Origin of the sequence: Streptomyces sp. NPDC086549 (genome assembly GCF_044746205.1) — a bacterium.
Lineage (GTDB): Bacteria > Actinomycetota > Actinomycetes > Streptomycetales > Streptomycetaceae > Streptomyces.
Window position 1 is genome coordinate 55,547 of record NZ_JBIVBS010000005.1, and the last position, 115,343, is coordinate 170,889.

General features: G+C 71.9%; 89 protein-coding genes and 4 pseudogenes (2 of these 93 running past the window's edge). 51 read left to right on the forward strand and 42 right to left on the reverse strand.

Going from position 1 to position 115,343, the window contains the following annotated elements:
- From ACIPSA_RS18215 to ACIPSA_RS18250, 8 genes and pseudogenes are all read left to right on the forward strand, one after another.
- Positions 1-191, forward strand: partial view of a transporter substrate-binding domain-containing protein gene (locus tag ACIPSA_RS18215; protein WP_402635621.1) — the 3' end only. 829 nt of this gene lie to the left of the window's left edge; the window shows 191 of its 1,020 coding nt (coding positions 830-1,020); its start codon lies beyond the left edge, outside the window; its stop codon occupies positions 189-191.
- Positions 192-240: 49 nt separating this feature from the next.
- Positions 241-363, forward strand: a complete 123-nt coding sequence (locus tag ACIPSA_RS18220; protein WP_402635624.1) for a hypothetical protein — start codon at positions 241-243, stop codon at positions 361-363.
- 68 nt (positions 364-431) lie between these two features.
- Positions 432-518 (forward strand): putative leader peptide, encoded by an 87-nt coding sequence (locus ACIPSA_RS18225; RefSeq protein WP_402636660.1) that lies wholly within the window; start codon positions 432-434, stop codon positions 516-518.
- A gap of 76 nt (positions 519-594) precedes the next feature.
- On the forward strand, positions 595-1,797 hold the full coding sequence (locus tag ACIPSA_RS18230) for an LLM class flavin-dependent oxidoreductase (protein WP_402635626.1): 1,203 nt from the start codon (positions 595-597) through the stop codon (positions 1,795-1,797).
- A gap of 19 nt (positions 1,798-1,816) precedes the next feature.
- Positions 1,817-3,190 (forward strand): NtaA/DmoA family FMN-dependent monooxygenase, encoded by a 1,374-nt coding sequence (locus tag ACIPSA_RS18235; protein ID WP_402635628.1) that lies wholly within the window; start codon positions 1,817-1,819, stop codon positions 3,188-3,190.
- Positions 3,187-3,333, forward strand: coding sequence for a hypothetical protein (locus ACIPSA_RS18240; protein ID WP_402636721.1), 147 nt, complete (start codon positions 3,187-3,189; stop codon positions 3,331-3,333). The genes ACIPSA_RS18235 and ACIPSA_RS18240 overlap by 4 nt, the downstream gene beginning before the upstream one ends.
- Before the next feature lie 66 nt (positions 3,334-3,399).
- Complete coding sequence (locus ACIPSA_RS18245) at positions 3,400-3,843, forward strand: GNAT family N-acetyltransferase (protein ID WP_402635630.1); 444 nt, start codon at positions 3,400-3,402, stop codon at positions 3,841-3,843.
- A 188-nt stretch (positions 3,844-4,031) separates the two neighbouring features.
- Positions 4,032-4,430: pseudogene (locus tag ACIPSA_RS18250) on the forward strand (helix-turn-helix transcriptional regulator); the annotation flags it as partial.
- Between the two features lie 382 nt (positions 4,431-4,812).
- Here ACIPSA_RS18250 and ACIPSA_RS18255 read toward each other — a convergent pair.
- Positions 4,813-5,898 (reverse strand): M12 family metallopeptidase, encoded by a 1,086-nt coding sequence (locus tag ACIPSA_RS18255; protein WP_402635633.1) that lies wholly within the window; start codon positions 5,896-5,898, stop codon positions 4,813-4,815.
- Between the two features lie 76 nt (positions 5,899-5,974).
- Between ACIPSA_RS18255 and ACIPSA_RS18260 the strand changes: the two genes are divergently transcribed.
- Positions 5,975-7,810, forward strand: a complete 1,836-nt coding sequence (locus ACIPSA_RS18260; RefSeq protein WP_402635635.1) for a LuxR C-terminal-related transcriptional regulator — start codon at positions 5,975-5,977, stop codon at positions 7,808-7,810.
- 234 nt (positions 7,811-8,044) lie between these two features.
- On the opposite strand, the gene ACIPSA_RS18265 is transcribed toward ACIPSA_RS18260, so the two are convergent.
- Positions 8,045-10,648 carry a CHAT domain-containing protein gene (locus ACIPSA_RS18265; RefSeq protein ID WP_402635637.1) on the reverse strand — a complete coding sequence of 868 codons (2,604 nt, stop codon included), beginning with the start codon at positions 10,646-10,648 and terminating at the stop codon, positions 8,045-8,047.
- Positions 10,649-10,780: 132 nt separating this feature from the next.
- On the opposite strand from ACIPSA_RS18265, the gene ACIPSA_RS18270 reads away from it, so the two are divergent.
- Genes ACIPSA_RS18270 through ACIPSA_RS18280 form a run of 3 tightly spaced genes read left to right on the forward strand, consistent with a single transcriptional unit; the run spans position 10,781 to position 13,376 of the window.
- On the forward strand, positions 10,781-12,217 hold the full coding sequence (locus tag ACIPSA_RS18270) for a S8/S53 family peptidase (protein ID WP_402635640.1): 1,437 nt from the start codon (positions 10,781-10,783) through the stop codon (positions 12,215-12,217).
- Positions 12,214-12,852 carry an RNA polymerase sigma factor gene (locus ACIPSA_RS18275; RefSeq protein WP_402635642.1) on the forward strand — a complete coding sequence of 213 codons (639 nt, stop codon included), beginning with the start codon at positions 12,214-12,216 and terminating at the stop codon, positions 12,850-12,852. Before ACIPSA_RS18270 ends, ACIPSA_RS18275 begins: the two co-directional genes overlap by 4 nt.
- A gap of 14 nt (positions 12,853-12,866) precedes the next feature.
- The gene (locus ACIPSA_RS18280) at positions 12,867-13,376 is read left to right on the forward strand and encodes a hypothetical protein (RefSeq protein ID WP_402636663.1); all 510 of its coding nucleotides are present in this window, start codon (positions 12,867-12,869) and stop codon (positions 13,374-13,376) included.
- Between the two features lie 428 nt (positions 13,377-13,804).
- On the opposite strand, the gene ACIPSA_RS18285 is transcribed toward ACIPSA_RS18280, so the two are convergent.
- The 3 genes from ACIPSA_RS18285 to ACIPSA_RS18295 form a co-directional block, all read right to left on the reverse strand.
- Entirely contained in the window at positions 13,805-15,028 is a 1,224-nt protein-coding gene (locus ACIPSA_RS18285; RefSeq protein ID WP_402635644.1) for a cytochrome P450, read from the reverse strand.
- 58 nt (positions 15,029-15,086) lie between these two features.
- Positions 15,087-15,884, reverse strand: a complete 798-nt coding sequence (locus tag ACIPSA_RS18290; RefSeq protein ID WP_402635646.1) for an N-formylglutamate amidohydrolase — start codon at positions 15,882-15,884, stop codon at positions 15,087-15,089.
- Positions 15,885-16,078: 194 nt separating this feature from the next.
- Positions 16,079-18,298, reverse strand: a complete 2,220-nt coding sequence (locus tag ACIPSA_RS18295; RefSeq protein ID WP_402635648.1) for an NADP-dependent isocitrate dehydrogenase — start codon at positions 18,296-18,298, stop codon at positions 16,079-16,081.
- Between the two features lie 216 nt (positions 18,299-18,514).
- On the opposite strand from ACIPSA_RS18295, the gene ACIPSA_RS18300 reads away from it, so the two are divergent.
- On the forward strand, positions 18,515-20,050 hold the full coding sequence (locus ACIPSA_RS18300) for a M1 family metallopeptidase (protein WP_402635650.1): 1,536 nt from the start codon (positions 18,515-18,517) through the stop codon (positions 20,048-20,050).
- 12 nt (positions 20,051-20,062) lie between these two features.
- On the opposite strand, the gene ACIPSA_RS18305 is transcribed toward ACIPSA_RS18300, so the two are convergent.
- From ACIPSA_RS18305 to ACIPSA_RS18320, 4 genes are all read right to left on the reverse strand, one after another.
- Complete coding sequence (locus tag ACIPSA_RS18305; RefSeq protein WP_402635651.1) at positions 20,063-20,455, reverse strand: DUF4186 domain-containing protein; 393 nt, start codon at positions 20,453-20,455, stop codon at positions 20,063-20,065.
- Between the two features lie 427 nt (positions 20,456-20,882).
- Positions 20,883-21,974 (reverse strand): mechanosensitive ion channel family protein, encoded by a 1,092-nt coding sequence (locus ACIPSA_RS18310; protein WP_402635653.1) that lies wholly within the window; start codon positions 21,972-21,974, stop codon positions 20,883-20,885.
- 198 nt (positions 21,975-22,172) lie between these two features.
- Complete coding sequence (locus ACIPSA_RS18315) at positions 22,173-23,711, reverse strand: amino acid permease (protein WP_402635655.1); 1,539 nt, start codon at positions 23,709-23,711, stop codon at positions 22,173-22,175.
- A 21-nt stretch (positions 23,712-23,732) separates the two neighbouring features.
- Positions 23,733-24,725, reverse strand: coding sequence for a hypothetical protein (locus tag ACIPSA_RS18320; protein ID WP_402635657.1), 993 nt, complete (start codon positions 24,723-24,725; stop codon positions 23,733-23,735).
- 256 nt (positions 24,726-24,981) lie between these two features.
- Between ACIPSA_RS18320 and ACIPSA_RS18325 the strand changes: the two genes are divergently transcribed.
- The 3 genes and pseudogenes from ACIPSA_RS18325 to ACIPSA_RS18335 all read left to right on the forward strand — a co-directional run.
- Entirely contained in the window at positions 24,982-26,421 is a 1,440-nt protein-coding gene (locus ACIPSA_RS18325; RefSeq protein WP_402635659.1) for an FGGY family carbohydrate kinase, read from the forward strand.
- Positions 26,418-27,821 carry an FAD-dependent oxidoreductase gene (locus ACIPSA_RS18330; protein ID WP_402635661.1) on the forward strand — a complete coding sequence of 468 codons (1,404 nt, stop codon included), beginning with the start codon at positions 26,418-26,420 and terminating at the stop codon, positions 27,819-27,821. The genes ACIPSA_RS18325 and ACIPSA_RS18330 overlap by 4 nt, the downstream gene beginning before the upstream one ends.
- Positions 27,818-28,735: pseudogene (locus tag ACIPSA_RS18335) on the forward strand (FAD-dependent oxidoreductase); the annotation flags it as partial. The gene ACIPSA_RS18330 and the pseudogene ACIPSA_RS18335, both read left to right, overlap by 4 nt.
- A gap of 88 nt (positions 28,736-28,823) precedes the next feature.
- Here ACIPSA_RS18335 and ACIPSA_RS18340 read toward each other — a convergent pair.
- The gene (locus ACIPSA_RS18340; RefSeq protein ID WP_402635663.1) at positions 28,824-29,588 is read right to left on the reverse strand and encodes a crotonase/enoyl-CoA hydratase family protein; all 765 of its coding nucleotides are present in this window, start codon (positions 29,586-29,588) and stop codon (positions 28,824-28,826) included.
- An 82-nt stretch (positions 29,589-29,670) separates the two neighbouring features.
- Positions 29,671-30,594 carry a YbhN family protein gene (locus tag ACIPSA_RS18345; protein ID WP_402636666.1) on the reverse strand — a complete coding sequence of 308 codons (924 nt, stop codon included), beginning with the start codon at positions 30,592-30,594 and terminating at the stop codon, positions 29,671-29,673.
- Positions 30,595-30,771: 177 nt separating this feature from the next.
- Here ACIPSA_RS18345 and ACIPSA_RS18350 point away from each other — a divergent pair, with 177 nt between their 5' ends.
- Positions 30,772-32,649 (forward strand): ABC transporter ATP-binding protein, encoded by a 1,878-nt coding sequence (locus tag ACIPSA_RS18350; RefSeq protein ID WP_402636669.1) that lies wholly within the window; start codon positions 30,772-30,774, stop codon positions 32,647-32,649.
- 169 nt (positions 32,650-32,818) lie between these two features.
- Here ACIPSA_RS18350 and ACIPSA_RS18355 read toward each other — a convergent pair whose 3' ends face one another.
- From ACIPSA_RS18355 to ACIPSA_RS18390, 8 genes are all read right to left on the reverse strand, one after another.
- Positions 32,819-33,688, reverse strand: a complete 870-nt coding sequence (locus ACIPSA_RS18355; RefSeq protein WP_402635665.1) for a hypothetical protein — start codon at positions 33,686-33,688, stop codon at positions 32,819-32,821.
- Between the two features lie 113 nt (positions 33,689-33,801).
- On the reverse strand, positions 33,802-34,932 hold the full coding sequence (locus ACIPSA_RS18360) for a serine/threonine protein kinase (RefSeq protein ID WP_402635667.1): 1,131 nt from the start codon (positions 34,930-34,932) through the stop codon (positions 33,802-33,804).
- Positions 34,926-36,509, reverse strand: a complete 1,584-nt coding sequence (locus ACIPSA_RS18365) for a hypothetical protein (RefSeq protein ID WP_402635670.1) — start codon at positions 36,507-36,509, stop codon at positions 34,926-34,928. Before ACIPSA_RS18365 ends, ACIPSA_RS18360 begins: the two co-directional genes overlap by 7 nt.
- On the reverse strand, positions 36,509-37,186 hold the full coding sequence (locus ACIPSA_RS18370) for a vWA domain-containing protein (RefSeq protein WP_402635672.1): 678 nt from the start codon (positions 37,184-37,186) through the stop codon (positions 36,509-36,511). Before ACIPSA_RS18370 ends, ACIPSA_RS18365 begins: the two co-directional genes overlap by 1 nt.
- A gap of 101 nt (positions 37,187-37,287) precedes the next feature.
- Complete coding sequence (locus tag ACIPSA_RS18375) at positions 37,288-39,018, reverse strand: Hsp70 family protein (protein WP_402635675.1); 1,731 nt, start codon at positions 39,016-39,018, stop codon at positions 37,288-37,290.
- A 6-nt stretch (positions 39,019-39,024) separates the two neighbouring features.
- Positions 39,025-39,669, reverse strand: a complete 645-nt coding sequence (locus ACIPSA_RS18380) for a hypothetical protein (protein WP_402635677.1) — start codon at positions 39,667-39,669, stop codon at positions 39,025-39,027.
- Positions 39,670-39,734: 65 nt separating this feature from the next.
- The gene (locus ACIPSA_RS18385; protein WP_402635679.1) at positions 39,735-40,118 is read right to left on the reverse strand and encodes a hypothetical protein; all 384 of its coding nucleotides are present in this window, start codon (positions 40,116-40,118) and stop codon (positions 39,735-39,737) included.
- Positions 40,115-42,616 carry a hypothetical protein gene (locus ACIPSA_RS18390; protein WP_402635681.1) on the reverse strand — a complete coding sequence of 834 codons (2,502 nt, stop codon included), beginning with the start codon at positions 42,614-42,616 and terminating at the stop codon, positions 40,115-40,117. Before ACIPSA_RS18390 ends, ACIPSA_RS18385 begins: the two co-directional genes overlap by 4 nt.
- Positions 42,617-43,220: 604 nt before the next feature.
- On the opposite strand from ACIPSA_RS18390, the gene ACIPSA_RS18395 reads away from it, so the two are divergent.
- The 3 genes from ACIPSA_RS18395 to ACIPSA_RS18405 all read left to right on the forward strand — a co-directional run bounded on the left by ACIPSA_RS18395 (position 43,221) and on the right by ACIPSA_RS18405 (position 48,211).
- On the forward strand, positions 43,221-46,997 hold the full coding sequence (locus tag ACIPSA_RS18395) for a CHAT domain-containing protein (protein ID WP_402635683.1): 3,777 nt from the start codon (positions 43,221-43,223) through the stop codon (positions 46,995-46,997).
- 73 nt (positions 46,998-47,070) lie between these two features.
- Positions 47,071-47,442 carry a CATRA system-associated protein gene (locus ACIPSA_RS18400; protein ID WP_402635686.1) on the forward strand — a complete coding sequence of 124 codons (372 nt, stop codon included), beginning with the start codon at positions 47,071-47,073 and terminating at the stop codon, positions 47,440-47,442.
- Positions 47,443-47,497: 55 nt separating this feature from the next.
- Complete coding sequence (locus tag ACIPSA_RS18405; protein WP_402635689.1) at positions 47,498-48,211, forward strand: hypothetical protein; 714 nt, start codon at positions 47,498-47,500, stop codon at positions 48,209-48,211.
- A gap of 147 nt (positions 48,212-48,358) precedes the next feature.
- Here ACIPSA_RS18405 and ACIPSA_RS18410 read toward each other — a convergent pair whose 3' ends face one another.
- Positions 48,359-49,075: a hypothetical protein gene (locus ACIPSA_RS18410; protein WP_402635691.1), complete on the reverse strand. Its 717-nt coding sequence runs from the start codon at positions 49,073-49,075 to the stop codon at positions 48,359-48,361.
- A gap of 224 nt (positions 49,076-49,299) precedes the next feature.
- Between ACIPSA_RS18410 and ACIPSA_RS18415 the strand changes: the two genes are divergently transcribed.
- Complete coding sequence (locus ACIPSA_RS18415; protein WP_402635692.1) at positions 49,300-50,232, forward strand: helix-turn-helix domain-containing protein; 933 nt, start codon at positions 49,300-49,302, stop codon at positions 50,230-50,232.
- Here the strand turns inward: ACIPSA_RS18415 and ACIPSA_RS18420 are convergent.
- Both ACIPSA_RS18420 and ACIPSA_RS18425 read right to left on the reverse strand, forming a co-directional pair.
- On the reverse strand, positions 50,205-52,652 hold the full coding sequence (locus ACIPSA_RS18420) for an ATP-binding protein (RefSeq protein WP_402635695.1): 2,448 nt from the start codon (positions 52,650-52,652) through the stop codon (positions 50,205-50,207). The two genes, ACIPSA_RS18415 and ACIPSA_RS18420, sit on opposite strands and share 28 nt — an antisense overlap.
- Before the next feature lie 288 nt (positions 52,653-52,940).
- On the reverse strand, positions 52,941-55,229 hold the full coding sequence (locus tag ACIPSA_RS18425; RefSeq protein ID WP_402635697.1) for a CATRA conflict system CASPASE/TPR repeat-associated protein: 2,289 nt from the start codon (positions 55,227-55,229) through the stop codon (positions 52,941-52,943).
- 48 nt (positions 55,230-55,277) lie between these two features.
- Here ACIPSA_RS18425 and ACIPSA_RS18430 point away from each other — a divergent pair, with 48 nt between their 5' ends.
- On the forward strand, positions 55,278-55,649 hold the full coding sequence (locus ACIPSA_RS18430) for a CATRA system-associated protein (protein ID WP_402635699.1): 372 nt from the start codon (positions 55,278-55,280) through the stop codon (positions 55,647-55,649).
- A gap of 77 nt (positions 55,650-55,726) precedes the next feature.
- On the opposite strand, the gene ACIPSA_RS18435 is transcribed toward ACIPSA_RS18430, so the two are convergent.
- Positions 55,727-56,275 (reverse strand): DUF6328 family protein, encoded by a 549-nt coding sequence (locus tag ACIPSA_RS18435; protein WP_402635701.1) that lies wholly within the window; start codon positions 56,273-56,275, stop codon positions 55,727-55,729.
- Positions 56,276-56,603: 328 nt separating this feature from the next.
- Between ACIPSA_RS18435 and ACIPSA_RS18440 the strand changes: the two genes are divergently transcribed.
- Entirely contained in the window at positions 56,604-56,759 is a 156-nt protein-coding gene (locus ACIPSA_RS18440) for a hypothetical protein (RefSeq protein WP_402636724.1), read from the forward strand.
- A gap of 1 nt (position 56,760) precedes the next feature.
- Here the strand turns inward: ACIPSA_RS18440 and ACIPSA_RS18445 are convergent, their stop codons facing one another.
- The gene (locus ACIPSA_RS18445) at positions 56,761-61,035 is read right to left on the reverse strand and encodes a discoidin domain-containing protein (protein ID WP_402635703.1); all 4,275 of its coding nucleotides are present in this window, start codon (positions 61,033-61,035) and stop codon (positions 56,761-56,763) included.
- A gap of 482 nt (positions 61,036-61,517) precedes the next feature.
- On the opposite strand from ACIPSA_RS18445, the gene ACIPSA_RS18450 reads away from it, so the two are divergent.
- Complete coding sequence (locus tag ACIPSA_RS18450; protein WP_402635705.1) at positions 61,518-61,775, forward strand: hypothetical protein; 258 nt, start codon at positions 61,518-61,520, stop codon at positions 61,773-61,775.
- A 168-nt stretch (positions 61,776-61,943) separates the two neighbouring features.
- On the opposite strand, the gene ACIPSA_RS18455 is transcribed toward ACIPSA_RS18450, so the two are convergent.
- The 7 genes from ACIPSA_RS18455 to ACIPSA_RS18485 form a co-directional block, all read right to left on the reverse strand.
- A complete protein-coding gene (locus ACIPSA_RS18455; RefSeq protein ID WP_402635707.1) occupies positions 61,944-62,066 on the reverse strand; it encodes a hypothetical protein in 123 nt (40 codons plus the stop codon).
- Between the two features lie 2 nt (positions 62,067-62,068).
- Positions 62,069-62,932 carry an enolase C-terminal domain-like protein gene (locus tag ACIPSA_RS18460; protein WP_402635710.1) on the reverse strand — a complete coding sequence of 288 codons (864 nt, stop codon included), beginning with the start codon at positions 62,930-62,932 and terminating at the stop codon, positions 62,069-62,071.
- Between the two features lie 83 nt (positions 62,933-63,015).
- The gene (locus ACIPSA_RS18465; RefSeq protein WP_402635713.1) at positions 63,016-64,647 is read right to left on the reverse strand and encodes a protease pro-enzyme activation domain-containing protein; all 1,632 of its coding nucleotides are present in this window, start codon (positions 64,645-64,647) and stop codon (positions 63,016-63,018) included.
- A gap of 121 nt (positions 64,648-64,768) precedes the next feature.
- The gene (locus ACIPSA_RS18470) at positions 64,769-67,669 is read right to left on the reverse strand and encodes an AAA family ATPase (protein WP_402635715.1); all 2,901 of its coding nucleotides are present in this window, start codon (positions 67,667-67,669) and stop codon (positions 64,769-64,771) included.
- Positions 67,670-68,069: 400 nt separating this feature from the next.
- Complete coding sequence (locus ACIPSA_RS18475; RefSeq protein WP_402635717.1) at positions 68,070-68,255, reverse strand: hypothetical protein; 186 nt, start codon at positions 68,253-68,255, stop codon at positions 68,070-68,072.
- A 179-nt stretch (positions 68,256-68,434) separates the two neighbouring features.
- Positions 68,435-69,574: an ABC transporter substrate-binding protein gene (locus ACIPSA_RS18480; RefSeq protein WP_402635720.1), complete on the reverse strand. Its 1,140-nt coding sequence runs from the start codon at positions 69,572-69,574 to the stop codon at positions 68,435-68,437.
- Positions 69,575-69,871: 297 nt separating this feature from the next.
- Positions 69,872-72,703, reverse strand: coding sequence for a SpoIIE family protein phosphatase (locus ACIPSA_RS18485; protein WP_402635723.1), 2,832 nt, complete (start codon positions 72,701-72,703; stop codon positions 69,872-69,874).
- Positions 72,704-73,268: 565 nt separating this feature from the next.
- On the opposite strand from ACIPSA_RS18485, the pseudogene ACIPSA_RS18490 reads away from it, so the two are divergent.
- Both ACIPSA_RS18490 and ACIPSA_RS18495 read left to right on the forward strand, forming a co-directional pair.
- A pseudogene (locus ACIPSA_RS18490) lies at positions 73,269-73,394 on the forward strand (VOC family protein); the annotation flags it as partial.
- 60 nt (positions 73,395-73,454) lie between these two features.
- Positions 73,455-73,574, forward strand: a pseudogene (locus ACIPSA_RS18495) (peptidase S8); the annotation flags it as partial.
- Between the two features lie 200 nt (positions 73,575-73,774).
- Here ACIPSA_RS18495 and ACIPSA_RS18500 read toward each other — a convergent pair.
- From ACIPSA_RS18500 to ACIPSA_RS18510, 3 genes are all read right to left on the reverse strand, one after another.
- Positions 73,775-74,167 (reverse strand): SCO5389 family protein, encoded by a 393-nt coding sequence (locus ACIPSA_RS18500; protein ID WP_402635726.1) that lies wholly within the window; start codon positions 74,165-74,167, stop codon positions 73,775-73,777.
- Between the two features lie 44 nt (positions 74,168-74,211).
- Positions 74,212-75,171, reverse strand: coding sequence for an ATP-binding protein (locus ACIPSA_RS18505; RefSeq protein ID WP_402635728.1), 960 nt, complete (start codon positions 75,169-75,171; stop codon positions 74,212-74,214).
- Positions 75,172-76,076: 905 nt separating this feature from the next.
- Positions 76,077-77,204: a YeiH family protein gene (locus ACIPSA_RS18510; RefSeq protein WP_402635729.1), complete on the reverse strand. Its 1,128-nt coding sequence runs from the start codon at positions 77,202-77,204 to the stop codon at positions 76,077-76,079.
- A 71-nt stretch (positions 77,205-77,275) separates the two neighbouring features.
- On the opposite strand from ACIPSA_RS18510, the gene ACIPSA_RS18515 reads away from it, so the two are divergent.
- Positions 77,276-78,265 carry a LysR substrate-binding domain-containing protein gene (locus ACIPSA_RS18515; RefSeq protein ID WP_402635731.1) on the forward strand — a complete coding sequence of 330 codons (990 nt, stop codon included), beginning with the start codon at positions 77,276-77,278 and terminating at the stop codon, positions 78,263-78,265.
- 358 nt (positions 78,266-78,623) lie between these two features.
- Positions 78,624-79,133, forward strand: coding sequence for a hypothetical protein (locus tag ACIPSA_RS18520; RefSeq protein WP_402635736.1), 510 nt, complete (start codon positions 78,624-78,626; stop codon positions 79,131-79,133).
- Positions 79,134-79,153: 20 nt separating this feature from the next.
- On the opposite strand, the gene ACIPSA_RS18525 is transcribed toward ACIPSA_RS18520, so the two are convergent.
- Both ACIPSA_RS18525 and ACIPSA_RS18530 read right to left on the reverse strand, forming a co-directional pair.
- Positions 79,154-80,659: a long-chain fatty acid--CoA ligase gene (locus ACIPSA_RS18525; protein WP_402635738.1), complete on the reverse strand. Its 1,506-nt coding sequence runs from the start codon at positions 80,657-80,659 to the stop codon at positions 79,154-79,156.
- Positions 80,656-81,792 (reverse strand): TauD/TfdA family dioxygenase, encoded by a 1,137-nt coding sequence (locus ACIPSA_RS18530; RefSeq protein ID WP_402635740.1) that lies wholly within the window; start codon positions 81,790-81,792, stop codon positions 80,656-80,658. The genes ACIPSA_RS18525 and ACIPSA_RS18530 overlap by 4 nt, the downstream gene beginning before the upstream one ends.
- A 188-nt stretch (positions 81,793-81,980) precedes the next feature.
- Here ACIPSA_RS18530 and ACIPSA_RS18535 point away from each other — a divergent pair, with 188 nt between their 5' ends.
- The 9 genes from ACIPSA_RS18535 to ACIPSA_RS18575 all read left to right on the forward strand — a co-directional run bounded on the left by ACIPSA_RS18535 (position 81,981) and on the right by ACIPSA_RS18575 (position 91,347).
- A complete protein-coding gene (locus tag ACIPSA_RS18535; RefSeq protein ID WP_402635742.1) occupies positions 81,981-83,003 on the forward strand; it encodes an AraC family transcriptional regulator in 1,023 nt (340 codons plus the stop codon).
- Between the two features lie 302 nt (positions 83,004-83,305).
- Positions 83,306-84,364, forward strand: a complete 1,059-nt coding sequence (locus ACIPSA_RS18540; protein WP_402635744.1) for a 3-keto-5-aminohexanoate cleavage protein — start codon at positions 83,306-83,308, stop codon at positions 84,362-84,364.
- Positions 84,365-84,437: 73 nt separating this feature from the next.
- Positions 84,438-85,412, forward strand: a complete 975-nt coding sequence (locus ACIPSA_RS18545) for a quinone oxidoreductase family protein (protein WP_402635746.1) — start codon at positions 84,438-84,440, stop codon at positions 85,410-85,412.
- A gap of 38 nt (positions 85,413-85,450) precedes the next feature.
- A complete protein-coding gene (locus tag ACIPSA_RS18550; protein WP_402635748.1) occupies positions 85,451-86,368 on the forward strand; it encodes a TauD/TfdA dioxygenase family protein in 918 nt (305 codons plus the stop codon).
- Between the two features lie 91 nt (positions 86,369-86,459).
- On the forward strand, positions 86,460-87,746 hold the full coding sequence (locus ACIPSA_RS18555) for an MFS transporter (protein ID WP_402635751.1): 1,287 nt from the start codon (positions 86,460-86,462) through the stop codon (positions 87,744-87,746).
- Positions 87,743-88,366: an RBBP9/YdeN family alpha/beta hydrolase gene (locus ACIPSA_RS18560; protein WP_402635753.1), complete on the forward strand. Its 624-nt coding sequence runs from the start codon at positions 87,743-87,745 to the stop codon at positions 88,364-88,366. Before ACIPSA_RS18555 ends, ACIPSA_RS18560 begins: the two co-directional genes overlap by 4 nt.
- Complete coding sequence (locus ACIPSA_RS18565) at positions 88,363-90,354, forward strand: acetoacetate--CoA ligase (RefSeq protein WP_402635756.1); 1,992 nt, start codon at positions 88,363-88,365, stop codon at positions 90,352-90,354. The genes ACIPSA_RS18560 and ACIPSA_RS18565 overlap by 4 nt, the downstream gene beginning before the upstream one ends.
- 195 nt (positions 90,355-90,549) lie before the next feature.
- Complete coding sequence (panD, locus tag ACIPSA_RS18570) at positions 90,550-90,969, forward strand: aspartate 1-decarboxylase (RefSeq protein ID WP_402635759.1); 420 nt, start codon at positions 90,550-90,552, stop codon at positions 90,967-90,969.
- Between the two features lie 33 nt (positions 90,970-91,002).
- Complete coding sequence (locus ACIPSA_RS18575; protein ID WP_402635762.1) at positions 91,003-91,347, forward strand: GNAT family N-acetyltransferase; 345 nt, start codon at positions 91,003-91,005, stop codon at positions 91,345-91,347.
- Positions 91,348-91,887: 540 nt separating this feature from the next.
- On the opposite strand, the gene gndA is transcribed toward ACIPSA_RS18575, so the two are convergent.
- Positions 91,888-93,327 (reverse strand): NADP-dependent phosphogluconate dehydrogenase, encoded by a 1,440-nt coding sequence (gndA, locus tag ACIPSA_RS18580; protein ID WP_402635765.1) that lies wholly within the window; start codon positions 93,325-93,327, stop codon positions 91,888-91,890.
- Positions 93,328-93,692: 365 nt separating this feature from the next.
- Here gndA and ACIPSA_RS18585 point away from each other — a divergent pair, with 365 nt between their 5' ends.
- Positions 93,693-94,907, forward strand: coding sequence for a transglycosylase family protein (locus ACIPSA_RS18585; protein WP_402635768.1), 1,215 nt, complete (start codon positions 93,693-93,695; stop codon positions 94,905-94,907).
- Here the strand turns inward: ACIPSA_RS18585 and ACIPSA_RS18590 are convergent.
- Positions 94,897-96,108, reverse strand: a complete 1,212-nt coding sequence (locus tag ACIPSA_RS18590; RefSeq protein ID WP_402635771.1) for a DMT family transporter — start codon at positions 96,106-96,108, stop codon at positions 94,897-94,899. The two genes, ACIPSA_RS18585 and ACIPSA_RS18590, sit on opposite strands and share 11 nt — an antisense overlap.
- Positions 96,109-96,318: 210 nt before the next feature.
- Here ACIPSA_RS18590 and ACIPSA_RS18595 point away from each other — a divergent pair, with 210 nt between their 5' ends.
- From ACIPSA_RS18595 to ACIPSA_RS18620, 6 genes are all read left to right on the forward strand, one after another.
- Positions 96,319-97,095, forward strand: a complete 777-nt coding sequence (locus tag ACIPSA_RS18595) for a (2Fe-2S)-binding protein (protein ID WP_402636672.1) — start codon at positions 96,319-96,321, stop codon at positions 97,093-97,095.
- A gap of 38 nt (positions 97,096-97,133) precedes the next feature.
- Positions 97,134-98,285, forward strand: coding sequence for a glycogen synthase (gene glgA / locus ACIPSA_RS18600; RefSeq protein ID WP_402635774.1), 1,152 nt, complete (start codon positions 97,134-97,136; stop codon positions 98,283-98,285).
- A gap of 51 nt (positions 98,286-98,336) precedes the next feature.
- A complete protein-coding gene (glgC, locus tag ACIPSA_RS18605; protein ID WP_402635777.1) occupies positions 98,337-99,557 on the forward strand; it encodes a glucose-1-phosphate adenylyltransferase in 1,221 nt (406 codons plus the stop codon).
- 133 nt (positions 99,558-99,690) lie between these two features.
- Positions 99,691-102,012: a GH92 family glycosyl hydrolase gene (locus ACIPSA_RS18610; RefSeq protein ID WP_402635780.1), complete on the forward strand. Its 2,322-nt coding sequence runs from the start codon at positions 99,691-99,693 to the stop codon at positions 102,010-102,012.
- Positions 102,013-102,156: 144 nt separating this feature from the next.
- Positions 102,157-103,494 (forward strand): wax ester/triacylglycerol synthase family O-acyltransferase, encoded by a 1,338-nt coding sequence (locus tag ACIPSA_RS18615; protein ID WP_402635783.1) that lies wholly within the window; start codon positions 102,157-102,159, stop codon positions 103,492-103,494.
- 103 nt (positions 103,495-103,597) lie between these two features.
- Entirely contained in the window at positions 103,598-105,100 is a 1,503-nt protein-coding gene (locus ACIPSA_RS18620) for an SDR family NAD(P)-dependent oxidoreductase (protein ID WP_402635787.1), read from the forward strand.
- A gap of 162 nt (positions 105,101-105,262) precedes the next feature.
- On the opposite strand, the gene ACIPSA_RS18625 is transcribed toward ACIPSA_RS18620, so the two are convergent.
- A complete protein-coding gene (locus ACIPSA_RS18625) occupies positions 105,263-106,063 on the reverse strand; it encodes an SDR family oxidoreductase (protein WP_402635790.1) in 801 nt (266 codons plus the stop codon).
- A 25-nt stretch (positions 106,064-106,088) separates the two neighbouring features.
- Positions 106,089-106,499: a hypothetical protein gene (locus ACIPSA_RS18630; RefSeq protein ID WP_402635793.1), complete on the reverse strand. Its 411-nt coding sequence runs from the start codon at positions 106,497-106,499 to the stop codon at positions 106,089-106,091.
- A gap of 449 nt (positions 106,500-106,948) precedes the next feature.
- Here ACIPSA_RS18630 and ACIPSA_RS18635 point away from each other — a divergent pair, with 449 nt between their 5' ends.
- Both ACIPSA_RS18635 and ACIPSA_RS18640 read left to right on the forward strand, forming a co-directional pair.
- Complete coding sequence (locus tag ACIPSA_RS18635; RefSeq protein ID WP_356037185.1) at positions 106,949-107,122, forward strand: hypothetical protein; 174 nt, start codon at positions 106,949-106,951, stop codon at positions 107,120-107,122.
- Between the two features lie 57 nt (positions 107,123-107,179).
- Positions 107,180-107,665, forward strand: a complete 486-nt coding sequence (locus ACIPSA_RS18640) for a GNAT family N-acetyltransferase (protein ID WP_402635796.1) — start codon at positions 107,180-107,182, stop codon at positions 107,663-107,665.
- Positions 107,666-107,704: 39 nt separating this feature from the next.
- Here the strand turns inward: ACIPSA_RS18640 and ACIPSA_RS18645 are convergent, their stop codons facing one another.
- Together ACIPSA_RS18645 and ACIPSA_RS18650 are read right to left on the reverse strand one after the other, a co-directional pair.
- Entirely contained in the window at positions 107,705-109,048 is a 1,344-nt protein-coding gene (locus tag ACIPSA_RS18645; protein WP_402635799.1) for an amidase, read from the reverse strand.
- Positions 109,049-109,196: 148 nt separating this feature from the next.
- A complete protein-coding gene (locus ACIPSA_RS18650; protein ID WP_402635802.1) occupies positions 109,197-110,243 on the reverse strand; it encodes a LacI family DNA-binding transcriptional regulator in 1,047 nt (348 codons plus the stop codon).
- 220 nt (positions 110,244-110,463) lie between these two features.
- Here ACIPSA_RS18650 and ACIPSA_RS18655 point away from each other — a divergent pair, with 220 nt between their 5' ends.
- The 5 genes in view from ACIPSA_RS18655 to ACIPSA_RS18675 are tightly spaced (at most 29 nt apart) and all read left to right on the forward strand, a layout consistent with a single transcriptional unit that may run on beyond the window.
- A complete protein-coding gene (locus tag ACIPSA_RS18655; protein WP_402635805.1) occupies positions 110,464-111,756 on the forward strand; it encodes an ABC transporter substrate-binding protein in 1,293 nt (430 codons plus the stop codon).
- Positions 111,757-111,763: 7 nt separating this feature from the next.
- On the forward strand, positions 111,764-112,660 hold the full coding sequence (locus ACIPSA_RS18660; RefSeq protein WP_402635808.1) for a carbohydrate ABC transporter permease: 897 nt from the start codon (positions 111,764-111,766) through the stop codon (positions 112,658-112,660).
- Positions 112,657-113,574: a carbohydrate ABC transporter permease gene (locus ACIPSA_RS18665; RefSeq protein WP_402635811.1), complete on the forward strand. Its 918-nt coding sequence runs from the start codon at positions 112,657-112,659 to the stop codon at positions 113,572-113,574. Before ACIPSA_RS18660 ends, ACIPSA_RS18665 begins: the two co-directional genes overlap by 4 nt.
- 29 nt (positions 113,575-113,603) lie before the next feature.
- Positions 113,604-114,860, forward strand: coding sequence for a glycosyl hydrolase (locus tag ACIPSA_RS18670; protein ID WP_402635814.1), 1,257 nt, complete (start codon positions 113,604-113,606; stop codon positions 114,858-114,860).
- On the forward strand, positions 114,857-115,343 hold the 5' portion of the coding sequence (locus tag ACIPSA_RS18675; protein ID WP_402635817.1) for an endo-beta-N-acetylglucosaminidase. It continues 1,562 nt past the right edge of the window; the window shows 487 of its 2,049 coding nt (coding positions 1-487); it begins with the start codon at positions 114,857-114,859; its stop codon lies off the right edge, out of view. Before ACIPSA_RS18670 ends, ACIPSA_RS18675 begins: the two co-directional genes overlap by 4 nt.

Below are 115,343 nucleotides of genomic sequence, written 5' to 3' on the forward strand. Positions count from 1 at the left end.
CCACGCTGCAGGGCCTGATCGCGGCGACCACGAAGAAGGACAGCGGTGTGGCCAAGCCGTTCGCCGACGCCATCGACTACCTGATCAAGAACGGCCAGTACGCCAAGTGGCTGGCGGCCTACAACCTCTCCAACGAGGCCGTCGACAAGGCCGAGGTCAACCCGCCCGGCCTGCCGCTCGACAACTCCTGATCCCTTGCGGGCTCATTGTCGGGACAGCGTACGAAAGGACGCCGCCACCGTGGTGCAGCAGAACGGAGTCCGCGGCGGCGGAGCCCTGGACAACGCCGTGTGGGCCGCTCTCGACGGCCCGCACGCCCCCCTCGCCGAGCCTGGAACATCCGCGGCGGGCAGCGCGTTGTGACTCATGACGAGGTGTTTTCGGCGCCGCCCGCCGCGGCCTGCCGATCCCGACGCACGGAGGTGACGGACGTGACACGTGTCCTCCGCTCCGTCCTCCTGCACTCCCGGCCCCACATAGACCTCCAGCGCGTGGCCGGCGCGCTCTGTCGCGCCTGACCGTTGCCCTGCCGCCGTGCCCCCGTGTCTGTGCGGGCCGGCGCCGTCGTACGGACTTCAAGGAAGGCACCCACTCGTGTCCTCGACACCCTCTTCCCCCCTGCACCTCGCCGTCGCCCTCGACGGCACCGGCTGGCACCCGGCCGCCTGGCGCGAGCCCGTGGCCCGCCCCCGGGACCTGTTCACCGCCCGCTACTGGGCCGACCTGGTCGCCGAGGCCGAGCGCGGCCTGCTCGACTTCGTGACCATCGAGGACGGCCTCGGCCCGCAGTCCTCGCTCTTCCTCGAACCGGACGAGCGCACCGACCAGGTACGCGGACGCCTCGACGCCGTCCTCACCGCCGCCCGCATCGCCCCGCTGACCCGGCACATAGGCCTGGTGCCGACGGTGGTGGCCACGCACACGGAGCCGTTCCACATCTCGAAGGCGATCGCCACTCTCGACTACGTCAGCACCGGCCGTGCGGGCCTGCGCGTGCAGGTCACCGCCCGGCCGAACGAGGCCGCGCACTTCGGCCGCCGCACCGTCCCCCGGATCGAGGCCTACGACAGTCCGGCCGCCCAGGACCTGGTCACCGACCTCTTCGACGAGGCCGCGGACCATGTGGAAGTCGTCCGCCGCCTCTGGGACAGCTGGGAGGACGACGCGGAGATCCGGGACGCGGCCACCGGCCGCTTCATCGACCGCGACAAGCTCCACTACATCGACTTCGAGGGGCGGCACTTCAGTGTCAAGGGCCCCTCCATCACCCCTCGGCCGCCGCAGGGCCAGCCGGTCGTCACCGCCCTGGCGCACGACACCGTCCCGTACCGGCTGGTGGCCCGCCAGGCCGACGTCGGTTATGTCACCCCGCACGACACCGACCAGGCCCGCGCGATCGTCGCCGAGATCCGCGCGGAGCGGCAGACGGCGGGCCGCGCCGCCGAGCCCCTGCACGTCTTCGGGGACCTCGTGGTCTTCCTCGACGACGACCGGGGCGAGGCCACGGCCCGGCGCGAGCGCCTCGACGAGCTCTCGGGCGAGCCGTACACCAGCGACGCCCGCATCTTCACCGGCACCCCTGCCCAACTCGCCGATCTCCTGCAGGAGTTGAGCGAGGCCGGGCTCACCGGTTTCCGGCTGCGACCCGGCGTGCTGGGCCACGACCTGCCACGGATCACCCAGGGCCTGGTGCCCGAGCTCCAGCGCCGGAACCTCTTCCGGCACGCCTACGAGGCCGACACCCTGCGCGGCCTGCTCGGGCTCGCCCGCCCCGCCAACCGCTACGCAGCCGCCTGAGCCGGAGGACCGCACCGACATGAGCAAGCCGCTGAAGCAGATCCACCTGGCCGCGCACTTCCCCGGCGTCAACAACACCACCGTGTGGAGCGACCCGGCCGCCGGCAGCCACATCGAGTTCAGCTCCTTCGCGCACTTCGCGCGGACCGCCGAACGCGCCAAGTTCGACTTCCTGTTCCTCGCCGAGGGACTGCGCCTGCGCGAACAGGGCGGGAAGATATACGACCTCGACGTCGTCGGCCGCCCCGACACGTTCACCGTGCTGGCCGCGCTCGCCGCCGTCACCGACCGCCTCGGCCTGACCGGCACCATCAACTCCACCTTCAACGAGCCCTACGAGGTGGCCCGCCAGTTCGCCAGCCTCGACCACCTCTCCGGCGGCCGCTCCGCCTGGAACGTGGTCACCTCCTGGGACGCCTTCACCGGCGAGAACTTCCGGCGGGGCGGCTTCCTGCCCCAGGAGGAGCGGTACTCCCGCGCCAAGGAGTTCCTGGCCACCGCGAACGAGCTCTTCGACTCCTGGCACGGCGACGAGATCCTCGCCGACCAGGCCACCGGCACCTTCCTGCGCGACGCCAAGGCCGGCGCCTTCGTCCACCAGGGGCAGCACTTCGACATCCACGGCCGCTTCAACGTGCCGCGCTCCCCGCAGGGCCGCCCGGTGATCTTCCAGGCCGGAGACTCCGACGAGGGCCGTGAGTTCGCCGCGTCGAGCGCCGACGCGATCTTCAGCCGGTACGCCACCCTCGACGGCGGCCAGGCCTTCTACACGGACGTCAAGTCACGCCTCGCCAAGTACGGCCGCCGCCCCGACCAGCTCCTGATCCTGCCCGCCGCGAGCTTCGTCCTCGGCGACACCGACGCCGAGGCGGCGGAGCTCGCCCACGAGGTCCGCCGCCAGCAGGTGAGCGGGGCCACCGCGATCAAGCACCTGGAGTTCGTCTGGAACCGGGACCTGTCGTCGTACGACCCGGACGGCCCGCTGCCCGACATCGATCCGAACGTGGGCGAGGAACACATCTCCCGGGGCCGCGCCCAGGTCCGCATGTACCGTGACCCGCTTGCCATCGCCCACGAGTGGCGCGAGCTGGCCGCCGCCAACAAGTGGTCCATCCGCGACCTGGTCATCGAGACCGGCAACCGCCAGAACTTCATCGGCTCTCCGGCCACCGTCGCGCGGACCATCAACGACTACGTGCAGGCCGACGCGAGCGACGGCTTCATCCTCGTCCCGCACATCACGCCCGGCGGCCTTGACGTCTTCGCCGACAAGGTCGTCCCGCTGCTCCAGGAGCAGGGCGTGTTCCGCACCGAGTACGAGGGCACCACCCTGCGCGACCACCTCGGTCTCGCCCTTCCCGATGAGGTACGGGGCCGGCGGGCGGCGTCGTGAAGTTCCTCGCCGTCACCCTGATCGTGCACCGCCCGGATCCGGTCACGGGGGCCGACGAGTCGCTCATCGCGATGGCCACCCACGACCACGCGGATCGGGTGCGGTCGTACGAGCTGCTCGCGCAGGAGCGGCGACGGAGGTGACATGCCGCCGGGGTCGCTCCTTCCGGACGGGGCGCCCCCGGCCCCGGTCCTGACATGATCGGCACCATGACCCTCCGTATAGCCCCCGCCGGCGTCACCGACATCCAGCAGGTCCTCGCGGACCACTCCCGCTACTGGGGCGCGCGCGACCTGCGCGGGCTGCATCTTCTGGCGCTGGTACAGGAGTTCGGGTCCACCTGCCTGGTCGCGCGCGACGAGAAGGAGGAGATCCGCGGATACCTCATCGGCTTCGTCACCCCGGACCGCACCGGATACGTCCACCTCATCGCCACCCGGGACGACACCCGCGGCACCGGCCTCGGCCGCGCGCTGTACTCCGCCTTCACCGACGCGGCCCGCCGGCAGGGCGCCGTCCGGCTGAAGGCGATCACATCCGTCACCAACGAGGGCTCGGTCGCGTTCCACCGCAGTCTCGGCTTCGAGGCACGGATCGAGAAGGAGTACGACGGGCCCGGTGAGCCTCGGGTCGTCTTCAGCCGGGCCCTGTAACCGGCCTTCGACCCGGTCCGCCGGCGCAGCCGGCAACGGATGCGCTCTTGTGGACACTGGCCACAACGAAGCGGTCGGGGTTTTGTGACCGTGGTCTTGTCGCACCCGACCGGAGCGGGCACAGGATGTCGGGTGCGGCAGGCTTGGTCCTTCCTGACGTTGGTGATCGAAAGGGAAGGAGGCCGGGGTTGCTGGATCGGCTGAACCAGGCCATGGAGCACATCGAGGGAAACCTCGACCAGCACATCGAGGTGTCCGCGCCGGCCCGGATCACGGTCACGTCGGAGTACCACTTCCGGCGGCTGTTCTCGTCACTGGCGGGGATGCCGCTGTCGGAGTACATCCGACGTCGGCGGCTCACCGTCGCGGGAGCCGAAGTACTGGCCGGGGAACCGACCTTGCTGGAGATCGCGATCCGCTACGGCTACACCTCGGGGGAAGCCTTCGCCAGGGCGTTCCGCGCCGTGCACGGCGTCGGACCCGGCGAGGCCAGGCGTACCGGCGCGGCTCTGAACTCGCAGCCCCGGCTGTCCTTCCGCCTCACCGTCGAAGGGAACAGCACCATGCGGTACCGCATCGTGCGACGCGCAGCTGTGGATCCCGGTGACCCGCACCGCCGTCTGAGCCGGCGCCGAGTGACGTTCCGGGGACGAGGCGCCCGGCCCCGGAACACGCGGATCCCCGGCTCGGAGACCCAGCGGCACCGCCTCGGCGCACACTCCGTGTTCGAGCAGCGCGGTCAGGGGGTGGCAAGAGCACGGGGTGAGAACAGGTCCGGCAGCAACGACTCTGTCCGCGCCCACTGCGCGTCAGCCAACGACATGACCAGGCCAACGATCAGATGATCGGACCGTCAGGCGCGACGCGCCGTGCGGCCGAGGAACGTCACCCTCCCCCGAAGGCCACGTTCCCCGACCGCTCCCCCGGCGCCGGACTGTGGCCCGGACATCCGCGTGGCGGCCCGTGCTGTCACCAGCACATGACGGCCGTCTCTCCCGAACCCCACGTGGAGTACAGGCGGACGCGGACGAAATAGCGGCGGCCCTTGACGAGCCGGACCCTGACCGTGGCGTTGTGCGGTGCGCCCCCGTCGTCCTGGCCGCACAGGTAGCGCGGCTCGCCGTCGCGCTCCTCGAACACCACGACCACGCTGTCGCCGTCCCCGAACGTGCCCACGGTGTACTCGCGGGTCTCCGGCGGCTCGATCGCGAAGTCGGCCTGCTCGCCGGGACCGAGGCGCAGCGGCGCCGAGCGGAACGGGACCAGCGCGGCAGGCCGGGGCCGGTCGGCCGGCGGGTACCAGCGGAGCACGAACTCCTTGTCGGCCGGGGACATGGTGCCGGGCGGGTGCAGCCCCCCGCGGAACTGCTCCGGCTCCAGGATCAGCCCCGACGAGAAGGGGTACTCCATGATGGACTGCGGGTCCCACACCGAGCCGTTGACCTCGGAGGGGTCGAGCTTGCGCAGGATGTTGAAGAACGTCTTGTCCCGGCTCCAGAAGTTCGGCGGGCCCGCCAGGTCGGCGTACACGGCCTCGTCGTCCCAGTGGATGCCGGCGAACGGGCTCTGGTGCTCGTGCAGCATGCCGAGCGCGTGCCCGATCTCGTGCAGGGCCGTACCGCGCTGTCCGGGTGCGGTCAGGTCCCAGCCCAGGTTCATGGTGCGCTCGTTCAGGCCGACGGAGAGCGCGTCCCGGCCCACCGTCGACCAGGAGCCGTCGCCGGGCTGGAAGCCGATCCTGAGCTCCGCCTCGCGGCGGTCGGCGACCTCCGTGAACGACACCCCGACGCCGAGGTCCTGCCACTCCCGGAAGCACTCGCGCACGACGTCCCGCTGCTCCTCGGCGCCGGCCCACGCCACCCGGCGGGTCTCCCCGGTGCCCGGGACGGGGATCACCGAGGCGTCGGTGTCGGCGTCGAAGAAGTAGTAGTGCAGGGCCGTGCCGTTGACCCACATCTGCCGCCCGCTCAGCAGCGCGCTCAGCCGTTCGGCGGCCAGCCCCGGTGCGTAGGACGGGGCCGGCTGCTGCGGGAGCGAGCAGTAGCGCTGGGTCATGGGCCAAGCCTGCCGCCGGCCCCTCCCGGGCGCCTGAGTCGGGGGATACTCAAGTCCCCCTGTATCAGGGGTGAGTATGCGGGCTCTTCATGTCGTGACGACCTACGCACAGGACGCGAAGACCCTCGAACTGCCCTGGCCGTTCACCGGCCGGGAGGACGAACTGGAGCTGATCCGCCGGTCCCTGACCGCGGGACGCCACGGCATCGTGGTGACCGGGCCGGCCGGCTTCGGCAAGACCCGGCTCGTCACGGAGGCCGTGCGCGGCACCGACGCCGCCCGGGTGACCGGGACGCCCGAATCCCGTGGGCTGCCCTTCGCCGCGTTCGCGCACCTGTTGCCCGAGTCGGTCTCGCTGCACCGCGCGGTGCGGATCCTGTCCGGTGTACGACTGCTCGTGGTGGACGACGCCCACCTGTTGGACGAGGCCTCGGCCGCCCTGGTCCACCAGCTCGCCGTGCACGGCCACACCCGTCTGGTCGTGGTCGCCGCGGACGGCGTCCCGGTGCCCGGCGCCGTGTCCCGGCTGTGGACCGGCGAGCTCCTCCCGCGGCTGGCCCTGGAGCCGCTGCCCCGCGAGGAGACCGCACAACTGCTCGCCCGGGGCGCGGCCCTGGAGCCCCTCACCGTGAACCGGCTGCACCGGGTGTGCGGCGGGGACCTGCGGCTGATGCGTGAGCTGCTGGGCGTGCTGCGCGAGTCCGGGCCGCTGACCCGTGTCCCTGACACGGACGACTGGGCGTGGCGTGGCCCGGTGCCGGTGACCGCCACCGTGCGCGAGCACGCCGCCGCCCTCCTGGACCGCCCCGGCCCCGGCGAGCGCGAGACCCTGGTACGCCTCGCCTTCGCCGAACCCCTGCCGCCGCACGTGGACGAGGTCGACCTGGACGTCCTGGAACGCCTGGAGGCGGACGGTCTGATCCGCGTCGACGACCGGGGCGCCGTCCACCTGGCCCGTCCCCCGCACGGCCCGGCGCTGCGGGCCACCGCCGGACGGTTGCGGGCGCGGCGGCTGGCCCGTACGCCGGAGCAGTGCCGAGCGGCCCTGGAGGCCGAACGGGACGCGCTGGTACGCGGGATCGAGGACATGGACGTACGGGGGGTGTCGACGCCGGTGGGGGAGTGGCTCGCGGAGGAGGGAGCGCCCGTGCCGGCCGGCTACGCGGCCGTACGCGCCCGGTACGCGCGGCTCCGGGGGGAGCTGCGGGAGGCGGCGGCCTGGGCGAGGGAGGGGCTGCGGTGGACGCCGGGCGACGCGTCCTGCCGTGCGGAACTCGCCCGGGCCGCCGCGCAGTCGGGAGAGGCGACGGCCCCGGACGAGGCGGCGGCACACGGTGAGGCCGACGGCACCTCGCGGGGAACCGCCGGGGACGACGTGTACGCCCGTTACGAGGCCGTACGGCTCGGCACGCCTGAGCGGTTCGAGCGGATCGAGCAGATCGAGCAGATCGAGCAGATCGTCGAACGGCCGCCCGCCGACGGAGTGTTCGGCCGTCACGCCGACGCGCTGGCGCGGGGCGACGGGCCCGCCCTGGACCGCGCCGCCGAGGCACTGGAGGAGCGCGGTTTTCTGTTGTTCGCGGCCGAGGCACACGCCCAGGCCGTCCGCGCGCACCGCGACCCGCGTGCCGCCCGCGCGTCCCGCACCCGCGCGGTCGCCCTGGCCCGCCGCTGCCAGGGCGCCCGCACCCCGGCACTGTCCGGCCTGGTCCTGGGCGAACTCACCGCCCGGCAGCGGCAGATCGTCACCCTCGCGGCCACCGGGCTGAGCAACCGGCAGATCGCCGAGCGGCTGACCCTGTCCGTCCGGACCGTCGGGAACCACCTCTACGGCGCCTACACGCGCCTGGGCGCCGGCGACCGGGACGCCCTGCCCTGGCTGGTCGAGCTGCCGGTCACGGAGTCGGCCTGACACGGCCCTCGAAGCGGTGCGGCGGGCGGGTGATCGCACGGCGCCCGCGGCACGGCGCCCGGGCACGGCGCCCGGGCACGGCGCGCCGCGCCTGAACGCGCCACGGTGGGCGAACACACGTACAGGTCCCGGACGGTGGCGGCGGCGCGCCGGAGCTCGGCGTACGCGCGTTCGACGGGGGCGAGCGGCGTCACGTCTCACCCCGGCGTCACAGCCCGTCGTATCCGGCCCGCGTCACGCCGCGCCGAACGCCGCGAACGCCCAGCCCGTCGCCTGGTGCACCGCGTCCCCGGGCAGCGCGGCCCTGGCGTCGCGCAGGGCCTCGGCCAGGGAGAGACCGGCGCCCAGCCCCTTGTGCAGGGCCAGCATCAGCGGCACCACCGCCGCGTCGTTGACCGGCGCACTGCTCGCCACCACCCCGGCCGTGCCCAGCGGCAGCAGCGCCGTGACCAGACCGAGCAGCTCGTCGGCGCCGACCGAGGCGAGCCGCGCGGTGTCGCAGCTGGACAGGATGATCCGGTACGGACTGCGCGCGAGGCGCTCGAAATCGTGCACGATGAGCGGGCCGTCGGCCATCCGCAGCGAGGAGAACAGCGGGCTGTCCGCACGGAACGTGCCGTGCGCCGCGATGTGGGCCAGTGCCGCGCCGTCGAGTTCGTCCAGCACGCGGGGCACCTGTGCGTCGTCGTGCTCCAGGACCTTCGCCGCGCTGTACCGGCCGGCCAGTTCGGGTACCTCCGCGCCGCCGGTCGCCAGGCCCGGGCCGCGGACCAGGACGTGCGCCCCGCCCGGCGGCGGCTCGGTCTCCCGGGCACGCAGCCAACTGCCCGCCGACGGCGACACGCTGAGCACCCGGTCCCGCAGCGCGGGCAGCAGGGCCCAGGTCACGCGGTGCAGCGCGCCGGGCGGGACCACCACGACCGGCCCGGAGCCGAGGTGCGCTGCGGCCCCGCCCAGCAGCAGCTCCTGCAGCCGGCACCCCGCCGCCTCCACCAGCGGAAGGCGTGCCTCCGCCCCGGGGTGGGCGAGTCGCCGCAGCCCCGCCTGCACATGCTCGGCCTCGGCCACCGCCTCCGCGAGCATCCCGCCCTCGAACCGCCGTACCCGCCCCTGCCCGCACAGCAGCACGTGCACGCGCCCGTCGAGCACGGCCAGTTCCACCAGCCGCCCGTCGCCCAGCCGGTCCAGCAGCCGGGCGGGGTCGAAGCGGTCGCCGTAGCCGGGCGCGTCGCCGTGCATGTGGTGGGTGCGGGAGCGGATCTCCCGTTCCAGGCGCCGCTGTTCGCGCTCCAGGGCGGGCACCGGGCGCCCGTCCATCCGTGCCTTCTCCGCACGGTCCGCGATCTCCCGGAACGCGGTCAGGCCGCTGAGCAGCGCCGGGTCGGCAGGCGGCCGGGTGGGCGGCGTGGACAGCACCGTGGCCCGCCAGCGCTCGCTCCACACCAGCAGCCGGCGCGGTCCGCCCCGCGCGAGGCTGGCCTGCTGGGCCAGCGCGGCGAGTTCCGCACCCTGCGCGGTGGCGCGGGCCCGCAGCTCCGAGGCGCCCAGCGTCATCCGGTGGTCGTCGAGGACGTCGAGCCCGCGCCGGCAGGCCTCCAGGACGCCCCGTCCGGAGCCGGCCGCCCGCGCCCGCAGCGCCTGCGCGGCCCAGCCCGTCATCCGGGCCAGCGGCGGCCCGCCGCGTCTGCTGCGCGCGGCCACGGCCAGATGCCGCTCCGCGTCCGCCGTCCAGCCCAGCGCGAGCGCGATCCGGCCCGCGAGCAGGGAGGCCTCCGGCGCGGACGGTGAACCGAAGGCCGCCAGCCGCTCGGCGACCGCGGCCGCGTCCGCGACCAGCCGCCCCGAGCGGCGCCCCGCGGCCACCCGGGCCTCGATCATCACCAGCCGCGCGTGCGTCTCCCACCAGGTGCGCCGCTGCCCGGCGAACAGCCGTACGGCGACGGCGGCCCGCGCGATGGCGGTGTGCGGGTCCCCCGCCGACCGGGCGGCCCGCGCGGCCGCGAGCAGCAGCTCGGCCTTGCGGGTGGACTGACCGCCGATCTCGTCCAGCACCGCGATCGCCGCGTCCGCCTCGGCCAGCGCCTCCGGGGCAAGACCGGCGGCCATCAGCACCTCGCAGCGCCGGATGTACAGCATGAAGGTCGGCGTGCCGAGCTTGGCGTACCGCTCCTCGGCCTCGTCCAGCAGCCGCAGCGCCGCCGGGATGTCACCCGACCGGAACGCGGTCAGACCCCGGCTCTCCACCGCGTCGGCCTTGTCGTGCTCCTGGCCGGTGGTGTCCCACAGCCGCTCGGCCGACGTGAAGTCGGCGTCGGCCCGGTCCACCGCGCCGAGGGCCAGATGGACGGTGGCCCGCAGGGTCAGCGCCCGCGCCGTCCAGATCACGTCGTCCGCCTGACGCAGGACGGGTATGGCCCGGCGTACGTCCTCCAGAGCCTGGCCGTGGTGGCCCAGCACCCACCAGACGTAGGCGCGCCGGTACAGGACCCGGGCCCGGGTGTGGCCGCTGCCGCGCGCGACACCGCGCTCGAACGCCGCCAGCCCCTGCCGCGTGCGCCCCGCGTGCACCAGTGCGACCCCCAGCGTGGCGAGGACGTCCGCCTCCCGGTCGGGGGACTCGGCGCGTGCCGCCAGGTCGCGGGCGCGCCGCAGATGGCGCAGCGCGATGCGCATGTCGCCGAAGTCCCGCTGCCAGATGCCGATCACCTGGTGCCCGACCGAGGCGTGCAACGGCGACGGATCGGCGTCGAGCACCAGCTCCGCCCGCGTCAGCGCCTCGTTGGGGGCGGCGAACACCATCGGCAGCAGTTCGAGAACCGAGTCGCTTCCCGCTGTCACCCCTCGGATGGTAGTGGCGTGCGGATGTACGTCCTACACGTCATACGGGTTTGGTGCCGTCTCCGTCGGCTGTATCAATCGGGGGTTCCGCCGCTCTGACTGACGACCACCGCCTCAGTGGGAGGACACGCCATGGCACCTCAGCGATTCCACGAGCAGTTCGACCAGATCCAGCGCTCGATGCCCGACGTCCCCCTGGCGATGGGGCCGGACGACTCCGCCGAGTTCTTCTACGAGAAGGGCGTCGTCCTCGCCCGCGACGGCGAGGAGGCACAGGCGGTCGAGGACACCGTGCGTGCGCACTTCACGCAGACCACCGGCCTGGTCGCGGACCATGTGCGCCGGGCGGGCCCCGCGGAGAACCGGACGGGCATCACCCGTATCCAGGTCGGCGACCCGGGCCACGGGGACCGTAGCGGCGACCGCGCCGTCACGCACGCGCTGCGGGCCCTGCGGGAGGCGGAGGGACGCCGGGGACACCGGCTGGTCAGCCGCAACCACGTGGTCTCCATCGCGGTCAACGCCTGTCCAGGAGACGAACCCGTCCCCGTCCCACTCACCCAGCCACCGAACCCGGCGGCCGCCGAGACGCCGTACGACCCGGAGACCGCCGTCGGAGTCCTCGTCATCGACACCGGTCTGATGCGCGACTACCGCTCCTACCCGCTGCTCGCCCACACCGAGGGCGACGGCCAGGTCGGCGAGACCGACGACGCGGGCGTCCTCCAGCAGTACGTCGGTCACGGCACCTTCATCGCCGGGCTCGTCGCCGCCGTCGCGCCCAACACCGACGTGTCCGTCCGCAACACCCTCAACGACGCGGGCGCCGTCCTGGAGTCCGACTTCGGCGCCAAGCTGTTCGAGGCCGTCGACCGGAACGGCTGGCCCGACATCATCAGCCTCTCCGCGGGCACCTCCAACGGCCGCACCGACGGTCTGCTCGGCGTCGACGCCTTCATGCGGGAACTGCGGGCGCAGGGCACCCTGTTGGTCGCCGCGGCCGGCAACAACGCCAGCGCCACCCCGTTCTGGCCGGCCGCGTACGCCTCCCTGCCCGACTACGAGGACGCCGTCCTGTCGGTCGGCGCGCTGCGCGGCGACGGCGAGTTCGGCGCCTGCTTCAGCAACCACGGCTCCTGGGTGAAGGTCTACGCCCCCGGCGAGCGCCTCACCAGCGCCCTCACCGGCTTCGACGCGCCCGTGCCGTACGTGTACCAGCACTCCACGTACGACGCCTGCCGGTTCGGCTTCACCTACGCCTGCACCTGCCAGTACCCGCGCCACACCGGCGTGTTGAGCGAGGGGCGGGAGAGCACCTCGGGCAAGCCGGACCAGGTGATGTTCGAGGGGTTCGCGCAGTGGAGCGGGACGTCGTTCGCCACGCCGGTCGCCGTCGGGCTCGTGGCCGCCCATATGACGGCGCACAAGGAGCGCGACCCCCGCGCGGCGCGCAGGCAACTCCTCGAAACGAACACCGAGTACGCGGAAGTGCGCGGGGCGCACGTAGCGGCGCTCCGTCCGTCCACCTGGCGTCCGGTGCCCGTCGTTCGAGTGGCACCTCCCGCATGAGGGCCGGAACCATCCCCTCCACGGCGTACGATGACATGCCGTACACGAGGGGTGAGGCCGTGGACCGAGCAGAGGTCGGCGCGTTGGTCCAGTCCGCCGTCGACGGCGACGCGGCGGCCTGGAAGGCGCTCGTTGAGAGGTTGAGCCCACTGGTGTGGTCCGTCGTGCGTGCGCACCGGCTCTCCGACGCCGACGGCCACGAGGTGTACCAGACCGTGTGGTTCCGCTTCGCCCAGAACCTCGGCCGGATCCGGGAACCGGACAAGGCGGGGTCCTGGCTGGCCAGCACGGCACGGCACGAGTGCCTGAAGGTGATCAGGGGTCTGACGCGGCTGATGCCGACCGACGATCCGCAGGTCCTGGACCGGGTCAGCGAGGACCGCACGCCCGAGCAGTCCCTGATCGACTCCGAGGAGGCGGCCGCCGAGGCCGAGCGCATCCGGTGGCTGTGGCAGGAGTTCGAGGAACTCGGCGATCGCTGCCGGCAGCTGCTGCGGGTCCTGATGGCCTCGCCGCCGCCGAGCTACGTCGAGGTGTCCGCCGCACTGGGTATCGCGGTGGGCAGCATCGGACCGCTGCGCCAGCGCTGTCTGCGCAGGCTGAAGGCACGACTGGACGCACGGGGGGCGCTGTGAGCGGCAACAACGGCATGCACGGCAGGGGCGGGAGGGCCGACGACGGATTCGCCCCGGACGAGTCCCTCGACGATGCCGGGTTCGACGCCGACTTCGATGCCGGACTCCTGGAGGAGGAGCTGCGCCAGGCGGCCGCCATCCTGGACCCGGTCCCCGCCGAACTGCGCCAACTGGCCATCGAGGCCTACGCGTTGCACGACCTGGACGCCCGGATCGCAGAGCTGACCTTCGACTCCCTGGTCGACGCCATCCCGGTGAGGGGGGCGACGGACCCGCCGCGGATGCTCACCTTCCGCGCGGGCGAACTGACCGTCGACGTCGAGGTCACCGGTGAGGGCCTGATGGGCCAGGTGCTACCGCCGCAGTCGGCCCGGATCGAGGTGCTCGGCGGCCCGCAGGCAGCCGCCCAGGTCCCGGTCGACGCGATGGGCCGCTTCACCAGCGACATGTCTCCCGCGGGTCCGTTCGCGTTGCGGCTGCGGGCCGGTGGGGATGTGATCGTGACGGAGTGGCTCAGGGCCTGAGCTCCGGCCACGGGTCCTGCTGTCGGACGGTTGGACGGTTGGACGGTTGGGCGGGGCCTGTGGGCTGGTGGCGGTTGTCCGGGTTCTGGCCGGGGCGTGGGGCGGCTTCGCCGCTGACATGCCCCCTCGTGGGCCGGGGAGCATCGCGGCTGCGGGCCGGTGGGGATGTGCCGGCGGCGAAGTGACTCCGGGCCTCAGTTCCGGCCTCAGTTCCGGCCTCAGTTCCGGCCTCAGTTCCGGCCTCAGTTCCGGCCGCGGGCACGGCCCGCAGGCCGGGTGTCGTGCCGGGTGTCGTGCCGGGTGTCGTGCCGGGTGTCGTGCCGGGTGTCGTGCCGGGTGTCGTGCCGGGTGTCGTGCCGGGTGTCGTGCCGGGTGTCCGCGGCTGTTCAGGTCCCGGTCGGGGGGCGGGGCTGTGGGGTGTGCGGGTGTCACCAGGTGACGGGCAGGGTCTGCGGGCCGCGGATCATGGTCTTGCGGCGCCAGGGCACCTCGTCGGGCGGGACTGCCAAGCGCAGGCCCGGCAGCCGGGCCAGGACCGTGTCGACCAGCAGCTCGGTGAGCAGCCGGCCGAGGACGGCACCGGTGCAGTGGTGGGGGCCGTTGCCGAAGGCGAGGTGCGGATTCGGGTCACGGTCGGGGTCGATGCGGTCCGGGTCGGGGAAGACCGCCGGATCGCGGTTGGCGGCCAGATAGGAGACGTAGACCGGCTCTCCCGCCGCGATGCGCACGCCGTGCAGTTCGACGTCCTCCAAGGCGATGCGGGCCAGGCCGACGGTGCTGCGGTGCGGAATGTAGCGCAGCAGTTCGTCGAGGACGGTGCCGCGCGCCTCGGGACGCGCCCGCACCCGGTCCCGCAGCTCGGGCCGGGTGAGCATCAGGAAGAGCATCTGGCCGCAGTTGTGGGTGACGGCCTCGCCGCCGATCTGCAGCGGCCCGGCCAGGCCGACCGCCTCCTCCTCGCTGATCCCGCCCCGGGCCACCGCGGCCCCGAGCAGGGAGTACACGCAGTCGTCGGTGCTGTCGGCACGGCTCCGGATCGTCCCGGCGATCCACCCGTACAGGCCGTCCTTCGCCCGGTCGGCGGCCTCGGCCCCGCCGGAGGTGCATATGATCTGCCGCGTCCAGGCGTGCACCCGCTCGCGGTCCCCGGCGGGCACGCCCATGACCTCGCTGACCACGGCGATCGGGAACGGCTCCAGCACCCGCTCGATCAGATCGGCGGGCGGCCCGTCCCGTACGACCCGGTCCATCATCCCGTCGAGGATCTCCTGCGCACGGGGCCGCAGCCGCTTCATCGCCGCCATGGTGAACACCCCGGCGACCGGCTTGCGCAGCCGGTTGTGGTCGGGCTGGTCGGCGAACGCCAGCGAACCCGGACGCGGACCGAAGTGCGGCGCCAGCCGCGTCACCCGGCGCCGGGTGACCTCCGCGCGGCTGAACCGAGGATCGCTGGTGATCACCCTGACGTCCTCGTAGCGGGTGGCCAGCCATGCCCAGCCGTCGCCGAACGGAAGACGGATACGGGTCAGCGGACCCTCGCGCATGAGGTCCGCGAGGACCGGGTCGAACTCCGTCCCCTCCAGGTCGAGGGCGGGCCAGTCCCGCACGGGCAGCGACGCCCGGCCGGTGAGCGTGCCTGTCTCCTCGGTCATGGCCTCCACCCTGGTACGGAGGCCGTCCCCTGTCCTGCGGAGGTGCTCCAGCCGGACGTCAGCGGCCGACGCCGTCGACCAGGGACGCCAGCGCCGACGCGAGACGGGACAGCCCGGGCCCGGCCGGCCCGCCGGGCTCGGTCATGTACGTGTCCCGGCGGATCTCCACCATCAGCGCGCCGACCCGGGGGTCCTTCCCGTAGAACTCCAGGGGCACATACGCCCCGCTGAAGGGGCTGTCGAGTTCCGTCCGCCCGCAGCCGGCGAACGCCTCGCGGGCCAGCTCCGCCAGCCCGGCCGGTGTGTGGAAGGCGTCGGTGCCCAGGCAGACCGCCGGCCGCGGGCCGTCGCCGTGCAGCTCGTAGGGCAGCCGCGAGGCCGGGTAGGAGTGGACGTCGATCACCACGGCCCGCCCGGTGGCGGCGAGCCGGTCGCGCACCGCCTCGGTCATCGCCCGCGCGTACGGCCGGAAGTAACGCTCGATCAGCGGCACCGGGTCGGTGTCCGCGGGGCGCAGGGGAGCGCGGTGCGTGGTGCGGGTGTAGACGGCCCCCATCCCGACGGAGAGCATTTCCTCCCGCTCGTCCGGGAACCGCTCCGGGTCGACGACCAGCCGTGACAGCCGGTTCACGAACCGCCAGGGGGTCACGCCCGCCGCTTGCGCCGCGGCTTCCGCGATCCGGGCCGTGTGCGCGTCGACGATGTGGTCGAGCTCCCGTTCCAGCGCCGCGTCGTCCAGCACGATCCCCTCGCGCACCGCGGACGGTATCTCCCGTGCGGAGTGCGGCACATGAAGGATCACCGGTGAGTCGTCGGCGCCGGGCAGGAGCTCGAAGGACGGTGCGGCAGGGGTCATGGGCTGCTCCCGGGGCGTTGTCGGCGGCGTGTTGCATGATCGAAGGTGCCACATCGAGCGACGAGCACGTGGCCGGGAGCCACACGCCGAAAGGGCCCCGGTTCCCTTGGAACACGCCTCCGCCCCGGCCGGGGGTACCGACCGGGGCGGAGGTTCGCTCACCGCGACGGCTCACGCGCCGCGGGCATCTGGCGTCAGCTCAGGGACGCGAGCGTCTCGTTCCAGGTGGCCGACGGGCGCATGACCGCGTCCGCCTTGGCCTTCTCGGGCTGGTAGTAGCCGCCGATGTCGGCCGGCTTGCCCTGAACCGCGATCAGCTCGTCGACGATCTTCTGCTCGTTGGCCGCGAGGGTCTCGGCGAACGCCGCGAACGCCTTGGCGAGGTCCGCGTCGTCGGTCTGCTGCGCCAGCTCCTGCGCCCAGTACAGGGACAGGTAGAAGTGGCTGCCGCGGTTGTCGATGCCGCCGACGCGACGGGTCGGGGACTTGTCCTCGTTGAGGAAGGTCGCCGTGGCGCGGTCGAGGGTGTCGGCGAGGACCTGGGCGCGGGCGTTGCCGGTGGTCTTCGCGTACTGCTCGAAGGACGGCACCAGGGCGAAGAACTCACCCAGGGAGTCCCAGCGCAGGTAGTCCTCCTTGACCAGCTGCTGGACGTGCTTCGGCGCGGAACCGCCGGCACCCGTCTCGAACAGGCCGCCGCCCGCCATCAGCGGGACGACCGAGAGCATCTTGGCGCTGGTGCCCAGCTCCAGGATGGGGAAGAGGTCGGTCAGGTAGTCACGCAGGACGTTGCCGGTGACCGAGATGGTGTTCTCGCCGCGGCGGATGCGCTCCACGGACAGCTTGGTGGCCTCGACCGGGGACAGGACGCGGATGTCCAGGCCCTCGGTGTCGTGCTCCTGCAGGTACTCGTTGACCTTGGCGATCAGGTTGGCGTCGTGGGCGCGGGTCTCGTCCAGCCAGAACACGGCCGGGTCGCCGGTGGCGCGGGCGCGGGTGACCGCGAGCTTCACCCAGTCCTTGATCGGCGCGTCCTTGGTCTGGCAGGCGCGGAAGATGTCGCCGGCCGAGACCGTCTGCTCCAGAACCACGTCGCCGGCCTCGTCGACCAGACGGACCGTGCCGGTGACCGGGATCTCGAAGGTCTTGTCGTGGCTGCCGTACTCCTCGGCCTTCTGCGCCATGAGGCCGACGTTCGGGACGGAGCCCATGGTCGACGGGTCGTAGGCGCCGTGGGCGCGGCAGTCCTCGATCACGGCCTGGTAGACGCCGGAGTAGGACGAGTCGGGCAGCACCGCGAGGGTGTCGGCCTCCTGGCCGTCCGGGCCCCACATGTGGCCGGAGGTGCGGATCATGGCCGGCATCGAGGCGTCGACGATGACGTCCGACGGCACGTGCAGGTTGGTGATGCCCTTGTCGGAGTCGACCATCGCCAGGGCGGGGCCCTCGGCGAGCTCGGCCTCGAAGGAGGCCTTGATCTCGGCGCCCTCGGGCAGGGCCTCGATGCCCTTGAAGATGCCGCCCAGACCGTCGTTCGGGGTCAGACCGGCCGCGGCGAACGTCTCGCCGTACTGCGCGAACGTCTTCGGGAAGAAGGCGCGCACCACGTGACCGAAGACGATCGGGTCGGAGACCTTCATCATCGTGGCCTTCAGGTGCACGGAGAAGAGGACGCCCTCCTCCTTGGCACGGGCGACCTGCGCCGTGAGGAACTCACGCAGGGCGGCGACACGCATCACGGAGGCGTCGACGACCTCGCCCTCGAGGACGGGTACGGACTCGCGCAGGACGGTGGTGGAGCCGTCGTCGCCCTTGAGCTCGATGCGCAGCGAACCGGCCTGGGAGATGACCACGGACTTCTCGGTGGAGCGGAAGTCGTCGACGTCCATGGTCGCGACGTTGGTCTTCGACTCCGGCGTCCAGGCGCCCATGCGGTGCGGGTGGGTCTTGGCGTAGTTCTTGACCGAGGCGGGGGCGCGGCGGTCGGAGTTGCCCTCACGCAGGACCGGGTTCACGGCGGAACCCTTGATCTTGTCGTAGCGGGCGCGGATCTCGCGCTCCTCGTCCGTCTTGGGGTCGTCCGGGTAGTCCGGCAGGGCGTAGCCCTTGCCCTGGAGCTCGGCGACGGCGGCCCTGAGCTGCGGGATGGACGCCGAGACGTTCGGCAGCTTGACGATGTTGGCCTCGGGCGTCTTGGCCAGCTCGCCCAGCTCGGACAGGGCATCGGCGATGCGCTGGTCCTCGTTCAGGTACTCCGGGAAGACGGCGATGATGCGTCCCGCCAGCGAGATGTCGCGGGTCTCCACGGCGACACCGGCCTGCGAGGCGTACGCCTGGATCACCGGCAGGAACGAGTGCGTCGCGAGGGCCGGGGCCTCGTCTGTGTAGGTGTAGATGATGGTCGAGTCAGTCACCGGGTGCTCCGCTCCACGTCTGCAACATTGCTCGACATCAAGATATCTCGTGACCGTCCCCGGCTCGACAGGGGTCCGTGACTCGGAAAGTCGCCGGCCCGTGCAACCGGATCGGCGAGAAGTGTGGTCATGACAAGACGATCGCCCTCTTCACCGACGGCCGGACCGACCACCCGGCCGCCCGAGCGAAAGCGGACCATGAGATATCGCACCAGAGTGACGGCCCCGGCTGCCGTCCTGTTCGGTACGGCGACGGCACTGACCGTGGGCACCACGGCCCACGCCCGGCCCGGCACCGGCGACGACGACACGGGGACCCCGGGCCCGGAGACCCTGAACGACCCCGTCTTCCCGGCCCTCGGGAACGACGGCTACCGCGTCTCGTCCTACCACCTCGACCTCGCGTACGACGCCACGACCAGGCTGGTCTCCGGCACCGCGACCCTGCGGATCCGCGCCACGCAGTCCCTGACCCGCTTCTCCCTCGACGCGCTCGGCCTGGACATACGCTCCATACGCGTCGACGACCGTCCCGCCACCTTCGAGCAGGCGGACGAGAAGCTGCGCGTCACGCCCGACCGGGAGCTCCCGGAGGGGTGCCGGGCCACCGTCTGCGTCGAGTACTCCGCCGACCCGAGCCGCAGCCTCGCGCACACCGCCTGGGTGCCGACCCCGGACGGCTTCGCGGTCTGCCCGCAGCCGAACTCCGCGCACACCGTCTTCCCGTGCAACGACCACCCGTCGCACAAGGCCGACTTCGGCTTCCGCATCACCGTCCCGAACGGGCTGCGCGGTGTCGCAAACGGCCTCCTCACCTGCACCGAGGCCCTGGACGGCGACCGGACCGCCTACACGTACCGGTCCCGTTCCCCGATGGCCACCGAGCTCGTCCAGATCACCGTCGGCGACTACGTGGTCAAGGACCGGCAGGGCCCGCACGGACTGCCGCTGCGCGACGTCGTCCCCACGGCACGGGCCACCGCCCTGGAACCGGCGCTCTCCCTGACCCCCGGCCTGGTGGAGTGGCTGGAGGCGCGCCTGGGCGCCTTCCCGTTCGAGACGTACGGACTGCTGCCGTGCAACTCCGACGACCCGAAGGCCTTCGACTTCACGGGCCTGGAGACCCAGACCCTCACCCTGTACAAGCCGAACTTCCTGCTCCAGGAGGAGAAGAAGATCGGCTCGCACATGATGCACGAGCTGGTGCACTCCTACTTCGGCAACATGGTCAGCCCCGCCACCTGGGCCGACCTGTGGCTGAACGAGGGCCACGCCGACTTCTACGGTCTGCTGTACCGCTACGAGCGCGGCTGGGCCGACTCCCTGGGCCTGACCACGATGGAAGCCCGGATGCAGAACACCTACGCCCGCGGCGACCAGTGGCGCCACGACTCGGGTCCGGTCGCCGCCCCCAACGCGGTGAACCTCTTCGACAGCCAGCGCTACCTGGGCGGCGTGCTGGTCCTGTACGCGTTCCGCCAACTGGTCGGAGAGGAAGCCTTCCACGCCGTGGAGCGCGCCTTCCTGGACCGCTTCCGCAACGCCTCGGCGACGACGCAGGACTACATCGCCGTCGCCTCGGAGGTCACCGGCCAGGACCAGTCCGGCTTCCTGAGTGACTGGCTGTACGGCACGACGACCCCGCGCATGCCCGGCCACCCGGACTGGACGGTCAACCCGGTGGCCTCGTCCCTCGCGGCACCGCACAGCCTGCGCGGCGGCCACTACCACGACAACTCGGCCACGCTCTGACACCGAGGGCTGTCACAGGTGGCGGGCGGGGGCTTCTCCGGCCGCCACCTCGCGCTCGATCCAGCGGCAGATCACGTCCACCACGTACGCGCGCTCCGCGCGGGTGAGCTGCCGTCCCTTCGGGATCCGGTGCCAGCGCTGGAGACAGCTGCGGCAGCACGTGGCGGTGGCGTGCTGCGCGACGAAGACCGGGTGGCCCCGGTACGGCGTCTGCCGGCCGTCCTTGTACGGCTCGGCCGGCGCCAGCCGCTTGGCGATCAGGTCGTAGGTGTGCCGGCGCAGCGTGGCCGGCCCCGTCAGCTCGGCGGTGGCCAGGTCCCGTCCCCGCAGATGGAACTTCGCACGGAACGGGTGCCGCGCGATCGTGTCCAGCCGCTGGTCGAGGCGGGCCGTCGGCTCGGGCATCGCGGACTCCGGGGAAGACGTCGTGCTCCTTCGAGCATACGGTCGTCCGCGCCCGATCGGCCGGGCGTCGGGCTCTCCGGGCGTGAGGCCGTCCTCCCTCGGCCGGCCGAGCCTCCGATCGGCCGAGCGTCCGGTTGCGAGGCGTCGGCAGGCCGAGGGGCCGGGTGGCCGACGCCGGTTGTCGGGGGTCGGCGGGCCGGTCGTCCGACTCACCGAGACCGGTTGTCCGGCGCCGGCCGGTAGAGCGCCTGGTGGTCCGATGCCGGTTGTCCGGTGCCCGCCGAGTCGGGCGTCGGGCTGTCCGAGAGGCCGCGCGGGTGGCGTCGGCCGGCCGGGGGTCCACCCTGCCGAGGGGCCGGGTGGCCGACGCCGGTTGCTCGGGGGGCCGTCGGGGTGAGTGTCGGCCCGGCCGGACACCTCCGGTCGACTAGTCGACGACGACGGGACCCGACGGAAGATCGTCCGTGCTGCGCTGCTGCGGGATCACCACCGTCCCCTGCTGCAGTGCCACCGTCCGCGTGGGGGCCGGGATGCGGATGCCCTCCTCGCGGTAGCGGCGGTGCAGGCGCTTGATGAACTCGTGCTTGACCCGGTACTGGTCGCTGAACTCGCCGACGCCGAGGATCACCGTGAAGCCGATCCGGGAGTCGCCGAAGGTGTGGAAGCGGATCGCGGGCTCGTGGTCCGGGAGGGCGCCGGTGATCTCGGTCATGGTCTCGGCGATGACCTCGGTCGTCACGCGCTCGACGTGGTCCAGATCGCTGTCGTAGCTCACGCCCACCTGCACCAGGACGGTCAGCTGCTGCTCGGGACGCGTGTAGTTGGTCATGTTCGTCTTCGCGAGCTGGCCGTTGGGGATGACCACCAGGTTGTTGGACAGCTGACGGACCGTCGTCTGGCGCCAGTTGATGTCCACCACATACCCCTCCTCGCCGCTGGTGAGCCGGATGTAGTCGCCCGGCTGGACGGTCTTGGAGGCGAGGATGTGGATGCCCGCGAAGAGGTTGGCGAGGGTGTCCTGGAGGGCCAGGGCGACCGCCAGACCGCCCACGCCCAGGGCGGTGAGCAGGGGCGCTATGGAGATGCCCAGCGTCTGCAGCACCACGAGGAAACCGATGGCCAGGACCAGTATCCGGGTGATGTTCACGAAGATCGTGGCCGAGCCGGCGACGCCGGAGCGGGACTGGGTGACCGTCTGCACCAGACCGGCGATCACCCGCGCCGCCGACACGGTCACGGCGAAGATGAGCAGCACCTGGAGGCTCTGGTTGGTGTGGTGCTGGACCGTCCGGGTCAGCGGCAGCACCGCGGCGGCCGCGGACGCGCCGCCCGCGATCGCCGCCCAGGGCACCACGGTCCGCAGGGCGTCCACCATGACGTCGTCGCCGCTCCAGCGCGTGCGCTTGGCGTGCTTGGCCAGCCAGCGCAGCAGCGTGCGCGACATGAACGCCCCCAACAGGCCCGCCGCTAGGGCGATTCCCGCGAGGATCAGGTCATCCAGGGTCAGCGCGCGGTTCACTGGTCACCTCCGGGTCGGGAAGCTGCGGCGGACCGGGCCGCCGACGGCCGGATGTGAAGTCTCGTCACGTTGTCACCTGCTCGTTTCCGGGATGTGCGATCGCACCGGTCCGTACGGCGTCGACGGCCGGCACGACCGCTCATCCTGCCGTATCCGGTACAGGAGTTCGTACCCGGACCGGCCCCGCGAGCGGACTCCTCAGACGATCCCCTCGGCCAGTTCGGCCTGTTCACGGTCGGTTCCGTAAGCGGCGGTGGTGGGAGTTCCGTACGAACGGCGGGCGACGTACCACCACACACTGGCGAGGACGAGTACGACGGCCAGCGCGACGGACGCGTAGTTCATCGAGTCGACCGTCACCGGCGACGACTGAGGCAGGCAGAACAGCACCGTGACGACCGCCACCCAGACGACCGCGATCCAGCCGATCGGTCTGCTCCACCGGCCCAGGGTCCACGGGCCGGGCCGGAACCGGTCGCCCGCGCGCAGCCGCAGGTAGACGGGGATGGCGTACGCGGGGGTGATGCCGATGACGTTGATGGCGGTGACCGCGCCGTACGCCGTCGCCGAGTACAGGGACGGCAGGGCGAGAACGCAGGCGACCGTCACCGACAGCCAGACGGCCGCGACCGGTGTCTGCGTACGGCCGCTGACCCGGCGCCAGAGAGCCGAGCCGGGCAGCGCCTTGTCCCGGCTGAACGCGAACACCATGCGACTGGCCGCGGCCACCTCGGCGTTCCCGCAGAACAGCTGGGCGACGATCACGACCAGCAGCAGCGCGCACGCCCCGTCGGTGCCCAGCCCGTCGAGCAGGATCTGCGCGGGCGGCACCCCCGTCGCGCTGCCCCGGGTGGCGCCGTAGTCCTGGATCGCGAAGGTGAGGCCCGCGAGCAGCGCGAAGCCGGCGATCCACGAGACCCAGATGGACCGAACGATGCCGCGCGCCGCCGACACCGAGGCGTTGGAGGTCTCCTCCGACAGGTGCGCCGAGGCGTCGTAGCCGGAGAAGGTGTACTGCGCGAGCAGCAGACCGATCGCCGCCACGTACACCGGGTTCGACCAGCCGGTCTCGTTCACGAACCGGGTGAAGACGAAGGACGCCGACTGGTGGTGGTCGGGGACGATCGCCAGCGCGCCGACGATCAGCGCCACTCCGCCCAGGTGCCACCACACGCTGACCGAGTTGAGCAGGCTGACCAGACGGACACCGAACAGGTTGAGCACGGCGTGCAGCATCAGGATCGCGACGAAGATCAGCATCGTCTTCCCCGGTGTCGGCTCGAAGCCCCACCGGAGGTTGGCGAACGCCCCGGTGAACAGGGCGGCGCCGTAGTCGATGCCCGCGATCGCGCCGAGCAGACCGAGCAGGTTCAGCCACCCGGTGTACCAGCCCCAGCGGCGGCCGCCGAGCCGGTCGGCCATGTAGTAGAGGGCGCCGGACGTCGGGTAGGCGCTGGTGACCTCGGCCAGCGCGAGCCCGACGCACAGCACGAACAGACCGACGCCCGCCCAGCCCCACAGCATGACCGCGGGTCCGCCCGCGCCCATGCCGAAGCCGTACAGGGTCATGCAGCCCGACAGGACCGAGATCACCGAGAAGCTGATCGCGAAGTTGCCGAACCCGCCCATACGGCGGGCCAGCACGGGCCGGTAGCCCAGTTCGCGCAGGCGCTGTTCCTCGTCGTGCGGGGGACCGGACGGTGCGGATGGCGCGGATGGTTCAGAGGTGCGGGACATGCGGAGACCTCCGAGGGGGAGTCAGGTGCTGGTACCGGGACCGTCCACGCCCGCGTGACTGCGGGCGCGGGCCTGGAGGAACACCTCCGGGGCCCGGTTCGGATCGGGTGTGCGGTACGACCATGGAGCGGGCGTGCAGTACGGGCCGAGTGCGTCGAACACCCGGGCCGCGTCGGGGAACCGGAGGGCGCCCCACAGGGCGTGGGCGAGGTGGTTGAGGTCGAGCGGGGAGTGCTCGGCGGCGGGGGAGTGGTCGAACCAGGCGTGCAGCGCGTGCCGCGCCTCCCGGGTGGCGTCCTCCGACACCCAGTACAGGTCCAGGGCGACGTCGCGGCCGGCGCCGCGGCGGTAGCGCTCGGCCCGTACGTACAGCGGCAGGGCGTGCAGCGCGGAGCCCAGCGGGGCCGCCCCGGCCGCCCGGTGCGCGTAGACGGCGGCCTCCGTCAGCCGTCCCGACGCCGACCGGGTGTACAGGAACTGCAGCATCCGGTGGTGGGCCTCGCGATTGTGCGGGTCCCGTTTGCCGGCCTCGGCGAGCAGACCCCACGGGCCGGGCGGCAGCGCGGGCTCGGGCGCCGCCGCCCGGTGTTCGGCCCAGCTCTGCTCCCGGTCGATCTGGGCGAGGGCGATCAGGCACACCCAGGGCACCGGGTCGAACGGTGCGGTCCGGGTGGCGGTGTCGCTCGCGTCCCAGGCCTCCACCCACAGCTCGTGGGTACGGCGGTGGCCGTCCCGGTGCGCCCGCAGTGCCCGTTCCACGGCCACGCGCGCGTACATCACCGTGGCCGGGACGCTGGACGGTTCCTCCGCGAGCCAGGCCCGCACCACGTCCGTACCGGCCGCCGCGGCCGCCAGGACCTGGGTGCGCCGCGTCCACTGCCACCAGGCCGTCGTGTCCGCCAGCAGGGCACGCATCGCCATCCAACGGCCGGTGCGCAGATCCTGCAGGACCGTGCGCAGGGCGTCGTCGTGACCGGCGGGGTCGAAGACGGGATGTGCTCGCGCTCTGGCCATCAGCCGCCGGTTCCGCGGTACGGGCGGGACACGGCGGCGGGGTGGAGTAACAACAGCCCTCCTCAGGGCGGTGGTCGCGGACACGGTGTTCGGTCGGCCGTCACTATAGGGGCGTGGCCATGCCATCACGCACCGTTTCCAACAGAAGCGAACTTCCTTTAATTCGAAATAAGTTGACTGTCAGTCAGCTCTGCTTGACGGGGTGCGCCGGCGGGCGGCAGGCTGTCGCGCACTGATCGCCCAGGAGAGGTGCCCGATGACAAGCGCGGTGCTCGCCGTCGACCAGGGCACGTCCGGCACCAAGGCCCTGGTGATCTGTCCCGAACGGGGCGTCATCGGCACCGGGTTCGCCGCCGTACGGCCCCGGTACCTGCCCGGCGGCCTGGTCGAGACCGACCCGGCCGAGCTGTACGAGTCGGTGCTCGCCGCCGGGCGCCGGGCGCTGGCCGAGGCGGGCGAACCGGTGGTGGCGCTGGGGCTGGCCAACCAGGGTGAGACCGTCCTCGCCTGGGACCCGGACACGGGCCGCCCACTGACCGACGCGCTCGTCTGGCAGGACCGGCGCGCCGAGAGCGTCTGCGCCGAACTGGCCGAACACGCCGAGGAGTTGCGGCACCTCACCGGACTCCCGCTCGACCCCTACTTCGCCGCGCCCAAGATGGCCTGGATCCGCCGCCACCTCACCCGCGAGGGCGTCGTCACCACGACCGACGCCTGGCTGGTGCACCGGCTCACCGGCGCTTACGTCACCGACGCGGCCACCGCGGGCCGCACCCAGCTCCTCGACCTGGACCGGGCCGAGTGGTCGCCCCGCGCCCTCGGCCTCTACGGACTCGGCGACGAACGCCTCCCGAAGGTCGTGGACAACGCCGAACCGGTGGGCACGACAAGGGAGTTCGGCCCCGAGATTCCGCTCACCGGGCTCGTCGTCGACCAGCAGGCCGCCCTGCTCGCCCAGCGCGTCACCGCCCCCGGCGGCGCCAAGTGCACCTACGGCACCGGCGCGTTCCTGCTCGCGCACACCGGCGACACCCCCCGACGCGGCACCTCCGGCCTGGTCAGCTGTGTCGCCTGGCGGCTCGCCGGACGCACCAGCCACTGCCTGGACGGCCAGGTGTACACCGCCGCCTCCGCCGTGCGCTGGCTCAGCGACCTCGGCGTCATCACCGGCGCCGCCGACCTGGACCGCGTCGGCGCCGCCGTGCCCGACAGCGGCGGCGTCACCTTCGTACCGGCACTGGCCGGGCTCGCCGCCCCCTGGTGGCGGGGCGACCTGCGCGGCTCGCTCACCGGCCTCGGCCTCGACACCACCGCGGGGCACCTGGTGCGCGCCCTGTGCGAGGGGCTCGCCGCCCAGGTGGCCGAGCTGGCTGAGGCCGCCGCGACGGACCTCGGCACCCCCCTCGACGTCCTGCGCGTCGACGGCGGCCTGACCCGCTCGGCCCTGCTCATGCAGACCCAGGCCGACCTGCTGCAACGCCCCGTCGAGGTGTCCCCCCTGCCCGACGCCACCGCCCTCGGGGTGGGCGTCCTGGCCCGCCTCGGCGCCGATCCGGTCCTCACCGTCCACGACGCGCTGCCGGACCGGAAGCCCGCCGCCGTGTACGAACCGCGCCTGAGCGCCGCCGAGGCCGCCGAGCGCCTCGGCACCTTCCGCGCCGCCGTCGCCGCCCTGCTCGACGGGACGCCCGCATGACGGTCACCGCCGACGGACCGCTGCCTCGGGCGCCGTACGACGTGACGGTCGTCGGCGCCGGAGTCGTCGGCTGTGCGATCGCCCGCGAACTCGCCCGGCACCCGGGCCTGAGGGTCGCGCTCGTCGAGGCCCAGGACGACGTCGGCCAGGGCACCTCGAAGGCCAACACCGCCATCCTGCACACCGGGTTCGACGCCCGCCCCGGCACCCTCGAAGCACGCCTGGTCCGCGAGGGCTCCCGGCTCCTCGCCGCCTACGCCGCCGAGTCCGGCATCCCCGTCGAGCCGGTCGGCGCCCTGCTGGTCGCCTGGGACGAGGAACAACTGGCCGCGCTGCCCCGCCTCGCCGAGAAGGCCGTACGCAACGACCACCACGCCACCCGGCCGCTGGACCCCGAAGAGCTGTACGCGCTGGAGCCCCGGCTCGGACCGGGCGCGCTCGGCGCCCTGCACGTGCCCGGCGAGAGCATCATCTGCCCCTGGACGACGACCCTCGCGTACGCCACCCAGGCGGTCCGCCACGGAGTGGACCTGCACCTCGACTGCCGTGTGGACCAGGTGAACCGGCGCGACGAGGTGCACGAGCTGACGACCTCGCGGGGCACCCTGCGCACCCGCCACCTGGTCAACGCGGCCGGACTGCACGCCGACACGCTCGACCGCGAGCTCGGCCACCACACCTTCACCGTCACCCCGCGCCGGGGCCAGCTCATCGTCTTCGACACGTTCGCCCGTGACCTGGTCCGGCACATCCTGCTGCCGGTCCCCACGGCCCTGGGCAAGGGTGTCCTGGTCGCCCCCACCGTGTACGGCAACGTGCTGCTCGGCCCCACGGCCGAGGACCTGGACGACAGACGGGCGACGCAGTCGACCGCCGAAGGCCTGGCACTGCTCCGCGAGAAGGGCTGCCGCATCCTGCCCGCCCTCCTCGACGAGGAGGTCACCGCGGTCTACGCCGGACTGCGGGCCGCCACCGAACACGACGACTACCGCATCTCCGTCCACCCCGAGCACGCGTACGTCACCGTCGGCGGCATCCGCTCCACCGGCCTGACGGCGTCCCTCGCCATCGCCGCCCACGTCACCGGGCTGCTGGCCGGCTCCGGACTCGACCTCGGCCCCGCCCGGGAACTGGAGCCGGTGCGCATGCCGAACCTGGGCGAGGCGTTCCCACGCCCGTACCAGCGGCCCGAGCTGATCGCCGCCGACCCGGAGTACGGCACCCTCGTCTGCCACTGCGAACGCGTCACCCGCGGCGAGATCCGCGACGCGCTCGCCAGTACGATCCCGCCGCGCAGCCTCGACGGACTGCGCCGCCGCACCCGGGCCCGGACGGGCCGATGCCAGGGCTTCTCCTGCGGGGCGGCGGTCCGGGCGCTGTTCGAGGAGGCGCGCGCGTGACGGCCGTACGCCAGGTGGACGTCCTGATCGTCGGAGCCGGCCCCGCCGGTCTCGCGGCCGCCGCCCTCCTCGCCACCGCCGGGGCGGGCCGCGTGGAGGTGCTGGACCGGGAACAGTTGGCGGGCGGAGTACCGCGCCACTGTGCGCACGGCGGTTTCGGCACCTGGACGCGTCCGCTGACCGGACCGGCGTACGCCCGTGTGCTGACCGACGCCGCGGCACGCGCGGGAGCGGTGGTCCGCACCGGGGTCACCGCCCTGGACTGGGCGGGCCCGCTGTCATTGACGACGGTCGGCCCCGAGGGCCGGGAGACCGTCGCCGCGCGGGCGGTCGTCCTGGCGACCGGCGCCCGCGAACGTCCGCGTCCGGCACGCCTGGTGCCCGGCACCCGCCCGGCCGGGGTGTACACGACGGGGGAGCTGCAGCAGGCGGTGCACCTGTACGGGCAGCGGATCGGCACCCGCGCGGTGGTGGTCGGCGCGGAGGACGTCTCGTACGCGGCGGCCGCGACCGTACGCGCCGCCGGAGCCGGCGTCGTGGCCATGCTGACGGACCTGCCCCGCGCCCGGACCGCCCCGGCCCGCGCCATGGCCGCCCGGCTCCACTCCCGCATCCCGCTGCTCACCGCCACGACAGTCACCGAACTCCTCGGTCACGGCCGTCTGTCGGGGGTCCGCATCCGCCACCGCGACGGCCGCACGGCCACCCTCGCCTGCGACACCGTGGTCTTCACCGGCGACTTCGTGCCCGAGAACGAACTGGCCCGCCGCGCCGCCCTCACCCTCGGCACCGGCCCGCACACCTCACGCCCGGGGGTCTTCGCCGCCGGTGGGGTGCAGCGCTCGGGCGAGAGCGCGCGTGAGGCGACCCGCGACGGGGTGCGGGCGGGACGCGCCGTCCTGGACCGGCTCGCGGCCGAGGGGTGCCCGTGACCGACCCGGCGCGGCCCGGCTGGTTGTCCCGTTCCTCGCGGTGCCCGAGTCCGGCGGCGAGCCGGTCCGCTCACAGCTCCGTGAACGTCCCGTGCCGCCCCGCACCCCCGGCGAACCGGGCCGCGCCCTCCAGCCCCTCCGCCAACACGCCCTTCCCGTAGCGCAGTTCGCCGCGCATCGCCGCCGTCTCGTCCAGCCCGTCCTGGTCCAGGACCGACGCCCGGTCGCCGCGCAGGCAGGCCTGCGGGAACCGGGCGACGGACGCTGCCAGCTCCTCCGCCTCCTCGCGGGCCCGGCCCGGGGGGACCAGCCGGTTGGCCAGCCCGATCTCGTACGCCTCGCGGGCCGGTACCGGGCGGCCGGTGAGGATCATGTCCATCGCCCGGCTGGTGCCGATCAGCCGGGGGAGTCGTACCGTGCCGCCGTCGATGAGGGGGACACCCCAGCGGCGGCAGAACACGCCGAACACGGCGTCCTCCTCCGCGACCCTGAGGTCGCACCACAGGGCGAGCTCCAGGCCGCCGGCCACGGCATGGCCGGCGATTGCCGCGATCACCGGCTTGGACAGGCGCATCCGGGTCGGGCCCATGGGGCCGTCGCCGTCCTCGGCCACCCGGTTGCCCTGGTCCGTGCCCGCCGCCTTCAGGTCCGCTCCGGCGCAGAACGTGCCGCCCTCACCCCACAGCACCGCCACCCGGGCGTTGTCGTCGGCCTCGAACGCCCGGAAGGCGGAGGCCAGTTCGGCCGCTGTCGGGCCGTCCACCGCGTTGCGGACCTCGGGACGGGAGAGGACGACCGTGGTGACGTGCCCCTGGTGCTCCAGCCGGACCGGCATGGGCGAATCTCCTTCCTGCGCGTCGGCGTCCGGCGCGTGGGCGTCCCGCGCGCCGGCTCGGAAGGACACTGTGCCATCCGGGTCAGATGACCTTCATCCGCACCAGCGCACCCAGCGTCAGGGCGCCCGGCACCAGCGGCACCCAGACCGTGATGATCCGGTACGCGAGGACCACCGCCGTGGCCACCGCCACCGGGCCGCCCGCCGCCACCAGCGCCACGACCAGTGCCGCCTCGACGGAGCCGAGCCCGCCCGGCGTCGGCACCAGAGCCACGGCGACCGTCGCCGCGAGATAGGCGACGGCCATGTGCGCGGGCGGCACAGGCAGCCCCAGGGCGAGACCCACCAGGACCAGCCCGGCCGCCTGGAGCGCCGGGAAGGCCAGCGAGCCGCCCCACAGGGCGAGCGCCCGTGCCGGCCGGGTGTGCACCAGGCGTGCCTCGCCGAGCGCGGTGCGCAGGAACGAGAACACGGCCGTGCGCAGCCGCCGTACGAGCAGCAGCACACCCGCCGCCACGACCGCGACCGCGCCTGCGCCGAGCAGCAGCGGGCCGACCGCGCCGCCGGGCAGGAGGGGACCGAACTCCAGCGCGTCCGGGAAGATGACGAGCAGCACGGCCAGCATCCCCACCCGGCTGACGGCCTCCGCGAGCAGATACAGCGCGAGCGCGGCCGAGGACCGGGCAAGCGGTACCCCGCACACCGTCATGAACCGCAGGTTGACCGCACCGGCACCCAGCCCGGTGGGCAGCAGGTGATTCGCGGCGCCCGCCGCGAGCTGGGTGGCGAGCAGCCGGCGCCGGGGCAGTCGCTCCATGACCGCGCCCTGCCGGGTGAAAGCGGCGGCGACCCAGGTGAGGCAGGTGGCGGTGGCCGCGGCCACCAGCCACGGCCACTCGGCCCGCCGAAGATGGCCGAAGCCCTCGGTGAGCACGCTCCAGTGCTGCGCCGCGACCACGGCGACGAGCAGAACGGGCAGCAGACACAGGATCCGGCGCACCGGCATGCGCCGGGCGAACCGTCCCGGTCCGGGGTCGGGGAGGTGTACCGCTGTCACGTTCGGAGAGGTTTTCCGCGCCGCGCCAACGGCAGGTTGCGGAATCCGGGACGGAGGCTTACGGGTCGGAAGCGGTCGCGCATTGACCTCAACGAAGGTTGAGGTCGTACGTTCTCTTCCATGAGCATGGAGACCACAGCCTGGACGCAGCTGCACAGCGTGATGACCGCGCAGCAGGAGCGCCGCCCCTTCGACCGCGCGACGCTGCGCCGTATCGCCGCGTTCGCCCGCCCGCACCGCCGCCGTATCGTCTGGTTCGTGCTGCTCGGGGTGGTGACCGCGCTGCTGGCCGTCGCGACCCCCGTGCTCGCGGGCCGCGTCGTGGACGCGATCGTGACGCACGGCGACCGGGGCAGGGTCGTACGTCTCGCCCTGATCATCGCCGTGATCGCCCTCGCCGAGGCGGCGCTCGGCATCCTCGGCCGACGGCTCTCGGCGACGCTCGGGGAGGGACTCATCCTCGACCTCCGGACAGCTGTGTTCGATCATGTGCAGCGCATGCCGGTCGCGTTCTTCACACGTACCCGTACGGGAGCGCTGGTCAGTCGTCTCAACAACGACGTGATCGGCGCGCAGCGGGCGTTCAGCAACACGCTCTCGGGCGTCGTCAGCAACGTGGTCACGCTGCTGCTCACCCTGGCCGTCATGCTCACCCTGTCCTGGCAGATCACCCTGCTCGCCCTCGTGCTGCTCCCGGTCTTCGTCGTCCCGGCCCGGCGGATGGGCAGCCGGATGGCCCGCATGCAGCGGGAGGCCGCGACCCTCAACGCGGCGATGGGCACCCGCATGACCGAGCGCTTCTCGGCGCCCGGCGCCACTCTGGTCAAGCTGTTCGGCCGCCCGGAGGAGGAGTCGGTGGAGTTCGCGGCCCGGGCCGCCCGCGTCCGGGACATCGGCATCCGCACCGCGACCGCCCAGACGGTGTTCATGACCGCGCTGACCCTGGTGTCCTCCCTCGCCCTCGCCCTGGTGTACGGCCTGGGCGGCTGGTTCGCGCTGAGCGGGACCCTGGAGCCGGGCGCCGTCGTGGCGCTGGCACTGCTCCTGACCCGGCTGTACGCCCCGCTCACCTCGCTCGCCGGGGCCCGCGTCGAGGTGATGAGCGCGCTGGTCAGCTTCGAACGCGTCTTTGAGGTGCTCGACCTGAAGCCGCTGATCGAGGAGAAGCCGGACGCGGGCGAGGTGCCCGAGGGGCCGGTGACCGTGGAGTTCGAGGACGTCCGCTTCGGCTACCCGTCCGCCGACAAGGTCTCCCTGGCCTCCCTGGAGGAGGTCGCCACCCTGGACAGCCGCGGCGGCGCGGAGGTCCTGCACGGCGTCTCCTTCCGTGCCGAACCCGGGCAGACGGTCGCCCTCGTCGGCTCGTCGGGTGCCGGGAAGTCGACGATCGCCGCCCTGCTCCCGCGCCTGTACGACGTCGACGGGGGCGCCGTCCGGCTCGGCGGCGCCGACGTCCGCGACGTGAGCGCAGCCTCCTTGCGCGCCACCCTCGGCATGGTCACCCAGGACGGCCACCTCTTCCACGACACCGTCCGGGCCAACCTCCTCCTCGCCCGCCCCACGGCGACCGACGACGAACTGTGGGACGCCCTGGGCCGCGCCCGCCTCGACGACGTCGTACGGTCCCTGCCCGACGGCCTGGACACGGTGCTCGGCGAACGCGGCTACCGTCTCTCCGGAGGCGAGCGCCAGCGCATGACCATCGCCCGCCTGCTGCTGGCCCGCCAGCGCGTCGTCATCCTGGACGAGGCCACCGCGCACCTGGACAACACCTCGGAGGCGGCCGTCCAGGAGGCCCTGGCCGAGGCGCTGGAGGGCCGGACCGCCGTCGTCATCGCCCACCGGCTGTCCACGGTCCGCGCGGCGGACCTGATCCTGGTCGTCGAGGGCGGCCGGATCGTCGAGCGGGGCACACACGAGGAACTCCTCACCGCCGACGGGCGGTACGCGGAACTGCACCGCACCCAGTTCGAGCAGCAGACCGCGGAGGCGCCGGTGACGTGACTCCGGGCGGGATCGTCACCTGACGGTCGACAGTCGATCCTCGGCGGTCGACAACCGACCGTCGACAACCGACCGTCGACAGTCGATGGTCGGCAGCCGTTGGTCGTCCGTTGACGGTCGACGGTCGTCAGTCGACTGCCGACGGTCGTCAGTCGACTGCCGACGGTCGTCAGTCGACGGTCGCCTCGGTGACGCTCTCGCACACGATGCGCTGGCCCGTACGTGCCAGGGGTGTCGACCACAGCCGGCCGTGTGCCGCCCCGGCAAGCCACGCCCGGCCGTCGCAGTCGGCCGCCGCGATGACATCCGTGGCCGTTCCGCGTGAGCCGGCCGGAACCTCGACCACGTGCCACTGCGCACGGTCCGCGGCGGCATCGCGGGCGTCGGCGGCGAGAATCCGCCCCTCGCCCGCGGCGACGAAGACCACGGGGATCCCGCGGACGTTGGCGACCACCGCACGGCGTACCGTCGGCAGCGGACATCGCGGCCGTGCCCAGGGCTCGTGCACGTCGTACAGCAGGTCCCAGCGGGCCAGCAGGAGCGCGCCGCGCTCGGTGGTCGCCACCAGCCAGGCGGTCTTGGGGCTCTCCAGGGCGATGTCCAAGGTGCCCAAGCGCTCACCGCGCAGCGCCAGTTCGGGCCTCGGCTCGGCGGGCCCGGCCGGGATACCGGGCCGTTCGTTCAGCCGGTGCACCGTGTGGCGGTCGGGGCTCCACAGCACGTCGAGGGCACCGTCCGTGAGCAGCGCGACGAGCGGAGCACCCGCCGAGGCCGGCACGGCCACGGGGTGGTGGTGCACGGGACCCGGCCGGGTGAGCCCAGGCTGGTCCAGGCTGCCGCGGGTGAGGCGTACGACCCTGAGGCCGTCCGACGCGGACCAGGCCAGCGCGCCCTCCGCTCCGGTGACGCCGAGGACGACACCGCACGCATCGTCTCCCGAGGACGTGTCCAGGCGGTGCCACGCTTCGGCCGACGACAGGTCGTGCTCCCGGCCGGTGGAGTAGTACACGCCCGTGTCGGACGCCACCGCCGACGTCACGTGGCCGTCCGGCCAGACCGCGACGCTGAGGGACGCGGCGACGCCGAGCCGTGCGGTGGACGGTGGTGTGGATGAGAGGGAGGCTGCCCAAGGGCGGCGGGAGCCTGTGCCGCTCAGCAGCCCTCCGCTTTTTTTCGGGCCTGGTCGAGGAGCTTCCCCTTCAGTTTCGGCGCGGACGTGACCGGTTTCTCGGACTTGGGCGGTCCCAGGCCCGTGCCTCTGAGGGTGGGAGTGGACGTCGTGTCCGTGGAGCTTCCGGTGCGGATTCCCTTCCCTCTCAGCCCGGGGCCGCCACCCGGCGCCCGGGAGGTGCCGACTCCGGAGCCGACGGGCGATCCGACGGGCAGACCCTTGGCACGTCGCCGGGCTTCCTTGAGCTTCTCGATGACGGTGGTGACGGTCGGGCGGCCGGCCGGGTCGACGGCCGTCATGGCACCGATCAGTTCACGGACCGGCTCGCGGTCCGCCGTCACGGCCGCCAGCGTCATCTCGTCGCCCCGCAGCAGATTGTCGGCCAGGTATCCGCCGCGGTCCGCGGAGGGCAACTGGCCCGTCAGGTACTGGGCGAACACCAGCGCGAGCGCGAAGACGTCGGAGGCCTGTCCGATGGCGGATGCCGGTCCGGCGCCGTTCATGAACGACATCAGCTCCGGCGAGTAGTACGTCGGGTCCCCCACCAACTCGTCCGGCTCCGGGGGAGCTCCGGCCTGGAAGCAGTTGTCGAAGTCGATGAGCTTGGTGGCGAAGACGTGACCGGTGCTGTGACGGACCAGCACGTTGTCCGGCTTCAGGTCGCCGTGCACCAGCGCGTTGCGGTGCAGGAGGTGCACGCTGCTGCCGACCGCCAGCATCAGGCTGATCTGGTCCCCGACGGGCAACCGGGCGATCTCGTCCAGCGGCAGCCGGCTGCTGTCCACGCGATCGGTCACCTTGAAGTAGCGGGCTTCATGCCGGAAGAAGTCCCGCGTGACGACCAGGTTCCCGCCGGTCCCGCTCAGCGGGTTGAGCAGGCGCTGCACCGTGCGGTGGTGCGCCTCGAACCGTTCGCACTGCGTCCGCTTGCGGGCCTTCGTCGCCGGACTGCCCGGGCCCCCGTCGACCGGATAGGTCGGTTTGAGGAAGCGCTTGATGAAGTACGACGTGCCGTTCTTCTGCGCGAAGGTCCACTCGCTCTGGCCGCCGCCTGCGTTGGAGAAGGGCCGTTCGAGGACGTAGCCCGCGATCGACATGGCGGCGGTCACCATCCTTCACCCCCCTCGGGACGGCGGTCCCCGGAATGCTCGGGTGCCGCGGGGGCCGAGGTGTTGCCGTACGGCATGCGCGAGTCGTTTCCGGCGACCAGCACCTGGTCCGCCAGTGCGGTCATCTCGTCGCCGCCGTTCCGCTCGCGCTGCGGGCCGCCCGGCCCGCCCGGGCCGCCCGGCCCGCCCGGGCCGCCCGGCCCGCCCGGCCCGCCCGGCCCGCCCGGCCCGCCCGGCCCGCCCGGCCCGGGCGGTGAGGCGGGGCCGAAGCTGGTGGGCTCCCCGCCACCGGGTCCGGCGGTGGACGGGTTGTTCCAGGCGCCCTGAGCCTCCGCGCTGTCGGGCGGAGGCTGGGCCGCGGCGCGGGATCCCGGCGGGACTTCGCCCTCGGCGCCGGGCCGGGCCGCCATGACGGGCGGGGCGGCGGGCGGCGCGCCCGGTGGCGCGCCCGGGGGCTTGCCGGGGGTCGGCTCCGTCGTGTGGAGCAGTTGCTCGTAACCCGGTTTGTACTCCTGCCACAAGCGGTTCACGGCCGTCTCGTACTCGGCCTTGGCCTCGTCGGCGGCACGCCGGGCGCGGTCGTACACGTTGGCGGCGCTGGTGACCCCCGCGGCCATGCCGGTGATGTGTCGCTGCCGGTCGGCGAACTGCTGCGCCATGGCCCGGAACGACGGCCAGCCCAGACAGGCCATGCCCATCGTGGAGTCGTCACCGGTCACCGGACCGAGGCGGTCCGTCAGCTCCAGGCCCCAGGCCGCCCAGTCGCCGTCCTGCTCGGCGACGCGGCGCATGGACGACAGCAGAAGGTCCTCGAAGTGCGCGGGGGTGCGCAGGAATCCGAAGCAGCCGTCGGTCGCGGCGATCACCACGGCGGGCCATGGCATGGGCGCCACGACATGGCTGTTGATGGTGAACCTGCCGTCCGCCGACACCAGGTTCGACATCGGGGAGTCCTCCTTGAGGTTGCGCATGGCGTCTCCCCCCGACTTCAGATCGTCGACCGTGAGCTGGTGCAGGCCGTCGTGGGGCAGAAGCAGGTAGACCCGTGAGTCCCCGGCCCAGAGGACCTCCAGGGACGGCCCGATGTCGAGGAACTGCACCAGTCCGAGCGCCAGGGTGGTCGGCAGCGGGCGGATCAGACCGCCGCGGATACGGCTTCCCGTGGTGCCGGCCTCCTCCGACCACTTCCGGAACTCGTGCTTCAGGTTCGTGGCGAGCAACTCGCCCAGGCCCGGGCCGCCCTTCCACGCATCGGGCGGCGACCCGATGTCCTGGCTGAGAACCCGTTCGAGAAATCCCCGCGAGACGCGCTCGGCCAGCCGGGAGGCCACGAAGGCCGATGTGCGAGGTCCCCCGCGGGTCTCGATCACGGTGGCGCCCGCGCCGCCGAGGCCGTCGAAGGCCCCGACGACGAGCGCTTCCGGTACGACGACCTGCGCGAGGGGCGGGGCGTCCTCTCCCTGACCCTCGCGCTTCTCGATCGACACCTTCACGAAGGCGGCGGGCAGCGACGCGGCGGGAACGGACGGGACCTGGCCGTGCTCGGCGCCGGCCGAGGGCCCCTGCTTGGCGTGTCGCATCAGATGCTGTTCGCAATGCTCTCGAGGATGGTGCCGTAGTCGATGTCGGACAGTCCCATGCCGGCGTTCGACGCGTAGTGCAGCACCGACTCCCAGTGGTTGGAGATGTCCGTCCAGGCGTAGGCGTCGGGGGCGAAGAGCACCAGCCGCTTGGAGTTGGCGTCCATCACCTCCTGTCCCTCCCACAGGTCCGTGAGGGCGTCGAAGTCCGACGGAATGCCGGCCGGGTAGTTGGACGGCTTGCGGCCGGCGTTCTTCTCCACCGGGTGGCTGCTGGCGTCGGTCCACATCACGATGACGTGCCGGCGCTTGGTGCCCGCTGTGGTCCACGGGGAGCGCATCGCCTCCACCAGTCCCTCCAGGCTGTTCTCGGGCTCGTCACCGCCGCCGGTGGCCACGATCGCGTCGACGAAGCGCGCGTACTTCTCCTGTTCCTCGGGAAGGGCGAAGAAGTCCGAGGCGACGAGGGGCTCCTCGTCGCCGGCGTAGAAGTCGCGGAAGACGACCACCCGGACCCGCAGTTCGTCGACGTGCTTGTCCTTCTCCGCCATGACCTTGGTGAGTTCGTCGTGGAAGCGCAGCGCGCCGGCCTTGACGCGGTCGATCGTGCCGCCCATGCTGCCTGTCGCGTCGATCACCAGAACCAGGTCGACGGCGTACGTGAATCCCTGTGACATGAGTTCCCCTCGGTTTCTTTCCCGTGTGACTTTTCTCTTGGCTTTCCTCTGAGAGCCCGCCTACGGCGGCGTACTCGCGTCCGGCAGGCGCGTGTGCCGCTTCACAGCAGGTAGGCGTGCCGGCGCAGGGCACGCTCCAGGGCGAGGCGGTGGTCCTCTTCCTCCGGTGAGCCGCCGGAGCGCTCCAGCGTGCCGACCAGTTCCCCGATCGCGTCGCGTTCGGCGTCGTCGAGGAAGGGCAGCACCTTGTCGCGGGCCTTGCGGATCGCCTCCGCCGAGGCGGGAGCGAGCAAGGGGCCGGCGGGCGCGGGGTCCGCGGACGCCGGACCGGCGGGCGCGACGGAGCTCATGACCTCGTCGACCTGTCGGCGCAGTTCCGGGAGCCGGCTGCGTTCCTGCCCCGTGCCGTAGGTGAGTTCGTCCCGCATGAAGACGTCGCCGGACTGCTGGTCCGTGACTTCGACGTGCAGAATGCCGTCGATGTCGTACTCGTAGGTCACGGAGAAGGCGGATTCCTCCCTGCGCCGCTTGGCGGGCAGGGGGACCGTCCAGTTCTTCAGGACCACGTTGTCCTCGTGCCGGATCGGGTGGCCGGGATCACCCTCCACCACGACGATGTCGATGGCTTCCTGGTAGTCCTTGCCCGGTACGTAGTAGTCGGTGGCACGGGCCGGGTACTTGGTGTTGCGTGCGATCAGCGTGGAGAAGTCGCCTTCGGGGGCGGAGTGGTCGTTGTGGACGACGACTCCGAGGGCGTGCTCGGTGCCCACGAAGAAGTCCAGGTCGGTGATGCTGCCCGACAGGATGCCGGCCGCGACGGCGGCCCCTTCGGCGACCGCGGTGATGGGGTCCACGCCCTCGCTCGGTTCGGCGTGCACCAGGTCGGTCACGAAACGCCTGATGACGGGCATCTTCGAGCTGCCGCCCACCATGACCAGGTGGTCGACCGCCCCCGGGCTGTCCCTGAGGCAGACTTCCACCGGACCGCGGGTGCGCTCGACGATGGGCTTGATCGACTCTTCCAGTTCCTGCCGGGTGACCCGGACGAAGCCGCCGCCGGGCAGCGCGACCTGGGTCTCCTCCTGCCGGCTGAGCTCGACCTTGGCGCGTTCGAGGTTGAGCCGGAACAGGTTGCGCCGGGCCGGTGTCCAGTCCGCGGCTCCGCTGATCCTGGGGAGCACGGCGGCGGCGAAGAGCTGGTCGACGTCGATGCCGCCGAGTCGTTGGATGCCTTTGGACGCCTGCTCGATGAAGGCCCCGTCGACCGACTCCAGGACCGTGACGTCCAGGGTGCCGCCGCCCCAGTCGAACACCAGGATCCGCTGGTCCTGGCCGATGGTCCGGGCATGGGCCATGGCGGCGGCCGTCGGCTCGTTGATCAGGGCCGCGACCTCGATGCCGGCCAGGCCGGCGGCGAGTTTGGTGCGGTAGCGGGCCAGGCCGCGGCTGTTGGCGGGGATGGTGACGACCGCGCGGTCCAGGGCGGCCGTGAGACCGCCTGCCGCCGCCCGCTGCTGGATGTGGCGGAAGAACATCGCCCCGGCCGTCTCGATGGGCAGTGTCCGGGCGCCGACCGTGACGGAGTCCGTTGCGGCGAGCAGCCGTTTCACCGCCTCCAGTCGTTCGTCGTGCCGGTTCTTGGCGGCCCAGCCGAACACCGGGGACTCGTCCTCGAACGCCATGACCGAGGGCAGGACCAGGTCGAGTCCGGTGTTCGCCCATTCCGCCGGAATGCGGTCGTCCAGCGCGACGGCCTCCACGGCCGTGGCGGATGCGCGTGCCAGCACACTGTTCGTCGTGCCGAAGTCGATGCCGAAGGCGTCGTCGACCATGCCGTGTCATCTGCCTTCCTGGCTCGGGCGGGCTTCCGGGACGGCCGTCGCGCCGATACCGGCCGTACGGCGATCCTGAGCCGTGCCGGGCGGCGGCTGGGGGCCCGTCGAACCGGGTCCGGCGGAGCCCGCGGGCTCTTCGGGCCGGTCGGGCTCCTCCGACGTCGTGAGTGCTGCCGGCCCGGCGGCCGCGGACGTGGACAAGGGCTCGGCGCGACGGGCGCGGCCCTGACGGACGAGGCGGCCGGTGAGCCCGTCCACGTAGGCGGGCTCCAGCACCTCCAGCGGGCCGCCGTGGTCCTCCACGAGTTCGAACAGGAGGTCGGCCTCGGGATGTTCACCGTCGCGGACGCGTTCGAGCGCCGCCTGGGTGATCCATCCCTGTGCGAGCGTACGGATGACCTCCTGGCCGGCGCCCTGGGCCAGGGCCGCGTCGAGTTGTGCCAGCTGTGCCAGATGGGCCCAGCGCGCGGTGGCCGAGGCGACGACCTGCTTGCGCAGGCCGTCGTAGGCGTCCGCGGAGGTCGCCGCGGCCGGTTCCCGGACCAGGGCGATGACCTCCAGCTTGTCCAGGCGTCGGTCGACGTCACGGACGAGATCGATCATCTCGGTGAGCCGGTCGCCGATCGTGTGCAGAGTCTTCTTGAACAACGCTCCCCCTAGTCGCGTTGTGGCCTCAAGGGGCCTTGAGGGATGTCGCCGCGAGGCCGTGACCGTCACGGAACGAGCGGGCCGGTGCGGGACGCATGCAGCGAGACCAGGTGTTTCACCCAGTCCACGGCGGCCTGTTCACGCAGTTCTCCGAGGGCTCGTCGCCGGTCGCCGGGCCGCGCGGCCAGGGGCTCCGGACCGGGCTCGAACACCCCTGGCCCGCCGCCCTCGAACGCTTCCGGGAGCGCCGGGACACGGAAGACGTCCATGCGGTCGGCCGGATCACCGCCGGCCTCGTCGATCCGGTTCAACGCCCAGGTGAGATCGGTGGGATCGCCCTGGGCGAGGCCCCGGCGGAGCGCTCGTGTGCGCCGGACGAAGGCGATGTTGGCCTCTTCCCGCCCCGCGCCGAAGAGGACGCCGAGGACGAGGTAGGGATTGCGTCTCATGCGGCGGGTCCTTCCACGGCGGAGCGCAGGCGGGTGGTCTCGGCGGACCACGTCAGGACCGCTTTGGTGAGCAACTGGGCGATCTGACGGGCGGATTCGTGCTGGGGCAGGTCCGTCAGGAGGCGGATGAAGGCCCGCAGGCGGGCGGTGCATTCGTCGACGTCGTTCAGAAGTCCGGTCAGGAGGCGGGTGAACGAGGCCGTGCCACGGCCCGTCGGCGCGGGCTGGGCGTCCATCAGCCGGGCCCACCTGTCGGCCCGGTCGTCGACGGTGCGCTGCGTGCTCTCCAGCACCCGGATGGCGCTGACACACAGGCACCGCGAGAGCTCCTCGCGGACCGCCTCGTCCATGGACTCCGGCACGTCGAGTGCTCCGGAGAGCAGGTCCGTGCAGGGGGCCAGGAGAAGTCTCTTTTCGACCGCGGGATCGATGTCCTGGCCCGCGCCGGCGAGGTACACGGTCAGGTGCGCGGCCGCCTGGGCTCCGAGGACGAGACGGGGGACGGGGTCCAGTGACCCGCTCTCCAGCAGGACCTCGATCGCGGGCGTGAGGTGGACCGCCGTGCCGAACTCGCAGTGCACGCCTTCGTTGAGCAGGTTCACGACTCCGCGCAGTTCGTCGCTCACCCAGGAGTAGGCGTCGTCCTCCTGCGCCAGCCTGACCAGGACGCCCGCCACGTCCGACAGGCCCACCTCGTGCTCCGGGGCCATCAGACGGGCGCGCGTGCGGTAGTAGTTCAGCAGAGCACCCTGTTCCGGGCCGGACGCGGCGACACCTGCCTTGCCGTCGGCCAGCCACATGGGGTCGTAGGCCGTGGTGAGGGTGAGGAGCAGCCGGTAGAGCTCGGTGTCCAGGACCCGGTCGCCCAGTGCCGAACGGACCAGGTCCGTCAGTTCGGGCGGACAGCCGTCGAGTTCCTTGTCGGCCTGCCAGCAGCCGATCGCGGCCCGTACGGCGTTCTCGCGCGCCGCGGTCGGGCCGCCCCCGGTGGCGGTGGCGGTGCCTTGGGCGATCCGCGTCAGGTAGGGCAGAGCCGCGATCGGTCTCCGCTCCGCCGCGACCAGCGACGCGTTGACGAGCAGTGCCGTGCGGTCGGTCAGGTCGAGCGCCTCGTCCAGCCGGGTCAGCGCGCCCTCCGTGTCGCCGTGCTCGGCCCGCGCGCAGGCGGCCAGGTTCAGTGCCTCCGCCCGCACTGCGGCGGTGCCGGCGCGGGCGGCCAGCGCGTCGCCCTCCGCCGCGGCCTGTATCCACTGGCCGTCGAGGACCAGCCCGGCCACCCGCCATATGTCCAGCCACTCCACGAAGCGCGGGTGGTGTCGAGCGGCGTCGCCGGCGCGGAGCGAGCCTGCCCGGGCCTCGGCCGTGAGCAGCCGCCAGCACGACGGGTCGGCCGCGACGGCCTCCGGGACGGTCTGGGCCTCGCCCGGACGGGCCGCGATCGCCGCGCGCAGTGCGTCGAACCCTTCCGCGAGCGGCTCCGCCTCCGGCCCGAGCCCGTCGAGGCGCTCGGGCCGCCCCGTCCGCCGCCAGGCGTCCAGCGCCCGATAGCGTCGTACGGCGGGATCCGTGTCGGGTAGGGCGTCCAGCGCCGCCCGATCCTGTGCGAGAAAGGCGCGCCGTGCCCGCTCGGCGGTGAAACCGGTGGCGGCCAAGTCGGCTTCGGAGGCCTCGCCCGGGGTGAGCCGGCACCGCAGGTACGGCATGCGGTCCGGCTGCAACGGAGGGTGTTCCGTGGGTAAGGAGGGCAGGACGGCGCTCGGGCCCAGGGCACCGCGGTCGATGAGGTCGTCGAGGAGGGCCGGGTCGAGGTCGCGCAGGCGGTCGAGGCCGTCCGGGAGCGCGCCGCGTGGGCCCGCCGCCCCGGCCGCGAGACACGCGAGATATCCGAACAGGGTCCGGACCGTGGGCGGATCCGTCGGCTTCGAGGCGGGCGGCGCATCCTCGGCATCCTCCCCGGTTCCGGCGATGCACCGCGCCGCGGTCCCGAGCCGGCCGTCGGACCGGGCCGCCGCGACCACGTCCGCGTACGGCACGACGATCTGTGCGGCCCGTGCGGCTTCGCGTCGGTCGAGGGCGACGAGCAGGGCGTCCGCCTCCACCATGTGTCCGGCGAGCGGGCGGAGTTGGGCGGTCGCGCGCGCGGTGAGGGAGGTGTCCGCGGTGACGTCCGTCAGCCGTGCCAGCATCAGGTCTACGCGGGCGGCGTAGCCGGCGCGGGGCAGCCGTTCCAGGTGGTGCAGCATGACCGAGGTGTCTCCGACGACGCACGCCGTGTACGCCTGGTACCAGATGAGCTCGGTAGGGGCCAGGCCGAGTCTTCGGGTGAGGATCAGCCGGCTCAGTGCCATGGCGTCGAGGGCGGCGGCGCGGCGTGAGCCGAGTGAGGCCATGGACCGCCGGCCGGCCTCCTCCTCGACGACGGCGCTGGGCCACCGTGCCCGCACCCGGCCGGTGTCGCGTGCCTTCATGGCCGCCCACAGCCGGCCCGCGGCGCTCATGACCCGTGGACCGTCGAAGGAGACCTGCCTGAGCCGGTCGAACTCGTCACCGGACAGCTCGATCAGGTCCCCGCTCGGGACGACGGATGTGACGGTGTCACCGGAATCCCTCAGAGCAAGCGCTTTGGTCAGACTCAGCGGCCCGCCGATTCTGACTATGCGTCCCGTCCGGTCGCCTTCAACGGAGGGGGGTTCCAGAGGAACACCGCAATGCTGACAGGACCCGCCCTCCATACCTCCCCGACCGCACGCACGGCACCAGGAGGCAATTCCCCCGTCGACCATGTTCCCCCGCCCCCCGATGGCTTCCCCCGATGGCCGCCATTCACCGCAGCCGTGATTCGGCCATTGTGAGGCGCAGGAGTCAATCGCGTCCAGAGGAATAGTGCGATTCCGCTATTACCGCTGCGGGCTTTCCTGAACGAGAACGAGTGTTTCGCTTTCTGAACGTTCCTTTTCGTTTCTGATCGATCTGCTGGTGGGGGATTCCGAGGTCCGGCAGGTGCCTTGAGACAGGTGGTGCTCTCGGGGCGCGCCGGCCATGGGTTTGGCGGAAAATTCCGGAAACCGCCTGGGGCGGCTCGTGAATGGGGAAACTGGCCGCGTGTCCAACTTACGGGCGGTCGTGGACCGTGTCATGAAGCGCTGCGCGGCGAACTGGTCGGCGGAGACAGAGCGGTACGTGGCCGGGGCCGGGGCCGGGGCCGGTTCCGCAGGCCTGCTGCCGGCCGCGGCCGGTCTGCTGCACCTGGCGTGGGACGGCGGAGGGCGGGACGCCGCCGTGGCCGCCGCGGCCGTCATGGAGTACGCGCTGGACGTCGGCCCGCGGGACGACGCGTCGCGCCCCTCCTGGGTGCTGCATCTGTGGCTGGCCGAACGCACCCTGTCCCAGCACCACCGGGACTACCGGCTCTCCGGTGACGTGCAGCACCACCTCGCCGCGCAGACGCAGGGCCGGAGCCCTGACGACCCGGTCGCCGTCGCCGCGGTCTACCTGGAGCGGCCGCTGCCGCGCCATGGCCGCACCGTGGAACCGATCGAGCACCACGCGGCCCGGCTCGCCACCGCGCTGCCGCCCGGCGACCTGGGCCGGTGCAGCGTGCAGCTCCGCCTGGCGCAGGCCGCCGCCTTCCGGTACGAATCCGGTGACACCGAGGCCCTCGCGGCGCTCTGGCAGTGGGCCCGGGCCGCCCAGGAGTCCGTCACCCCCGATCACCTGGAGGCGGACCTGGTCGGGCGCACCGCCGTCCACGCGGCGCTCACCCGGTTCCGTGCCGACGGACGGGACCACAAGGCCGTGGACTTCGCGGTGCGGGCCGCCCGTACGGCCCTCGCGGCCGTGGAGCGGGACGCGGCCCGCGGCCACCGGCGCAATCCGCACGACGTCGCCGCCGCACATGAGATGCTCGCCCTGGCGCTGATGGCGTCCCTGGGGCGGACCATGGACCTGGCGACGGTCGACGAGGCGCTGCACCACCTGGAACGGTTCCGGGTCCTGGGCCCGCCCGACGACCACGGCACGTACGCCGCGAACACGGCCTCCCTGCTGACGGGACGGGCCGTTCTCAGCGGTTCCAAGGAGGACGTCGCCCGCTCGGACGCGCTGTGGGATCAGCTCCAGCGCGAGCTGCCGCCGGGGCACCCGTGGCAGCCGCACATCGCGCAGAAGCGGGCGGCGTGCGCCGAGATGCTCCGGCTCATGCGGATGCTGCCGTTCAACACCGGCGCCCTGTTGAGGCGGCTGCGTCCGCTCATGGGGCCGTTGGCCCCCGTCCCCGACCTGCCCCCGATCGTGGTGACCGAGCCGATGCCGGCGCCCGGGTACCGCTCCCCGGGACCGGGGCCGGAGGAGTTCGCCTCCTTCCGGCGCGACGGCGTGCCCGATCCGGGTGCCGTACCGGGGCGCGCGGAATCCGGCGGCCCCTTCGGGGGTGCCCCGCCCGAGCCGGGTGCCACGTTCACCTGGCCGCCCGGCCCGCCCGCGGCCGCCGGTCCGCCCGACCCGCAGGACCCGGCCGACCTGGCAGGACTGCCCGCCGAGGCCGAGGCGGTCTTCCACGGTCTGGCCGGCATGAGAGACATCCCGCTCGACCCCCGCAGGCTGGCCCTGGCCGAGCGGCAGCTCCGGGACCATCTGGCCGATCCCGCGCTGAAGCCGGGTCACCGGGGCTGGGCGGGCAGCGTCCTGATGGCGGTGCTCGTCGCGCGGTTCACCTTCAGCGAGAACACCGCGGACCTCGTCGACGCCGTCCGTCAGGGCGACGAGATACTCGCGACCCTGTCACCGACCAGCTCCCGCTACATCGACCTGCTCTGCGCGGTGGAGGACAAGCGCAGCACGATCGGCGCCCTGCACGGACACCTGCCCACCGCGGTGCGCGCTCGTGACGCCCTGCGCTGGGCCCTGGACCGGTTGCCCGAGAACTCTGCCGCCTGGCTGGGCTGTGCCGTCCTCCACGCCCAGACCCTGACGCACGCCGCCGTGCTGGGCAGGGACCCCGGCCAGGTCCGGCAGGCACTGCGGCTCCTGGACCGGAGCAGAACCCTGTTCGAGGAACTGCGGGGCGCCGGGGGGCCGGCAGCGGAGTTCCTGGAGCGGCTGCCGTCCGCACTCGGCCAGATCGAGGACCTCGCCCGGCTTGCCGACGCCGAACTGCGCGGCGACCGGTACGGAGTCGAGGAGACCGATGTCTCCTGGCGGCCGGAGACGGAGCAACTGCTGCCGCCCGCGGCCCGGTTCGAGTCCGCGCGCACCGCCCTGGGGGGCGCGATCGAGCGGCGCGACTGGGACCTGGCGACGGACGCCGCCGCCGTGGCTCTGGAGATGCTGCCGCTGCTCACCTCCCCGGCACTGCGCCGTGACGACCGCCAGGCCGTGGCGCGCAGGGCCCTGCTCGGCCGCCGCTACCTCGGTCCGTCACCCGACGGGGCCGCCGCGGACGTGCCGGACCAGCTCGCCGGGACGAGCCTGGGCCGCACGGGCTGTGCGGTCGCCCTCGCGGCGGGGCGCACCGAACAGGCGGCGGCCCTGCTGGAACTCGGCCGCGCCGTGCTGATGAGCCAGGACCTGGAGGCCCGCGGGGACGTGTCGGACCTCGCCGCCGCCCACCCCGACCTCGCCGACGCCTTCACCCGCCTGTCGGAGCGCATGCACGCCGACGCGGACACCGCGGAAGGCGGCGAGCCGGCAGGGGTGCGCGAACGGCACGCGGTCGACGGGCAATGGCGCAGGCTCCTCGACGACATCAGGGCCAGGCCCGGTTTCGGAACGTTCCTCGGGGCCCCGACCGCCGGGCAGATGCGGGCCGAGGCGGCCTGGGGACCGATCGCCCTGATCAACGTCGACCGGCTGCGCTGCGACGCGTTGGTGGTCCGCCACGACGCCATCAGGACCGTACGGCTCGATGTCACGGAGGGGCAGCTCGCCCATGTCGCCGAGGACTTCCTGACCGCCGTCGCCGTGGACCTGGACGCGCCGCCCGCACGGCAGGCGGAGGCGGCCGAGACGGTCTTCACCACCCTCGAACTGCTGTGGGACCGCATCGCCGGGCCCGTGCTCGACGCGGCCGGGCTCGACGAGCCGATTCCCGAGGGCACTCCGAGCGACCGGGTGCCCCGGCTGTGGTGGTCGGCCTCCGGCCCGCTGGCACACCTGCCCCTGCACGCCGCCGGCCACCACCGGCGGGCGGAACTGGGCACGCGGCGGTCGGTGCTGGACCGGGCCGCCTCGTCCTACACGCCGGGCATCCGGGCGCTGCGTCACGCCAGGCAGGCACCGCTGACCCGCGCTCTGACCGGGCCGCATCTGGCGGTGGGCCAGCCGACGGGCGACCACGGAGCCGCCGGAGTGTCCGCCGACGAGATCAGGGCGGTCGCGCGCACCCTGACGGGGCTGCGTGTGCTCGACGGCGCCGCCGCTCGTGTGGACACCGTGCTGTCCGCACTGCCGTCCGCCGCCACCGTCCACTTCGCCTGCCACGGCATCAGCGATCCCACCGATCCGTCACGCAGCCGCCTGGAACTCGCCGACGGACCGCTGGAAGTGGGGAGCGTCGTCCGGCAACGGCTTCCGCTGGCACAGCTGGCGGTGCTGCTCGCCTGCCACACCGCGCGCACCGACCGCCTGCCGGACGAGGCGATCCATCTGACCTCGGCATTCCAGACCGCCGGATACCCGCAGGTGGTCGGCGCCCTGTGGGAAGCCGCTGACCTGGTGTCGCTGCGGCTCACCCGGCACCTGTACCGGTCGCTGCGGCGCTACGGCGGCGGACTCGACGTCACCGACACCGGGAGGGCGCTGCACGGCATCGTACGCGGCCTGCGCGGGCGCTACGCCGACACACCGGCCGTGTGGGCGCCGTACGTGCACACCGGCCGTTGACGAGGAGAACGACGGAAACGACGGAAACGACGGAAACGACGGAAACGATGGAAACGATGGAGGGGAAGCACGAATGAGCGCACCGATCGGGCGGGAGCTGGCGCGGGAAGTGCAGCAGGCGCTGCGTGCCCTGCTCGACTGGCGCCTGCCGCCCGACGCGTGGGACGAGACCGGGCGGCTGCTGACCGAGCTCGGCGCGGCCGTCGGCCGAGGGGACGCGGAGACCCTGGACGCACTGACCGCCCGGCTGGAGACCAGCGGCCGGCGGGTCCTCAGGATGGGCTCCGGCGCACAGGAGCTCGGGGCGGCGGACGGCAAGGTGGCCGCTCCGCAGCCGATCCGGGAACGGGCCGTCGCCGTGCTCCACGCCCTGGAGCGGCCCTCCGGACCCGGTCGTGGCGACACCGGGGCTGCGGCGGGCGGTGCACGACCGTCCAGGACATGAACGAGCGGGAGGAAGGCGGCCGTCCGGGCGCCCCCGCCGGGTGGGGCGGGCGCTGATGGACGCGGCCCTGGCGAACATCGCACTGGGTCTGGTCACCAGCCTGCTGGGTGCCGTTCTGGGATGGCTGTGGAGGGGCGGGCGACGCCGCCGGGCGCTGTACCGTAAGGCGGCCTTCTTCGGGGTACGACCGGGGGAGCGCTGTCTGATGGTCCTCGGCAGCAAGCACGGTTCTCCGGGCAACGCGCATCACCGGGACGCGCGCGCCGGTGTCGAACTGGCGGTGCTGCTCGCGGAGCTGGGCTGCCGGGTGACGGTGGAGGGCGGGACGCTGCTGGGCGGCAACGGGGACCGGACGGAGTTCTGCATCGGCGGTCCGGAGGGGGGAGCCAACCCCCGCACCGGCGGGCATCTGGCTGCCCATCTGCCGGGGGTGTCCATCCGTCCCTTCGGGCCCGGGGACGACTCGGTGGCCATCGACGTCGGCGGGCGGCTGTACCGCTTCGACCGGGGAATCCAGGAGTACGCCCTGGTGGCGCGCTTCACCCCGGCCGAGTCGACCCGGCCGGTCCTCCTGGTCTGCGGCCAGAGCTCGGTGGGCAACCAGGCCGCCGTGGAGTTCCTGCGGCGCGAGTACGCGAAGGTCGCGGCGGCCGTCCAGTCGGCGCAGCGGTTCTGTGTGCTGATCCGGATCGGTCACATCGACACCTACCTGTTCCACCAGGCATCCCTCGAAGGGGACGTGTCGCGGGCGGCCTTCGGACAGGGATGAGCCGGACAGGGATGAGCACCCGGTCGTGGACCGGGTGCTCACCCTACGGGCCGGCGAACGGTGCGGTGACCTCCCCCGGTTCGCTCGAAAGGCCCGTGCACGGGACGGAGGAAACTCCTCCGGACCGACGGCGCGGCGACGGATCGCCTACAGCCGGGGACGGGGCAGCGGAATGAAGGGTTCGAGCTCGTCGCAGATCCAGTGCACGGGCACCTGGAACGCCTCGCCGATCCGGGCGTACAGCTCGTGCAGGGTGGAGGCCCCCAACCAGTCGCGACGGACCCGGGAGCGGTCGGTGTCGTTGTACGGCGCCTCGACGACGGCACGGTAGCCGCCGCCCGCACCGGCCTGGACGTACACCACGTCGGCGTCGGCCTCGGCGGTGACCCGGGCCACGGGCCGCATCTCGCCGGGAGCGAGCGGGGTGATCAGTGTCTCCGCCGTCGGCCGGGGACGGCCGACGAGCCACGGTTCGTCCCGTTGCTCCTGCCAGAAGCGCATGTCGTGCGCGGAGATCCGGCCGGCGGGCACCCCGTGCGAGCGCAGGAACTCCAGGGCGGCCATCCGTACGCGGTCGTAGGCGGGGCTGCGGAAGTCGGATCCGACCAGGTTCCAGATCGTCCTGGCCGCACCGAACAGTGCGAAACCACCCGCCGAGGACACGGCGTCGGCCAATTCGGCCGCGAATTCCTCCGGATCGGACCGGGCGAAGTCCAGGAACGGAGCCTGCAGTTCGCTCCACACGCGGGAAGCGTCGATGGAGACTTCCGAGGGGTCGAATTCAAAACGACCGAACTGCTCCATTCTGGAGGCGACGTCGGGAGGAAAACGCGTCGCCCCCGACATCCCTCGGTAAACGGCCATGGACTCTCCTGGCGTTCGGCCGGAAACGGCACCGACAGCGTTACTGCGACGTGTTTCTGTTTAACAGCGCGCCGAGCGGCGGCACAACGGCTTTGCGGGAAACCGGACGATCGCCGGAAAACCCCGGACCGTCCGCGGGGACCGCTGTGCGCGGGCCCCCCGAATCCCCCGGCCTGTGGAAGACTGGACGGGACGAGCAGGCCTGGCGGACGGGAGTCGTGGCCATGGGGCGTCCTGTCAGGGACATAGAACTCGACGGCTCACCGGTCCGGTTGTTCGCCTTCTGGCTGCGTGACCTGCGCGGCACGGCGGGCCTCACCCTCGAACAGCTCGCGTACCGCACCGGATACGGGCGCACCACGGTGAGCGACGCGATGCGCGGGATCACGTTTCCCTCCCGTCAGGTCGCCCTGGCCGTCGTCGAGGCGTGCGGAGGCGACCGGGAGCGGTGGGCCACGTTCTGGGGCCAGGTCCGGCGGGCCCGCGACCGGGATCCCGCCGCCGGGCCGACGGAGCTGACGCCGCCGCCGTGGGACCCGCCGACCGCCGGTGAGGGCGGCCCGGTGTGTCCGCCGGACTGCGCCCGCACCGATCCGCACGGCTACTACGTGGAGCGGGTCGAGACGCTTCTGCGGCTGGGCGGTTCGTCCCCCGAGGCGGTGGAGCGGCGCGTCGTCGTCTCCACGTGCGGCCGGCTGACCCGCATCCCGCTCGCCTTCAGCGTGCCCCGGCACACCGACGACACCCGGACGACGCACGAGCTGCACGTCTCCCTCGTACAGGGCGGGCAGCTGCGGCGTCCTGAACACCCCTACGAAAGCCACTTCCGGCAGGAACTCGCGCTGCCCGCCCCGCTGCCGGCAGGCCACCGCCACACCTACGTCCTGCGGTTGCGCATTCCGTCGGTGCAGCGCATGGCGCCGCACTTCGTCCATGTCCCGCTGACCCGGAGCGACGGGTTCCGCCTGCGCGTCCACTTCGATGCCGGGCGGCCGCCGGGGACCGTCTGGCGGCTCGACGGGGTCCCCACCGCCGTGATCTACCAGCGCGACCCCGGAACGCCGGAGCTGAGCGTGGCACCGGACGGCACGGTGATCGCCGACTTCACGGACCTGCGGGTGGGCTATGCCTACGGGCTGTGCTGGTCGGACGCCTGAGACCGGCCGGACGCCCGAGGCACGTCGCCACTCGTCGGCGATCCGTCGGCCGGACCGAGCTTGACGCGCACCAGGCGGGCGTCGGGATGGTGCAGTTCCTCGAACACGGCCACTGCCTCCTCGCGCAGCCGACGCGTCCGGTCCTGCCGTCCGAGGGCCGCCTCGGCGTCCGCGAGATGGTCCAGGGCGTGTGCTTCCCGATAGCGGTCGCCCAGCGCGCGGTCGAGGTCGAGCGATGCCTCGTAGTGTGCGACCGCCGTCGCGTGCCGGCCGAGTCCGTGTTCGGCCCGCCCCAGGCACAGCAGGATCGCCGCCTGACCGTCGAGGTGCCAGAGCCGGATGTACAGCTTCAGCGCCTGACCCCCGTGCTCCAGCGCCGCGGCGTGCCGGCCGAGTTGCTCTTCCTGCTGGGCCACGGACGTGAGGCCGTCCGCGAGTGCCAGCGGGTCTCCGGTCCGCTCGGCCATGGCCAGGGCGAGCCGGGCGTGTGGCAGCGCCCGCGCGTGATCGCCGCGCGCGCTGTGCACCCGCACCAGTGAGAGCCGCGCGGCGCGCATGCCCTCGCAGTCCTGCAGGGTCCGGGAGGTGCGCAGCACGGTGCGCAGCAGGTCGAGGGCCTCTTCGAAGCGGTGCAGACGGGACAGGGCGTCGCCGAGACAGCGGGTGGCGGTCGCCCAGGCCCGCCGGTCCTTCGCGCGGTCGGCCGCTTCACGGGCCAGGCGGTGTACGGTGGCGCGCTGGTGGCGCCGGCCCGAGCGGCGCAGGTAGACCGCCAGGGCGTCGGCCAGCTGCCACGCGTAGGGTTCCAGCCCGTCGGACGCGGCGGCCAGGGCGATCAGGGCCTGGAGAGACGTGAGTTCGTGTTCGAACCAGGCCATCGCCTCGCGGTTGTCCTCGATGGCCGGTGACGCCGCGGGGTCCGGGGCGCCGCTCTCGGGCCGCCACGGTGCCAGGCGCCGGTCGGCGTGCCGGGCGGCCCGCAGGCAGTGGCGCAGCAGACGTTCGGTGGCCGCCCGGCGCTCACCCTCCGGCCCGGCTTCCGCGCGTTCCCTGGCATAGATCCGCAGCAGGTCGTGCAGGAGGTACCGGCCGGGCGCGTGCTGCTGGACCAGGTGCGCCGTGGTGAGGGTGTCGAGCAGGGCCCGTGGAGTGCCGGGGGTGCCGAGCAGTGCCGCGCAGGCGGGACCGTCGAAGTCCGGTCCCGGATGGCAGCCGAGCAGCCGGAACAGCCGGGCCGCGGGCGGCGGAAGCAGGTCGTACGACTGGTCGAAGACGGTGCGCAGATCCACGTCGGCGTCCTGGAGCCCCAGCACGTCCAGCCGTGCGCGCGCCTCGCGGAGCTCGGCGACCAGGTGGGCGTAGGAGTCGTCGGGACCGACCGTGACCCGGGCCGCGGCCACACTCAGCGCCAGCGGCAGCCGGGCGCACAGGTCGACCAGCTCGACGGTCGCCCGTGTCTCGCGGGCCACCCGCTCGGCACCGATCCGCTGGGCGAGCAGGGCGTGGGCGTCGTACCGGGGGAGCACGTCCAGTGTGATGCGACGCGCTCCCTCCCGGACCACCAGACCGTCCAGCCGGTTGCGGCTGGTGACGATCGCCACCGATCCAGGGCCGCCGGGGAGCAGCGGACGCACCTGCTCGGCGGAGCGGGCGTTGTCCAGGAGCAGCAGGACCCTGCGGTCCGCGAGCAGGGTGCGCAGCAGTGCCGAGGCTGCGAGCAGATCCGCGGGGACGGCCGCGGGCGCGACCCCCAGGCCCTGGAGGAACCCGTGCAACGCCTCGCTGGGATCCATCGGCTCCTCGGCGCCGAACCCGCGCAGACCGACGTGCAGTTGCCCGTCCGGGAACCGGTCGCGGATCTGGTGCGCCCAGTGCACGGCGAGCGTGGTCTTGCCGACTCCGGCGGTTCCCTCGACGGTGATGATGACCCCGGGTCCGGTCGCCGGTGCCGGCCCCGCGCCCAGCAAGCCCTGGAGACGGGTCAGTTCGGCCCTGCGCCCCACGAACCCAGCGGTGGGCGGCGGCAATTGGCGGGGAACCGGGCGGCCGGCGGGGCGCTGCCGCGGGGCGCGGGTCACGGTGGGGCGCACCCGCCGGGCCGTCTCCGCCGCATCCCGCAGGGTGCCGAGCCGGCCGGCCTCCGCACCCGTGACGCCGAGCGCGCCCAGCAGCGCGTCGAACACGTCGCCGCCCGGCAGCGTCGTCCCGTTCAGGTAGGCGTACAGGCTGCTGACGGACACGTTCAGCCGACGGGCGAGTTCGGCGCGGTCCATGCCGTGGCCGCGCCGCTTCTCGGCTCGGATCAGGGCCCGGTTCAGCTCGGTGGCGAGCTGCTGCAGCAGCCCCGACCGGTCGTCATCGGCCCGTCCGGCGCCGCCGCCCGGTGTTGCTGAGGCTGTGCGACGGTCACCTGTGCCCACCGTGCGCTCCAGAGCTTTCCAGTGTGTTCCAGAGCACCGGCTGCCGGTGCCCGCCCGAGTGGTCCCCTGGGACTGCTCGGCGGGCCTCTTCCGCCGACCGATTCACAAGGGGGGCAGAAGCCGTGCAGACCCACTGAGCCGCGCCCACCGGTGGCGGTGGAGCCGGCTCCGGTCCCGTGGTCCGCTCCGGACGACGGGACCGGGCCGAGGCACCTGGCCACCGGGCAGGCCGACGGAGCCCGACCGCGGCGCCGCACGGGACCCGCTGCCGTCGGCCCATCGTGCCGCTCACTCCTCGTCGTCCATTCCGTGCCGGCATCTCAGCACCCGATCCGCGGCGGTGCTCCACGGCATCCGGTCCGCCATGCGTTTGCGCAGGTCCCCGGCGCGTACAAAGGCACCGGGCAGGTCGTACATGACCGAGGAGATCACCCGCGCCCATCGGTCGACGTCCTGTTCGATCCGGTTGCGACCGGCGTCGACCCTGATCACCACCCGCTCCGCCTCCTCGGCCGGCAGCGTGGCGTGCAGCAGCATTCCGAGTCCGCTGCGCCCGCTGACCAGGACCGGAACGCCGGCGATGACGGCCTCCAGGCCCACCAGGCCGAACGCCTCCGCCCGCGAGGGCATCAGGACGAGCGCCGCTCCGGCCACCTCCTGCGCGATCCGGCGCGGATCGGCGATGTAGGGCAGGACGCTGACGTCGACGGCGGACTCGTTCACCCAGTCCGACGCGCGTGCGTGCAACTCGGCGGACTGGCCGTCCTGGGCTCCGCGCACCACGAGCTGCCATCGACCGGGCCGGCTCTGTTCCGGTACCGCCCGCCCCACCGCGCGGCAGGCGATGTCCAGTCCCTTGATGGTCTCGTCCTTCAGACGGCCCAGGATCAGGATCCGTGGCACCGTGCCGGATGGCGGAGGGCCTTGGGCGGTCGGGCCCGCGTCGAAGCCGGGGTCGATCCGCAGGGGCGGCCCCAGGTCGCCGAAGCCGGGTACCCGCCGCCGTTCGATGAGGGTCGCCCACAGTCGCGGTCCGATCGCCACCGTGCGCCATGCCCCGCGGCAGAGCTCGAGTTCGAGTGTGGTCCGCTCGTCGACGAGGGCGCCGACATCCCCCTCGGGGCGCGCGGCCCGGTTCCATTCGGCCTGCTCCGGTTCGACGTGGAGGACCTGCAGCCGTTTCACGCCGGGGAAGTGGTCTTCGGCCTGTGCCCGGGCCGCCGAGCCGCTGACCCGTCCGTGCCCGATGATCAGATCGGGTACCCACCCCGCGGGCAGCGGGGGGCGCCGCATCAGTGCCTCACGGCCGGAGTGGCCGGGTCTCCCCGTGTCCAGCAGCCGCACGCCGAGGTCCCGCGCGTCCGCCCGCTCCTCCTCGTCCGACGTCACCACCAGGACCGTGACGTCCGCGCCCGCTCGGGCGAGGGCCGCGCACAGGAGCCGGTTGAGAGTGGACAGGCCGCCGTTGGCGGGGAACCACTCGTCGGCGACGGCGAGCACCCGCACGTCCTCGTCGTCCTCGTCGTCCTCGTTGCACTCGGGCGCGTCGTCCTCGGCGTGCTCGGACGGACCCGGCTCCTCGCGCGTGTCGGCCGCCGCGAGATCACGCGGGTCCGGCGCGGTGGTGTCGCGCGGTGCGGTGGTGTCGGGCGGTGCGGGCTGTCGCAGTCCCAGTTCGGCGTGCACCACGGTGTCCTCCAGCGTGCGCGTGAACCATGCGGCAAGCGCCCGGTCGTCGTCCAGTACCTCTGTGCCGGCCACCTCGGCGCCGTGCGTGTCGCGCCATCTGCCCAGCGCCTGCAGGGCGTTGTCCCAGGCGGCGTCCACGCAGCGCCGCATCGCGTGCAACTGCTCGACGGGATCGGACAGTTCCCGGTATCCCGCCGCGGTGGCGAACGGCACCCGGATCAGGGCGCGCGGCGCCGTACCGGTGGACGTCGACCAGTCGCCGCGCAGCCTGCCGTACACGGCGAGTTGATAGCGCAGGACACTCGTGTGCATCAGGTAGCGGATGAACGGCGGCATCTCCGGCCCGCCGTCGGCGGACCACGCCCAGGCCCCGAGCCGGTTGTCGTGTCCGGCCGGGACGAGCATGCGCAGGCGCCGTACGGGATCCGTGTCGTGTGCCGGGCGCGGGGACGCCGGCCGTAGCACGTCAGCCCCGTCGACGGGCGCCTTGCCGAGCAGCAGCGTCACGGCGCCGACCCGGGCCGACGTCACGGGGCCGACGATCCGCTCCACGCGCCGTTCCAGGTCGGGCCAGGTCCGGTCGGGTGCCGCGCCGAGGAGCAGCGACACGTTCAGCACATCCTGGTCGAGGCGCAGCACCGCCTGGTCGAGCCCGTCGGCGGACTGCACGGCCGCCAAGGGCAGCGATCCGTCCAACGGCGCGCGGGGCAGGCCGGCCGGGAATTCCACGGGAAGGGCCTGGAACACGGAGGTGTGGGCCTCCTGATGCCTGCGGAAGCGGTCCCACACCCCGGCCAGGGTCGTCCGGCCGGTGTCGGAGGGTGTCCCGTCGAGGGGGACGAAGACGTGGGCGGCGATTTCCTGTTCCGCCACGACGTAGTCGGTCACGCCGCGGTTCACCCCCGTGCTGCGCGGAGCCGTCGCTACATTGACTCCATGCATTCTAGGGGCGGTTCACCCGAAACAGGCATCTCTCAGGAGATTCGCGGCCGGGCCCGCTCGGTGCTGGGCGACCTCCTGGAGTGGCGGCTTCCGGCCCATGTGTGGGAACGCCCCGGTCGCGTCGTGGAGGACATGGCCGCGTCCTGGACCGCCGGCGACGAGGACGCGCTCGACGTGGCCACCGCCCGACTGGAGGTACTGAGCCCGCACCGGGTCAGGCGGATGCGGGACACGGCCGGCGTCCCGCCCTGCGCCGGCCTACGGGAACGTGTGGTCGCCCTCGTCCATGCCATGGACGGTGACCGGGCCGGGGATCCGCGCTCGGCGTCCGCGCCGGACGCGGACGAGGACGGGCTGCGGCGCTGAGGGAACCGGCGCGCGTAGGCTCCCTGCCCGCCTCACGCACAAGCCGGCGAAGCCTGCTGTGTGCGCACGGCTCGGGTTCACTGCTCGCGCGGTTCCTGGGTGTCGGAGGAGGCGGGGGGAAGGTGCTCCGCCCTTGATTTCCGCTTGATCTTCGTGGGGCGCAGCGCCTGGGGGAGTACAAACCACAGCCCTGTGAAGATCAGCACGGTGATGAGTGTGACGCACAGTCCTGCGGGACGTCCGAGTGCGACGTCGGAAACGAGCAGGACGGCCCCGTTCAAAGTGAGGGCGAGGCATGCCTGACCGATCTTGGCGAGATGTGCCGCTATGGGGATGATGTTTGGTTTTGAACCGCTGTGGCCCATGCGGCGGTGCAAGGTGATCGGGGTCGCGATGATGGCGGTCGTGATGACAGTGAGTAGCAGCGTCGCCATGTAGACGCCGACGTCGAAGTCGTCGAGTTGAGTGAAGCGCCCGGTGAAGGCGAGACCGAGAAGGAAGGCGAAGAGGATCTGGACGCCTGTCAGGACCGCCCGCAGCTCGTCGCGGACCTCCTGCAAGGTGAGCTCACGCACCCCTCGGGCGCTTACGCGGCGCTGTGCCTTCAGGTGACGTGGGATCGGCATGAGCGTCCTTTGTGGCGTCCCGGCGGAGGCTGGCGCGTGACAGAGCGACGTCCCCGCAGTGGTGGAGGGCCGGGGCCTCTGCGCGGGCGCATCGCGCGCCGCTGTCCAGCCTAGGTCGACGGGCTGCGGACGGCATGTGGTGATCGCGTGACGTTCCTTCGGCCTTGGCGGCGGTAGACCTGCGTTGGTCGTGCTCGTCCTTGGGGCCGCGTCCGCTCGGTAGCGCTTCTGTGCGGCACTTCAATGGCTGGGCATTCGTCGCGCCACCTCCGGATGACGGGTCTGGGAGAAGACAGCTGACTGAAGCGACGAGCAGTGCGCCGGGTACGTGGGCGCCCGGGGCACCGGCCTGCGAAACCTGCCCCTGCACGAGGCCGCGCAGAACAAGATCTGGCTGGAGACCGTGCAGATTGCCCTCGACCTGCTGAAGCGCGGGGCCGCCCTCGCGGAAAGCGGCCCCGCGCCGTTCGGTACCGCTCTCTGAACTACTCGATGTTGATCTTGAATGTGCTGGTCGTGTTGCGGATGTCCTGGGCGTTGCCGCTCATCCGCAGGTTGCGGAAGGTGGCTTCACCGACGGCGGGGCCCTGACCGGGCTCCGGCAGCTCGTTGGCCCAGATGCCGAAGCCGGACTTGGCGTCGAACGTGTCGCCGCTCTTCTTGGAGTTGGAGATGGAGATGTCGGTGAAGATCGTGTCCTTCACCGGGAACTGCGGCTGGCCACCGACGTAGTTGGTCTGGAACATCACGCCTCCGTAGGTGGAGTCGTCGATGTCGACGTCGTTGACCCGGATCCCCTGGAAGACCTTCGAGGCGGAGAACGCCCAGATCGCGGGGAAGACCTGCGAGCCCCAGAAGTGGCCGCCCGTCCTTTCCAGGGAGACGTTCTCGATCGTCGTGGGCTCGGTCCCGAAGCCGTTCATCGGGTAGCCGAAGTCCAGCGAGGAGATCGTGATGCCGGAGTAGACCAGGGTGTCGGCGACGCGGATGTTGCGGAAGGTGTTGTTGTAGCCGCCGTACACGGCGATCCCGGCCGCCCGCCAGGTGAGCGTCGACGTCAGGTTCTCGTAGAGGTTGTTCTTCTCGTCGGCGCCGCCGGCGTCGATCGCCGAGAACAGGGCGAAGCTGTCGTCGCCCGTGGCGCGGGCGTCGTTGTTGACCACGTGGTTGTCCGTGGAACCGTTCGTCATGTTGATGCCGTCGGCGAACATGTCACGGATGCGGGAGTTCTTGATGGTCATGTTGTCGGTGTTGGCACCCCAGTAGAGGCACACCATGTGCTCGACCCAGATGTCGTCGATGGTGATGTCGGCGACGTTGGAGAAGTCGAACACCTTGCCCGGACCGTCGATCCGGGACGTGTAGTTGCCGAAGTAGGAGAAGCCGGTGAACGACGAGCCGTTCGCGCTGGCCTCGGCCCGGAAGCCCACGTCGGTGTTCTCCTGGGAAGAGGGGGCATGGAAGCGGGTGAACCACGGCCCGGCCCCCACGACCTTGACCGCCTTGCCGTAGACCTGGAACTTGCTCGAGGTCTCGTAGTCGCCGGCGGGCAGGTAGACGCCGACGAGCTTGCCCGTGGTGTCCATGCGGACCTTGTCGAGCGCGTTCTGCACGTCCTGGTGCGAGAAGCCGGCCGGGACCGTGTAGGCGGCCGGGTCCGGGTTCGGGGCCGCCGTCGCCTGCTCGGTGTTGATGAAGTCGATGGCGTAGGTGGAGGTGTTGGCCGCGTCCTTCTGCAGCCGGATCCTGGAACCGGCCGGCACGGTCTTGCCGAGCAGCAGGTTCGCCTCGTCGTAGATGTGGCGCGGGGCGCCGGAGCCGGGCGAGTTGCCGGGCGCGGTCTCGTTGCCGTAGAGCCAGGCGTACTTCGAGGTGAGGTCGATCGCCTTGAGGAACTGGCCGTCCACGTACACGTTGAGCGTCGTGTCGGTGCCGTCGGGGATCGAGAAGCGGGTCACCAGCGTGTTGGTCTCCGCTCGGGTGGTCCACTCGACGTACTGGCCGGTCCCGGTGAGGGTCACCGCCTTGCGGCCGCTCGCCTCGCCGGCGATGTCGCCGATGGTCCGGTTCGGGCCGACGACCTTGGCGCCGCCGCCGACCGTGCCGTCCTCGGCCTCGTACATGTCGTACGGCATGTCCGCGCCGCGGCCGACGAACAGGGGCTGCGTGGTGGTGTTGTTCGTCCGCTTGACCGGCAGTTCGTTGGCGTCGTCGGCGATGACCGTCTTGACGGTGTACTTGCCGTTGACGGCCGTCCACGAGCCGAGGCTGATCGGTGCGGTGGTCTGGCCCGCCGCGATGGCGCCGTTGTAGGAGCCGCTGAGCGTCTTGACGGTGGCGCCGCCCGAGTCCTGGACCGTCAGTGTGACGCCGTGGGCACCGGAGGCGGAGGCCACCGTCCCCTGGTTCTTGATCGCGACGGTGAACCTGACCTCGTCACCGGCCGAGGCACTGGACGGGGTCCAGGCGACCGGGGCGGCAAGCAGGTCGGAGCTGGAGACGGGTTTGACGACGAGGGCGTCGGAGCGGGTGAAGACGTTGTTCGCCTCGTTCTGCTCGATGACCTTGTTCGACGGGTCCACCTCGGCGCCGACCGGGTAGCTGCCCGCGTCGCGGGTGCCGATGCTCGCGGTGACCGTCTTCGACTCACCGGCCGCGAGGGCGGGGACGTCCGCCGTGGCGGCCTTCGTGCCGCCGAGCGTGAAGTTCAGGTCGGTGGCCTTGGCCGCCTTGCTGCCGCTGTTGGTGACGGTGGCCGTCAGGCTGATGGCGTCCGACTCGACGGGCGCGGCAGGTGAGTTGGTGATGCCGGTGACCTTCAGGTCCGGGTTGGCGGCCGGGGTGCCGATCACCTGCAACTCGCCGACCTGCCCGCCCGGGGCACCGGAGTTGGCGGTGAACTTGAGCTGGATGTCGGCGGCGGCGCCGGAGACCGGGATGGTCACCGTGTTGCCGGTGGCCGGGTTGAACGTGTAGTCCTTCGCCGCGACGAGGCTCGTGAAGACCGTGGCGTCCTGGTCGCGTCCGAGCACCTGGATGTTCTGCGTGCGCGTGGACCAGGCCGGGTCCGGGTTGAGCTTGACGACGACCTGGCTGAGGTCCGCGTTGGCACCCAGCTTGGTGGTGAGGGTGGCGGGGTAGGCGCCGCCCCCGCTCTCCCAATAGGTGCTGGTCTGGCCGTCGTTGGCATTGGTGGCGACGTACGTGAAGACGTACGACGAGGCCTCGATGGGCTTGCCCTCGGCGAGGTTGGAGCCGGAACCGGTCGAGCCGGTCCGGGTGACGCTGTTGCTCGCCACCGACACGTTCCCGGCGGCGTCCTTCGCCTTCACGTAGTACGTGACCGTGGCCGTCGTCGACGGGGTGTCGGTGTACGTCGTCACATCGCCCGCCACGGTCTTGACGAGCTGGTCGTTGGCGTAGACGTCGTAGCCGGTGACCTGGACGTTGTCGCTCGACGCCTGCCAGGTGAGCTTCACGTCGCTGCCGGACTGCGTGTAGGCGAGGTTTCCGGGTGCCGTGGGGGCCTGGGTGTCGCCGCCGGATCCCTTGCGGGTGACGCTGTTGCTGTTGGCGGAGACGTTGCCCGCGGCGTCCTTTGCCCGTACGTAGTACGTGATGTCGCTGCCGGCCGGCTGGGTGTCGGTGTAGGTCAGGACGTTTCCGGCGACGCTCGCCCGCAACTGGCCGCCCGCGTAGATGTCGTAGCCGGTCACGGCCGTGTCGTCGGTGGCCGCGCTCCAGGTCAGCTTGATCTGGCCGGTGGCCGGCTCGGTGTAACTCAGGTTGGACGGCGCGGTGGGCGCCTGGGTGTCGCCGGTCGCGGGTCCGTAGACCTCGAGCTCGGACGCCTGCCCGGCGGGCCAGCCGGTGTTGGCGGTGAAGAGCACGCGCACGTACCGCGTGGTGGTCGTGTCGAAGGTGATGGTCGTCGACTGGTCGTTGGAGCTGTCGAAGGTGTACGCCTTCGAAGCCGTGAGGTCGGTGAAGTTCTGATTGTCGGTCGAGCCCTGGATCTTGAGCGTCTGGCTGCGGCTCGGCCAGCCGCTGGGCAGCCGCAGCGTCACCTGGTTCACCTGGACCGACGAGCCGAGGTCGACCTTCAGCCACTGCGGGAAGGCGTTGTTGGTGCTCTCCCAGTAGGTGTTGCGGTTGCCGTCACCGGCGTTCGCCGCGCCGTAGACGTCGGCGTGCCCGCTCTCGCTGAAGGCTTTGCCCAGGGCGAGGTTGGGGGTCGAGGCGGCGGCCGTGAGGACCTGCATCTCGGCGAGCTGGGCGGTGGAAGCGACCGAGTTGCGGCTGAAGTCGGCCCGCACGTACCGGGCGAGGGTCGCGGGGAAGGAGATCTTCACCGTGTTTCCGTTGCCGGGGCTGAAGACGTACTGCGCCGACGACTTGAGCGTGGCGAAGCTCTTTCCGTCGGAGCTGCCTTGCAGCGCCAGCGTCTGCTTGCGGGTCTGCCAGTCCTCGGGCAGACGCAACACGACCTGGCGGACACGCTTGGTCCGCCCGAGGTCGGTCTGCACCCACTGGGCCGACTTCTTACCGGCCTGCCAATAGGTGTCGGCGTCGCCGTCGGTGACGTTGGCGGCCGAGTGTGCGCGAAGGGCGCTGCCGGCCTTGGTCGCAGCGTCAGCGGCGACGTTGGGACCGCCGGCAGCGTGCGCGCCGACGGCGGGCATGCCCAGAACCAGGACGGCGGAGGCAAGCGCGGCGGTTGCCACGCGCCGTCTCCAGGATCGCGGCTTGTGTCGAATCATGCGGGGTCACTCCCTGCGGAGGTGCGCGCGCCGGAAGGGGCGGCGAGGGCGGCTCGTGCCTGGGCAGAGCGGTGGCGCGGGTGCGACAGGACGGCAAGAGCCGTCCATATGCAGACGCACGATCTCCACGAGGAGAGCGTGCGCAGCTTCTTGCAGTGTTTCATCGCAATATTGCAGAGCAAAATAAGTCCGTCTACAGTGCGAGCGGCACAACTTTCACCGGCGGCACCTGGACCTCGGCGGAGCGCCAGAGGGGAACTTGGTGGAGCGCCGAAGGGAGACTTGGCGGGTCTCGCACTACTGGGCCCGCCGCCCGGGGCACACACGTGAGGGCCTTGCACGCGCTCTGCAATTGGACGCAAGGAGCGCAAATTATTGCGCGCCCTGCGTCATCATGTGTCTCACATTTGCGCACACCTCCGGCGGCGCCGGCATGGCCACCTACCCCGCAACGCAGAGCACTTCAGGCGCCGCCCGGCGAAGTGACGCGCGGTCTTCTGCTGGTTTGCGTCCCCGCCTTCCAGCCGCAGCCCCTCACGTCCGCCGGGAGTGAAGAAGGACACCATGTACGCCTGCTCGTCGGTGAGGTTCCGGCGACGCACCGGCGGCCAGAACTCAGGCCTCTCGCCGGGAACGGGGAGCGCGGCCTGGCGCTGGGCCCGGTCCTCGTACGCGAAGACATCGACATGGTGATCCTGCCCGAGGAAGCGGACTTGAGCCTGCCCGCCGACAAGGCCTGAGCGAGGCCGGCGCAGCAACGGTGCTCGGGCCGGGAGATCGACGGCCCGAGCACCTTCTGGGCATGTGGCATGCGCGGCAGCGCCGACGGGGCCCTCTCCGTCACGAAATGAGAAGACATCGCCCATGCCGGAGGGCGGACTTCAGGTCTCCGGCGAATCGTCAGAACGTCAGAACACCTTCAAGGTGAGGTTCTCGATGGCATCGCGGTCGATGCGGTAGCCCAGGCCGGGGTTCTTCGGGGCTTCGAGGTAGCCGTCCTTGCCGACTCTCGGCACGTCGGCCATGCCCATGCTCAAGAGGGTTTCCGGAACGATGACCTCCGCGAAGCGGATTTCAAGACGTGTGACAGGCCGCCGGCGTACTCGCCGAGGTTGCGGACGTAGAAGCCGATGCCCGACTTCAGGTAGTCGCGCAGAGCCGGAAAGCCGACGTAGTTCTGCTCGCCCACCGCCAGCGGGGTCCTGAGCTTGCTGCTGAGGTATGCCAACCCGCTCAGATCGTAGTCCGAGATGGGGTTCTCGTACCAGAAATAGCCCAGCTCGTCGAGTGCGTAGCCGACCTGGAGGGCATCGGGGAGGTTGTATGCGCACACCGGGTCGATCATGAGGTCGATGTCGGGGAACTCCGAGCGGAGGGCTCGTACCAGTCCGACGTCGCGCTTCGCTTCGCCGAAGGGGTGCACCTTGGCTGCGGTGTAGCCCTGGGCGACGGCGTCCGAGATGACCTTGATGTAGCCGTCGACGGTCGGGGTGGGTGCCTGCCTGACGTCCGTCGGAGGCCCTTCGTACACCCACGCCTTGAACGCACGCACGACACCGGCGACCACGACGTCGCCCTTCTCGGCGTCCGCCAGCAGGTCGGCGACGGTGAGGAGGGGCACGGCGGCATTGCCGGGTGCCGCCGCGCCGTCCACCGGCTGTTGTCCCGCGCGCAAGACAGCGCCGTCCGGTAGATCCGCGGTCGAGCGGTCGAGGGATTCCAGTGCGGACAGGACGAAGGCCTGGAGCGAGTCCCAGTGGGGGCCGGGTTCACGCGTGCCGAGTCTCGCGAAGCGCGTCGCGTCGGCAAGTAGCGCGTCGTGGCCGGGCGGAACCGCGCCTGGTCCGTCCGGAGCGGCTCTGAGGACCCACAGTTGGAGTGAGACGCTGAAGCCCACTTGGATTTCGACGTCACGCCGCGGCGCGGGCCGGAAAGAACTTCCGGCCCGCGCTCTGTCGGTCGGTCGTCGGCCGCCGGTCGTCAGCCGAGCAGCTTGCTCGCCAGCGTCGCGGCGTTGTACGAGCCCCAGCCGGTGGTGAAGTCCCAGCCGGTGGCCGCGGAGTAGGCGCCGTTGCTGCCGCTGGTGATGTCGTGGAAGCCGGTGCCGCTCGCCGAGTAGAGGGCGGGGTTGGCGAAGCCGAGGTTCGCCTTGCCGGCCGCCGTGGCCTGCTGGTTGTAGAGGGCCGCGAACGCCGCCCACTCCGGCGCCGCGGCGCTGGTGCCGCCCACCGAGGTCCAGGAACCCTGCGAGTAGACCGAGACGCCCGGGCTCGGGTTGGCGTGGGCCGAGACGTCCGGCACCTGGCGGTAGCCGCCGCCGGCGCTCTTCTGCACCGCCGTCTGCCAGCTCGGGATCTTGAAGACGGAGGACTTGCCGCCACCGCCTCCGGACCAGGCCACCTCCTTGCTCCAGGCGTTGGACGAGGTGACGGTCAGCTTGGTGCCGCCGACGCCGGTGACGTACGGGTCGCTGGCCGGGTAGTCGACGGAGGTGCCGCCGTTGCCCGCGTCGTCGGAGCCGTCGTCGCCGGAGGCCGCGTAGAAGCCGAGGCCCTGGGCGGCGCCGGCCTTGAAGACGGCGTCGACCGCGTTGATGTTGGACGTGGTGCGGGCGCTCTCGGCGGCACCCCAGCTGATCGAGGTGGTCGGAATGCCGCTGTCGACGATGGCCTGGTAGGTGTCGACCTCGCCCGCGTCGGAGTTGGGTCCCTCGAAGACGGTGACGTTCGCCTTGGGGGCGATCGCGTGCAGGACCTCGATGTCCAGCTCGACCTCGACCTGGCCGTCGCCGAGCGTGCCGGAGCCGCCGTCCACGTTCTGCACGGTCGGGGTGGGCGAACCCAGGCTGTAGTAGTTGTCGTAGGCGGTGATGTTGGACTGCTGGAAGCCGTCGAACTCGATCAGCGCGATCTTCTGGCCGCTGCCGGTGTACGTCCCGGAGACGTTGTACCCGCCCTTGAGCTGGGCCGGCGTGTACCCGCCGCCGGGGCCGTTGTGCGGGCTGACGGTGTGCGGCGTCGCCTGGTGGTGCAGTTGGACGCGGTTGTTGAGGCCCGCCACGTCGCTGACGAGGGAGGCGATGGCGCTCGGCAGCGTCGGCGCGCTGTCGTTGGCGTAGAAGGAACGCCCGGTCTTCGCGTCCTTCCAGGTGGACAGCTTGGTGCCGAAGGCCTTCTCCAGCTGGGCGGCGGTGCCGCCGGCGTCGACCAGCAGGTTGCCGGAGTGGACCTTGCGGACGGTCACGCCCTGGGCGCGCAGATAGTCCTTGAGCTGCTTGATCTCCGCGTCGGTCCGGCCGAAGCGGGCGGCGAACTGGCGCTTCGTCAGGTAGTGGCCGTACGAACTCGACCGCGGGTCACTGACCTTGGCGACGAAGGTGTCAAGTGCCGTGCCGCCTCTGGGGGACAGACTGATCGCCACCGATATGCGCTTGCCGGCCGCGACCTTCCCGGTGCGGGCGGCGCTCTGCTTCAGGCCCGGCAGGACGTCTCCGGCGATGGCGGCACGGGGTGCGTGGGGCTGCGCGCCGTTCGCGGCATGGGCGGCGGGGACGACCGCGGTGACCAGGGCCGGCGCGGCGACCAGACCGAGCAGTTTCAGACGTGACTTCACTGAAGTCCTCCGGGAGGTGGGGGAGTTGCTCCGGAAGCGGAACGGCTTCACCGTAGAAAGACCGGCCCCACCCCCATAAGCGGGGGAACCCTTGCTTCACGTGTTAACAACCGATGTCACGTCAACGGCGCGTGTCGAGAGCACGGCGGCCCTGTGTACGGCTGGGCCGGCCTACCATCACGGCCCGCTCCGGGACGTCCACTTGGCCGTCGCCGTCGGAGTCGACGGCCGCCCCGGAGGCGAGGACCGCGACGGCCATCGCGTGCGCGAGCGCGGTGCGTGAGCGGACGCCGATCTTGCGGTAGACCCGCGACAGTGTCCCTTCCACCGTCTTGACGCTGATGAACAGCTTCGCGGCGACTTCCCGGTTGGTGGCCCCGCCGCCGACCAGCTCGGCGATCCTGGCCTCGGTGGGCGTGAGTTCGGGTCCGCCCGCGCCCGCCTCACCGCTGCGGTCCGCGGCGTCCAGCCGCGACAGCTCGTCCCTGGCCCGCGCCGCCAGCGGAGCGGCGCCGATCCGTGTGGCGGTCTGCAGCGCCTCGCCGAGCGCCGCACGCGCCGCGCTCCTGCGGCGCGAGCGGCGCTCGACCGCGCCCAGTGCAATCAGGGAGCGCACCAGCTCGACGGGCAGGGGAAGTTGACGTAGCCGGTCCGTGGCGGCACGCAGCCGCGCCGCACCCTCCTTCGCCCGGCCGGTCCCCGCCTCGCGCAGCCCCTCCGCCCGTTCCAGAGCCGCCGGCACGCTGCCGGGCGTATCAGCGGTCACACGAGCGTAGGCTTCGCGGACGACTGCCTCGGCCTCGTCCGTCTCGCCGAGGAGGACCAGGGCTTCGGCCAGGTCGCCGTACCAGTGCAGCAGCGGCGGGTCGGCGGCGCACATGGCGTTGCCGAGTTCTCTGACGCGCTGCAGCGCCTCGACCGCGGAGGCAGCCCCCCGTGGGTCGCCGGCGAGCAGTTCGGCCTGCCCGAGCACGGCCAGCGCGCGCAGCAGGAACAGCCGGTCGCCGTCGGCTTCCGAGGCGCGTACGGCCTGCTCGGCCAGCTGCCGGGCCTCCTCGGCGGTGCCGCCCGCGGTGGCCGCAAGCGCGGCCGCGTACAGCGCGGGAGCCGTCTGGGACATGGCGTGCGAGGCGCGCGCCGCGGTGTGCAGTGCCTCGCGGCAGTGTCCGGCCCGCACCTGGATCCGGGTGAGTGACACCAGCGTCGCCACGGCCTCCTCGACGCCGGCGAACTCGTCGACAACGGGGAGGAGTTCGGCGAGCTGCTCCCGTGCCTCGGTCACCCTGTCGGCGTCCAGGGCGAGGATCGCCCGCATCCGGATCAGCCGCCAGCTCTGCGGACCGCCGTCGGCGCCGCCGGCCAGGGCGAGCGCCTCCTCCAGCGCGATGTCCGCCGCAACCGGATCGCCGGCCAGGGACCGAGCCCGGGCGTAAGTGGCGAGTGCCCCGATCCGGGTCTCCGTGTCTCCCACCACGGCGGCCTGTCGGGCAGCGCGCCGGGCATGCCGGGCGGCCTCCTCCAACTCCCCGCACAGCAGACCGCGTACGGCCGCCCAGTGGTGCAGCCATCCTTCGGCCTCCGGATCGCCGACGGCGTCCCGGAGGCCGTCCTGGATCAGCGCATGGGCACCCTCCAGCGCCTGCCCGGCGTTGCGCAGCAGAACCAGCCGGGCCCGCACCCGACGGCGTGCCGAGCCCGATGCGGCGAGGACCGTCCCGGCGGCTTCGGCCGCCTCGTCCAGTTGTCCGGCGTCGCACGCGTACTCCGCCGCGGCCAGCAGCCGGTCGTCCCGGTCCGCGGGCCGGTCGCCGGGGGTACGGCGGGCAGCGAGCCCGGCCAGTTCGCAGGCGGCGCCGAGCGCGCCGTCGCGGCGCGCGTACTCCGCCGCGGACATCAGTGCGCGGGCGGTGTCCTCATCCGGGTGCGGGTGGGCGTGAGCGAGATGGCGGGCCTGTTGGACGGGTTCGCTGATCGCGCGGGCCAGCAGCGCGTGCGCCTGCCGGCGGTCGTGCTCCGGGGCGTCGGCATAGACGGCGGCCCGGAGCAGCGGATGCCGGAAACGTATGGTTCCGCCGGCGTCGGTCGTCGCCACGCCGAGTCGCTCGGCCTCCGCCAGGTCCGCCGCGGGCTCGGGGAGCCCGGCGGCACACAGCAGGGTGAGGTCGGGGCGAGCGGCGGCGCTCGTGACCAGGAGCGTGCGCCGCGCCGTCTCCGGCAGCGTGCGTGCCCGGCCCAGCAGCAGGGTGCGCAGTCTTCGGGGCACGGGCGGCGTCGGTCCGAAGGCCGTGGGCGCGGGGCCGCGCAGGGCCGATGCACGCCCCAACTCCAGTGCGTACAAAGGGTTTCCAGCCGCGGTGTCCTGGATCGTGCGCAGCACTTCCGAGGGCAGGTCGGTACCGGTGCCGGCGCGCACGAGACGGGCCACCTCGTCGTCCGTCAGCGGCGGCACCGGGAGTTCGGTGGTGCCTGGCGGGCAGCAGCGCAGTCGCTCGGGCTGTTCACCGTCCGCCACACGCTCGGCGGCGACCACCCGTACGTCCAGGGCGCCGAGGCGGCGTACGACGAAGGCCAGCACTTCGGCGGTGAACTCGTCGAGCCACTGCAGGCCGTCGAGGACCAGCACGACGGGGCCGGCGGCGGCCAGAGTGCGCAGGACGTCGAGAACGCCGACGCGCAGCGCGAGACGGCTGCGGCCGTCCGCCGGTTCCGGGCCGTGCAGCAGGGCCGCCCTGATCGCCGCTCGGGGCTCGGGCGCGAGGGCCTCCAGGCAGCTCTCCGGGACCCGCGCGAACAGGTCGACGAGCGCGGCGAACGGGAGCCCGGCGTCCTCCTCCGCGGGCGAGCAGTCCAGCACGGTGCCGGTCGGCGGGGCATGCGCCGCCAGGGACGCCGTAAGGGCTGCCACGAGCATGGACTTGCCGATCCCCATGGGCCCGTGGAAGAGCACTCCGGGACGGGCCGTCAGTTCGGCCCGGGCGGCGTCGAGCAGTTCGTGGCGCCCGGTCAGTGACCGTGCTCCCACTGCAGCCGCCCATCCATGGCATCCGAGGTTTTCGTCCGTGACCCGTCCAGCGACGGGTTACACCCGGCACCGACGGCGGAACCATCGGTACGGAGAGTGCGGCGGGCCCCGGGACGCAGGATCATGTGTTCATGACAACTTGCGCGGATTCGCCTTGTCAATGACGGCCGTCACGTGGTCCACGGTGTGGTGCGCGGCCCGAGCCCGCGACGTGTCCGGTGGATGTGCGAGCTGATCGAGCGGCCGCGGCCGCTGGACCAGTGGGCCACGCCCGTGCGCAGGTCCGCACGGGGTCGGCGGGGTGAGGGCGGTCGCAGCGCCGTCGGCCGGCCCTCCCCTCACAGGGGCATGTCCTGGGCGTCGTGGCGAGCCGGCCGTGCCCGTCGCGCCGACAGCCGGCTTAGCTCGGGAAGCAGTTGGTCACCGATGCGGGCGATCTCCTGCCTGTACGGGGTGTCGGACAGAACGAAGTGTTGATGCCGAGTTCGCGGTAGTTCTCCAGTGCGGTGGCGACGTCCTCGGCGGAGCCGACGAGCCAGGTGGTCGCTGCTCCGCCACCGCCGAACCTGCCCGGGGTGGCGTACACGATGAGTCCGGGTCCGCATGCGCCGCGGCCGCATCTCCGCTTGCCGACCTTCCGCCCGCTGCGCAGACCGGTGCATGGGTCCGTCACCCTGCCCTGCTCGGTGCGGGTAGCGATGACGGGCCCGCTCCGTTCCGGTGCCCCTTCGCCGCGCAACTGCTGGGCGCCGGGGATCGTCCCGGCTAGCCGGAGACGGCCCTCGCCCAGCCCTGGGTGACCGTCTCCTTCGCCTTGTTCAGTTGCGCGTCCGTCGGGAACTGCGGAGTTCCCTCAACCGTCGGCAGTCGTGCAGCGGCGGCCTTGTCGAGGGTGCCGTCCTGCCTCATGGCGTCCATGAGCACCGGGCGGGCATAGGCGCGCAGCCGGAGGTTCTGGCCCTCCGGGCTGAAGAGGTACTCCTGCCACAGGCGGGCAGCCGCCGGGTGCGGGGCGTTCTTGTTGATCGCCAGCGCGAAATACTGGGCGAAGCTGCCGTCGAAGGGGATCGAGACCTGCCAGTTCACGCCCTTGTCGCGGAGCTGGTCGGCGTAATGGAGGTTGATGTAGTCCCAGTTGATGCTGATGGGGGTCCGGCCGCTCGCGACCGTCGCCGAGTTGGAATCGAGAGGGTTGAAGTTGCCGCGATTGTTGAGCTCGGCGAAGAAGTCGAGACCCGGCTGGACGTCGTCGAACGACCCGTTGTTCGCCAGCGCGGCCGCGTAGACACTGGCGAAGGCAGTGGCCGACCGGGGCGGGTCGCCTTCGAGTGCGACCATGCCCTTGTAACCGGGCTTCAGCAGATCGGCGAAGGTCTCCGGACAGGGTTTGACCCGGGTGGCGTCGCAGCCGATGGAGATGTAGCCCCCGTAGTTGTTGGACCAGCGGGCCTTCGAATCCTTCTGATTGCCGGGGATCGAATCGTAAGCGGCTACCTCGTACGGCGCGAGAAGATTCTGCGCCGCTGCTTTCCGCGCGAACGTATCGCCCACGTCGATCACGTCGGGCGCGGTCGGCCGGTTTCCCCTCTTCCTCAGGGCGTCGATCTCGTCCTCGCTGTGGCCCAGCGGATCCTCGACCGTGACCTTGATCCCGTACTTCTTCTCGAAGCCGTCGATCAGACCGCCGTAGCCGGCCCAGTCATGCGGCAGCGCGATCGCTCTGAGCGTGCCCTCCCGTTTCGCTGCGGCGATCAGTGCGCGCATGCCGCCCATGCTCTCGGCGGACGTGGCCACCGACGGGCGTGCGAGGCCGACGGTCGGTGTGTTCTCGCAGGCGCTCAGGCCCAGTGCCACACATGCGAAGCAGCTGAAGACCGCCGTTGCTCGGGCACACGGTGTAGTCACGGCCGCTCCAGGACGTGGGGGGCGAGGTGGTCACCTCGACCGGTCGGCGGCAGTGCCGCCGCGTCCGGAGTGGCGGGACTCCCGCTGTGCCCCCCGCTTCGTCGGCTCCACGGTGCCGACGAAGTGGTCATCAAGGCCAGAGTACCCGGCAGCCTGGACGGTGGAATGCCGTCCGGGAAGCCCGCGATCACCGTCTTTGCCCCGGCACTCGGCTTCTCCGTACGTTCCGGGCCCGACCGCGCCCACGGTGGTACGTGGCGTGCGCGACGGTGGAGGGAGGCGACGTACCGGCGCACCTCACAGCGCGGTGTCGTCCCATTGGTCGAGCAGGATCTCGCCGAGATCTCCGCCCTCCGGCGTGGCGCCGCGGTGCAGGGACTGTTCGGCCCAGATGACCTTGCCGGTGGGCGTGTAGCGGGTCCCCCAGCGTTCGGCGAAGCGGGCGACCAGGAAGAGTCCGCGGCCGTCCTCGTCGGTGACCTTCGCCCGGCGCAGCCGCGGCGAGGTGCTGCTGCCGTCCCCGACCTCGAAGATCAGGGTGCCCCCATCGGGGCTGCCGATCGACTCCGTGCGCAGCACCCGCACGGTGATGGGCTCGGCTCCGTAGCGGACGGCGTTGGTGATCAGCTCGCTGAGGATGAGTTCGGCGGTGAATCCGACCTGTTCCAGCCCCCACTCCGTCAGCCGGCGGGCGCAGGCGTTGCGCACCGGGGCCACCGCCGCCGGGTCACGGGGCACGTCCCACTCGGCGACCTGCTCCGGCCCGAGCCGACGCGTGCGGGCCACCAGCAGCGCGATGTCATCCCTGGGACGGTCGGACAGCATGGCCTCCATCACCGCCGCGCAGGTGGCCTCCGGCGTGCGACCCGGCCCTGTCAGAGCATCGCGCAGGGCCTCCAGACCGGCGTCCAGGTCCCGGGTGCGGTCCTCGATCAGTCCGTCGGTGTAGAGCACCAGCCGGGAACCCTCGGGCACGGTGAGCTCGGCGGTCTCGACAGGCAGGCCTGCTCCGAGTCCCAGTGGCGGGGAGACGGGCAGCTCAGGGAAGTCGACGGCCCCGTCGGGCCGGACCACCGCCGGTCCCGGATGGCCGGCGGTGGCGATGGCCAGTCGCCCGGAGGCGGGGTCGTAGACGGCGTACTGGCAGGTGGCCCCGGTGATCATCCGCTGCCCGTCCTCGGCGGCGACGACCTCCTCGGCGTCGATCTGCGCCACCAGCTCGTCCAGCCGGCCCAGCAGCTCCTCCACGGGCATGTCCAGGCTGGCGAAGTTGTGCACGGCGGTGCGCAGCCGGCCCATCGTCGCCGCGGCATGCAGACCGTGGCCGACGACATCGCCCACGACCAGCGCCACCCGGGTACCGGACAGCGGGATGACATCGAACCAGTCCCCGCCCACTCCGGCCTGGGCCGGCAGATAGCGGTAGGCCACCTCGAGGGCGGACTGTTCGGGCAGTGCGCGGGGCAGCAGGCTGTGCTGCAGGGTGACGGCCATGGCGTGTTCGCGGGTGTAGCGGCGCGCGTTGTCGATGCACACCGCTGCCCGGGCGGCCAGCTCCTCGGCCAACGACACGTCCTCGTCCTCGAACGACGGGGAGCCCTGCGCGCGCCAGAAGTCCACCACGCCCAGCACCACGCCGCGGGCGCGGAGGGGCACCACGAGCAGGGAGTGGATGCCGCGATCGAGGATCCACCGGGCATGTTCGGGCTCCTGGGTCAGCCGGCCGTCGGAGGCGCTCAGGTCCCCGACCAGGACCGGTCGGCCCTCGGCCATCGCCGTGGAGACGGGGTGGTCCGGGACGAACCGGATGAGCTCGCGGACGGGATGGAGGTGATGGTCCGCGTCGAGACCGGCGACGGCGCTGCGGCGCAACTCGGGGATCCTGGCGGTCGCACCGGAGGAGTCCTCGCCGCGCAGGACCGGGTCCAGCAGCTCGACGGTGACGATGTCGGCGAACCGGGGCACCGCCACCTCGGCCAGTTCCTCGGCTGTGTGCTTCACGTCGAGCGTGGTGCCGATCCGCAGCCCGGCGTCGTAGAGCAGGTTCAACCGTCCGCCCACCACCTCCGCCCGGCCGGCGAGGGCCCGCAGCTCGGTGGTGTCCCGGAGCGTCACCACGCTGCTGACCGGTCCGTGAGGTGCGGTGAGTCGCTTGCTGACCGCGAGCAGCCGGTCGGCCGCCAGGTAGACCTCGTCGGTGGCTGGGCGATCGGAGGCCAGCAGCCTGGCGAGGTCCTCATTCAGCCCCAGATCGGTGATGCCTCGCCGCTCCGCGTCCGCCGGCAGGCCCAGGAGCCGTCGTGCCTCGTCGTTGGCCAGCAGCAGTCGGCCGTCGCCGCCGACGATCAGCACTCCTTCCCGCACCGCGTGCAGCACCGCGTCGTGGTGCTCGTACATCCGGGTCATCTCGGTCGGCCCCAGCCCATGGGTCTGCCGCCGCAGCCGTCGGCTCACCAGGCCCGACCCGCCCGCGGCGACCACCAGGGCCGTGGCGGCGCCGCCGAGGAGGACCGGCAGCTGCATGTTCAGCCTGTGCTGCACCCTCTCGACCGTGACGGGCACGGAGACGATGGCGACGACCGAGCCGTCGGGACCCGTGACGGGAACCGCCGAGATCACGGAGAGCCCCAGGGACCCCTGGAAGGTACTCGTGAAGGGCTTTCCCGTCGCCGCCTTCGCGTAGGGCCCGATGATGTGTTTCCCGACCTGATGCGGGTCGCTGTGGGTGAGGGTGACCCCGTTCAGCCCGTACACGATGATGGCGTCGACGCCTGCGGCCTTCCGGGCCGCCTCCGCGTACGGCTGCAGCGCGGCGGACGGGTTCGCGCTGTTCAGTGCCGCCACGATCCCCGGGGAGTGCGCGAACGCCTGCGCCGTCGTGAGCGTCCGGTGGCGGGCGTCCGCCATCACGTCGCGCTGAGCCTGCACCACGAGCGCCAGCAGGGCGGCGGCGACGAGCAGCATCACAACGGCCAGCTGGAGCAGGAAGACCTGGCCCGCCAGGCTGTGCACGCTCAGCAGCGAGCCCGACCGCCTCGCCTCTTCGGCCTGACGGGGCCGACCGGGCCGATGAGTTCTCACGGACACATCTGGCACATCGCGCCCGGATTGACCCGAAACTCCATTCATGTTCCCTTTCTATCGTTTCTGGGTGGCTGACCACCAAGTGACCGGGACGGACTGGTCCGCTCAGGGACGGCGACGAGCCGGGACCGGCGGTCGGCCGACCCTTCCAGGCGGTTTCCCTGCGGCGCGATCTGCACCGACGTGCGCGCCCGGCCGGCGCGGCGGGCCGGCGCGGCGGATCGGCGCTACGGCCGCGGTGCCGGATCGTGCTGTACACCGACGGGCTGGTCGAGGCTCTGGACCGCGTTTCCTCTTCTTCCTCTTCGACGGGCGGTACGCCGTGTCCGGTGCTCAGCCGGCCGGAGTGTTCGTCCAGGCACTCGACATCGCCTGGAACGGAAAGTGCGCCGAGATCCCGTGACGCGGGTGCGAATTCGACTGGCGCGGCGTCAGGAAAGTCGGCAACGGGTCAGTGGGTGTCCGGGCCGTCGGTGGCGGTCAGGGGTTTGGTGCAGGTGCCTGCACCAGGTTGAGTGCTGCCTCGCTGAAGGCACGAACGCGGGCTGTCGCACCGCGTCGGTGGGCCATATCAGGCCCCAGTCCACTGGCGCGGCGTCCTCGAAGGGGCGACCGCTTGGTCGCGGTCGGCGGTACCCGCGTTCCGGCACACAACCCGTACTGGCACAAGCACGGTGTGACGATCGCCGACCCGGACGGCTACCGCCTGGTGCTGTGCTCCCGCACCTGGGCCTGAGCAGCGTCCGGGCGGGTCAGAACGCAGCCGGTGCTGGATCGCGGCGACGGTGCTCCGCTCAGCGACGACACCGGCCGGGCCGGTGAAGAGATGCTCGACATCGACATGGCCGGCGCGGTCTGCCCGAACTGCGGCATCATCCTGGTCGAGGCCAACTCCGCGAGCATGGCCGACCTCGGCGCCCAACGGTACTGCCGCCTTCACGTCCGGTGGCGGCACCGGCGGCAACACGGTGACCGTCACCAGCCCGGGCAGCCGGTCGACCACCATCGGAAGCTCGGTCAGCCTGCAGATCTCGGCGTCCGACAGCGGCGCGGCGAACTGGACGGCCTGATTGTCGAACGCCGGATTCGGCAGTTGCGGTCGCGGCCGGCAGTGGTTCAGCAGTCCCGGAACTCCGGCGACTGGTTGAGGATCTGCGCGCGCAGGGAGGTGAAGCGGGTGTGGGTCTCGCCGCCGCGCGCCTCGGGGTGGAAGGCGGCTACGCGGTGGCAGTTCTGGAAGGCGAGGGCGATGCCGAAGTGACGTTCCAGGCTGCCCCTGATGGCGTCGCTGGACAGGGCGCGCAGCAGCTGGCCGCGTTCCTTCTCGGAGGGCGGCGGGGTCTGGTTGTCGGCGAACTCCGCCGCACCGGACCGCAGTTCCTCAGCCAGGCGGGCGACGAGGTCGTAGGCGTACGGCAGGGAGGTACGCACCGTTTCCACGAACTCCCGCTCCCGCACCTCGCCGTTCTCGGCTTCGGCGAGCAGCTGCGGGGAGACATCGAGTGACATGAAGGGCTGTCCTGTTCTTTGGTTCTGATCTTGAGGGGGTGGGGTCAGGCGAGGGCGGCCAGTGCTGCGGGGCCGTGCTGGAAGTCCGGGTCGATCTGGGTGGCGAGGTTCTGGCCGGTGGCCTCGTCGGCCCAGGCGGCGGCGTTGCGCAGGTGGAACTCCACGGCGCGCTTCTGGAAGGCCGTCCAGTCCTTGGTACGGGCGTCCACGGCCGCGCGCAGCAGGTCCAGGGCGCGGGTGTTGTGCGGTTCCAGCTCGCCGTGACCGTGCCCCTGTTCCTGGGCGCGTACGTAGGAGGACTGCTCGCAGTGGGCGAGCAGTTCGTCGCCGACGTGCTCCTTGAGGAAGAGCAGGTCGTCCTCCCCGGTGACCTTGTTGCCGACGACGGCGACCGGGATGTCGAACTCGGCCGCGTGGTCCCGGTACTGGCGGTACACGGAGACGCTCCTGCGGGTTGGTTCCACGACAAGGAATGTCATGTCGAAGCGGGTGAACAGGCCGGAGGCGAAGGCGTCGGCGCCCGCGGTCATGTCGACGACGACGTACTCGCCGGGGCCGTCCACGAGGTGGTTGAGGTACAGCTCGACCGCGCCGAGCTTGGAGTGGTAACAGGCCACTCCGAGATCGCCCTCGTCGAAGGCACCGGTGACCATGAGCGGAACGCCGCCGACCTCCTGGACGTGGTGACTGTGGACCTCGTCGTCGCCGAGCAGCCGCAGCAGCCGGGAACCGCGTCCAGGCGGGGTCGTCTTGACCATGGCCTCGCGGGACGGGATCCGCGGGTTGCTGCCCCGCAGATAGTCCTTGATCTCACCGGTGCGCGCGCTGAGCGGCGGCGCGGCAAAGACCTCGACCTCGGCGGGACCGAGGGCATGGGCCAGGTGCTGGTTGATGTCGCCGTCGATCGCGACGACCGGCGCGCCCGAGTGCGCCAGGTGATGGCAGAAGAGGGTTGACAGGGTCGTTTTGCCGCTGCCGCCCTTGCCGACGAAGGCAACGCGCATGGCTAGCCACCCCCGGTATTGAAAATGGATGTCATGAGCACAGGTTGATGGTGCGACCGGTTGCTGTCAAATCACCTGAGCTTCAACTTGCTGACTGTTACGCCGTGTTGGGGATTTCGTGGCTGCAAACAGGGGATTCCTTTCACTCGTACGGAGGAGGCGTCGAGATGAGCGATACGGCAGGAGGCCGTCAGAGCCGGTCTTTCACCCTCGTGGTCTGCGGCTCATGCCGTGCCGTCGCGAGGGGGCGGACGATGGACGGGCTGCGCCGTGCGCTCCGGACTCGGACCCGGATCGTGCGGTCCGACGGCCCCGGCGGGTGCGTGTCTCCGCCCCGTCGTTCCGGTCAGCAGATGGAGCCCGAGCTGGAACGCAAAGCGCGCCGAGATCCCGTGACGCGGGTGCGAATTCGACTGGCGCGGCGTCAGGAAAGTCGGCAACGGGTCGGTGCGAGTCCTGAAACACCTGGGGACAGCTGACCGGCCCTGCGAATCGATGTAGCCTCCGGAGACCGCCCTTGACCCGCAAAAGCAGGCAGGGAGCAGACGAATCGGGAGCTTCTTCGTGTTTCGTGCCATGTTCAAGTCCAAGATCTAACGCTTGGGTGTTTGCACAGGTCAGAGCCGTGATCGCCGCGTCCGGGTCAGCAAATGGTCAGCATCGGACCAGACGGCGTCCCGCCGCGCCGCTGGCAACACCTATGAGCCGGGGCGTCCCGACACCGGGCCGACGACGCCAGTGCGCTACCGCCTGCACCGCTCGCACGTGACCGCGACCGATGCGGAGGCCCGCAGAGAGAAGCCGTCCGCGACAGAAGCCGGCAGTGTCGGCGCCGCTGCCCTGGCGGGACGCGGCGGTGCACGCCAGTGGTTGGGCGACCCTCTCTGCCGCGCTCGGTGCGACGGTCACAGGTACCGGGCCAGGAACTGGACGGCCAAGCTCGTGGCGGATACCACCAGCCACAGGCAGCCCCCGAGCACCAGGGGTGCGGGGCCGGTCCGGCGCAGCCTGGAGGGTTCGGTGGACAGGCCGATCGCGGACAGGGCGACGGTGATCAGGAAGACGGCGAGCGTGCTGAGTGGGCCGTGGGCGCCGGACGGGACGAGGCCGGCGGTGTTCACGGCTGCCAGGACGAGGAAGCCGGCGAGGAACCACGGCACCAGCCGGCCGATGCGCACCGGGCCGGGGAGACCCCGCCCAGACCCTGCCGCGCCGGCGTTCGCCCGTGCGTCCTCCGTCCGTGCGCGGCGGCGGGCGAGGGCGGCGAGGCCCAGGCAGATCGGGATGATCAGCAGCGTGCGGGCCAGCTTCACCACCACTGCGTAGTCGGCCGCCGGGCCGCCGTAGGTGGTGGCGGCGGCGACCACCGACGACATGTCGTTGACCGCGGTGCCGGCGAACAGGCCGAAGGCATGCTGGCCCATTCCCAGCAGATGTCCGAGAGCGGGGAAGGTCAGCACCGCGGCGATGTTGAAGACGAAGATCGTGGAGACGGCATAGGCCACCTCCGCCTCGGCCGCGCCGATGACCGGCGTGACCGCCGCGATCGCGGAGGCGCCGCAGATGCCGGTGCCCACACCGATCAGGGTGCGCAGGTCGCGGACGACACCCAGGCGGCGTCCGATCCCGTAGGCCGCCGCCAGGCAGACCGCGAGGGTCACGATCATCACCGGCAGCGAGCCGACACCGACCCGCAGTACCTGGTCCAGGGACAGTTGCGCGCCCAGCACCACGACCGCGGCCTGAAGTACTCCGCGCCCGGCGAAGGCGATGCCGGGCCGCATCCGGTCCCCGGGCCGCACCGCGACCGCCACCACCACCCCGAGCACTATTCCGCTCACTGGCCCGCCGACGACGGGGACCAGCCGGCCCAGCGCAGTCGCGACGAGGGCTACACCGACGGCGAGGGCGAGCCCGGGAAGCCGGGCGGCACAGCCGGGGAGCCGGGCGGCGAGAACGGCGCCGGGCCTTGGAGCGGGGGCAAGGCGGGGCGGGCGGGTGGTCCCTGACCGGGAGACGCTGGCGTCCTTCATGATCACCACTCTGGGCGGCCCCGCGCGCGCTCTGTAGCCCCCGATCGAGCAAGAGGTCATAGCGTAGATGTATGAGTTGGTCATACGCTGAGGCTGTGACAGACCGCTCCGTGCCGGATCCCCGTGACGTTCCCCTCCCCCTGCGCACCCCCGACCTGGAGTCGCTGCGGCTCCTCGTGCTCGTGGCCGACCTGGGCAGTCTGGGCCGGGCGGCCGAGCGGCTGCGGATCTCACAGCCGTCGGCCAGCCGTCGGCTGTCCACGCTGGAACGCGGGCTGGGACTGGTGCTGGTCGACCGGACCCGCCGCGGCTCCCGGCTGACGCTGGCCGGGCAGGTCGTCGCCGGACACGCCCGGCGGGTCCTGGACGAGCTGGACGAGCTGCTCGTCGGGGCGGATAAGCTGCGCGACCGGCGGGAGGCCGAACTGCGCGTCGCGGCGAGCCTGACCATCGCGGAGTACCTGCTGCCGGCCTGGATCAGCGAGCTGCGGGGCCGCCGACCGGAGCTGTACATCGGGCTGCAGGTGACCAACAGCGAGCACGTGCCCGAGCTGGTCGAGTCGGGCGAGGCCGACATCGGGTTCATCGAGGGCCCGCGCCTGTCCCGTGTGATGTCCACGCGGCAGGTGGCCGAGGACCGGCTCGTCGTCGTGGTCGACCCCGGGCACCCGTGGGCTCGGCGACCCGAGCCGCTGTCGGCGCGGGAGCTGTCCCGTGCGCCGCTGGTGCTGCGGGAAAGCGGTTCCGGCACGCGGCAGACCCTGGATCGCGCCTTGCACCTGGCCGGCTGCGAACGCGTCCGGCCCCTGGTGGAGCTCGGCTCCACGGCCGCCGTGCGCGGCGCGGTGATCGCCGGTACCGGGCCGTCCGTCCTGAGCGAGCTGGCCGTCCGCGGGGACATCGCCGAGGGCCGGCTGATCGGCGTCGACGTCGCGGGCGTCGACCTCACGCGCGACCTGCGCGCGGTCTGGCCGACGGGGCGGCGTCTAGTGGGCCCGGCGGCGGAACTGGTCACGGTGGCCCGCCGGGCGGTCGCCGGCGAGAGGCCGGCCCGCGCGTAGGGCCCGACGGGACGACGGCGCCTCCCTCGCCGTGCCGCCGCGGCAGGGCGCCCGTGTGCCCGGGACCGATATCAACTGCTCCGGCACCGTTGATGGCAAGACGAAGAAGGGGGCACGCCTCCGGTGGCTACAGCATGTGCGACGCGCAGCTGAGTTCCGTACTGTTCGGCAGTTGGGACTGACGAAGCGAGCGGGGCTTCGTTGTCGACTGCGAGGCGAAGCCCCGCTCACTGGGCACGCGCCCATACGATCTCCGCGCGAAAACGGGGGTGCGTCGTGGACCGGGGACCGGCGTCCGACGACTCGTCGACCACCAGCCGCGCAGCAGTCGGCCGCCCGCAAGGAGGTCACCTCACCCGTGAGTGAGCCCCCGGCAGCCGAGCAGGAGCCGGACGACATCCAGCGCGGCGTCCTCAGCCCCCGGCCGACCCCTTACGCGGCCACCTACCTGGCCTTCCGGATCGACGACCGGGAACAGGAGCGGGAGCTGATGCGGCGTGTCAGCGGGGCGGTGACCTCCGCCGCCGACCCGGCCGGTCCACTCCGGGACACTTGGGTCAGCGGCGGCCTGACCTGTCACGGCCTGAAGGCCCTCGGAGTGCCTGCTGCATCGCTGGACACGGTCGCCTGGGAATTCCTGCAGGGCATGGCTGCCCGTGCCTCTTCATCGTGGCCACGATGTTCGCGGCCGGCCGCAATCGGGCTCGCGTTCGACGATCAGACCGCCGTTCTGGAGGTGCCGGCGGCGGTCCTGCTCAGCGGGCTGGCCGCGGCACTCCCGATCGCCACGCTCCGCAGCCGCCGACGCCAAGGCCCGGCGCCGCCTGGCACCGGCCACGGCACGCCGCCGGCCCGCACGCACCCTTGATCTTTGCCGAGGCGTGAGGGTCACGAGCGGACCGACGACGACGGGACAGTGATCTCCCGCTTGAGGATCTTGCCGGTGGGGCCCTTGGGGAGCTCGGTGGTGAGGGCGACGACGCGCGGATACTTGTAGGCCGCGACGCGTTCCCTGACGTAGTCACGGATCTCTTCCGACGTCGCCTCCTCGCCGGTCCTCAGCACGACGACCGCAGCGACTTCCTCGCCGTGCACCGCGTCCAGAACTCCCACGACAGCGGCCTCGGCGATCGCGGGGTGTCCGTACAGCACCTCCTCGATCTCCCGCGGGTACACGTTGTAGCCGCCCCGGATGATGAGGTCTTTCTTCCGGTCGACGATGAAGTAGAAGCCGTCCTCGTCGACGCGTGCCAGGTCGCCGGTGTGGAACCAGCCGTCGCGGAGGGCGTGGGTGCTTGCGTCGGGGTTGTTGAAGTAGCCCTTCATCACGTTCTCACCGCGTATGGCGATCTCGCCGACCGCGCCGGGCTCCACGGTTGTCCCGTCGTCCGCGACGAGTTTCATCTCGACTGCCCGCACGGGTGTGCCGATCGAGCCGGCCTTGCGCGGGCGGTCCGGATGGTTGAAGGCGGCCACCGGAGAGGTCTCCGACAGGCCATAGCCTTCCAGCACGGTCGCCCCGAAGGTCCGCTCGAAGCTGTGCAGCACCTCGACCGGCAGCGCGGCACCACCCGACACCGCGAGCCGGAGCCGGGATGCGTCATGCCCGTCAGAGCGTCGGGCCTGCAGAAGGGCGGAGTACATCGTCGGCACGCCGAGGAAGACGGTGACCCGGTCGCGGCGCATGACATCCAGAGCCCGCCCCGCATCGAACCGGGGCAGCAGCGTGAGCGTCGCGCCGGCCGCCACGGAGGCGTTCATGGCGCAGGTCTGACCGAAAGCGTGGAACAGCGGGAGACCGCCGAACAGCACGTCTTCCGGACCGAGCAGCAGCAGTGTCTGCGCGGTCGTGGCCGTGTTGGTCAGCAGGTTGAGGTGGGTCAGTTCGGCTCCCTTGGGCGTGCCGGTAGTGCCCGATGTGTACAGGATCAGGGCGGTGTCGTCGTCGGCCCGTTCGACGACGCCAGCCATGGGCTGGGCAGCGAGCAGCAGCGCGTCGAAGGCGTCGGAATCCGTGACCAGGCGCGCCGCTCCGGTCTCGGCGGCCGCCTTTGCGACCTCTTCGGCGCACATCGGGTGGGCCAGTACCATCCGGGCCCCCGAGTCGCGGAGCACGAAAGCTGCCTCACGGGCCTTCAGCAGCGGGTTCATCGGCACCACCACGCCGCCGGCCCGCAGGATGCCGTAGTACACCACCGGGAAGAGCGGCACATTGGGCATGGTCATCGTGACCGCGTCGCCCGGCCCGACACCCCGGTCGCGCAGAACACCGGCGAGCCGTGCACTCGCCTCGTCGAGCTGCTCGTACGTCAGGGCGGTGTCGTCGTGGCGCACGGCGATGTGCGCTCCATGCACAGTCGCGGAGTTCACCAGGAGCGTGGCGAGATTGGTCATGACCGTCGAGTCCTCGATTCGTCTGAGTGGGTGCACAGCGGCGGACAGCCGCAGCCGGGGCGTGCCGTGCGCAGGCTCCGGGGGCGGATGACGTCGCGTGGGGTGACCCCGGCGCGTGTCGTAGGGCGGAAGTGTGCTCCGGCCGCCTGATCGGCCGGGTCGGCGCCCCTGTGGCGGGCCAGCCACAGGCGCAGCAGGTGGCGTTTGCGTTCCGCGGCGTCGAAGTCCTCGTACGCCGAGCGGGCATGCAGCACCACATGATTGTCGAGTAGCAGCAGATCACCGGGCTGGAGATCCAGTTCAAGCTGGACGCCGGGCGAGGCGGCCGTCGTCTCGATGAAGTCGTACAGCTCCTTGTCGGCGGCCCGGGCGCCGTCCGGCCCATCACCGCGGGCAGTGCGCGCCCCGCTGCCCAGGCGGGCGCGGTCGTATCGCATGCTGGGCCTGTCGCCGTGCCGGGTGACAAGCGGGGAGGCCAGGTAAGCCGCCTCGCCGGATGCCGGCTCCTCCTGGCGGTCGAAGAGGTGGGTGCGGTACAGGTGCGCGGCGAGATCCGGGCGGAGTTCGAGCACGGCGTTGTGCACGGCAGCGGCACTGGCGAGGAGCGTACGGCCGCCTGAGCGCGCCGGCCGCAGGCACAGCAGGCCGAGCAGGTCCGACTCGGCGGTGTGGAACGGCAGCGCCGCCCGGGTCAGGCACGCGGGCGGTGCCGGGCCGTCCTGCGTCGGGCCGACGTCCCGAATGTGGCAGAGGGTGCGGCCGTCGGCGGTCTGCGGGACGGGCCTGCCGAGGTACTGGCCGATGCCGCGCAGCACGGTGCTCGCTTCCGCCTCCCCGAGCAGCTCCGCCGGGATGCCCTTGATCAGGAGGAAGCCCCGCCCCTCGGAGAGTGTTCTCGCAGCGCGCTTCAGCTCGGCGGCGAGCGTGGGCAGCGGGAAGTCGGCGACGGTCATCCGCAGCAGGGTGGCGGCGTGAGCGCGGGCGGTGTGCAGCGCCGCACGCAATTCCTCACGGTTCTCGGCGGACAGACCCAGAACCCAGTCGTCACGGCCCGCCAGGTCGGATCCGTACCACAGGGCGGGGCCCATGAACGGTTCGGTCGGCACCGTCGGCGTATGTGGGGTCTCGGCCATGGTCGTCTCCGCGAGTTCTCGTGAGCCGGGCGGTTCCTTCCGGCGATGCGGTGGCCGGGCGGCACGGCCACCGCGCCGCCGCACGGGCCGCGTTGAAGGGGGATGCTACGAATCACTCGTTCTGCGTGCTTGACGTGCGGGGACGAGAAACTTAACTTCTGGGGACCCATCGCCCCTGGAGCGTGCACATGAGGCCCCTTGCCCGCACCGCCGCGCTGAACGGCTACGTCGAGCTGAGCCGATCTCTCGGCCTCGACCCCCGCGCCCTGATGAAGGGCGTCGGCCTGGACACCGCGGACCTCGCCGTGCAGGACCGGTGGATCTCCGGCACGGCGGTGGTCAGACTGCTGGAGCTGTCGGCCGCCGCCTCCGGGCGCGAGGACTTCGGTCTGCTGCTGACCGAGCGGCGGCGCTTCTCCAACCTCGGCCCCATCAGCCTGCTCGTCCGTGAAGAGCCCGACGTGCGCAGCGCCCTGGCCCTGCTGATCCGCCACCAGCACACCTACAACGAGGTCCTGCACGCCCGGCTCTCGGAAGGCAACGGGGTGGCCACGCTGAAGGTGGACCTGCGGCTCGGCGAGCCGCAACCCGCCCGGCAGGGCACGGAACTCGCCGTGGGCGCGTTCCACCGCGTGCTGAGCGGCTTCCTCGGCCCGCACTGGCGCCCCTCGTCGGTCTGCTTCGCCCACTCGGCGCCGCGGGACACCGTGGGCCACCGCCGTCTGTTCGGGCCCTCGGTGGAGTTCGACCGCGGCTTCAACGGCCTCGTCTTCTACGCCGAGGACCTGGACGCCCCCAACGCCATGGCCGACGCCCAGTTGCGCAGCTACACCCGGCAGTACTTCGAGCCCATCGCGGCTCCCAGGGAAGCATCCGAAGTGGACAGGGTGCGTGACCTCATCGAGGCGCTGCTGCCGACCGGGCGCTGCTCCATCGAGCAGATCGCACGCAGCCTCGGCGTCGACCGGCGCACCGTTCACCGCCATCTGGCTCGCTCTGGAGAGAACTTCTCCTCACTGCTCCATGCGACCCGCACGGCGCTCGCAGAGCAGTTCGTCGCCAACCCCAACCGTTCCCTGACCGAGGTCTCCACGCTGCTGGGGTTCTCGTCGCTGAGTGCGTTCTCCCGCTGGTTCCACGAGCACTTCGGAAGCGGCCCGCGGGAGTGGCGCAAGAGCCGGGGCGGCCCGGCAGTGCCCGGCGGAAGCTGAGCCCGCAGGACGCACGCCGACCGCGGCACGAGTGGGCCCGGCCATGTGTCCCCGATTGGCAAGTCACCTGTCACCACAGGCAAAGCGGCCGCATGCCGCCCGCCCTACCTTGGCACCACCGCGCCGGCGGTCGGGCTCCGGAAGGAACGTTTTGCAGCTCCCCTGAGGGCACTTCCTCCGGACCGGCCCGCAACCACGGGGCCGATCTTTTCCATCGGCCCCGATGTCCGCCGTCGCAGGCCCGTCGTCGCGTCCGCCGACTGCTCTGTGACGCGATCACCCCTACGCCAAGGAGAAGCCCCGTGCATTTCCACGACGACTCACTCTTCCCGGAGAACCAGGAGAAGCTGGTGATCCAGGCCGCGCCGTACGGCCCCGAGTGGCTTCCCGGGGACGCGGACGACCTGCCCCTGACCATGGACGAGCACGTACAGGCGGCCGTCGACTGCTACAACGCCGGCGCGACGGTACTCCACATCCACGTCCGCGAGCTCGACGGCAAGGGCTCCAAGCGGATGTCCATGTTCAACGAACTGCTCGGGCGGCTGCGCGAGGCCGTGCCGGACATGGTGCTCCAGATCGGCGGGTCGATCTCCTTCGCCCCCGAGGGCGAGGGCGGCGACGCCAAGTGGCTCGCCTACGACACCCGCCACCTGCTCGCCGAACTCACCCCGGCGCCGGATCAGGTGACGATCGCGATCAACACCAGCCAGATGAACATCGTCGAGATCATGGACGACGACGACCTGGAGGGCACGTCGATCGCGAAGCCGGACTACTACCGGGCCTACCGCGACATGGTCGTGGAGGCCGGTCCGGAGTTCTACCTCGAGCACCTCAGACGCCTGCGCGTGAACGGCATCCAGCCGCACTTCCAACTCGCCCACCTGGCCCAGCTGGAGACCGTGGAGCGGCTGATCCGCGCGGGCATGTACACCGGGCCGCTGATTCTCAACTACGTGGCCATCGGCGGCGGTTTCGCCGGCCGGCACCCCGCCGACCTGATCGAGTTCATCCGCCGCGTGCCGGACGGAGCCGTTCTGACCATCGAGAGCTCCATGCGCGCCGTGGCCCCGATGAACGCGGTCGCCATCGCCCTCGGCCAGCACGTGCGCGTCGGCAACGAGGACAACCTCTGGCGTGCCAAGGGCGAGCGGATGTCGTCCGTGGAGCAGGTCGAGCAGATGGTGAGGATCTCCGAGGCGCTGGGCCGCGAGATCGCCACCGGAGCCGACGCCAAGCGGATCTACAGGATCGGCGAGTACTACGCGGACGCCGACGAGACACTCGCCCGGCTCGGCATGGTGCCCAACCGCCGCCCGGGACAGCGCGGCTTCATGCTGCGCGACGTCACGGCCTGACCCATGCCCGGCGTGCAGGGCCCGGCCCCGCACACAGGTAACACCCACCCGCGCGATTCCTTCGGAGCACTCTGTGGCACACGCCGTCCGCTTCTACGAAACCGGTGGCCCCGACGTCCTGTCGTGGGAGGAGGTCGCCGTCGGCGATCCCGGCCCCGGCGAGGTGCGTATCCGGCACGAGGCTGTCGGGCTCAACTTCGCCGACACGTACTTCCGCAGCGGGCTCTATCCGGTCCGCCTGCCCGACGGCATCGGCGTCGAGGCCGCCGGCGCGGTGGAGGCGGTGGGCGAAGGCGTCACCGACGTCGTCGAGGGCGACCGGGTGACGTACACCGGAAGTCCGCTCGGTGCCTACAGCACGGAGCGGGTCATGCCCGCCTCGCACCTGATCAAGTTGCCCCCCGAGATCAGCTGCGAGACGGCGGCCGCGATGACCATGCGCGGCCTGACCGCGGCCTATCTGCTGCGCCGGATCCATCCGCTGGAGCCCGGCGACACCGTGCTGCTGCATGCCGCGGCGGGCGGGGTGGGCCTGATCGTGTGCCAGTGGGCCGCACTGCTCGGCATCCGTGTGATCGGATCGGTGTCCAGCGAGGAGAAGGCTGACATCGCCCGAGCACACGGATGTGAGCACGTCATCCGCTACCGGCACGAGAACGTGGCCGACCGGGTCCGCGAGCTGACCGGCGGCGCGGGCGTCCCGGTCGTGTTCGACAGCGTGGGCAAGGACACCTTCGCGGGCTCCCTCGCCTCGCTGTCCCGCCGCGGGCTCCTCGTGTGCTTCGGTACCGCCTCCGGCCCCGTGCCGCCGATCGACGCGATGCAACTCGCCCTGCACGGCTCGCTGTTCGTCACCCGGCCCGCTCTGGCCGACTACATCGCCGACCCCGCCGAGCGCGCCGCGCTGGCCGGAGAGCTGTTCGAGCACGTCGCCGCCGGGCGCATCAAGATCGAAATCAATCAGCGCTACGCCCTCGAGGACGTGGAGCAGGCGCACCGCGACCTGGAAGCCGGCCGGACCACCGGGTCCTCCGTCTTCGTCCTGTGAGAGAGCGCACCTCGTTCCACCCCAGGGAGTGAGCACCCATGCCCGACATCCTCTCGTCCTTGCGGCAGGCCCCGGCCCTGGTGAGCCCGAGCGCACGCCGCACATCGCTCACCGCCGAGCCGCTGACCTGCACCATCGGAGCCGAACTCCGCGGTGTGAGCCTGGCCGACGCCGCCCGTGACGACGACCTCTTCGCCGAGATCAGGACCCTGCTGCTGGAGCACAAGGTCCTCTTCCTGCGGGACCAGGACATCTCGCGTGCCGACCACGTCGCGTTCGCCTCGCGCTTCGGCGCACTGGAGGACCATCCCGTCGCCGGCAGCGACCCGGACCACCCCGGACTGGTCCGGATCTACAAGGAGCTGGACAGCCCGCCGGAGCACTACGAGAACGCCCTGCACACGGACGGCACCTGGCGGGTGAACCCGTCGATGGGCGCCGTACTGCGCTGCATCGAATCGCCCCCGGTCGGCGGCGACACGATCTGGGTCAACATGGCCGAGGCCTATCGCCGGCTCCCCGACCACATCAAGACCCGGATCGAGGGGCTGCGCGCCCGGCACAGCATCGAGGCCACCTTCGGCGCCGTCATGCCCGAGGAACAGCGCCACGCGCTGAAGGAGCGGTTCCCGGACGCCGAGCACCCGGTCGTGCGCACCCACCCCGAGACCGGCGAGAAGATCCTCTTCGTCAACGCGTTCGCGACGCACTTTGTCAACTACCACACGCCCGAGAACGTGCGTTTCGGCCAGGACTACGCGCCCGGCGCGAGCCATCTGCTCACCTATCTGATCAGCCAGGCCGCGATCCCCGAGTACCAGGTGCGCTGGCGCTGGAGCCCGGGCAGCGTGGCCATCTGGGACAACCGCTCCACCCAGCACTACGCCGTCCAGGACTACTGGCCTGCCGTCCGCAAGATGGAGCGCGCCGGAATCGTCGGCGACAGACCGTTCTGACCTTCCCCTTCAAGCAGTTGAGGTGACGACAATGGAGTTTCACGCCACTGCGCAGTCCACGGCCCCGACATCGTCCGCGACGGAATGGCCCGTGTCCAAAGGCTATGCCTGGACGGTCTTCGCACTCAGCTTCGGCCTGCTTCTGTCCGACTACATGTCCCGCCAGGTCCTCAACGCCGTCTTCCCGATGCTGAAGGCCGAATGGCTGCTGTCCGACGCCGCCCTGGGCTCGCTCAGCGGCATCGTGCCCCTGGCGGTCGGCGTGCTCACCTTCCCCCTGTCCCTCATGGCCGACCGGTGGGGGAGGGTTCGAAGTCTGCTGCTGGCCGCCGCTATGTGGAGTCTGGCCACCCTGGGGTGCGCCATATCGGCGAGTTACGGCGAGATGTTCGTCGGCCGTCTCTTCGTCGGCATCGGCGAGGCGGCGTACGGCAGTGTGGGCATCGCCGTGGTCATCGGCATCTTCCCGGTCACCCTGCGGGCCACCCTCTCCGGTGCCTTCATCGCCGGCGGCGCCTTCGGCTCGGTGCTGGGCGTCGCCGTAGGCGGCGCCGTGGCCCAAGCGGCCGGCTGGCGCTGGGCGTTCGCCGCGATGGGGATGTTCGGCCTGTTGCTCGCCGCCGTGTACGCGGTCGTGGTCAAGGAGAGCAGACTGGCGCCCCGCGGACGTCCCTCCGGCGGTGAGGACGGCGCGGAGGCGAGCGGCCGGCTGCGCACCCGCCTCCCCCGCCTCTTCTCGTCCATCTCGGTCATCAGCGCCTATGTCGGCAGCGGACTACAACTGTTCATCGCCGGCGCGCTGTTGTCCTGGCTGCCGAGCTTCTTCAACCGCTACTACCACATGGCACCGGCCAAGGCGGGCGGGGCCGCCGGTGGCTTCGCCCTGATCATCGGCTTGGGGATGATCTTCGGGGGTGTGGCCGCCGACCGCATCAGCTCCACCGCCCCCATCCGTAAATGGGCCGTCGCGGTCGGCTGCAGCCTCGGCGCGCTCCTCCTGCTGACCCTCGCCTTCCAACTGCCCACCGGACCAGTGCAATTGCTCGCCCTGGCCGCCGGTTGCCTGCTGTCGGCCGGTTCCGCCGGACCCGCGGCGGCCATGGTGGCGAACCTGACCCCCGCCTCCATCGCGGCGACCGCGTTCGCCACCCTCACCCTGGCCAACAGCTTGCTCGGGCTGGCCCCCGGCCCCGCGATCACGGGCGCGCTGGCCGACCGCTTCGGCCTGCTGGGCGCCCTGCGCATCGTGCCCCTCGTCGCGGTCGCGGCCACACTGGCCTTCCTGGTCGGCAGGCACTGGTACGAACGCGACCTCCTCCGCCTCGCCGACCTCACCACGAAGGCGGCGCCCAAGCACCCCTCGGAGATCCCCTCATGAGCGCCACCGTGGAACCCACCGTGGTCATCGTCCCCGGTCTGCGCGACCACGTCGCGGACCACTGGCAGACCGTGCTGGCCAAGCGTCTGGCCGGGGCCGGACGAGTCGTCCGCACCGTTGCCCCGGTGGCCGGGCAACGACTCAGCCTGGACGCCCAAGTCGGCAACCTGGCCGCGACGTTGGAGCCCCTGGACGGGCCGGTCCTGCTGGTCGCCCACAGCGCCGGCGTGATCACCACGGCGCACTGGGCCCGCCGCCACCGAGCCGACGTGCGCGGCGCGCTGCTCGCCACGCCGACGGACCTCGAGACACCGCTGCCGGACGGCTACCCCACCCCCGTCGAACTGGCGGAGCACGGCTGGACCCCCGTGCCCCGCCTGCCGCTGCCCTTCCCCAGCATCGTCGCCGCCAGCACCGACGATCCGCTGGGCGCACCCGAACGCATCGCCGAGCTGGCCCAGTGCTGGGGCAGCCAAATCCTGCAACTGGGCGCGGTCGGCCACCTCAACCCGGCCTCGGGATACGGCGAGTGGCCCCAGGCCGAGGAACTGATCCGCATGCTGGAGTCCGACTCCTGTAGCGCACCGCTCGGGGCGACGCCCACCGGAGAGCACCTATGAGTCGGGACGCAGAACTGCTGTGGACACCGGGGCGCCGTGAACTGGAGGACTCCAACGTCGCGGTGTTCATGGAATGGCTGGAGGAGACCCGCGGTCTGAGCTTCGCCGACTACGCCGAGCTGTGGCGGTGGAGCTCCACCGATCCGGCGGGCTTCTGGTCGGCGGTGTGGGAGTACTACGGGCTGGACGCCGTCACCGGGTACGACGAGGTGCTGGGCGACGCCACCATGCCGGGCGCCCGATGGTTCACCGGCGCCCGGCTGAACTTCGCCGAACGGTGCCTGGCCCAGGCCACCGACGCGCGTCCGGCACTGGTGAGCGTGACCGAGGGCGGGGAACCCGTCGAGACGTCGTGGGCGCGGCTGCGCCGCGAGGTCGCCGACGTATCGGCCGCCCTCCGGCGGATGGGCGTGAAGCCCGGCGACTGCGTCGCCGGCTACCTCACCAACCTGCCGCAGGCGGTGGTGGCACTGCTGGCCACCGCGGCGATCGGTGCCGTGTGGACGGCCTGCTCACCCGATTTCGGCACCCCTAGCGTGCTCGCTCGGCTGACGCAGGCCCGGCCGACGGTCCTCGTCGCCGCGGACGGCTACCGATACGGGGGCAAGGAGCATGACAAACGGACCACCGTCACCGAACTTCTGGACGGGCTGCCGACCGTTCGCCACCTCCTCACCGTGGACAACCTCTTCCCACCACAGACGGACGCATGGTCCGTACGATCCGACGTCACCGTGCACGCATGGTCCGCGCTGCCGTCCACCGACCAGGCACCGGACTTCGCCGACGTACCCTTCGACCACCCGCTCTGGATCCTCTGGTCGTCGGGAACCACCGGCGTCCCGAAGGGCATCGTGCAGAGCCACGGCGGCATCGTGGTGGAACTGCTGAAGGCGCTCGGGCTCGGTGTCGACCTGCGCTCCGAGGACCGCTTCCTGTTCGTCACCTCCACCAGCTGGATGGTGTGGAACTTCCTGGTCGGCGGCCTGCTGCACGGCAGCACGATCGTCCTCTACGACGGCAGCCCCACCTTTCCCGACGCCGCCGGCGCCTGGCGGGTCGCCGAACGGACCAGGGCGACGATGGTCGGGGTGGGCGCAGCCTATCTCGCGGCCGTGGAGAAGTCCGGGCTGCATCCGGCAGCAGACCTCGACCTCGGCGCCGTGCGCTCGGTCCTGCAGACAGGCTCGGCCATGGCTCCGAGTACCTGGCGGTGGGTCCACGACCGGCTCACTCCCGGCGTGTGGCTGCAGTCGATCTGCGGCGGAACCGACGTCTGCTCCGTGCTCGCGGGCGGCTCCCCGCTCCTCCCGGTGCGCATGGGCCGCATTCAGTGCCCGGCGCTCGGCGTGGCGCTGGCCGCGTGGGACGAGACGGGACGGCCTCTGATCGGCGAGCAGGGAGAGCTGGTGGTGACCGCCCCGCTGCCGTCCATGCCACTGCGCTTCGTCGACGACCCCGGCGACGCGCGCTACCGGGCCAGCTACTTCGACACCTACCCCGGCGTGTGGCGGCACGGTGACTGGGTGACCGTGGAAAGGGACCTGTCGGTCGTCGTATCTGGCCGGTCCGACTCCACGCTCAATCGCATGGGGGTGCGGATGGGGTCGGCCGACATCTACGCCGTGGTGGAACAACTGCCCGGTGTCTCGGACAGCCTCGTCGTCGGGGTCGAGCAGTCCGGCAGCGGCTACTTCATGCCTCTGTTCGTCGTGACCGATGAAGGCGAGGAGACCGACGACGGCCTGCGGGAGCGGATCACCGCGGCCATCAGACAGCAGTTGTCCCCGCGCCATGTGCCCGACGTGATCGCGCGGGTACCCGCGCTACCCCGCACGCTGACCGGGAAGAAGCTCGAGGTGCCGGTCAAACGGATTCTGCAAGGCGCCCGCGTGGCCGACGTCACCGGTCCTGGAGCCGTCACGAATGGCCACATGCTGGACTGGTTCGCGGAATTCCGAGCACGGACGAACGCGAGCGGGACATGAGAGGCAAGTCGTAGGATCGGGCACTTCAACGGCCTCGCCCGACCGACCTGGCACACCATCAGACAGGTCAGCCATCGGTCAGCTTCAGTACCGCAACCTGGTTGGCCAACCGTCGACAGAGAGTGTCGTTGTAGGGTGAGGACACGCCCTTGACCTGCAGCATGCAGGCAGGGAGCCGACCTCTGGGAGCACTGAATGCTGCGCACCATGTTCAAGTCCAAGATCCACAGAGCCACGGTCACCCAGGCCGACCTGCACTACGTGGGATCGGTGACCATCGACGCCGATCTGCTCGACGCGGCCGATCTGCTGCCCGGCGAGCTCGTGCACATCGTCGACATCACCAACGGCGCACGTCTGGAGACGTACGTCATCGAGGGCGAGCGCGGTTCCGGTGTCGTCGGGATCAACGGAGCGGCCGCCCACCTCGTCCACCCCGGCGACCTGGTGATCATCATCAGCTACGCTCAGGTGACCGACGCCGAGGCACGGGCGCTTCGGCCGCGGGTCGTCCACGTCGACCGGGACAACCGGATCGTGGCCCTCGGCGCCGACCCGTCCGAACCGGTGCCGGGTTCGGACCAGGAGCGCAGCCCGCAGGCCGTACGGGCCTGACCGGCGGACGGACGACCAGGAGCGTGCGTGCCCATGAGTGACATCGAGATCCGTGACGACCGGGCGGCCGGCCGCCTGGAGGCCGTGGGCGACGGGGATGTCGTCGGCCGCATCGAGTACTTCGTCCTAGAGTCCCCCGAGCGCGCCCTGGTCCCCGTCCACACGATCGTGGAACCGGCCCACGAGGGGAAGGGCATCGCGGGCTCCCTCGCCCGCGAGCTGTACGCCGTCGCCGCGCGCGAGGGCGTGCCGGTGGCTCCCCTGTGCCCGTACGTCACCAAGTGGGCCGAGCGCCACCCCGACGAGGCCCCGCAGGCCGACCCCGAGCTGCGGCGGGCCGCGAAGGAGTGGCTGGTCGCGCATCCCGGGCGGTTCTGAGCCCGCGACGCGGGGCGGGGAGGGGATCCACGGGGCGGGTGTGCCATCCCCGTGGTCCGCGGGTCGGGTGTGACATCCCCGCCGGGCGGGGCGTGGCATCGCCGTGCGCGGCCGCCCTCGGCGGGGTCACCCGGGCCCCGGCCCCGACGCCGGCGGGTGAGTGGCGGAGCGGGTGCCGGGTAGGTGGGGAGTAGTCCACAGGCGACGTCCAGCGACTGGCCGGAGGACATCATGACGAACCCGATTCCGGACCCCGTCCAGCCCGGGCCCACCCCTGGCCCGGACCCCCGGCACCCCGAGCCGCCCCCCAATCCGGTCCCGGCCCCCGAGCCGCCCCCCGCTCCCCAGCCGACGCCTCCGGAGCCGCCTCCCGCGCCCCTCCCGGGTCCGCCACCGGAGCCGTCCCCGTCGCCGATCCCGCCGGGACCGGAGCCGGTGCCGAACCCCGAGCCGGGCCCACCGCTCACCTGAGACACAGGAGGCCCCGCGCCCCGACGGGGGCGCGGGGCCAAAACACCCTGCGGCTCTGCGGCGCGGTCCCTACGCGGACACCTCCGACCGGTCCCCGCCCCACAGCGTGTGGAAGGAACCGTCCTGGTCCACCCGCCGGTACGTGTGCGCCCCGAAGAAGTCCCGCTGGCCCTGCGTGAGGGCGGCGGGCAGACGCTCCGCGCGCAGCCCGTCGTAGTAGGCGAGCGCCGCGGCGAAGCCCGGGGTCGCCACGCCCTGGCGGGTGGCGGCGATCACGACCTCGCGCCAGTCGTCCTGGGCGTCCGCGATCTCCTGCGCGAACGTCTCGTCGGACAGCAGGCTCGGCAGGTCGGGCCGGGCGTCGTACGCGGCACGGATGCGGTCCAGGAAGGCCGCGCGGATGATGCAGCCGCCGCGCCAGATCGAGGAGACCGCGCCGAGGTCGATGTCCCAGTCGTACTCGTCGCTGCCCGCGGCGATCTCGTGGAAGCCCTGGGTGTACGACACGATCTTCGAGGCGTACAGCGCCTGCTCCACCCGGTCGGCGAAGGCCGCCGCCTCCGACTCGGACAGCGGGGACGGCTTGGGTCCCGCCAGGCCCCGCGAGGCCTCGCGCAGCGCCGCGTGGCCGGAGAGGGAGCGGGCGAAGACGGCCTCCGCGATGCCGGAGACCGGCACACCGAGGTCGAGGGCGATCTGGACCGTCCAGCGGCCGGTGCCCTTCTGCTCGGCCTGGTCCACCACCACGTCCACGAAGGGCTTGCCCGTCGCCGCGTCCACGTGGGACAGCACCTCGGCGGTGATCTCGATCAGGTAGGAGTCCAGCCGGCCCTGGTTCCAGGTACGGAAGATGTCCGCGATCTGCGCGGGGGAGTACCCGGCGACATCGCGCAGCAGCTGGTACGCCTCGCCGATCAGCTGCATGTCGGCGTACTCGATGCCGTTGTGCACCATCTTCACGAAGTGACCGGCGCCGTCCGGGCCCACGTGTGTGACGCAGGGCGCGCCGTCCGCGGCCTTCGCGGAGATCTTCTCCAGCATGGGGCCGAGGGAGTCGTAGGACTCCTTCGGGCCGCCCGGCATGATGCTCGGGCCGTGCAGCGCGCCCTCCTCGCCGCCGGAGACACCCATGCCGACGAAGTGGATGCCCTGCTCGCGCAGCGCCTTCTCGCGGCGGCGGGTGTCCGCGAAGTGCGCGTTGCCACCGTCGATGATCATGTCGCCGGGCTCCAGGAGCGGAGCGAACTCCTCGATCACCGCGTCCGTCGGGCCTCCGGCCTTGACCATGATGACCAGTCGGCGCGGCCGCTCCAACGCCGCCACGAACTCCTTGGCGGTCTCGGCCGCGATGAAGTCCCCCTCGTGCCCGAACTCCTTGACCAGCGCGTGAGTCCGTGCCGACGTCCGGTTGTGGACGGCGACCGTGTAACCGTTGCGCGCGAAGTTCCGGGCGAGGTTGCGGCCCATGACCGCGAGACCCGTGACGCCGATCTGCGCTGAAGTGCTCATACCGCCTGCTCCTCAAAGATCCGGTGGATCCGGTGGATCCTGCACCGTGCGTGCTGTGAAACAAAACTCCGTGAAACAAAACGCTGCGAAACAAAGGCGTGGTGCCGGTCGTGCTCGTCCGTTCCGTGCTCGCCAGTATTGCCCTTCGACCATCCTGACGTGCCGGTACGGCACACGCATATCCGACCCGCCACGCTTGATTACGCACGGAAGGTGCCCAGCGCCTCAGTGCGGGTTCGGCCGATCCGGCCAACGAGGGCCGATTCCTGGCCACTTGTGGTGACCGGCGGCTGATTGCCGTCTTGTCATGGCCTGTTCGCAGCGCTTACTTTTGCCCCTCCTGACGCATGTCGAGGGGGCTCTCCATGGCCGTACGCGGCCGGCATCGCCGGTACCAGCCGAACAGGATCAACCGCGCCTCACTCACCGTCACGGCGGGCGGCGCCGGCATGGCGATCCCGCTCGTGGCCGCCGGGACCGCCGGCGCGGCCGACGCGGCCACCTGGAACAAGGTCGCCGCATGCGAGTCCAGCGGCGACTGGAGCATCAACACCGGTAACGGCTACTACGGCGGACTGCAGTTCACCCAGTCGACCTGGGAGGCCTACGGCGGCACGAAGTACGCCCCGCGCGCGGACCTCGCCACCAGGGAGCAGCAGATAGCGGTCGCCGAGAAGGTGCTGGACGGGCAGGGACCCGGCGCCTGGCCGGTGTGCTCGGTGCGGGCCGGACTGACCCGCGACGGCTCCGCCGCCGGCGTCCACACCGAGAGCGCCTCGACCCGGCCCGCGAAGAGCCCGACGAGCCCGAAGACCTCTGTGCGCGACGTGCAGCCGCAGGCCACACCCCAGTCCCGCGCGGGCAGGGCGGAGATGTACACGGTCGTGCACGGCGACACGCTCTCCGGCATCGCCGAGGACCAGCAGGTCCAGGGCGGCTGGCACGGGCTCTACGCCGCCAACCGCACGACGATCGGGTCCGATCCCGACCTGATCCTGCCGGGGCAGCGGCTGGACCTGCGCGGCAGGGCCACCCCGGCCGCCGGCACCCACACCACGGCCGAGTCCCCGACGAAGAAGTCCTCCGCGAAGTCCTCCGGGAAGTCCGCCCCGACGTCCTCCTCGGGGACGAAGAAGGCCCCTTCCGCAGGCACCCACACGGCGTCCACGCACGGCCACTCCCTGATCGCCCCTGTCGTCGCCGCCATGGGCACGCCCTACCACCAGGCGGGCGGGCACTGGTCGAAGGGCTACCACACCGGCGTCGACTTCCCCGTGCCCACCGGCACCGCCGTGCACGCGGTCGCCGCCGGACACGTGGTCACGGCCGGCTGGGGCGGCTCCTTCGGCTACCAGGTGGTCATCCGGCACGCGGACGGCCGCTACACCCAGTACGCCCATCTGTCGGCCATCTCCGTGAAGGCCGGGCAGACGGTCTCCGCCGGCCGGCGCATCGGCCGCTCGGGCTCCACCGGAAACACCACGGGTCCGCATCTGCACTTCGAGGTGCGGACCGGACCCGGCTTCGGTTCGGACATCGACCCGGTCGCCTATCTCCGGGCCGGCGGCGTCATGATCTGACCCCGATGCGGTGGCGGTCCACGACGGGCAGCGGTACGTAGACGCCCGTGTGGAAGGGGCCGAAGGCGGGCGCCACGAAGTAGGGGTCCGACGGCTCCTCGCCGCCGTCCTCGCGTGCCCTGTCCGGAGCCGGTACGAGGACGTCGTTCAGGACGGTGTCGTCCAGGATCTCCTCCAGGGCCGCCTCGTCCAGGGCCGCGTCCTCCATCTGCTCCAGTGCCGTCGCGACCCGTTGCCGGGGCAGGGCGACGAGCGGTGTCCCGGCGGGCGCCGGTTCGGTGAGGGCGGGGGCGGTGGCAGGGGCAGCGACCGGGGCGGCCTGCGCAAGCGGGGCCGAACCGGCCTCGGGCAGCGGCTCCGCCGTACGCGGGGCGTGCTCCAGCCGCTCCGTCGTCAGCAGGATCAGACCGCCCGCCGCCACCACACCGCAGCTCAGCGCGAGCGCGGTGCCCGTGGTGCCGTAGCGGAAGGTCTCGCCGAACATCGTGATGCCGACCGCGGCCGCCAGCACCGGGTTCACCACGGTCAGCGTGGCGAGCGGCGCGGTGAGGCCGCCGCCGCGGTAGGAGGTCTGCGACAGCAGCACGCCGGCGACCGCGAACACGCCGATCACGGCCAGGGACGGCAGGTCGGCGAGGGAGACCCCGTCGGTCCAGTCGACGGCCACGGTCTTGGTGAACACGGACGACATGCCGAAGGCCGTACCGGACGCGGTGGCGAGCAGCACGCTGCGCACCGCCGGGTGCCGGTGCGCAGCCCGGCCCGCGATCATCAGCGCCACGACCGCGCCGCCGGTGACCAGGGCCACGGCCACGCGCTGCGCCGTGGCGAGGGACTGCGCGTCGGAGGTGCCGACAAGGGACAGCAGGCCCGCCAGACCGACCGTCGCCATGATCGCGCCCCGCCAGGCGGTCGTCCCGGTCCTGCGGCCGACGAACAGGGCCGCCATCGGCAGCGCGAACACGATGGTCAGGGCGCCCAGCGGCTGCACCAGGCTGAGGGGGCCGTAGGCCAGCGCCACCACGTGCAGCAGTCCGCCGAGCCCGTTCAGCGCCAGCGCCGCCCACCAGCTCGGCCGGCGCACCGGCGCGTACCGCGCGTCGTGGGAGGACAGCGCGACCTGCTCCTGCACGATCGCTCCGCCCGCGTAGGCGACGGCGGACACGAACGACAGCAGCACGGACAACGCGAGGGCGCTCATGACCTGGTCCTCTGCGTGAGGCCGGGGCCCTGGGCCCGGTTCGGTGAACGGTCGGCTTCCATAGTCAACACTCTGCCCGCCGCGGGTCTTCCCGTCGTCATGCCTGAGCAGGCAATGGGTCCTACTGCCGATGGAGTACGCCCGGACCCCGCTCATCCCCAAGGTGGGCGACACAGGGTGGAGACTCTCGGGGACGGTCTCCTCCCGCCCCTGGTACTACTGCTGTTCGTGGACCTCGACCCCGATCTCGCCGCGCTCCGCCCCGTCGGCGCCTTCTTCGTCCTGCGCACGGCAGGAGGAGCGTCGGGGGGAACGCCCGGACGGCTGCCGACACTTGCGGAGACCTACGAAGGCACGGGTGCGGACGCTCATGAGAATGCGCTGGCCTTCCGTGTCGAGACGGTCGCGAACCGTCTTCGCACCCGGGAGCCGCGGGTGGCGGCGTCGATCGCCCACCAGGCGCTGGCGGCCCGCCTGTGGTCGGCGGGACTCGGCTGCGCCGCCCTGTACGGCCGCCTTCCCGACCTGGACCCCCGCCTGCTGCGCTGGGACCCGGCCGCCCTCGCCCCCGACGACCTGTGGCTGACCGGGCCGCGCCCGCTGCCCGGGAACCCCGGGAACACAGCCGCGCTCGCGGCCGCCGTGCTGCACGGCCACCTCGAACCCCTAGGGGAGGCCCTGAGGGCCCGCTACGGCATCGCGGCGGGCCTGCTGTGGGGCAACGCGGGCTCGGCGCTGGCCGGGGCCGCCCGCGAGCTGGACCGGTGGGCGCGCGGCAGCGGCCGTACGGACGTGGCGGACCGGGCCCGCACACTCACCGTCGAGCTCTTCGCCCACCCCCTCCTGAGCGCCACCGGCACCCTCACCGGCACCTCCTTCCGGCGCCGCAGCTGCTGCCTCTACTACCGCGTGCCCGGCGGCGGGGTCTGCGGTGACTGTTGCTTCACACGGCCGCCGCGCTCTTCCCCGCGCGCCGCATCTGGGTGACCATGAGGGGACCGGCCGCTGAGACCAGGGGGTTGCGGGTGCGAGTGGGACTGCTGAGCCGGGAGTACCCCCCGGACGTGTACGGCGGCGCGGGCGTCCATGTCGAGTTCCTGGCACGTGAGTTGAGGTCGCTGGTCGACCTGGAGGTGCACTGCTGGGGCGAGGGCCGCGGGGTGGGCGTGGTACGCCACCGCCCCTGGTCCGCCCTCGACACCGCCAACGACGCGCTGCGCACCTTCTCCGTGGACCTCGCCATGGCCGGGGCCCTCGAAGGCCGTGAACTCGTCCACTCCCACACCTGGTACGCCAACCTCGCCGGCCACTTCGCCAAGCTTCTGTACGGCGTCCCGCACGTGGTGACCGCCCATTCGCTGGAGCCGCTGCGCCCCTGGAAGGCCGAGCAACTCGGCGGCGGCTACGCCCTGTCCGGCTGGGCCGAGCGCACCGCGATCGAGGCGGCCGACGCGGTGATCGCCGTGTCGGGGGCCATGCGCGAGGACGTCCTCGGCTGCTACCCGGCGCTGGACCCGGCGAGGGTCCACGTCGTGCACAACGGCATAGACACCACCCTGTACCGGCCGGACCACGGCACCGACGTCCTGGCCCGCGTCGGCCTGGACCCGGACCGCCCCTACGTCCTGTTCGTCGGCCGTATCACCCGCCAGAAGGGTGTGCCCCATCTGCTGCGCGCGGTACGGGACATCGACCCGGCCGCGCAGGTCGTGCTGTGCGCCGGCGCGCCCGACACACCCGAGATAGACGTGGAGTTCCGCGACCTTTTCCAGGAGCTGAGCCGGGCCCGCGAGGGTGTGCACTGGATCCCGCAGATGCTGCCGCGCGCGGACGTCATCCAGCTCCTCACGCACGCCGCCGTGTTCGTCTGTCCGTCGGTGTACGAGCCCCTCGGCATCGTCAACCTGGAGGCGATGGCCTGCGGTACGGCCGTGGTGGCCTCCCGGGTCGGCGGGATTCCCGAGGTCGTCGAGGACGGCGTGACGGGCCTCCTGGTTCCGGTGGACGACGGCTTCGAGACGGGCCTCGCACGGGCGCTGGACGCGGTCCTCGGCGACCCGGACACGGCCCGCCGGATGGGGGAGGCCGGACGGGCGCGCGCGGTGGGCGAGTTCGGCTGGGACGCGGTGGCCCGGCGCACGGTCCGGCTGTACGAGGAGATTCTCAAGCAGGCTTAGTCCACGGGCCGCGGGGGCAGGCATGGGGCAACCAGGGTGAGGGGGACGGCCATGCGTCGTGGAGGACCTTCAGTTCTCGGGATCGTGCTGGCGGGCGGCGAGGGCAAGCGGCTGATGCCCCTGACCGCGGACCGGGCCAAACCCGCGGTCACGTTCGGCGGCACCTACCGTCTCGTCGACTTCGTGCTCTCCAACCTCGTCAACGCCGACATCCTGCGCATCTGCGTGCTGACCCAGTACAAGTCGCACTCGCTGGACCGGCACATCACCACCACCTGGCGGATGTCCAGCCTGCTCGGCAACTACATCACCCCGGTCCCGGCACAGCAGCGGCTCGGCCCGCGCTGGTACCTGGGCAGCGCGGACGCGATCCTGCAGTCGCTCAACCTGATCCACGACGAACAGCCGGACTACGTAGCGGTGTTCGGTGCCGACCACGTCTACCGCATGGACCCGCGGCAGATGCTCAAGGAGCACATCGAGGGCGGCGCGGGTGTGACGGTCGCGGGCATCCGCGTGCCGCGGGCGGAGTCCTCCTCCTTCGGCGTGATCACCCCCGGCTCCGACGGGCAGAGCGTCGAGCGCTTCCTGGAGAAGCCCGCCGACGCTCCGGGTCTGGCGGACGCCCCGGACTGCGTGTTCGCCTCGATGGGCAACTACATCTTCACCACCAAGGCCCTGGTCGAGGCGCTGCAACGGGACGCCGAGGACGAGCAGTCCGTGCACGACATGGGCGGTTCGATCCTGCCCCAGCTCACCGGCCGGGGCGAGGCCCGGCTGTACGACTTCGGCGACAACCACGTCCCCGGCGAGACCACCCGCGACCAGGGCTACTGGCGGGACGTCGGCACCCTCGACGCCTACTACGACTCCCACATGGACCTGATCGCCGAGCGCCCCGTCTTCAACCTCTTCAACCGCAGCTGGCCCGTCTACACCCACTCCAACCAGCTCTCGCCCGCCCGCTTCAGCGCCGGCGGTATGGCGAGCGAGTCCATCATCAGCGCCGGCTGCCTGATCCGCGGTCAGGTCACCCGGTCCGTGCTGTCGCCCGGGGTGGTGGTCGACCCGGGGGCCGTGGTCCAGGGGTCGGTCCTGCACGACAACGTCCACATCGGCCGGGGTGCGGTCGTGCGCGGTGCCGTCCTCGACAAGAACGTCGAGGTGCCGCCCGGCGCGACCATCGGCGTCAATCCCGACCGGGACGGCGAGTTGTACACCGTCTCCAAGGGCGGGGTGATCGCCCTGGGGAAGGGGCAGCGCGTCTCGTAGGTCTCGTACGTCTGTTTGGCCATTACCGACCAGGGTGCGACGCGTTCATTCAATTAGCCCGGGATGCCCGGTTTTTGAGTCTCCGGCCCTCACGATGCAGACAGCGATGTCGAACCATCGGAGGTCACCCGCCATGAGACGGACCCGGCGCCCGCGGCTGTGCCTGGCCGGGGTGATGACAGTGTCCGCGCTGCTCACCGCCCCCGCTGCACGAGCCGCCGAGCCGACCGACGGTCACCTCACCGACCTGGTCAACCCGTTCATCGGGACCCAGAACGAGGGCAACACGTTCCCCGGCGCGGCCGTGCCCTTCGGCATGGTGCAGCTCTCGCCGGACACTGGGCACAGCACCGGCTACGACTACTCCCAGGAGCGCATCCGCGGCTTCTCCCTGGTCCATCTCTCCGGCGTCGGCTGCCGTATCGGCGGCGACCTGCCCGTCCTGCCGACCACCGGGGACGTGACGCGGACGGACGACGCGAAGTACGCGGCCCGGTTCCGCCACGAGGACGAGACGGCCGGCCCCGGCTACTACCGGGTGGGCCTGGACTCCGGGATCGGTGCCGAACTCACGGCGACCGCGCGCACCGGCGTCCAGCGCTACACCTTCCCCGCCACCGACAAGGCCAACGTCCTGCTCAACGCGGGCCAGTCGCTGCACAAGAAGGTCACCAGCGAGGTGGAGATCCTCGACGACCGGACCGTGCGCACCGCCATCACGGGCCACGGCTTCTGCCGGGACACCCTGCCGTACACCGTCTATACGGTCACCCGTTTCGACCGGCCCTTCACCGCGTACGGCACCTGGGACGGCGCCGCCGTCACGCCCGGCTCGCGCCGCGGAGGGGACGGTGCCTACGTCCGCTTCGACACGACCCGGGACCGCACCGTCACGGCGACCACCGCGCTGTCCTATGTCGACGCGCAGGGCGCGGCCGTCAACCTCCGCACGGAGGAGGGACGTTCCTTCGACACCGTCCGCAACGCCGCCCGGCGGGCCTGGGAGCGACGCCTCGGCACCGTCCGCGTCCAGGGCGGCGACGAGACCCTGCGGCGCACCTTCTACTCGTCCCTGTACCGGTCCTTCCTGGCGCCGAACGCCGGCAGCGACGCGGACGGCCGCTACCGGGGCTGGGACCTGCGCGTCCACCGCGCCCGGGGTTTCACCTACTACCAGAACTGGTCCCTGTGGGACACCTACCGCACCCAGTGCCAGCTCCTCGCCCTGCTCGCGCCCCGTGAGGCCCGCGACATGGCGCTGTCGGTGCTGAGGGTCGGCGAGGAGGGGGGCTGGCTGCCCAAGTGGGGCTACGGCACGGTCGAGACGAACATCATGACCGGCGACCCGGTCACCCCGTTCCTGACCACCGCCTACCAGCAGGGCCTGCTGAAGGGGCACGAGGAGCGGGCGTACCGCGTGCTGCGGCAGAACGCCGACGGCGTGCCGCCGGCCGGCCTGCCGATGGCGGGCCGGGAGGCGAACGCGGAGTACATCGCGAACGGCTTCGCGCCCTACGTCAAGGGCCGCCCGCAGGCCAAGCTCGGCGACTCGGACTACCACCAGGGCGCCTCGGTCACCCTGGAGTACGCCCTGTCCGACGCGATGCTGGCGCAGATGGCACGCGGCCTGGGTCACTTCGCGGACGCCGACCGGTTCGCGGCCCGCTCCCGCAACTACCGCAACGTCTTCGACCCCTCGACCGGCTTCTTCCGCGCCAGGGACGCCTCGGGGGCCTTCGCGGGACCGGCCGACCCGGCGCGGAGCGTCGGCTTCCACGAGGGAACGGCCTGGCAGTACCAGTGGCTGGTGCCGCAGGACCTCCCCGGCATGATCGGCCTGATCGGCGGCGAGCGGGCGGCCAACGACCGGCTCGACGCGTTCTTCGCCTACGACCGGCTGCTGGCCGACCCGGCACGCACCGCGCGCGAGGTGTGGGTGCACGGCGACCCGTACGCCTACTACAACGCGGCCACGTACAACCCGCAGAACGAGCCCGACCTCATCGCCCCGTACACCTATCTGTCGACCGGACAGCCCTGGAAGACCACCGACGTGGTGCACGCGGCGCTGACCCTCTTCACGGACGCCCCGACCGGAGTGACCGGGAACGACGACCTGGGAACGATGTCCGCCTGGAACGTACTGTCGTCGATCGGGCTCTTCCCGGTCCAGCCCGGATACGGCACCTGGGGCCTGTCCACGCCCGTCTTCGACCGGGTCGACCTCAGCCTGGACCGCCGCTACTGGCCGGGCGGGCGGCTCACCGTGACCGCGCCCGGCACCTCGGCCGCCGACCGCTACATCCAGTCGGCCCGGACGGACGGAGTGCCCTACGGCCGGACCTTCCTGACGACCCGTGCGCTGCGCTCCCTGCGCTCGCTCACCTTCGCGGTCGGCCCGCGCCCGTCCGCGTGGGGTACGTCACCACAGGCGGCGCCGCCCGTTCTGAAGTGACCTCAGGTGTCTCATGAACCCCGCCCCCCACGGAAGGCGGGGACTTAATCTGCTGTTAACTGAGCGTAGCCTGATCGTACTTGACCGTAATCGGCTGCCGGAGGTTGACTGCTTGTCCACCCACCGTCGACGCGAGGCAAGCCCTTGACTGCTGACCTGCTCGCTCCCCTCGACCTTGCGTTCTGGAACATCGAGTCCGACCGGCACCCGATGCACCTGGGCGCCCTCGGTGTCTTCTCCGCGCACTCGCCCACCGCCGGCGCCCACGCGGCCGACCTGCTCGCCGCCCGCGCCGCCGCCGTGCCCGGACTGCGGATGCGCATCCGGGACGTCTGGCAGCCGCCGGACCTGCTCCGCCCGCTCGCCTTCGGCGGCGCCACCCGCGAGCCCGACCCCGGCTTCGACCCGCTGAACCACGTACGGCTGCACGCCCCGACCGGCGACTTCCACGCCGCCGCCGGACGGCTCATGGAGCGCCCGCTGGAGCGCGGCCGGCCGCCCTGGGAGGCGCATGTCCTGCCCGGCGAGGACGGCGTCTCCTTCGCCGTGCTCTTCAAGTTCCACCATGCCCTCGCCGACGGCCTGCGCGCGCTCAAGCTGGCCGCCGGAATCCTGGACCCGGTGGACCTGCCGGAGCGCGGCCCCCGTCCCATCGAGCCGCCGCGCGGCCTGCTGCCCGATGTCCGCAAGCTGCCCGGCCTGCTGCGGGGCGCCGTGTCCGACGTGGGCCGGGCCCTCGACATCGGCGCCTCCGTCGCTCTGTCCACGCTCGGCATCCGCACCTCCTCCGCGCTGACCGCCGAGCCCAGCGGCACCCGGCGCACCGCCGGAGTGGTCCTGGACATCGACGACGTGCACCGGGTCCGCAAGGCCGTCGGCGGCACCGTCAACGACGTGCTCATCGCCGTTGTCGCAGGAGCCCTGCGCCGCTGGCTCGACGAGCGCGGCGACGGCAGCGAGGGCGTGGCCCCGCGCGCCCTGATCCCCGTCTCCAGGCGCCGCCCGCGCACCGCGCAGCCACAGGGAAACCGGCTCTCCGGTTATCTGATACGGCTTCCCGTCGACGACCCCGACCCGGTCAGCCGCCTCGACACGGTCCGCACGGCGATGCTCCGCAACAAGGACGCCGGCCCCGACCGGGGCGCCGGTGCGGTCGCCCTGCTCGCCGACCACGTGCCCGCGCTCGGCCACCGCCTCGGCGGCCCGCTGGTCGGCCAGGCGGCCCGGCTCTGGTTCGACATCCTGGTCACCAGCGTGCCCCTGCCCGGCCTCGGGCTGCGGCTCGGCGGACACCCCCTCACGGAGGTCTACCCCTTCGCCCCGCTGGCCCCGGGCCAGTCCCTGGCGGTGGCGATCTCGACGTACCGCGGCCGGGTGCACTACGGGCTCGTCGCCGACGCGCGGGCGGTGCCGGACCTCGACGCGCTCGCCAGGGCGGTGACGGACGAGGTCGAGACGTTGATCGCGGCCTGCGATCCCTGATCATGACCGGTTTGGCGGTGCGGCCCGGCGCTCCGTAGACTTCCCCGTTCGACAGCGGGCGCGAGTCGGAGCGCTGCGCGGGAGATCAGGGAACGGCAGTGCGATGACGGTGACAGAGGACGGCCCGACGGCCACCGAGGAGATGGTCTACGGCCCCGGCATCGACCCCGAGCGCCTGGCCGTCTGCCTCGGCGTGCTCGAGGAACTCGACAAGCTGGAGGTCGACCACCCCGACGCCATCGCGGTGCGCCGGGCCACGGCCGGCGTCTACCGCACGGTCAAGCAGCGCCGCCGCCAGGAGCGCCGGGCCGCCAAGACCGCCCATGACAAGGCGGTCACCGAGGCCACGGCGACCGGCTCCGCCCAGCGCATCGACGACGAGACCGAGGGCATCCTGCCGTCGTCGGTCACGGAGGCGGGGCGGATCGCGGGGATACTCCAGCGTCCCCGCTCCTGCTACACCTGCAAGACCCGGTTCGTCGAGGTCGACTACTTCTACCACCAGCTCTGTCCGGACTGCGCCCGGACGAACCGCGCCAAGCGCGACGCCCGCGCCGACCTCACCGGCAAGCGCGCCCTCCTCACCGGCGGCCGCGCCAAGATCGGCATGTACATCGCGCTGCGGCTGCTGCGCGACGGCGCGCACACGACCATCACCACGCGCTTTCCCAAGGACGCCATCCGCCGCTTCAAGGCCATGGACGACTCGGCGGACTGGATGCACCGGCTGGAGGTCGTCGGGATCGACCTGCGTGATCCGGCGCAGTCCGTGGCCCTCGCCGACCAGGTCGCCGCGGCGGGCCCGCTCGACATCCTGATCAACAACGCGACGCAGACCGTGCGCCGCCTGCCCTCCGCCTACGCCGCCCTGGTCGAGGGCGAGAGCGCCCCGCTGCCCGCCGGAGAGCTCCCCGCCCACCACGTCATCGGCGCCTTCAACTCCGGCGCCGTCGGTGAACTCGGCGGGCCGGCCACGCTGCCCGTCGGCACCAGCGGCCTCGACGCGCAGAAGGTCGCCGACCTCGCCCTGGTGGCGGGCAACGCCAGCGTCGCCCGGCACCTCGACGGCACCGCCATCGACGCGGGCGGCCTCGTGCCCGACGTCGTCGACACCAACACCTGGGTGCAGACCATCGACCAGATCTCGCCGGTCGAGCTGCTTGAGACCCAGCTGTGCAACTACACGTCGCCGTTCATCCTGATCAGCGCCCTGCGCCCGGCGATGGCGGACGCCGCGAAGAAGGCCGCCAGCGGCCGCGCCTACGTCGTCAACGTCTCGGCGATGGAAGGCGTCTTCGGCCGCGGCTACAAGGGCGCCGGGCACCCGAACACCAACGCCGCGAAGGCGGCCATGAACATGGTCACCCGGACCAGCGGCCAGGAGATGTTCCAGACCGACGGCATCCTGATGACCTCCGTCGACACCGGCTGGATCACCGACGAGCGCCCCCATTACGACAAGCTGCGCCTGGCCGAAGAGGGTTTCCACGCACCCCTCGACCTGGTCGACGGCGCCGCCCGCGTCTACGACCCGATCGTGCGCGGCGAGCAGGGCGAGGACCTGTACGGCGTGTTCCTTAAGGACTACGCGCCCGGCAAGTGGTGAGCACGGCGAGGGAAAACCGGTGGCCCGACGGGCCGCCGGTGACCTACTCTCCAGGAGTCGTGCCGGGGTGCCCGGTGCGCAGGTGACGCGTTCTTCGAGGTTGAACTCCTTCACACAGTCCCCATGGGACTGCCGGCCCTTCGGGGGCCACCGCGTCGCCGCCTAGACCTCGGGCACCCTACGCAGTCGTTCGTGCACGGCGTACGCGGTGGTGCCGGACGCGGCCCGTACCCGTGTCCCGCCGTCCACCAGCAGATCGGCGCCGGTGATCCACTCGGCCGCGTCCGAGACCAGCCACACCACGGCCCGTGCCACGTCCTCCGGCTCCCCGATCCGCCCCAGCGGCAGCCCGGCGGCCACCTCCGCCTCGCCCGGCTCCCAGACGAACCGCGCCATTTCGGTGCGGACGAGTCCGGGGGAGACGGAGTTGACCCGTACCCGGGGCGCGAGCTCGCCCGCGAGCTGCTGGGTGAGATGCAGGAGGGCTGCCTTGGTGGTGCCGTAGGCGCCGACGTGGGGCCCCACATGCCCGGCACCCTCCGTGCACACGTTGACGACGGCCCCGCCGTGCTCCCGCATCCACCCCCGCCACGCGCACTGCACCAGCCGCAGCGGTGCCTCGACGTTGACCGCGAAGGCCTCCCGCCAGGCGTCCGGGCCGGCCTCCATCAGCGGCCCGTACGGCCGATTGGTCGCGGCGTTGTTGACGAGGACGTCCAGCCGCCCGAACTCGCGCAGCACGAGATCCGTCAGCTCCTCGGGGTGCCCAGGGGCGGCCACGTTCCCGGCCAGCCCGATGCCGCCCAGCTCCGCGGCCGTGCGCCGCACCTCGCCCGCGTCCCGCGCGGTCACGCACACCAGCGCCCCGGCCGCGGCGAGCGCTCCGGCGACGGCGCGCCCGATCCCGCGCGTGCCACCGGTGACGACGGCCGCCCTGCCCTCGATCCCGTACGACGACGTCATCGCCGTACGGTCTCATGACGGACCGTCAGTCGACAGCCCCCAGGGGCGAGTTCCGTGCCGACAGCAGTTCCAGCACGGTGCGCCAGTCCTCCAGGACCCCGGCGTCGAATCCGGCGGTCCGGCTCTCCTCGCCCGCCTGGCGCAGACGCAGCACGTCGTCGTCGGCCGCGGGGTCGAAAAGGGGGCCGTGGTGATGGCGTACGAGGTGGGAGACCCGCTCGCCGAGCAGGGGCCGTACCGCGTCGGCCGCGCGGTCCGCCTGCCCGCTCTCGCCGCCGGGGTCCAGCAGCCGGCCGATGCCCTGCACCAACCCCGCCACCTGGAGCTCCTTGTCGGCGGGGCGGGCGCGGCGCAGCAGGGCGGCGGTCCGCAGCGCGTGCTGATGCGGACGCGCATACAACAGATCCATCAGCTCCTCGACGCTGCGCAGCTCCATGCGTCAGTCCTCCCGCGAGACAGCCGTTGCCGTATGTCAGCAGATCATGGCGAGCTTGCGAGTCGGCCAACGGCACTTGAACTGCGCAACGTGGACGTCGACGTAGACCAAGCGGGTGACTCCAAACCCCGCATTATGTAACAAATTGTTCCAGAATAGTCCTGGTGGAGCACTGAGTGACTCGAGATAGTTACAGCTTGTTTGCACTCCCTATCGAGCGCACCCCCGCTCATTTGGTTACCCTGTAACCGGCGGACAGCAGTACGGGTCCCACCCACACCCACGGTCCGTCCCGGGACAAGCCGGTACACCACGGCCTGCTCTCATCCGAGGTACCGGCGCCACCGCGTCCGAACTGGCCTTTTACCCAGACCCGAGCGGGCGCCGAGCGCCGGATCGCAGACTGTGCGGCACGCCCCGAGGGTGACCCGACACATAAGGAGTGCGCGGTGACACCGGAGAAGACGAATCGCGATCAGCGCCCCAAGGAACGTACGGAGCGCGCGGGCCGCAGGCCCGGAGAACTCGGCAGCCTGGACGTGTGGGCCCGGTCCGCCCCGATCCGCCTCGCGGGCTACGAGGAGGACCTCGCCGAACCCCACATCCTGCCGAGCGTGGACTGACCCGCCGGTCGGCCCCATCGCGTTCGCCTGACGCATGGGCGTGCGAGACTCACGCCCATGCTGATCAGAGAAGCCGTGGCCGAGGACTGGCCGCGGATCTGGCCTTTCTGGCACCGGATCGTCGCCGCCGCCGAGACGTATGCCTGGGACCCGGACACCTCGGAGGAAGCGGCCCGCGAGCTGTGGATGAGCCCGGCCAAGCGGGTCTATGTGGCCGAGGACGCCTCCGGAGCCGTCATCGGCTCCGCCTACCTCGTCCCCAACTACGGCGGTCCCGCCGCCGGTGTCGCCAACGCCGGCTTCATGGTCGACCCCGACCGGGCCGGCCGCGGCACCGGTCGCGCCCTCGCCGAGCACATCCTGGCCGAGGCCGAGGCGCAGGGCTACCGCGCGATGGTCTTCAACGCCGTCGTCGAGACCAACCCCGCCGTGCAGCTGTGGACCTCCCTCGGCTTCACGATCCTGGGCACGGTGCCGGAGGCGTTCGAGCATCCCCGGCACGGCCGGGTGGGGCTGCACATCATGTACAGGGCACTGGGCTGACGGGGGCGGGCGGCGCCGGCACGATCCGCCGGACAGGCGCTAGTCGAGCGGCGCCGTGCGCTGCCACGGGTGCAGCTTCTCCAGCTGCCCGGCCAGCTCCAGCAGATCCGCCTCCGATCCCGGGAGGCCCACCAGTTGTACGGCGCAGGGGGCGCCCGAGGGCAGCGTGCCGAGCGGGACGGACATCGCGGGCCAGCCCGTGAGGTTCCACGGCGGCGTCATCGGCGAGTAGTTGGTGTTGGCCAGGACGTTGGGCAGCCAGCCCCGCTCGTGCCACGGCACGGCCTTCGGGGAGCGGCGGGCCAGCGCGGGCATCAGCAGGACGTCGTGCTCGGCGAAGAAGGGGGTCAGCCGGCGGCGGAGGCGTTCGCGCCCCTCCCCGGAGCGGACGGTCCGCACGAAGCGGCGGCCGACGGCCGCGTGGATCCGGGTCCGCCGGGCCAGTCGCGCCGGGTCGAGGCCCTCGGCGTCCACCGCGGTGCCCGCCGTCCAGTGCTGGAGCGCGGTGACGCCCAGGGAGAGGGGGTACGGGGGCTCCGCACGCCGCGTCCGGTGGCCGGCGCCGGCCAGCACGGCGGCCGCCTCACGGACCGCGGTCGTATACGGCTTCGTGACGGCGACACCGGCGAGCGGGCTGCGCAGGGAGACCGCGATCCGCCGGGCGGCGGATCCCTCCTTGCGGACGAGCTCCTCGTCCGCGAGGACCGAGAGCATCAGGCGCAGATCCTCGACCGTGGTCGCCAGCGGCCCGTTTTCGGACATGCCGAACCAGTCGCCGTTGCCGATCCCGGCCGGTACCACCCCGTGGCCCGGCTTCAGGGTGACGAGACCGCAGTTGGCCGCGGGGATGCGCAGCGAACCCATGCCGTCGTTGCCGAGGGCGACCGGCACCATCTGGGCGGCCACCGCGGCCGCGCTGCCGCCCGAGGAACCGCCCGCCGTGCGCGAGGTGTCCCACGGGTTGCGGGAGGTGCCGTGGACGCCCTCCGTGGTGCCGAAGACGCACAGCTCGGGCACGTTGGTCAGCCCCACGACCACCGCGCCCGCCGCCCGCAGCCGGGCCACCGTGACATGGTCGTCCTCGGCCGGTGTGTCCGCCGTGGCGGCCGAGCCGACCAGGGTGGACTCGCCGCGTACCGCGAGGTTGTCCTTGACGGCCACCGGCACCCCCGCCAGGGGCAGTTCGGCCAGATCGGTACGGCCCGCCACCTCGTCGGCCGCCGCGAGCGCGGATGCGGCCAGGACCTTGCGGAACGCGCCGATCCGGCCGTCGAGGCGCTCGATCCGCGCAAGGTGCTCCGCCACCACCTCGCGGGGCGTGGCCCGCTTCTCGCGTACGGCGGCGGCGATCTCGGCGGCGGTCCGGCCGACCCAGCTGGTCACGGGTGCTCCTCGGGAGGCGACGGGGTGGTGCGCGGGCACGTACTGGTCGGTACGTAGGGAGAACTGTGCACGGTCACGCGCCCCGCGTCGAGAGGCCGCCCGCCCCGATCCCGACCGCGCGGCCCGTCCCCGCCCCACGGGGACGGGCTCAGTCCCGCCGCGCCACGCCCGTGCTCCCCCGCCGGGTCAACCGCGGCATCGGCACCCGCACCACCCGTGCCGTGCCTCCGTCCAGCAGTGCGGTCAGTTCCCGCGCCGCCGTGCGGCCGAACTCCACGCTGTCCCGGGACAGCGCCGACAGCCACGGCTTGACCAAGCGGCACAGCGCCGAGTCCTCCCAGGACACCACCGACACGTCCGCCGGTACCGAGAAGCCGAGTTCCGCGGCGGCGGCGACCCCGGCGACGGCCATCACGTCGTTGTCGTAGACGAGGGCGGTCGGGGCGGGGGAGCCCCGCAGGACCCGGCGGGTCACCGCCGCGCCCTGCGCGTCCGAGTAGTCGGTCGTCACCGACCGCACCTCGGTCAGGCCGCGCCGGTCGGCCTCCGCGCGCAGGGTCCGGATGCGACGCTGGGTGTGCGCGAGGCCGGGCAGCCCGGCGATGTGGACGATCCGGCGGTGGCCCAGGGCGGCCAACTCGTCGACGACGGAGGCCATCGCGCCCGCGTCGTCCGCCCAGACCGTCGACAGCCTGGGATGACGTTCGTCCGGCGCGCCGCCGATCACCACGGCGGGCAGGCCGAGTTCGTCGAGCACGTCGGGGCGCGGGTCGTCCGCGCGCGGATCCACGACCAGGACGCCGTCCACCCGGTGCTCGGCCCACCAGCGCCGGTACACCGCGCACTCGTCGGCCACGTCCTCCACCACCTGGAACAGCAGGCCGAGGTGACGCTCCGCGAGTATCTCCTGGATGCCCGAGACGAGTTGGAGGAAGAAGGAGTCCACGCCCAGGGTGTGAGCCGGGCGGGCGAGGACGAAGCCGACCGTGGCCGCGCCCTCCCCGGACAGGGCGCGGGCCGCCGTACTGGGCCGCCAGCCCAGCTCCTCGGCGAGCCGGCGGACTCGGGCCCGGGTCGTCTCGGACACCCCGGGGCGGCCGTTGAGCGCGAAGGACACCGCGCTCTCGGAGACACCGGCGCGCCGCGCGATGTCCTTCATCGTCGGCCGGCGCGCCGGGGAACGCTTGGCTGGCACGTTGCTTCCATTTCTGCGCGGATTGCAGCTAATGCGCTTGAGTCCGAGAACCCTAAAGCGCATTAGTGATCCCTGGCAAGTTTTCGGCCACACCTCTTTGACCTGCACTAATGTCGACCGAATTTCTTTAGCGGCAGCCAGTGCATTGACTTTTCCGGAAGGCCCCGGGCATGGTCGCTGGCGTCCCAGCCGCCGACGCCGCCAAGGGAGTCGTGTCACCGTGCCCACATCCCGCAGAGCCTTCGCCGCTGCCGCCGTAGCCGCCCTCGTCCTGCCGCTGAGCGCCTGCGGTTCGGGCGGGGACGGCGGCGGTTCGGCCGACGCCTCCGGCAAGGTCGAAGGTGACATCACCTTCCAGACCTGGAACCTGCGCGCCAACTTCAAGTCGTACTTCGAGGGCGTGATCGCAGGCTTCGAGAAGAAGTACCCGGACACCCACGTGAAGTGGATCGACCAGCCCGCCGAGGGCTACGCCGACAAGATCAGCGCCGACGCGGCAGGCGGCACGCTGCCCGACGTCGTCAACGTCTCCCCGGACCTCGTCGCCCCGCTCGCCGAGGCGGGACTCGCCCTCGACCTCGACAAGGCTGCCGGTACATACAAGTCCGAGTATCTGGACGGGGCTTGGGCCAGCCACCGGATACCGGGGATGAGCGGGACGTACGCCTTCCCCTGGTACCTCAACACCGGCCCGCTCTTCTACAACAAGTCCCTCTTCAAGAAGGCCGGACTCGACCCGGACCAGCCGCCGAGGACGTACGACGAACTCTTCGCCGACGCGCTGCGGATGGCCAGGCAGACCGACGGCAAGGTCGCCACCCTCGCCAACGTGCCGACCATCGAGGACTTCGGGCGGTACGGCGTCCCGTTGATGAACGAGGAGGGGACCGGCTTCGCCTTCAATGATCTCAAAGGGGTTCAACTTCTCAGTAAATACAGGGAACTGTACGACGCCAAAGCTCTCGATCCGCAGGCGCTGACCGCCACTCCCGAATCCTCCGGCAAGAAGTTCCTCACCGAGGCCGTCGCCATGAACCCCGGCAGCGCCCTCGATCTCGGCAACTTCAAGAAGCAGGCGCCCGGTCTGTACAGGAACATCGGGATCACCGACCAGATCACCAGCACCGGGCACGTCAACATGTACGTGATGGGCGTGATGGTCAACTCCCGCACCAGGCACACCCCGGCCGCGGTCGCCTTCGCGCACTACGTGACCGACGCGCAGAACCAGATGTCCTTCGCCAAGAAGGTCGCCATCTTCCCGAGCACCGCCGGCTCCCTGGACGACCCGTACTTCACCAAGGAGGACGGTGCGGACGAGACCCGGGTGCGGATCGCCGCCGCCAAGTCGCTGAAGAACGCCGTCAACTACACACCGGTGCTGTTCAGCGAGCAGATGAAGACGGCGCTGCGCAACGAGGTCGCCAAGGCGCTGCAGGGCAAGGAGAGCCCCAAGACGGCACTTGACAACGCTGTCAAGGCCTGTGACCGGCTGCTTCAGCAGCAGGGCTGAGCCGGGGATGGCGAATCTCCCGGTACGGTCCCGGGTGCGGCGTCAGCTGCCCACCAGCCCCTGGCTGTTCGCGGCGCCGGGACTCCTGGTCACGGGCGCCTTCGTGCTCTATCCCTTCGCCTCCACCCTCTTCAACTCCCTCACCGACCGCCGCACCCTGATCCCGGGCCGCTTCGTGGGCCTCGCCAACTACCGCGAGCTGATCCACGACGACATGTTCTGGACCGGACTGCGCAACAGCTCGCTGTACGTCCTCGGTGTCGTCCCGGCGCTGGTCGTCCTGCCGCTGCTGCTCGCCCTCCTGGTCGAGAAGAACATCCCCGGCATCACCTTCTTCCGGTCCGCCTTCTACACCCCGGTCGTCGCGTCCATCGTCGTGGTCGGGCTCGTCTGGGTGTGGCTCCTCGACGAACGCGGCCTGGTCAACTCCCTGCTGGAGACCGTGGGGATCGGGCGGGTCGGGTTCCTCAGCGACCAGTGGCTGCTCCTGCTGAGCGCCATGGCCGTCACGGTCTGGAAAGGCCTCGGCTACTACATGGTCATCTACCTGGCCGCGCTGGCGAACGTGCCCCGCGAACTGCACGAGGCCGCCGCGGTGGACGGCGCGGGCCCGGTGCGCCGTTTCCTCACCGTCACCGTGCCCGCCGTGCGCTCGACGATGGTCCTGGTCGCCGCGCTCTCCTCGGTCGCCGCGTTCAAGGTGTTCTCCGAGGTGTACCTGATGGCGGGCCCGAGCGGCGGCCCGGCGGGCGAGGACACCACCCTCGTCATGCTCGTCCAGCGCACCGGCACCGGCCTGACCGGCCGTGTCGGCTACGCCTCCGCCCTGTCGGTCGTCGTCTTCGCCGTGACCGTCGCGCTGATGCTGCTGGTCCTGCGCGCCGACCGGAGGGAGGAGACATGAGCGTCCTGGAGAAGGCGCGGCCCCGCGGCCCCGCCCGTGCGTTGCCGTCCGCCGCCCGGGAGACGAGGCTCACCGACGAGCACGGACGCCGCATCCGGGCGTGGGAACTGGTCCTGCGCTACACCCTGCTGCTCGCCGTGCTCGCGCTCACCGTCGGACCGTTCCTGTGGCAGCTGTCCACCTCGCTCAAGGGCCCCACGGAGGACATCTTCAGCTCCCCGCCGACGTTCCTGCCCGGCCGCCCGACCCTGCACAACTACGAGCGGGTCGCCGACACCATCCCCGTCTGGGACTACGCCCTCAACTCCCTGAAGGTCGCCGGCGCCAACGTCGTGACGAACTGCGTCGGTTCGGCCCTCGCCGGGTACGCCCTGGCCCGGCTGCGGTACCGGGGCCGCGGGGTCGCCACGCTCGTGTTCGTCCTGGCGATGCTCGTGCCCGTCGAGGGCATCGTCATCGCCCAGTTCACCACCATGCGCGAACTCGGCCTCAACAACACCCTCGTCGGCGTCGTCCTGCCCGGCTCCGTCGGCGCCATGAACGTCCTGCTCATGCGCAACGCCTTCCGCGGCCTGCCGTACGAGATCGAGGAGGCGGCCTTCGTCGACGGCGCGAGCGCCTGGCAGCGGTTCCTGCGGATCGCCCTGCCCTCGGTGAAGGGGACCCTCGCCGTCGTCGCGATCTTCGCCTTCATGGGCGCCTGGGACGACTTCCTGTGGCCGCTCATCGTGCTCAGCGACCCGTCCAGGTTCACCCTCACCATCGGCCTCAACTATCTGCACGGCACGTTCGCCAACGACGAACGGCTCGTCGCCGCCGGCACGGTCATCGCCGTCGCACCGCTCATCGCCCTCTTCGCCTGTCTTCAGCGGTACTTCTTCCGCGGGGTCGGCGAGGGCGCCGTCAAGGGCTGAACCCCGCTCACCGCCCGCAAGGACACCGCATGCCTCCTGCCGTGCGCTTCGGCGTCAACTACACCCCGAGCGAGGGGTGGTTCCACCACTGGCTGGACTTCGACCTGGACTCCGTACGAGCCGACCTCGACTCCGTCGCCGCGCTGGGCCTGGACCACATCCGGGTCTTCCCGCTGTGGCCGTACTTCCAGCCCAACCGCACACTGATCCGCCCCCGCGCCGTCGAACAGCTCCGCGCGCTCGTCGACGCCGCCGGCGAGCGCGGGCTCGACGTCAACGTGGACGGTCTGCAAGGGCACTTGAGCAGCTTCGACTTCCTGCCCGCCTGGACCCGCACCTGGCACCGGCGCAACCTCTTCACCGACCCGGACGTCCTCCACGGGCAGGCGGCCTACCTGCGCACGCTCGCCGCAGCGCTCGCCGACCGGCCCAACTTCCTCGGCATGACCCTCGGCAACGAGGTCAACCAGTTCTCGGCAAGGCCGCATCCGGACCCCGACCGGGCGAGCGCCGCGCAGGTGGACGCGTGGCTGGAGCGGATGCTGGCCGCGTGCGAGGAGGGTGCGCCGGGCAGGCTGCACCTGCACGCCGAGTACGACGCGACCTGGTACCAGGACGACATGCCGTTCACCCCGGCCCAGGCCGCACGGCGCGGCGCCGCCACCGCCGTGCACTCCTGGGTGTTCAACGGCACCGCACAGCGGTACGGCCGGATCTCCGTCCCCACCGAGCACCACGCCGCCTACCTGATCGAGCTGAGCAAGGCCTGGGCCGGCCGTCCGCACCGCCCGGTCTGGCTCCAGGAGGTCGGCGCGCCCGCACCCCTCGTCCCGGCCGAGCACGCCGCCGCGTTCACGGAGGCCACGGTGGCCCACGCCCTGGACTGTCCCGATCTGTGGGGCATCACCTGGTGGTGCTCCCACGATGTCTCCCGCTCGCTCGCCGACTTCCCCGAACTCGAATACGGGCTGGGCCTGTTGACCAACGACCGGCGCCCCAAGGACCTCGCGCGCGTGCTGGCGGCCGCGGCCCGCGGACCCCGGGACGCGCCGACGGTCCGCACCACGGCGCTCGTCGTACCCGCCGACCCGGCCCTGCGCTCGCGGTGCGCTCCCGGCGGACCGGTCTTCGACGCCTTCTTCCGGCTGACCGCCGACGGCGCGCGCCCCACCACCGTGCTCGACACGCGCGCCGACGACGAGGAACACCTCGCCGCGCGCGGCATCACCGAAGTCGTCACTCCCGACCAGGTACTCCCCACCCCACAAGGAGGCGCTTGCTCGTGAACCCCACCAGACGCACTGTCCTGATCGCCGCCACCGCGACCGCCCTGACACCGTCCCTGCCCGCAGCCACGGCCGCCGCGGTCCCCAAGGCCACGGCGGTCCCCAAGGCCACCGCCGCGACCGCGCCGTACGCCTCCTACTGGTACCCCGACTCGTTCCCGTCCGGGACCCCGGGCACCGGCATCACCTGGCGCAGTCTGAAGAGCTGGCGGGCCGCCGACGACCCCGACCTCGCCTTCAACGCGGCGTCCGTGCCGCTGGCCGGCCGCTTCACGCCGGCCCCGGCCAACACGACCGCCCGCTCCGGCCAGGCCCGCATCCAGGCGCTGGTCTCCTTCGGGCCCACGTCGGGCAACCCCTCCCAGGGCTCCGCCACCGCCGACCACTACGCCCTCACCCACTGGGCGTACCTGGACGAGCTGGTCTTCTGGGGCGGCTCGGCGGGCGAGGGGCTGATCCTCGCCCCGAACGCGCCGATCGTGG

Bases quoted from the DNA above. Each gene is read 5' to 3' on its own strand.
- ACIPSA_RS18235 (WP_402635628.1), top strand. From the start codon at position 1,817: ATGAGCAAGCCGCTGAAGCAGATCCACCTGGCCGCGCACTTCCCCGGC.
- ACIPSA_RS18245 (WP_402635630.1), top strand. From the start codon at position 3,400: ATGACCCTCCGTATAGCCCCCGCCGGCGTCACCGACATCCAGCAGGTC.
- ACIPSA_RS18255 (WP_402635633.1), bottom strand. From the start codon at position 5,898: ATGACCCAGCGCTACTGCTCGCTCCCGCAGCAGCCGGCCCCGTCCTAC.
- ACIPSA_RS18260 (WP_402635635.1), top strand. From the start codon at position 5,975: ATGCGGGCTCTTCATGTCGTGACGACCTACGCACAGGACGCGAAGACC.
- ACIPSA_RS18270 (WP_402635640.1), top strand. From the start codon at position 10,781: ATGGCACCTCAGCGATTCCACGAGCAGTTCGACCAGATCCAGCGCTCG.
- ACIPSA_RS18275 (WP_402635642.1), top strand. From the start codon at position 12,214: ATGAGGGCCGGAACCATCCCCTCCACGGCGTACGATGACATGCCGTAC.
- ACIPSA_RS18280 (WP_402636663.1), top strand. From the start codon at position 12,867: ATGCACGGCAGGGGCGGGAGGGCCGACGACGGATTCGCCCCGGACGAG.
- ACIPSA_RS18285 (WP_402635644.1), bottom strand. From the start codon at position 15,028: ATGACCGAGGAGACAGGCACGCTCACCGGCCGGGCGTCGCTGCCCGTG.
- ACIPSA_RS18290 (WP_402635646.1), bottom strand. From the start codon at position 15,884: ATGACCCCTGCCGCACCGTCCTTCGAGCTCCTGCCCGGCGCCGACGAC.
- ACIPSA_RS18305 (WP_402635651.1), bottom strand. From the start codon at position 20,455: ATGCCCGAGCCGACGGCCCGCCTCGACCAGCGGCTGGACACGATCGCG.
- ACIPSA_RS18315 (WP_402635655.1), bottom strand. From the start codon at position 23,711: ATGTCCCGCACCTCTGAACCATCCGCGCCATCCGCACCGTCCGGTCCC.
- ACIPSA_RS18320 (WP_402635657.1), bottom strand. From the start codon at position 24,725: ATGGCCAGAGCGCGAGCACATCCCGTCTTCGACCCCGCCGGTCACGAC.
- ACIPSA_RS18325 (WP_402635659.1), top strand. From the start codon at position 24,982: ATGACAAGCGCGGTGCTCGCCGTCGACCAGGGCACGTCCGGCACCAAG.
- ACIPSA_RS18330 (WP_402635661.1), top strand. From the start codon at position 26,418: ATGACGGTCACCGCCGACGGACCGCTGCCTCGGGCGCCGTACGACGTG.
- ACIPSA_RS18340 (WP_402635663.1), bottom strand. From the start codon at position 29,588: ATGCCGGTCCGGCTGGAGCACCAGGGGCACGTCACCACGGTCGTCCTC.
- ACIPSA_RS18345 (WP_402636666.1), bottom strand. From the start codon at position 30,594: ATGCCGGTGCGCCGGATCCTGTGTCTGCTGCCCGTTCTGCTCGTCGCC.
- ACIPSA_RS18350 (WP_402636669.1), top strand. From the start codon at position 30,772: ATGGAGACCACAGCCTGGACGCAGCTGCACAGCGTGATGACCGCGCAG.
- ACIPSA_RS18360 (WP_402635667.1), bottom strand. From the start codon at position 34,932: ATGGTGACCGCCGCCATGTCGATCGCGGGCTACGTCCTCGAACGGCCC.
- ACIPSA_RS18365 (WP_402635670.1), bottom strand. From the start codon at position 36,509: ATGCGACACGCCAAGCAGGGGCCCTCGGCCGGCGCCGAGCACGGCCAG.
- ACIPSA_RS18370 (WP_402635672.1), bottom strand. From the start codon at position 37,186: ATGTCACAGGGATTCACGTACGCCGTCGACCTGGTTCTGGTGATCGAC.
- ACIPSA_RS18375 (WP_402635675.1), bottom strand. From the start codon at position 39,018: ATGGTCGACGACGCCTTCGGCATCGACTTCGGCACGACGAACAGTGTG.
- ACIPSA_RS18385 (WP_402635679.1), bottom strand. From the start codon at position 40,118: ATGAGACGCAATCCCTACCTCGTCCTCGGCGTCCTCTTCGGCGCGGGG.
- ACIPSA_RS18390 (WP_402635681.1), bottom strand. From the start codon at position 42,616: ATGAGCGCCGCGGGCCGGCTGTGGGCGGCCATGAAGGCACGCGACACC.
- ACIPSA_RS18400 (WP_402635686.1), top strand. From the start codon at position 47,071: ATGAGCGCACCGATCGGGCGGGAGCTGGCGCGGGAAGTGCAGCAGGCG.
- ACIPSA_RS18405 (WP_402635689.1), top strand. From the start codon at position 47,498: ATGGACGCGGCCCTGGCGAACATCGCACTGGGTCTGGTCACCAGCCTG.
- ACIPSA_RS18410 (WP_402635691.1), bottom strand. From the start codon at position 49,075: ATGGCCGTTTACCGAGGGATGTCGGGGGCGACGCGTTTTCCTCCCGAC.
- ACIPSA_RS18415 (WP_402635692.1), top strand. From the start codon at position 49,300: ATGGGGCGTCCTGTCAGGGACATAGAACTCGACGGCTCACCGGTCCGG.
- ACIPSA_RS18430 (WP_402635699.1), top strand. From the start codon at position 55,278: ATGCATTCTAGGGGCGGTTCACCCGAAACAGGCATCTCTCAGGAGATT.
- ACIPSA_RS18435 (WP_402635701.1), bottom strand. From the start codon at position 56,275: ATGCCGATCCCACGTCACCTGAAGGCACAGCGCCGCGTAAGCGCCCGA.
- ACIPSA_RS18445 (WP_402635703.1), bottom strand. From the start codon at position 61,035: ATGATTCGACACAAGCCGCGATCCTGGAGACGGCGCGTGGCAACCGCC.
- ACIPSA_RS18455 (WP_402635707.1), bottom strand. From the start codon at position 62,066: ATGGGCATGGCCGACGTGCCGAGAGTCGGCAAGGACGGCTACCTCGAA.
- ACIPSA_RS18485 (WP_402635723.1), bottom strand. From the start codon at position 72,703: ATGAATGGAGTTTCGGGTCAATCCGGGCGCGATGTGCCAGATGTGTCC.
- ACIPSA_RS18500 (WP_402635726.1), bottom strand. From the start codon at position 74,167: ATGTCACTCGATGTCTCCCCGCAGCTGCTCGCCGAAGCCGAGAACGGC.
- ACIPSA_RS18505 (WP_402635728.1), bottom strand. From the start codon at position 75,171: ATGCGCGTTGCCTTCGTCGGCAAGGGCGGCAGCGGCAAAACGACCCTG.
- ACIPSA_RS18510 (WP_402635729.1), bottom strand. From the start codon at position 77,204: ATGAAGGACGCCAGCGTCTCCCGGTCAGGGACCACCCGCCCGCCCCGC.
- ACIPSA_RS18515 (WP_402635731.1), top strand. From the start codon at position 77,276: ATGAGTTGGTCATACGCTGAGGCTGTGACAGACCGCTCCGTGCCGGAT.
- ACIPSA_RS18525 (WP_402635738.1), bottom strand. From the start codon at position 80,659: ATGACCAATCTCGCCACGCTCCTGGTGAACTCCGCGACTGTGCATGGA.
- ACIPSA_RS18530 (WP_402635740.1), bottom strand. From the start codon at position 81,792: ATGGCCGAGACCCCACATACGCCGACGGTGCCGACCGAACCGTTCATG.
- ACIPSA_RS18535 (WP_402635742.1), top strand. From the start codon at position 81,981: ATGAGGCCCCTTGCCCGCACCGCCGCGCTGAACGGCTACGTCGAGCTG.
- ACIPSA_RS18550 (WP_402635748.1), top strand. From the start codon at position 85,451: ATGCCCGACATCCTCTCGTCCTTGCGGCAGGCCCCGGCCCTGGTGAGC.
- ACIPSA_RS18560 (WP_402635753.1), top strand. From the start codon at position 87,743: ATGAGCGCCACCGTGGAACCCACCGTGGTCATCGTCCCCGGTCTGCGC.
- ACIPSA_RS18565 (WP_402635756.1), top strand. From the start codon at position 88,363: ATGAGTCGGGACGCAGAACTGCTGTGGACACCGGGGCGCCGTGAACTG.
- panD (WP_402635759.1), top strand. From the start codon at position 90,550: ATGCTGCGCACCATGTTCAAGTCCAAGATCCACAGAGCCACGGTCACC.
- ACIPSA_RS18575 (WP_402635762.1), top strand. From the start codon at position 91,003: ATGAGTGACATCGAGATCCGTGACGACCGGGCGGCCGGCCGCCTGGAG.
- gndA (WP_402635765.1), bottom strand. From the start codon at position 93,327: ATGAGCACTTCAGCGCAGATCGGCGTCACGGGTCTCGCGGTCATGGGC.
- ACIPSA_RS18585 (WP_402635768.1), top strand. From the start codon at position 93,693: ATGGCCGTACGCGGCCGGCATCGCCGGTACCAGCCGAACAGGATCAAC.
- ACIPSA_RS18590 (WP_402635771.1), bottom strand. From the start codon at position 96,108: ATGAGCGCCCTCGCGTTGTCCGTGCTGCTGTCGTTCGTGTCCGCCGTC.
- glgC (WP_402635777.1), top strand. From the start codon at position 98,337: ATGCGTCGTGGAGGACCTTCAGTTCTCGGGATCGTGCTGGCGGGCGGC.
- ACIPSA_RS18610 (WP_402635780.1), top strand. From the start codon at position 99,691: ATGAGACGGACCCGGCGCCCGCGGCTGTGCCTGGCCGGGGTGATGACA.
- ACIPSA_RS18620 (WP_402635787.1), top strand. From the start codon at position 103,598: ATGACGGTGACAGAGGACGGCCCGACGGCCACCGAGGAGATGGTCTAC.
- ACIPSA_RS18625 (WP_402635790.1), bottom strand. From the start codon at position 106,063: ATGACGTCGTCGTACGGGATCGAGGGCAGGGCGGCCGTCGTCACCGGT.
- ACIPSA_RS18630 (WP_402635793.1), bottom strand. From the start codon at position 106,499: ATGGAGCTGCGCAGCGTCGAGGAGCTGATGGATCTGTTGTATGCGCGT.
- ACIPSA_RS18640 (WP_402635796.1), top strand. From the start codon at position 107,180: ATGCTGATCAGAGAAGCCGTGGCCGAGGACTGGCCGCGGATCTGGCCT.
- ACIPSA_RS18660 (WP_402635808.1), top strand. From the start codon at position 111,764: ATGGCGAATCTCCCGGTACGGTCCCGGGTGCGGCGTCAGCTGCCCACC.
- ACIPSA_RS18665 (WP_402635811.1), top strand. From the start codon at position 112,657: ATGAGCGTCCTGGAGAAGGCGCGGCCCCGCGGCCCCGCCCGTGCGTTG.
- ACIPSA_RS18670 (WP_402635814.1), top strand. From the start codon at position 113,604: ATGCCTCCTGCCGTGCGCTTCGGCGTCAACTACACCCCGAGCGAGGGG.